85 protein-coding genes and 3 pseudogenes (1 of these 88 running past the window's edge) are annotated in these 99,609 nt (G+C 67.8%); 51 read left to right on the top strand and 37 right to left on the bottom strand.

Annotation, left to right across the window (positions count from 1 at the left end; genetic code table 11):
• The 9 genes from VJT49_RS32965 to VJT49_RS32925 all read right to left on the bottom strand — a co-directional run.
• The coding region (locus tag VJT49_RS32965; RefSeq protein WP_324168889.1) for a FadR/GntR family transcriptional regulator at positions 1–354 on the bottom strand (354 nt) is incomplete at its 3' end.
• Positions 355–420: 66 nt separating this feature from the next.
• Positions 421–3,597 (bottom strand): BTAD domain-containing putative transcriptional regulator, encoded by a 3,177-nt coding sequence (locus tag VJT49_RS32960; protein WP_324168888.1) that lies wholly within the window; start codon positions 3,595–3,597, stop codon positions 421–423.
• Between the two features lie 128 nt (positions 3,598–3,725).
• On the bottom strand, positions 3,726–5,411 hold the full coding sequence (locus VJT49_RS32955; protein ID WP_324168887.1) for an Hsp70 family protein: 1,686 nt from the start codon (positions 5,409–5,411) through the stop codon (positions 3,726–3,728).
• 73 nt (positions 5,412–5,484) lie between these two features.
• Positions 5,485–7,614 carry an Hsp70 family protein gene (locus tag VJT49_RS32950; protein ID WP_324168886.1) on the bottom strand — a complete coding sequence of 710 codons (2,130 nt, stop codon included), beginning with the start codon at positions 7,612–7,614 and terminating at the stop codon, positions 5,485–5,487.
• Complete coding sequence (locus VJT49_RS32945) at positions 7,611–8,006, bottom strand: nucleotide exchange factor GrpE (RefSeq protein ID WP_324168885.1); 396 nt, start codon at positions 8,004–8,006, stop codon at positions 7,611–7,613. The genes VJT49_RS32950 and VJT49_RS32945 overlap by 4 nt, the downstream gene beginning before the upstream one ends.
• Before the next feature lie 37 nt (positions 8,007–8,043).
• Positions 8,044–8,499 (bottom strand): hypothetical protein, encoded by a 456-nt coding sequence (locus tag VJT49_RS32940; protein ID WP_324168884.1) that lies wholly within the window; start codon positions 8,497–8,499, stop codon positions 8,044–8,046.
• Positions 8,492–13,489 carry a CHAT domain-containing protein gene (locus VJT49_RS32935; protein ID WP_324168883.1) on the bottom strand — a complete coding sequence of 1,666 codons (4,998 nt, stop codon included), beginning with the start codon at positions 13,487–13,489 and terminating at the stop codon, positions 8,492–8,494. The genes VJT49_RS32940 and VJT49_RS32935 overlap by 8 nt, the downstream gene beginning before the upstream one ends.
• Positions 13,486–16,440, bottom strand: coding sequence for a hypothetical protein (locus tag VJT49_RS32930; RefSeq protein WP_324168882.1), 2,955 nt, complete (start codon positions 16,438–16,440; stop codon positions 13,486–13,488). The genes VJT49_RS32935 and VJT49_RS32930 overlap by 4 nt, the downstream gene beginning before the upstream one ends.
• Positions 16,437–16,913 (bottom strand): hypothetical protein, encoded by a 477-nt coding sequence (locus VJT49_RS32925; protein ID WP_324168881.1) that lies wholly within the window; start codon positions 16,911–16,913, stop codon positions 16,437–16,439. Before VJT49_RS32925 ends, VJT49_RS32930 begins: the two co-directional genes overlap by 4 nt.
• A 360-nt stretch (positions 16,914–17,273) precedes the next feature.
• On the opposite strand from VJT49_RS32925, the gene VJT49_RS32920 reads away from it, so the two are divergent.
• Both VJT49_RS32920 and VJT49_RS32915 read left to right on the top strand, forming a co-directional pair.
• Positions 17,274–18,542 carry a hypothetical protein gene (locus tag VJT49_RS32920; RefSeq protein ID WP_324168880.1) on the top strand — a complete coding sequence of 423 codons (1,269 nt, stop codon included), beginning with the start codon at positions 17,274–17,276 and terminating at the stop codon, positions 18,540–18,542.
• A 13-nt stretch (positions 18,543–18,555) separates the two neighbouring features.
• The gene (locus VJT49_RS32915) at positions 18,556–19,086 is read left to right on the top strand and encodes a hypothetical protein (protein ID WP_324168879.1); all 531 of its coding nucleotides are present in this window, start codon (positions 18,556–18,558) and stop codon (positions 19,084–19,086) included.
• Positions 19,087–19,096: 10 nt separating this feature from the next.
• Here VJT49_RS32915 and VJT49_RS32910 read toward each other — a convergent pair whose 3' ends face one another.
• The gene (locus tag VJT49_RS32910) at positions 19,097–21,862 is read right to left on the bottom strand and encodes a zinc ribbon domain-containing protein (protein ID WP_324168878.1); all 2,766 of its coding nucleotides are present in this window, start codon (positions 21,860–21,862) and stop codon (positions 19,097–19,099) included.
• A gap of 14 nt (positions 21,863–21,876) precedes the next feature.
• A complete protein-coding gene (locus tag VJT49_RS32905; protein ID WP_324168877.1) occupies positions 21,877–23,961 on the bottom strand; it encodes an Hsp70 family protein in 2,085 nt (694 codons plus the stop codon).
• A 278-nt stretch (positions 23,962–24,239) separates the two neighbouring features.
• On the opposite strand from VJT49_RS32905, the gene VJT49_RS32900 reads away from it, so the two are divergent.
• The 3 genes from VJT49_RS32900 (at position 24,240) to VJT49_RS32890 (ending at position 29,946) form a co-directional block, all read left to right on the top strand.
• Positions 24,240–24,713 (top strand): hypothetical protein, encoded by a 474-nt coding sequence (locus tag VJT49_RS32900; RefSeq protein ID WP_324168876.1) that lies wholly within the window; start codon positions 24,240–24,242, stop codon positions 24,711–24,713.
• 1 nt (position 24,714) lies between these two features.
• Positions 24,715–26,385: an Hsp70 family protein gene (locus VJT49_RS32895; protein WP_324168875.1), complete on the top strand. Its 1,671-nt coding sequence runs from the start codon at positions 24,715–24,717 to the stop codon at positions 26,383–26,385.
• Positions 26,386–26,763: 378 nt separating this feature from the next.
• A complete protein-coding gene (locus tag VJT49_RS32890) occupies positions 26,764–29,946 on the top strand; it encodes an NACHT domain-containing protein (RefSeq protein WP_324168874.1) in 3,183 nt (1,060 codons plus the stop codon).
• A 192-nt stretch (positions 29,947–30,138) separates the two neighbouring features.
• Here the strand turns inward: VJT49_RS32890 and VJT49_RS32885 are convergent, their stop codons facing one another.
• The 3 genes and pseudogenes from VJT49_RS32885 to VJT49_RS35555 form a co-directional block, all read right to left on the bottom strand.
• On the bottom strand, positions 30,139–30,942 hold the full coding sequence (locus VJT49_RS32885; RefSeq protein WP_324168873.1) for an SAM-dependent methyltransferase: 804 nt from the start codon (positions 30,940–30,942) through the stop codon (positions 30,139–30,141).
• A 682-nt stretch (positions 30,943–31,624) separates the two neighbouring features.
• On the bottom strand, positions 31,625–31,870 hold the full coding sequence (locus VJT49_RS32880; protein ID WP_324168872.1) for an FCD domain-containing protein: 246 nt from the start codon (positions 31,868–31,870) through the stop codon (positions 31,625–31,627).
• Between the two features lie 304 nt (positions 31,871–32,174).
• Positions 32,175–32,339, bottom strand: a pseudogene (locus VJT49_RS35555) (hypothetical protein); the annotation flags it as partial.
• Positions 32,340–32,622: 283 nt separating this feature from the next.
• Between VJT49_RS35555 and VJT49_RS32870 the strand changes: the two are divergent.
• From VJT49_RS32870 to VJT49_RS32850, 5 genes are all read left to right on the top strand, one after another.
• Positions 32,623–33,606 carry an AraC family transcriptional regulator gene (locus tag VJT49_RS32870; RefSeq protein WP_324168870.1) on the top strand — a complete coding sequence of 328 codons (984 nt, stop codon included), beginning with the start codon at positions 32,623–32,625 and terminating at the stop codon, positions 33,604–33,606.
• Between the two features lie 335 nt (positions 33,607–33,941).
• Positions 33,942–34,436: a quercetin 2,3-dioxygenase gene (locus tag VJT49_RS32865; RefSeq protein ID WP_324168869.1), complete on the top strand. Its 495-nt coding sequence runs from the start codon at positions 33,942–33,944 to the stop codon at positions 34,434–34,436.
• Between the two features lie 9 nt (positions 34,437–34,445).
• Positions 34,446–35,639: an acyl-CoA dehydrogenase family protein gene (locus VJT49_RS32860; protein ID WP_324168898.1), complete on the top strand. Its 1,194-nt coding sequence runs from the start codon at positions 34,446–34,448 to the stop codon at positions 35,637–35,639.
• A 61-nt stretch (positions 35,640–35,700) separates the two neighbouring features.
• Complete coding sequence (locus tag VJT49_RS32855; protein ID WP_324168868.1) at positions 35,701–36,681, top strand: NmrA family NAD(P)-binding protein; 981 nt, start codon at positions 35,701–35,703, stop codon at positions 36,679–36,681.
• A gap of 154 nt (positions 36,682–36,835) precedes the next feature.
• Complete coding sequence (locus tag VJT49_RS32850; protein WP_324168867.1) at positions 36,836–38,131, top strand: carboxylesterase family protein; 1,296 nt, start codon at positions 36,836–36,838, stop codon at positions 38,129–38,131.
• Between the two features lie 83 nt (positions 38,132–38,214).
• On the opposite strand, the gene VJT49_RS32845 is transcribed toward VJT49_RS32850, so the two are convergent.
• Genes VJT49_RS32845 through VJT49_RS32835 form a run of 3 tightly spaced genes read right to left on the bottom strand, consistent with a single transcriptional unit; the run spans position 38,215 to position 42,083 of the window.
• Positions 38,215–39,636 (bottom strand): FAD-dependent oxidoreductase, encoded by a 1,422-nt coding sequence (locus VJT49_RS32845; protein ID WP_324168866.1) that lies wholly within the window; start codon positions 39,634–39,636, stop codon positions 38,215–38,217.
• Positions 39,623–39,862 (bottom strand): 4Fe-4S dicluster domain-containing protein, encoded by a 240-nt coding sequence (locus tag VJT49_RS32840; RefSeq protein WP_324168865.1) that lies wholly within the window; start codon positions 39,860–39,862, stop codon positions 39,623–39,625. Before VJT49_RS32840 ends, VJT49_RS32845 begins: the two co-directional genes overlap by 14 nt.
• 31 nt (positions 39,863–39,893) lie before the next feature.
• On the bottom strand, positions 39,894–42,083 hold the full coding sequence (locus VJT49_RS32835; protein WP_324168864.1) for a molybdopterin-containing oxidoreductase family protein: 2,190 nt from the start codon (positions 42,081–42,083) through the stop codon (positions 39,894–39,896).
• Positions 42,084–42,435: 352 nt separating this feature from the next.
• Here VJT49_RS32835 and VJT49_RS32830 point away from each other — a divergent pair, with 352 nt between their 5' ends.
• From VJT49_RS32830 to VJT49_RS32780, 12 genes and pseudogenes are all read left to right on the top strand, one after another.
• Positions 42,436–43,605, top strand: coding sequence for an aromatic ring-hydroxylating dioxygenase subunit alpha (locus VJT49_RS32830; protein ID WP_324168863.1), 1,170 nt, complete (start codon positions 42,436–42,438; stop codon positions 43,603–43,605).
• A gap of 2 nt (positions 43,606–43,607) precedes the next feature.
• Positions 43,608–44,120, top strand: coding sequence for an aromatic-ring-hydroxylating dioxygenase subunit beta (locus VJT49_RS32825; protein WP_324168862.1), 513 nt, complete (start codon positions 43,608–43,610; stop codon positions 44,118–44,120).
• A 93-nt stretch (positions 44,121–44,213) separates the two neighbouring features.
• On the top strand, positions 44,214–44,597 hold the full coding sequence (locus VJT49_RS32820) for a 2Fe-2S iron-sulfur cluster-binding protein (protein WP_324168861.1): 384 nt from the start codon (positions 44,214–44,216) through the stop codon (positions 44,595–44,597).
• A 5-nt stretch (positions 44,598–44,602) separates the two neighbouring features.
• On the top strand, positions 44,603–45,517 hold the full coding sequence (locus VJT49_RS32815; RefSeq protein WP_324168860.1) for a catechol 2,3-dioxygenase: 915 nt from the start codon (positions 44,603–44,605) through the stop codon (positions 45,515–45,517).
• 33 nt (positions 45,518–45,550) lie between these two features.
• Positions 45,551–46,429, top strand: a complete 879-nt coding sequence (locus VJT49_RS32810; RefSeq protein ID WP_324168859.1) for an alpha/beta hydrolase — start codon at positions 45,551–45,553, stop codon at positions 46,427–46,429.
• A 99-nt stretch (positions 46,430–46,528) separates the two neighbouring features.
• Positions 46,529–47,488 (top strand): PDR/VanB family oxidoreductase, encoded by a 960-nt coding sequence (locus VJT49_RS32805; RefSeq protein WP_324168858.1) that lies wholly within the window; start codon positions 46,529–46,531, stop codon positions 47,486–47,488.
• A gap of 242 nt (positions 47,489–47,730) precedes the next feature.
• Positions 47,731–47,909: pseudogene (locus VJT49_RS35635) on the top strand (transposase); the annotation flags it as partial.
• Between the two features lie 80 nt (positions 47,910–47,989).
• The gene (locus tag VJT49_RS32800; RefSeq protein ID WP_324168857.1) at positions 47,990–48,502 is read left to right on the top strand and encodes a DUF2231 domain-containing protein; all 513 of its coding nucleotides are present in this window, start codon (positions 47,990–47,992) and stop codon (positions 48,500–48,502) included.
• A gap of 22 nt (positions 48,503–48,524) precedes the next feature.
• Positions 48,525–48,974 (top strand): hypothetical protein, encoded by a 450-nt coding sequence (locus VJT49_RS32795; RefSeq protein ID WP_324168856.1) that lies wholly within the window; start codon positions 48,525–48,527, stop codon positions 48,972–48,974.
• A 59-nt stretch (positions 48,975–49,033) separates the two neighbouring features.
• Positions 49,034–49,441 carry a hypothetical protein gene (locus VJT49_RS32790; RefSeq protein ID WP_324168855.1) on the top strand — a complete coding sequence of 136 codons (408 nt, stop codon included), beginning with the start codon at positions 49,034–49,036 and terminating at the stop codon, positions 49,439–49,441.
• A gap of 75 nt (positions 49,442–49,516) precedes the next feature.
• The gene (locus VJT49_RS32785) at positions 49,517–50,116 is read left to right on the top strand and encodes a DUF305 domain-containing protein (RefSeq protein ID WP_324168854.1); all 600 of its coding nucleotides are present in this window, start codon (positions 49,517–49,519) and stop codon (positions 50,114–50,116) included.
• Between the two features lie 331 nt (positions 50,117–50,447).
• Complete coding sequence (locus VJT49_RS32780; RefSeq protein ID WP_324168897.1) at positions 50,448–52,661, top strand: heavy metal translocating P-type ATPase; 2,214 nt, start codon at positions 50,448–50,450, stop codon at positions 52,659–52,661.
• Positions 52,662–52,728: 67 nt separating this feature from the next.
• Here the strand turns inward: VJT49_RS32780 and VJT49_RS32775 are convergent, their stop codons facing one another.
• The 4 genes from VJT49_RS32775 to VJT49_RS32760 all read right to left on the bottom strand — a co-directional run bounded on the left by VJT49_RS32775 (position 52,729) and on the right by VJT49_RS32760 (position 55,438).
• A complete protein-coding gene (locus VJT49_RS32775) occupies positions 52,729–53,121 on the bottom strand; it encodes an SCO5389 family protein (protein WP_324168853.1) in 393 nt (130 codons plus the stop codon).
• A gap of 99 nt (positions 53,122–53,220) precedes the next feature.
• Positions 53,221–54,183, bottom strand: coding sequence for an ATP-binding protein (locus VJT49_RS32770; RefSeq protein WP_324168852.1), 963 nt, complete (start codon positions 54,181–54,183; stop codon positions 53,221–53,223).
• Positions 54,184–54,416: 233 nt separating this feature from the next.
• Positions 54,417–54,986, bottom strand: coding sequence for a DUF488 domain-containing protein (locus VJT49_RS32765; protein WP_324168851.1), 570 nt, complete (start codon positions 54,984–54,986; stop codon positions 54,417–54,419).
• Between the two features lie 272 nt (positions 54,987–55,258).
• Positions 55,259–55,438: a hypothetical protein gene (locus tag VJT49_RS32760; protein ID WP_324168850.1), complete on the bottom strand. Its 180-nt coding sequence runs from the start codon at positions 55,436–55,438 to the stop codon at positions 55,259–55,261.
• A gap of 251 nt (positions 55,439–55,689) precedes the next feature.
• On the opposite strand from VJT49_RS32760, the gene VJT49_RS32755 reads away from it, so the two are divergent.
• From VJT49_RS32755 to VJT49_RS32740, 4 genes are all read left to right on the top strand, one after another.
• Entirely contained in the window at positions 55,690–55,974 is a 285-nt protein-coding gene (locus VJT49_RS32755) for a zinc ribbon domain-containing protein (RefSeq protein ID WP_324168849.1), read from the top strand.
• A 124-nt stretch (positions 55,975–56,098) separates the two neighbouring features.
• The gene (locus tag VJT49_RS32750; protein WP_324168848.1) at positions 56,099–56,731 is read left to right on the top strand and encodes an AmiS/UreI family transporter; all 633 of its coding nucleotides are present in this window, start codon (positions 56,099–56,101) and stop codon (positions 56,729–56,731) included.
• Positions 56,732–56,810: 79 nt separating this feature from the next.
• On the top strand, positions 56,811–58,058 hold the full coding sequence (gene fmdA / locus VJT49_RS32745; protein WP_324168847.1) for a formamidase: 1,248 nt from the start codon (positions 56,811–56,813) through the stop codon (positions 58,056–58,058).
• A gap of 306 nt (positions 58,059–58,364) precedes the next feature.
• Positions 58,365–59,330 (top strand): helix-turn-helix transcriptional regulator, encoded by a 966-nt coding sequence (locus VJT49_RS32740; RefSeq protein ID WP_324168846.1) that lies wholly within the window; start codon positions 58,365–58,367, stop codon positions 59,328–59,330.
• Here the strand turns inward: VJT49_RS32740 and VJT49_RS32735 are convergent.
• From VJT49_RS32735 to VJT49_RS32725, 3 genes are all read right to left on the bottom strand, one after another.
• On the bottom strand, positions 59,321–60,238 hold the full coding sequence (locus VJT49_RS32735) for an SDR family oxidoreductase (RefSeq protein ID WP_324168845.1): 918 nt from the start codon (positions 60,236–60,238) through the stop codon (positions 59,321–59,323). The genes VJT49_RS32740 and VJT49_RS32735 overlap by 10 nt on opposite strands.
• Positions 60,239–60,291: 53 nt before the next feature.
• A complete protein-coding gene (locus tag VJT49_RS32730) occupies positions 60,292–61,344 on the bottom strand; it encodes a M28 family peptidase (protein ID WP_324168844.1) in 1,053 nt (350 codons plus the stop codon).
• Positions 61,345–61,491: 147 nt separating this feature from the next.
• Positions 61,492–62,151 (bottom strand): LysM peptidoglycan-binding domain-containing protein, encoded by a 660-nt coding sequence (locus VJT49_RS32725; RefSeq protein WP_324168843.1) that lies wholly within the window; start codon positions 62,149–62,151, stop codon positions 61,492–61,494.
• A gap of 533 nt (positions 62,152–62,684) precedes the next feature.
• Here VJT49_RS32725 and VJT49_RS32720 point away from each other — a divergent pair.
• Positions 62,685–63,374 carry a response regulator transcription factor gene (locus VJT49_RS32720; RefSeq protein ID WP_324168842.1) on the top strand — a complete coding sequence of 230 codons (690 nt, stop codon included), beginning with the start codon at positions 62,685–62,687 and terminating at the stop codon, positions 63,372–63,374.
• Positions 63,375–63,672: 298 nt separating this feature from the next.
• On the opposite strand, the gene VJT49_RS32715 is transcribed toward VJT49_RS32720, so the two are convergent.
• A complete protein-coding gene (locus VJT49_RS32715) occupies positions 63,673–64,011 on the bottom strand; it encodes a hypothetical protein (protein WP_324168841.1) in 339 nt (112 codons plus the stop codon).
• Positions 64,012–64,248: 237 nt separating this feature from the next.
• Positions 64,249–64,656, bottom strand: coding sequence for a transglycosylase family protein (locus VJT49_RS32710; protein WP_324168840.1), 408 nt, complete (start codon positions 64,654–64,656; stop codon positions 64,249–64,251).
• 683 nt (positions 64,657–65,339) lie between these two features.
• Between VJT49_RS32710 and VJT49_RS32705 the strand changes: the two are divergent.
• Positions 65,340–65,566, top strand: a pseudogene (locus VJT49_RS32705) (catalase); the annotation flags it as partial.
• A 213-nt stretch (positions 65,567–65,779) separates the two neighbouring features.
• On the opposite strand, the gene VJT49_RS32700 reads toward VJT49_RS32705, so the two are convergent.
• Positions 65,780–66,901 carry a HoxN/HupN/NixA family nickel/cobalt transporter gene (locus VJT49_RS32700; RefSeq protein WP_324168839.1) on the bottom strand — a complete coding sequence of 374 codons (1,122 nt, stop codon included), beginning with the start codon at positions 66,899–66,901 and terminating at the stop codon, positions 65,780–65,782.
• Between the two features lie 97 nt (positions 66,902–66,998).
• On the opposite strand from VJT49_RS32700, the gene VJT49_RS32695 reads away from it, so the two are divergent.
• Both VJT49_RS32695 and VJT49_RS32690 read left to right on the top strand, forming a co-directional pair.
• Complete coding sequence (locus VJT49_RS32695) at positions 66,999–67,418, top strand: Fur family transcriptional regulator (protein WP_324168838.1); 420 nt, start codon at positions 66,999–67,001, stop codon at positions 67,416–67,418.
• Positions 67,419–67,642: 224 nt separating this feature from the next.
• Positions 67,643–67,825, top strand: a complete 183-nt coding sequence (locus VJT49_RS32690; RefSeq protein WP_324168837.1) for a hypothetical protein — start codon at positions 67,643–67,645, stop codon at positions 67,823–67,825.
• A gap of 76 nt (positions 67,826–67,901) precedes the next feature.
• On the opposite strand, the gene VJT49_RS32685 is transcribed toward VJT49_RS32690, so the two are convergent.
• Together VJT49_RS32685 and VJT49_RS32680 are read right to left on the bottom strand one after the other, a co-directional pair.
• On the bottom strand, positions 67,902–68,378 hold the full coding sequence (locus VJT49_RS32685; protein ID WP_324168836.1) for a DUF1707 domain-containing protein: 477 nt from the start codon (positions 68,376–68,378) through the stop codon (positions 67,902–67,904).
• A 92-nt stretch (positions 68,379–68,470) separates the two neighbouring features.
• Complete coding sequence (locus VJT49_RS32680) at positions 68,471–70,075, bottom strand: alkaline phosphatase D family protein (RefSeq protein ID WP_324168835.1); 1,605 nt, start codon at positions 70,073–70,075, stop codon at positions 68,471–68,473.
• Between the two features lie 294 nt (positions 70,076–70,369).
• Here VJT49_RS32680 and VJT49_RS32675 point away from each other — a divergent pair, with 294 nt between their 5' ends.
• From VJT49_RS32675 to VJT49_RS32645, 7 genes are all read left to right on the top strand, one after another.
• A complete protein-coding gene (locus VJT49_RS32675) occupies positions 70,370–71,035 on the top strand; it encodes a TetR/AcrR family transcriptional regulator (protein ID WP_324168834.1) in 666 nt (221 codons plus the stop codon).
• Positions 71,036–71,213: 178 nt separating this feature from the next.
• Positions 71,214–71,729, top strand: coding sequence for a general stress protein (locus tag VJT49_RS32670; RefSeq protein ID WP_324168833.1), 516 nt, complete (start codon positions 71,214–71,216; stop codon positions 71,727–71,729).
• Positions 71,722–72,189 carry a GreA/GreB family elongation factor gene (locus VJT49_RS32665; RefSeq protein ID WP_324168832.1) on the top strand — a complete coding sequence of 156 codons (468 nt, stop codon included), beginning with the start codon at positions 71,722–71,724 and terminating at the stop codon, positions 72,187–72,189. Before VJT49_RS32670 ends, VJT49_RS32665 begins: the two co-directional genes overlap by 8 nt.
• 188 nt (positions 72,190–72,377) lie before the next feature.
• Positions 72,378–73,430 carry a hypothetical protein gene (locus VJT49_RS32660; RefSeq protein ID WP_324168831.1) on the top strand — a complete coding sequence of 351 codons (1,053 nt, stop codon included), beginning with the start codon at positions 72,378–72,380 and terminating at the stop codon, positions 73,428–73,430.
• Positions 73,431–73,453: 23 nt separating this feature from the next.
• Complete coding sequence (locus tag VJT49_RS32655) at positions 73,454–74,428, top strand: magnesium transporter CorA family protein (RefSeq protein WP_324168830.1); 975 nt, start codon at positions 73,454–73,456, stop codon at positions 74,426–74,428.
• A 185-nt stretch (positions 74,429–74,613) separates the two neighbouring features.
• Positions 74,614–75,333, top strand: a complete 720-nt coding sequence (locus tag VJT49_RS32650) for a hypothetical protein (protein WP_324168829.1) — start codon at positions 74,614–74,616, stop codon at positions 75,331–75,333.
• A gap of 203 nt (positions 75,334–75,536) precedes the next feature.
• Positions 75,537–75,869: a YnfA family protein gene (locus tag VJT49_RS32645; RefSeq protein ID WP_414636137.1), complete on the top strand. Its 333-nt coding sequence runs from the start codon at positions 75,537–75,539 to the stop codon at positions 75,867–75,869.
• Positions 75,870–76,389: 520 nt separating this feature from the next.
• Here VJT49_RS32645 and VJT49_RS32640 read toward each other — a convergent pair.
• Positions 76,390–76,929: a winged helix-turn-helix domain-containing protein gene (locus VJT49_RS32640; RefSeq protein WP_324168828.1), complete on the bottom strand. Its 540-nt coding sequence runs from the start codon at positions 76,927–76,929 to the stop codon at positions 76,390–76,392.
• Between the two features lie 307 nt (positions 76,930–77,236).
• On the opposite strand from VJT49_RS32640, the gene VJT49_RS32635 reads away from it, so the two are divergent.
• Positions 77,237–79,231, top strand: coding sequence for a protein kinase domain-containing protein (locus VJT49_RS32635; protein WP_324168827.1), 1,995 nt, complete (start codon positions 77,237–77,239; stop codon positions 79,229–79,231).
• A 134-nt stretch (positions 79,232–79,365) separates the two neighbouring features.
• On the opposite strand, the gene VJT49_RS32630 is transcribed toward VJT49_RS32635, so the two are convergent.
• Positions 79,366–79,518: a hypothetical protein gene (locus VJT49_RS32630; protein WP_324168826.1), complete on the bottom strand. Its 153-nt coding sequence runs from the start codon at positions 79,516–79,518 to the stop codon at positions 79,366–79,368.
• Positions 79,519–79,731: 213 nt separating this feature from the next.
• Here VJT49_RS32630 and VJT49_RS32625 point away from each other — a divergent pair, with 213 nt between their 5' ends.
• Together VJT49_RS32625 and VJT49_RS32620 are read left to right on the top strand one after the other, a co-directional pair.
• Positions 79,732–79,983 carry a hypothetical protein gene (locus VJT49_RS32625; protein ID WP_324168824.1) on the top strand — a complete coding sequence of 84 codons (252 nt, stop codon included), beginning with the start codon at positions 79,732–79,734 and terminating at the stop codon, positions 79,981–79,983.
• Between the two features lie 197 nt (positions 79,984–80,180).
• Positions 80,181–80,696 carry a C40 family peptidase gene (locus VJT49_RS32620; RefSeq protein WP_324168823.1) on the top strand — a complete coding sequence of 172 codons (516 nt, stop codon included), beginning with the start codon at positions 80,181–80,183 and terminating at the stop codon, positions 80,694–80,696.
• Between the two features lie 75 nt (positions 80,697–80,771).
• Here VJT49_RS32620 and VJT49_RS32615 read toward each other — a convergent pair whose 3' ends face one another.
• The gene (locus VJT49_RS32615; RefSeq protein WP_324168822.1) at positions 80,772–81,779 is read right to left on the bottom strand and encodes a ferritin-like domain-containing protein; all 1,008 of its coding nucleotides are present in this window, start codon (positions 81,777–81,779) and stop codon (positions 80,772–80,774) included.
• Between the two features lie 243 nt (positions 81,780–82,022).
• Here VJT49_RS32615 and VJT49_RS32610 point away from each other — a divergent pair, with 243 nt between their 5' ends.
• On the top strand, positions 82,023–82,712 hold the full coding sequence (locus VJT49_RS32610) for a DUF4328 domain-containing protein (RefSeq protein WP_324168821.1): 690 nt from the start codon (positions 82,023–82,025) through the stop codon (positions 82,710–82,712).
• Positions 82,713–82,812: 100 nt separating this feature from the next.
• On the opposite strand, the gene VJT49_RS32605 is transcribed toward VJT49_RS32610, so the two are convergent.
• The 3 genes from VJT49_RS32605 to VJT49_RS32595 all read right to left on the bottom strand — a co-directional run bounded on the left by VJT49_RS32605 (position 82,813) and on the right by VJT49_RS32595 (position 87,197).
• On the bottom strand, positions 82,813–83,760 hold the full coding sequence (locus VJT49_RS32605; protein WP_324168820.1) for a mechanosensitive ion channel family protein: 948 nt from the start codon (positions 83,758–83,760) through the stop codon (positions 82,813–82,815).
• A gap of 34 nt (positions 83,761–83,794) precedes the next feature.
• Positions 83,795–84,733 (bottom strand): YihY/virulence factor BrkB family protein, encoded by a 939-nt coding sequence (locus VJT49_RS32600; RefSeq protein WP_324168819.1) that lies wholly within the window; start codon positions 84,731–84,733, stop codon positions 83,795–83,797.
• Positions 84,734–84,812: 79 nt separating this feature from the next.
• Positions 84,813–87,197 (bottom strand): flippase-like domain-containing protein, encoded by a 2,385-nt coding sequence (locus tag VJT49_RS32595; RefSeq protein WP_324168818.1) that lies wholly within the window; start codon positions 87,195–87,197, stop codon positions 84,813–84,815.
• 185 nt (positions 87,198–87,382) lie between these two features.
• Here VJT49_RS32595 and VJT49_RS32590 point away from each other — a divergent pair, with 185 nt between their 5' ends.
• From VJT49_RS32590 to VJT49_RS32575, 4 genes are read left to right on the top strand one after another with little or no spacing between them, the layout of a single operon-like run.
• Positions 87,383–88,849 (top strand): FAD-linked oxidase C-terminal domain-containing protein, encoded by a 1,467-nt coding sequence (locus VJT49_RS32590; RefSeq protein ID WP_324168817.1) that lies wholly within the window; start codon positions 87,383–87,385, stop codon positions 88,847–88,849.
• A complete protein-coding gene (locus tag VJT49_RS32585) occupies positions 88,849–90,096 on the top strand; it encodes an FAD-binding oxidoreductase (RefSeq protein ID WP_324168816.1) in 1,248 nt (415 codons plus the stop codon). Before VJT49_RS32590 ends, VJT49_RS32585 begins: the two co-directional genes overlap by 1 nt.
• Entirely contained in the window at positions 90,097–91,413 is a 1,317-nt protein-coding gene (locus VJT49_RS32580; protein ID WP_324168815.1) for a (Fe-S)-binding protein, read from the top strand.
• Complete coding sequence (locus tag VJT49_RS32575; RefSeq protein ID WP_324168814.1) at positions 91,413–93,074, top strand: L-lactate permease; 1,662 nt, start codon at positions 91,413–91,415, stop codon at positions 93,072–93,074. The genes VJT49_RS32580 and VJT49_RS32575 overlap by 1 nt, the downstream gene beginning before the upstream one ends.
• A gap of 7 nt (positions 93,075–93,081) precedes the next feature.
• Here the strand turns inward: VJT49_RS32575 and VJT49_RS32570 are convergent, their stop codons facing one another.
• A complete protein-coding gene (locus VJT49_RS32570; protein WP_324168813.1) occupies positions 93,082–93,954 on the bottom strand; it encodes an NAD-dependent protein deacetylase in 873 nt (290 codons plus the stop codon).
• 891 nt (positions 93,955–94,845) lie between these two features.
• On the opposite strand from VJT49_RS32570, the gene VJT49_RS32565 reads away from it, so the two are divergent.
• The 4 genes from VJT49_RS32565 (at position 94,846) to VJT49_RS32550 (ending at position 97,142) form a co-directional block, all read left to right on the top strand.
• Positions 94,846–95,271 carry a hypothetical protein gene (locus VJT49_RS32565; RefSeq protein WP_324168812.1) on the top strand — a complete coding sequence of 142 codons (426 nt, stop codon included), beginning with the start codon at positions 94,846–94,848 and terminating at the stop codon, positions 95,269–95,271.
• Positions 95,268–96,215, top strand: a complete 948-nt coding sequence (locus VJT49_RS32560) for a sugar ABC transporter permease (protein WP_324168811.1) — start codon at positions 95,268–95,270, stop codon at positions 96,213–96,215. The genes VJT49_RS32565 and VJT49_RS32560 overlap by 4 nt, the downstream gene beginning before the upstream one ends.
• 73 nt (positions 96,216–96,288) lie before the next feature.
• Entirely contained in the window at positions 96,289–96,441 is a 153-nt protein-coding gene (locus tag VJT49_RS32555; protein ID WP_324168810.1) for a hypothetical protein, read from the top strand.
• Positions 96,417–97,142 carry a hypothetical protein gene (locus VJT49_RS32550; RefSeq protein ID WP_324168809.1) on the top strand — a complete coding sequence of 242 codons (726 nt, stop codon included), beginning with the start codon at positions 96,417–96,419 and terminating at the stop codon, positions 97,140–97,142. The genes VJT49_RS32555 and VJT49_RS32550 overlap by 25 nt, the downstream gene beginning before the upstream one ends.
• Here the strand turns inward: VJT49_RS32550 and VJT49_RS32545 are convergent.
• Complete coding sequence (locus VJT49_RS32545) at positions 97,037–97,819, bottom strand: mechanosensitive ion channel family protein (RefSeq protein ID WP_324168808.1); 783 nt, start codon at positions 97,817–97,819, stop codon at positions 97,037–97,039. The genes VJT49_RS32550 and VJT49_RS32545 overlap by 106 nt on opposite strands.
• 255 nt (positions 97,820–98,074) lie before the next feature.
• On the opposite strand from VJT49_RS32545, the gene VJT49_RS32540 reads away from it, so the two are divergent.
• Both VJT49_RS32540 and VJT49_RS32535 read left to right on the top strand, forming a co-directional pair.
• A complete protein-coding gene (locus VJT49_RS32540) occupies positions 98,075–98,707 on the top strand; it encodes a hypothetical protein (protein ID WP_324168807.1) in 633 nt (210 codons plus the stop codon).
• A 5-nt stretch (positions 98,708–98,712) separates the two neighbouring features.
• Positions 98,713–99,609 carry the 5' portion of an SRPBCC family protein gene (locus tag VJT49_RS32535; RefSeq protein WP_324168806.1) on the top strand. Its footprint extends 105 nt past the window's final position, so only the first 897 of its 1,002 coding nucleotides appear in the window; it begins with the start codon at positions 98,713–98,715; the stop codon falls past the right edge of the window.

Genomic DNA, 99,609 nt, shown 5'->3' with positions numbered 1-99,609 from the left:
GAAGTCCTTGTCGGTACGCCGGGCGGCAGCGAGGCGGGCCGCCTGGAATTCCAGGCCTCCTCGAACCTCGTAGACCTCCAGCACCGCCGCCTTGCGCACCAGCGATTCCCACCCCTCGGTGGACAGCGTGCGCACGAATGTGCCCGTGCCCTGCCGGGCTTCGAGCAGGCCGATGTGTACCAACGCGCGTATCGCCTCGCGCACGGTGGACCTTCCGACCCCCAGCATCTCGGCCAGTTCGGTTTCCGCCGGGATCCGGCTACCCACCGGCCAGGTGCCGCTGGTGATCTGGTCGTGAAGCTGGCTGGTGGTGAGTTCCACCAGCGACTCCCGCCGAAGCGGCGACAATCCCATTCAAACTCCTCAGACGTCTGAGGAGTGAGCCTATGCACTGCACCAGCACCTCGGCAACCTCGAAGTTCAGCAGGCGAGCGTGACCGCGACCAACTCGCGCCAGCTCGCCTGCGCCCCCTCCTGCGTCGCCTCGGTGAACCGCGGGTCACCGAGGCGACGCCGCACGACCTGTTCGATCCGGGCCACGTCCGGTTGGGAACGATCCGGCAGGCCGCGCACGCCGGTGCTCGCCGCGAGCAGCCGCGCGGCCTGCTCGTACTGTTCGTCACGCAGCGCCAGATCCGCGATCCCGACGAGCACCTGGGCGATCAGGGGCGCATGCCCCGCCTCGGACGCCGCCCGGAAGGCCGCGACGCGGTGTTCGCGGGCCTCGGCGAGATCCTCGGCAAGGTAGCCGAGCAGGTCTTGTAGCACCGCGCGGACGTTTGCCCGCTCGGCGTCATCGCCCAGCATCGCTGTCGCGACGCCGAGTTGCCGGTGTGCCTGCTCGGCGTCGCCGCTCCAGCGCGCGAGCTCTGCCTTCGACAGGGCCAGCTCGGCCAGCGCATTCGGCCAGGCGACTTGTTCCGCGCAGCGCCGCGCCTCGGCCATGGCAGCCGCGCTCGACTCCGCATCGCCCAACAGCCAGTGCAACTGGGCCTGCCGCGCCCGCATCCGCACGACATCCTCGATGGCACCGACCGCGGTGACGACCGCGATCGCCTGTTCGTAGTGCTCGCACGCACCGGCGAACTCGCCGCGCATGGCGATTCGGTCCGCGAGCTCGGTCAGGGCGAACGAAATCCCGAACCGCTCGCCGAGTGCCCGGAATTCGGCGAGCGACATCTCGAGGTAGGCGTCCGCATCCCGCCCGCCCTGGCCGAGCATGATCCGCATCTTGCCGAGGTGCAGCCGGGCCAGTGCGCCTACCCAGGGGTCATCGTTGTCCAGCAATGGTTCCCACGCGGGCAGGAACGCATCCGGCGCCTGCAACATGCGTTCCAGCGGGACGACCAACTCCAGCGCTGGGTGATGGTGCTGACCGCGCCGGCTGAACCGGTATGCCTGGTGGATCCACTCCGCCGCCGCGTGTTCGTCGCCCGGCCCGGAGTTCACGAACATCGAGACGAGGGCGTACACGACGGCCCGGATGTCATCGGTCACCTCGCCCGGAGTTTCCGTGGCCGCGGTGATCAGCTCCATGCCTTCGGACTTGTGCCCGCTGAGCCACCAGTACCAGCCGGCGGCCGCCGCGAGCCGCATCGCCGCGTGCGCCTCGCCGGCCGCAAGCGCACCACGCATCGCGGCGCCGATGTTGTCGTGCTCGACACCGAGCGTGGCGAGCCATTCCAATTGCTCGGCGCGGCGAAGACGCGGCTCCGCGGTTTCGGCGAGTTCGGTGAAGTAGGCAAGATGCGCATGGCGCGCCAGGTCCGATTCCCCTGCCTCCGCGAGCCGGTGGGCGGCGTATTCCTTGATCGTGCCGAGCATCCGGTAGCGCGGTGCGCTGTCGCCCTCGGCGAGCAGCAGTGATTTCTCGGTCAGCGCGGTCAGCAACTCGAGCACCTGCCCCGCATTGACCGCGTCGCCGACGCAGACCCGCTCGGCCGCTTCCAGGCTCGTTCCGCCCGAGAACACCGAGAGCCTGCGCAGGACCATCCGTTCGGCGTCGGTCAGCAGCTCCCAGCTCCAGTCGACCACCGCGCGCAGCGTTCTGTGCCGCGGCAGCGCGGTACGGCTACCGCTGGTCAGCAGGCGGAACCGGTCGTCGAGCCGGTGGGCGAGCTGATCGAGGGACATGGTGCGCAACCTGGCCGCGGCCAGTTCGATCGCCAGCGGCATCCCGTCCAGTGCCCGGCAGACGCGCACCATCGTCGACAACGTGTGGGCGTCGACCGCGAGATCCTTGCGCACCGCGCTCGCCCGGTCTCGCAGCAACTGGACGGCTGGAGAGCACTCGATCTCGCCGGGGCCGGCGTCCCCCTCCGGCAAGGCCAGTGGCTCGACCGGCCACAGCGCCTCACCGGTGATGCCGAGCGGTTCCCTGCTCGTCGCCAGGATCCGCAGCCGCGGGCACTCCCCGAGCGCTCGATGGGCGAACGCCGCCGCCGACTCGATCACGTGCTCACAGTTGTCCAGGATCAGCAGCGCCTCACGCTCGCGGATCGCGGCGATGAGCCGGTCCGTCGGCTCCACGTTCGGTGCCTCGCCGAGCAGAGCGTCCCGGAGGCCGAGCCCGGCGAGTGTCGCCTGCGCGACGTTCTTCCCGCCCCCCTGCCCTTCGGGCCCGCCCCCCTTGTCACCGTCCGCGCCGATGGAGGCGAGCTCCACCAGCCAGGCCCCGTCCGGCAGGTCGCCGAGCAGTGTGCGCGCGGTTTCCGTGGCCAGCCTGGTCTTCCCCGAGCCGCCCGGCCCGATCAGGGTGGCGAGCCGATGTTCGGCGATGAGTTCGCCGACCGCGGCGACATCGGCGTCCTTGCCGACGAAGCTGGTCAGCTCGGCACGCAGGTTGGTCTTCCGGTTTTCCTCCCGCCGTCCCAACTCGCCCCGCAGCAGCGCGACGTGCAATGCGGTCAGCTCCGGTGAGGGGTCGACGCCCAGCGCGTCGGCCAGGGCTTCTCTCGTGCGCTGGTACACGAGCAGCGCCTCGGTGTCGCGACCGGTCGCGACGAGGGCACGCATCAGCGCGGCGACAAGCCGTTCTCGCACCGGGTGCGCGGCCACCAAGTCGGTCAGTTCCGTGACCAGCTCCGCACCGTGGCCGAGGCTGATCTCCGCATCGAACCGGTCCTCCATGGCGGTCAGGCGTAGCCCCTCGAGCCCGGTGACCGCCGCGTCAAACGCCGCGCTGTCCGGCAAACCGACGTCCTGCATGGCCGCACCGCGCCACAGCGCGAGTGCCTCGCGCAGCCGCCGTACCCGCCGTGGATCCTCGTCATCGCTGGCCTGGCCGACGAGGCGTTCGAACCGAACGGCGTCGACAGCGTCGGGTTCCACCGTCAGCCGGTAGCCGTTCGTCCGCCCCTCGACCAACCCGTCCCCAAGCGCCTTCCGCAGCCGGGAAACCAAGCGCTGCAAGGCGTTCGCCGCGTCGGAGGGCGGGCGCTCCCCCCAAATCCAGTCGACGAGCCTTGCCTTCGGGACTACGTGACCCGGTTCGAGCGCGAGGGCGATCAACAGCCCGCGCAACCGGGCACCCGGTACGTCGGCGAAGATGCCGCCGTCCGTGCGAACCTCGAATGGTCCAAGCATCCCGATCTGCACCTGGCTGATTCTGCCATGGGCGATCGGCAGGTCTCGGGGAGCGTCGTCGCAGGCCAAGTGGTGATCAGAGAGTGGAAGCAGGAGCACACCAACCACCGCGGGTACTCAGCCCTGGGCTACCGAGTGGATCACGGCACTCGGCGTTGGTCCAATTCGGCGAGCAGGCCGGTTGCCGCCGGGTGATCCGGAGCCCAGTTGAGCGTCGCCCGCAGGACGCGCCTCGCCTCGGTTCTGTTGCCGGAGCGGAGCAGGTCCCTGCCCTGAAGGTAGTTCCGTTCGGCCAGCAGGTTGCGGATACGCGCATTGGTGGGGTCGTGGTGCAAGGCGCATCGCAACCAGTGTTCGTCCGTCTCGAAACTCGTCATGGCCGGGTTGGCCATGGCGGCGGCACAGTGCAGATCGAGCATTTCCTCGAACAGGTCGACGTCGTGCGGGTCCTTCCGCCATGCCATGTGCGCGACGGCGATCGCGTTTCGGTGGTCTCCATCCTGGAAGCATTTTCGTGCGGTGGCGATCAGTTCGGTCGCACTTGCCGCGCCGCCCGGTTCCTGCGCGGCAGCGTCAAGTTCGTCCAGCATGCCCTGGGCCTCGGCGATCAGTTCGCGCAGTTCGTCTCTCGCGGCGTCCAGCCTACCGGCGCTGATCAGCTGTCGCGCACTGTCGAAAATGGACCTTCGAGTCCGTTCGACGTCCGCGAGATGTCCAGGGGCGGTCAGCACGGTCGCGGCCAGCGGGGAGACTTGGGGCACCTGGTCGGTCTTCCGGGGCTCGGTTGCCGGCAACGGCTCGTCGTACGCCGGAGTCGGGCGGCGGCCAAGCTGGTGCGCGTGCCGCAGTGCGCCGCGTGCGATGTGGTCGTCGTCGGTGCCGGCCGCCGGCCGGCCGAGCCCGCCGACGACTTCACGGAGCGCCGGCATGCCTGTGCTGCCGCCGACGAGCGTCACGAGATCGACCGCGTCCATGCCCAGCTCCGCCCGAGCGAGCAACGTGGTTATCCGGTCGAGCGTGCCGGTGACCGTGGCTTGAGCCTGCCGGTGGAACGAGGATTGGTCGAACTGAACATGCAGTTCGCCCCCAGGAGCCGGCACGGCACGGGGGAACAACACCGACTCTCCGGCGGCGAGCCGCAACTTGACCTGCTCCGCGAGCCGCTGTAGTTGCGGCCAGCCGGCACCGGTGTGGTACGTCTCGTCGGGTACGACGCCGTGCCGCCTGAGCGCGGTCAGCCAACTGCCCAGGACGAGTGCGTCGAGGGTGGCACCACCTGTGGCGGCCCCCTCGTACCCGAGCACGCGGTAGGTGCCGCGCACGGCCCGGACCAAGCCGAGTTCGCAACCGCCGTAGCCCATGCCGTACACGAGATAGGTGCCGGTGTGCACGCCGGCGGTTTGCTGGATGACCGCGGCGACGGAGTCGGTTATCAGGCTGACGTCGGCAAAGCCGGCGTCAGCGGCGACGGCCAGCAACGCGCTTCGCTGAGTGGTGAAGAACTGAGCGGGCACGCTGATCACGGTATGGCCGATGCTCGTGCCAGGTTCACGGAGGATCTCGGTGCGCACCACGTTCAGCGCCCTGGCCACCACGTCCGCCGGGACGACGCTTGCCCCCCTTGACTCGACACGGGCGGCGATACCAAGCCTGCTCTTCAGACTGGGAAAGGACACCGGAATGGCGCCCCCGGCAGCTCGCTCACAGAGCAACCAAGGCCAGTCGGCGCCCGCTAGGGTGACGATTGTCGCCGCATCGCCATACGCCGAATACGCGGCCCGTAAACTGGTGCTGCCCAGGTCGATCCCGACGTGGATGACTGCCACACCCCGCTCCTGACTGTGTTTTACCAGCGCGCGGTCACCTCGGGCGGAAACATCGACTTCCGCCTGAGGTGACCTAGGACTCGAGCAGCTTGAGCAGCCCGGCGTAATCCTCCGCGTCGTGGATCTCGACGACCTCCTGCCGGTTCAGGCTGTTGGCCACCAGCACCTTGAGCACCCGTGCCTGCTCGTGCACCACGCCCCGCTTGCCGTCGCGGAAGGCATCCCGGACGCTCCGGACCGTCTGGTTGATCTGCTGTGCGTCGGCCATACTCGTCGCCCGATCGGCGGCGCGTTCGGCGAGATACAACGCGGACGCGAGTCCGGAATTGAAGAGGTCCGACTCCAGTATCGCGAGCATCCGCCGGCACTCCTCCGGTTCGGCGAAAATCAGCACCTGCGCGGCGCGGTCGAAGTCGCCGCGGATCTTCATCGCCTGCGGGGGGTCAAGATATTCCCCATAGTTCCGCAGGAAATTCGCGATCGCCTGTTGGGCGAGGGTCAGGTCAGTGCGGTAGGTCGTGTCCTCGTTCTCGGCAGGCGAAGTGTCCGGACTTGTTTTCGTGCGTGGGGCGTCGATACGCAGCTTCTTACGGTACTCAAGACCGGTGCCCGGGACCGTGATCGTGACATGCAGTTCGCGGTTACGGTCGAACATGAAGGCCACGTCCACCCGGGAATGAACGTCGATCTCCTCCGGCAGTTCGTACTCGATCACCCCCTGTTCCCGGTTCTGGCTGGCGAGCGGATGGTCGCCCTCGTAGACCGGTACCCGGATGAGCCGGCCGTCGGTCACCCCGAAGCCCCCGTGCCGCATCGGTTCGCTCATCGGGTAGGGCGTGCCTCGGGGAATGATCGGCACGAAGGCGTCGGAGTGCGATCCTTTCACCGCGTTGACGCCGAGTGCCATGCCGGTGACATCGTGGACGTTCGTGTCGCCCGCGGACCTGGCATTGATCAAGGATTGCCGGCACTCGGCGCACTTGTCCGCCGACTCGTCGTTCACCTTCTTACAGTTCTGGCATTCCACCCCGTGCAGTGTGTTCGCCAGAACCCCGGCGCCGATCGCGACGCACTCCATCGGGTCGATGTGCCGGCGAACCTTTCCCTTGCCAAAAAGCTCCTCGACGGTCTCGTACACCTTTGGCGTCAGCGTCGCGCCGCCGACGAGCAGCACGTCGGAGATGTCGGTTGTGGTCACTGTCTGGTCATCGAGGACGGCCTTCACCAGGCTGATGGTCTTCTCGACGAGCGGCTCGATGAGTTCGTTGAACTCGTTCCTGGTCAAGGTCATCGTGACATCGATGAGGTCGCCCGCCACCTTGTATGCGTACGGTATGACTATATCTGCCGAGTTGTTGGCGCTGAGGAACCGCTTGGCCTCTTCCGCGGCCTTTTTGGCGCGAAACATGAACTCGGCGTCGCCGGACGGATCGACGTCGGCGCGGCGCTTCACCCAGTCGACGATCCGGTCGACGATGAGGGCGTCGAAATCGTCACCGCCGAGCCAGTTGTCGCCGTTGAACACCATGACCTGGAAGTGCAAGTGACCCCGTTTGTCCCTGGTGACGTTGAGGACGGAGATATCGAACGTGCCGCCGCCGAGGTCATAGACGAGTACCCGCCGCCGGTCCCGATCACCGAGCTCGAGGCCGAACGCTATGGCGGCCGCGGTCGGCTCGTCGATGATCCGCTTGACCACCAGCCCCGCCTGCTCACCGGCCTCCCGGGTGGCCGCGCGCTGTGCCTCCTCGAAATAGGCGGGCACGGTGATCACCGCGTGGGTGACGTCCGTGTTGAGCGTCTCCGACGCGCCCTTCTTCAACCGTTCAAGAATGAACGTGGACACCTCGGCCGGGCTGTAGACCGCACCGCGGATGACGACGTGCGCACGCGGATCGTCGTTGGGGCCTGGCACGATCCGGTAGCTGCGCCTGGACCGCGCCTCCTCGACCGCCGGGTCGGCGAAATCTCGGCCCATCAGTCGCTTCACCGAAAGGATCGTGTTCTCCGGGTCGACATTCGCCCAGTTCACCGCGTTCTGGCCGACTTGGAGTTCTTCCGCGCCGTCCTGCTGCTTGATGCTCACCACGGATGGTGTCGACCGGGCGCCGTCGATGGTCACCACCCGCGCGCGTGCGCGCTCCGGGTCGTATGTCGCCACCACCGAATTCGTGGTGCCGAGGTCGATGCCGATGGCGGTCACGACTGGGTCCCCTTTCCCGATGAGATGATGACCGATGCCGGGCGGAGCAGATTCCCACGGTAGCGAATGCCACGTTCGATGACCTTCACCACCGTGTTGGCCGGCATGTCCGTCGTTTCGTTCGTTTCGACTACGTGGTGCGTTTCCGGCGCGGCGAGCTCGCCACGCCTGCCGATCAGCTCGACGGCGCTGTGCGCGGACAGCACGGTTTCCAGTTGGGCCGCGGTCTTGCGCAGGACGGTGTGGTCGGCGGTGTCGACGCCGTCGTCAAGCGGTCGGCCCAGCGTGTCGAGAAGGTCGGTGATCCCCTCGACCAGTGCTTCGGTATCCAGATCGAGCCGGATCAGTTCATGGAGCAGGAGCCGTTCGGGGCCGGCCGCGGGTGTTTCCATCGACATTTTCCTCGGGATCAGCGGGGATCAGTGGGAATCAGCGATCGAACTGGATGAGGCTGTCGGTGAACGACGGGGTCGGGAACGCACACAGATCGGCCGGTGCCTTTGGCGGTTCCGGACGCCTGATGTGCAGGTCGGTGAGTTCGTCGGCGAGGCAGGCCATGACTTCGACCGGGATCGTGGTGAGCACCTCGGTTACCTCGGGCGGCTCGCCGGGGTTCGCCAGCTCCTGAGTGACGTGGTCCGCCATCCGGCCGATGTCGGCTTCCTGGTCGATGTCGTACAGCAGTAGGTCCACGAGCAGGCGCCTGGTCACGTCACGCAGCTGGTGCCATGCCTGCTGGGTGGTGGGATTCATCATGCCCTCGGCCATCAGCGTGAACGCGACGTCGTTGACCTCGGCCTGCGTGGATTGCGGCGTGATGCCGACGCCGGCGAGCACCCGGTAGGGGAACTGGCCCGGCCATGTGGTGAGTGGGTCCTCAATCACGTGCTGGTCCTCCTTCACGTAGTTCGGTCAGCAAGTCCTCCAGCGTGGCCAGCAGGTCGATGCGGTACCGCTCGTCCCGTGGGTCGGCACACACGGCCCTGACCAGGTGGTGCGCGCATCCGGCCAGGTCGCCGTCCGCCCGCCTCCGTTCGGCTTCTTCGGCGAGCGCTCGGGCCTTCGCCGCCCCGGTCAGGCCCGAGGGCAGGCCCACGGCGAACGACTGGATGAGGATGTGCAGGTCGGCTACGGACAGGTTGGCGAGCAGCACGCCCTCCACCGATTCGAGCGCCTTGTCCAGCGCCTTTTCCAGCCGGCCGGCCATTCCGGCCTGCTCAAGCCCGCCGTTGATGCCGTGCAGGGCCTCGATCAGCAGGGCGAGCCGGTCGGCGTAGGCGGGCATTTCGCCGGAATAATGAATCAACCCCTGGGCGAGGTTGTACCGCACCCACGTGGACTCGGGTTCGAGCATGAAAGCCCGGCGTAGTTCGCTGACCGCGCGTGCGAGATCGGTTGGCAGGCCGAAGTCGTAGCAGGCGGAGCCGTACCACACGCCGCGGTCGACCAACAGGTTCGCCAGTTTCGCGGTGAGTGCCTGCCTGATCGGGCCGCCGAACATCGGAACAGCCTTTTCCACCAGCTCGATCGCCTCATCGAGGCCGCTGATGTTCCCTTCGTCCGACTCGGCGAGCGCGTCCACCCTGCCGACGATCATCCGGAACGCCGCATCCCTGGCGCGGGCCCCGATCAGCGCGTTGGTCGCGACGTCGATCGCGCTGGTCAGTTCGGCCATGGCCGGGCCGAGTTGACGGCCGGTCAGCAGTTCGCGGGCGATCGACAAACGAGCGCGCACCGCAAGCCCGACCGCGTCTCGCAACAACCGGAACCGGCGGTCCGTCAAATACGTGTATGCCGGGTCGTTTTCCAGGAATTCCCGGCAGCGCTCGCAGCCGTCGACGACGCCGTGCCGTGCTGGTCCCGCGCAGTCGTGGGGTAGCTCGGATCGTCGCATTCGGTGGTATTCCGGTAACGCGCGCAGGGCCGATTCGAATCGGTGGTGGTCAAGCAACGACGATGCCGTCGACAGGGCGGAGAAAGCGCAGCGCAGCCGGCCCAGCAATCCCTGCCCGGTGTCGGTGTCGGCCAACGGCTGGTGTTTCTCGGCGATGAACTCGCCGAACTCCCTGGCAAGGCCGACCAGCCTGAGATATTCGGGACCGCAGCTGATCCGGCCTTCGCCGCCGCGCAGCGGCAGCCCGCCGGCCTCCTTCAGGCACTGTGCCGCGTCGAGTTCCGCTTCGAACGAGAACACCAGCTCCCGATACCGGTCCGCTTCTCGCCCTCGCCCCGCGTTGGCATGGCGTTCCGCATGATCAGTCAGCACGCCGATCAGGTACCGGCCGAGCTCGACACGCAACAGCCTGGTGTCGGCCGGGGTGACGGCATGGCCATAGCACGTCGCCCGGCCCTGCCGCCAGCCAGTCCAGAACTCGTCATTGGCGAGCAGCGTCGCCAGGCAGGCCAACGCGGTTCGCCACACCTGCGCGGTCTGCTCCCACGCGCCGGTTTCCTCGAGGTCCTGGGCATGCCAGAACGACGTCACACCAAGGCAATGCACGTCGTCCTGGTCATCCGGGCGGTCGGCAAGCCGTTGCCGCCACAGCGCCGTCGCCTTCACCCGGTCCCCGGCGAGCAGGATCAGCAGTGGGGCATCGGCGGGCAGCCGCGCACACAGCCAGGCCAGGGCGGACTGTTCGATCCCCGGGGCCAGCACGGCCAGCGCCTGACCGAGCGCCTCCGGCTCGCGCAGCCGGTACATCCGCGCGTCCACCAGTAACCGCTTCGCCGGTGTGCGCAACTGGTCCCAGGCCACCCGTTCCTGCCAGCTGATGGCGCCCCGCTCCATCAGTGTGAACGCGGCGTCGGTGACCACTTCGGTCGGCGAGGCCGGGGTGACCCCGGCCGGGCTCAGCGCGAGATAGGGAAAAGTGGGTTCGCGCAGTGCCACCGCGTCCGCGACCAGCGTTGCCTCGGCGATACCCTCCGCGAACGGCAGCTCGGCAAGCAGGAAGTCGAGCCGCTTTCGGCGGCGCTGGGCGTCCTGATCGATCGCGGCCGCCTGATCGTAGGCGGTTTTGGCCATCGACCAATGGCCGGCCGCGTCCAGTCGCCGACCCCTCGTGTAGACGGCGCGGCTTGCCGCGTCGGCGTATTCGCCGCAGGACTCGTACGCGGCATGCGCTCCTGCCCAGTCCGCGCGCTCTTCCGCCAAGCGGCCGTGCACGTAGGCGGCCATGGTCGCGGTGTCCAGATAGTCGCCGAGCGCGTCGGCCGCATCCCCGGCTACCGCCCACCGCTGCTCCGCGACCGCCGCGCGCAGTCTGGCATAGCGCAATCGCGTCGGCACATCCGCGAAATCGTTTGGCAGCGCGGCATAAAGGTCGGCCGCGCGCGCCCAGTCCAGCGCCAGTTCCGCGACGCGTGCCGTGGCGTAGTGGATCCGCTGCTGGACATCACGGTGGTCGCGTGGCAGCGTGACGTACTTCTCGAGCGCGGTGGACCAGTCATCTTCGCACTCGCACTGGCGGCCGGCCGCGTACCGTTGTGCCAGGTCGAGTTCTTCGGCACCGGTTACCGAGGCATAGCATTCCGCCGCCCGTGCCCAGTCGTCGGCTTCGGCCAGCCGGCCTCGTGCCTTCCAGCAGAGTACGCCGACCGACCCACCGCGGTATGAATCGTGCGTAGCGCCGAGCAGGTTGAGTACGGCACGCCAATCCGCACGTTCCTCGGCCAGCTTCGCCCTGGCGAACTGCCGCCGCCGACCGACTTCACCGCCCGCGAAACCGTCCGGCAGTTCTCCGAAACCGGCGATCACGCCGTGCCAGTCGCCCCGAACGTCCGCGAGCATGCCGTCCGCATAGCGCCTGCGCGCGCCGACGTCGAGCACCGTGTCCGGCAGGTCGGCGTAGCGCAGCAGCGCCGCATTCCAGGCGTCGGCGTCCTCGGCGGCCCGGCCGGCCGCGTAGCCGACCAAGTAGTCTTCGCCGACTCCGAGTTCCGTCGCGGCACGGAAGTGGTTTTCCGCCCCCGGCCAGTCGCCGAGGCCGGCGGCGACGTGGCCGTGCGCGTACGCCAGGCGGGCCGGTGCGTCGGCGAAGCCGTGGCACGCTGCATATCCGCTGGTGGCGTCCGCCCAGCGGGCCTCCGCTTCTGCCACCCTGGCGGTGAGGTAGCCGACCCAGGTGGCGGTGTCCCGGTAGCGCTCGCGGGCCGCGAGTATCGCGGAGCCTTCGGCAAGCGCGGCCTCCCACCTGCCCGCCTTCTGGTATGTGTGCAGGCAGGTGTAGTGCTCGGCCAGTGCGACTTCCTGGCGTGCGTTGGCCAGGTCCGCCGTGACGTCGCGGGCTCCAGGCGGCTGGTCACGTTCGATTCGCTCGTAGCGGTCCACCGCGGTCCGCCAGTCGTCCGCCGCCGCTGCCTTCCGTGCCTGGCCGAGCTGGCCGTTGACCGCCCGTGCCGCGGTGATCTCAGTGGTCAGCAGGCGGAGGACGGTGGCGGGCAGCTGATCGCGAACTTCGTCGAGGTGTTCTCGAGCCAGGACATGGTCGGCATCGGCCAGCCCGGTGCAGACGTCTTCGACGGACTTCCAGGCCAGCTCCAACCGGGCTTCCGTGATCAACTGTGTCCGTCCGGCGGCGGGTAGGGCCTTCGCGATGGACTCCACCTGGCGCCAGTCGCGGCGGAGCCGGAGGAATCGCGCGGCGGCGAAGGCGGTGGCCGGCTTGATGTTGCCGACGGCCCTCAGCTGGTCGTGCGCCTCTTCGCCGGCCCACAAGGGGTCGGTCCACTCGTCGTCCTCACGCACTTCCCGAGCCTTGAACAGCCAGCCGTGGCCGCATGCCTCGTGCAGGAACAGCATGGGGGTCGCCCATTCGATCGCCGTGTGCCCCGCCATGTTGGCGATGTGGTGCCGGGCCGATGTCATCGCCTCGTCCACCGGGCTGTTCGCGCAGATACCGGCGAGCAGCTTCGGTCCGAAGACGCCGGCCACGCGGTCGGTCACCAACCCGGGCATGGCGACAACGGCCGGAATGCCCCGGCCGACCATTGCCTGGGCGAGCCCGGCGAACGGTTCTCGTGCGGAGTTCCACGCGCTGAAACACAGGTTCAGTACGACAAGGCGCAGGCGCTGCGCGCCCACGAGCATCCCGCTGAGCAGATGTCCCGGTACCGGATCGGCGGTGCCGTCCTTTGCTTCCAGGAGGATGACGCCATCGCCGCTGTCCTTCGTGTAGCTGCCGTGCGCGATCAGCAGCACCGCGGCCGGCCGGTCGGCATGGGCACTCAACCACTTCTTGATGTTCCCGCGCCCGGCGTTGCGGAGGATGTCGATGTGCACGACGAAATCGGGCAGCTCGCGTAGCTCTGCCAGTTCTGCCTCGGCGTCGATGCGCGGCAGGTGCTGGTCGGTGGGGGTGGCGATGGCGACGAGCAGGCGCAGGACCTCCGGTGGGTCGTCGCCGGTGGGCAGGCGGCGATCGGAGAGGCCACCGGACAGCGACCTGGCGATCGACAGGTTGCCGTCGAGTGCGAATGTTTGTTCCGGATGCTCCGACGGCGAGCACAACGCCTCCACCGGCAGTGTGTGCAGGGCGGCCGGCAGATCGAAGCGCAGCCGCAGTCCGCGACCTTGCCGGTCGGCTTCTTCCCGCGCCCGCCGGACACACGCGGTGAGCTCGTCGTCGAACAGCAGGTCGTACACCGACCGGCCGAGCCGGCGCAGACCGGCCGAGGTATCCGTGGAGCCGGTCGGTGCGTTGCCGGTCTCGATTTCCATGAGCCGGTTGAACTCATCCCGGAGCGCGGTCGCGTCGGCGCCGATCCTGGCCGCGCGGACGCACTGCGTCACACCGTTGGCCAGTATGAGGTACCGTTCCGCGCCGATCTGGCGAACGCGGATACGCAGTTCCTCGAAATCCCGCACGGTCGTCACGACTCCGTATCCGGTGGCTGGTCGTCATAATCGTCGAGCAGGCGCTCCAGTTCCTCCCTTGCCTGCCGGAGTTCTTGGCGGAAATTTTCGGTGTCATGCATCCTGACACCGGTTTCCAGCTGGTTGACGCATTCACTCATCAAACGAATACTTTCCGCGAGGTGGAGGTTGCGGAAGGCGTGGTGGGACATTTCCCGGAGCAGCACGCCGAGGTTGAACCGCGGGCGAGGCCGATCCGGGCGCAACGACACCGCCCTGAGCAGATCGGCGTGTGCCTGTCCGGCCTTCGCGGTGTCTTCGTTGAACATGCCGACGCCCCTGCCGTTGAGCAGCAAGCTGAGTTCGGTGGCCACCCGGTCGTGTTCCGTCGTGTCCTTGGTCGGGACAGCGGTCAGCACCGCGTCGAGCACGGCGATCGCACCAGTCAGGTCGTCGCGTTTGGACAGTACGCGCGCCCGGCCGAGCGCGTCGTCGGCTATCTCGCGGAGGACGGCGTTGCGCTGGTTGAACCGCTTGGCCAGGGTGAGGGCCCCACGCCAGCATGTTCTGGCGTCGGCGAGGTCCATTGTGGCCTTCGTGATATCGTCGCGCGCGATGCCGAGCAAGGTCTGCGCCGCCAGCGCCGCGCTCGCCTTGGCGAGTTCGTCATGTTTGTCGGTGAAGGTGCAGAACGCGGGATTGCGCCTGTCGAATTCCGGGCACTCGGGTTCGCACAGGAGTGGTTCCGAGATCATCGCCGGATGGGTTCGGCCGCCGGTCCGTGCGCAGGATGCGCAGCGCAGGTCCAACGCGGCCGTCGCGGCCGCCCTCGGCCGGCCGGCGGCGAGTCGCGCCACGGCCAGGCCGATTTCGGAGAACTGCCGGAACAGGTGCACTGTGTCGTCATCGGTCGCGGGCAGGCTGCGGAGAAACTCGCTGAGCCGTTGATGCAGGCCGAGTTCCGCGATGCGCAGTGGCCCGCAGACCAGTGGCGGGCCGGCCGGGTCGGCGTCGGGGAGCCCGCCGAGTCGCGCGAGCAGTGCCGCTGCGGCGCGTTCCCGGCGCAGCAGCAGCGCGAGGTCATCGGATGGGAGCCGCTGTTCGATGAACTCGTCCAGTGCCGTCCGCGCGGCGCGGATGGTGTCTTCGGATACCGGGCAGCCGTACCGCCGCTGTGCTTGCTTTCGCCACCGCAGCCAGAAAGCCTCGTCGTACAGCACCGACACCCAGGCGCCGATACAGCCGCGCCAGCTGAGAAGGTCCGGTGACCGACCCTCCGCCGCGCTGAGCGTGTGCAGGTGCAGCACCGCCTGAGCATGGCTGATCCGGTGGTCGGCCGGTGCCCGCGCGGCGGCACGTGCCAAGTAAGCCGTCGCGTCGGCTCGCCTGCTGCTCAGCCCGCAGGCCACCGCCCTGAGCAGCACCAGATCACCGGCCAGACCGTCGACCTGATCAGGCAGCGCGGCGGCCGCCGCCGGCCAGTCACCACGGCGCGCGGCGGCGATGCCATCGGCGCGGCGTAGGAGCATGCCTTCCCGGCCGGCTCGGCTGTCAGGGGCGCCAGGTCCTTCCGCCTGCCCGGTGTTCACGAGGGCCTGCCATGGGTTGTCCGGCAACGCGTCAAGCGCGTCGTATCGGCTGGTTCGATACCTGCCTTCGGCGAGCACCGCCGGCCAGCCCTCGTCGTCGAACGCATCGAGCGTGTCCATGGCGGCGGACCAGTCGCCGCTTCGAATGTGTAGCGCTGCCAGGACGCGGCCGGCCGCCCGCCGGATCGGGCCCGGTGTCTCCGGGTCGGTGCACAGACCGCGCAACTCGGTGTCGGCAGGCTGGGCTTTGCGTACCGCGCTGATGGCGAGTCCAAAGCGGACGACGGGGTCAGCTGGTGCCATGAGCCGTGCCTGTTGCCAGAGTTGCTCCGCTACCGCATGCCGCCCGTCGCGGAATTCGAGCACGGCGAGATAGCGCAGGCCGCGCGGACCGCCGGCGCGCAGCCGGGTCCTGGCCAGTTGCCAGTCGCCCCGCGCGATCGCCGGCCCCGCGCCGTGCAAGTGTGTTTCCTCGATAACGGTAGCCAGGTCGCCGCGTGCGGAGTTGGCGTCGTGCAGGTCGTCGATCGCGCCGGAGAAGTCGTCGTCGGCAAGCCGTTCCACCGCCCGTGCGTACTGTGCCGTCGCGACCAGCATGTGGAGCGCATCGTGGTGCGGATGGGAGTCGCGAAGCCACCGCCAGACGGCAATGCTCCTGGCATGGTCGTTGCGCTGAAAACAGGCCAGGCCGTGGTGCAGCAGCACGGCGTCGTCGCGGCAGCCGGCTGCGATGGCGCGTTCGAATTCGGCCACCGCGGCATCGATCCTGCCCTGGCGGTACCGCGTCATGCCAAGGATCGCCGCGGCGGCAGCGCTGTGGGAAATATCGGTCGCGATGGCCGCCGCCCGCTCGGCGTCCCCGTGCCGCACCAGCAGCGCGGCGGTCAGCAGCCGGGCGTTGTCGTCGGTGACCTGGTGGCCGGCCGCGGCGAGCAGATCGGGCAGGGCCAGATCCGCCAGCCGCTGCCGCAGCCGGACGTAGGCGCGTTGCAGGTATGCCCTGCCGTGCTGGCTGTCCCGGGCGAGCGCGGCGCTCAGCAGCCACTCCGCACGCGGGTGGTTGGCCTGGTGCGCGGCGGTGCACCCGGCCCAGTAGAAGCCGTCCGGGCTGGTCGGTCGCAGTCGCTGCACCCGGTCGAACCGCAGGTCCGCGGCCCGGATGTCGTTGACGGCGAGGTAGACGCGGCCGAGCCCGGTGTGTGCGGCCGCGGCGAGGTCGCTGGTCGCCTGATCGGCGCCGTCCAGATCGCCGAGGTGATCGAGGGCGGTGGTGAAGGCGCGGTCGGCGGCCGGCAGGTCATGGTCGGCCAAGGCCCGTTCGCCATCGGCGTTGGCCGATCGAACCAGGTCGGAGACAGCGTCGTGGCTCACCGCTTCGCTCATGAATCCGGCTCAGCCCCGGCTTCGTCGAGTTCGGACCGCCACTTCTTCTGGTGCTGGTCATAGTGCAGTGGACCGGTCCGGTACGCGCGGAGATCGAGGCCGATCAGTTGCCGGATCGCCTCGGCCGGCAAACCGGGCTCCAGGATGATCTCCAGTCCGGTCGCCGTGTCGTGCAGTACCAGCGGTACCTGGTTGCCGCCGTCCTTGGCCGTTTTTCTGGACGATCGAGTCAACCGCTTGGCTTTGGCGTACAAGTCCTTGACCGCTTCGGCGCCAATGCCGGAAAGAAAAGCCTGCAGCGGCAGCGAGGCGAGCATCAGCCAGGTGAGCTCGTTCGGACCACGGTGGGGCAGTCGCCTGCGCGTGCTGGTGACGAAGCCGAGCTGCCGGAACGTAGCCTCGAGATCCGTGGCCGGCTCCACGCTGACGTCATGATCGAACAACAACTCCACGCGCGGTGACGGATGTCCCATCGCGACGATCCCCTCCCTGCGGATCCGTGGTCACCTATTCAGGCCGTGCTCTCCCGCGCGGCGGCTTCGTGCCCGACCAAACGCTCCGCCGGCGTCTGGCGGCCATTCTGCAACCTAACCACGGGTGTGCCTTCGCCGGCCTGTAAGCTTAGCCATGGCGCCGCTGGTATGTTGCCAATACCGCAAAGCGATCGCCAGGGAAACGTTTCTTCTTGGATTCCCGGGGGGTGGCAGCTTGTACGCGAACCGACGTTCGCTACTACATTCCGGTGGTGACCGTTGACAAGCACGACCGAGGACTCGACCGAGGACTCGACCGAGGACTCGACCGAGGAAGGCCCAAGCGACTTTCCGCACGTCTTGGAACTGGGCGGCGAGGCCGCGGCAACCGCTGCGGAGAAGCTGTCCGTCCTCTCCACGGAGCTGACGAAATCCGGCGTCGACACCGCCGCGCGGCGGATGCGGGACGTCGATGCGGTCGTCGGCACACTGTCGTTTCCAGTGATCGAGCGGCTGGTGGCGCCGGAGCGGGTGCTCGCGGAGTTGGACGACGTGCAGAACCAGCCGGTGCGGCGGCTGCACTCCCATCGCAATCAGGCGGCGCTCCTGCCGCTTTTCCTGACGTGGCTGTCGATCGGGCTGGCAGTGCTGGTCGGGGACAGCGCGGCGCTGGTGCCGGTCTATGGCACGGTCGCGGTGGTGGACGCGGTCCTCATCGGCTGGGTCGTCTTGCTGACCCGGCAGGCGCACGCCAAGGAACAAGCCGCCGTGCGCGAATACGACCGGGTCGCGGAGCATGTCGACGTGGCGGTCAGGTCGCTCGCGGTCGCCATGCAGAGTCATGCGTCGCAGGCGCCGGTCAACGCGGAGGAATGGGCCACCGCGGCTCGTGAGGTGCTCGAGGAGGCGCGACGGCAGACCTCCGAGCTTTTCCAGGCCACCATGGCGGCCGTCGACAAGGCGAACGACAACCTGACGTCGGTACACACCGAAACCGAAAAGCTGATCGGCTTGCTGGCCGAGCAGATCGGAAAGACCCTGGAATCGCTGCAGCAGGCGAACGAGCAGATAATTACGCGGGTGGTCAAGGAGGCGGTGACGGTGTTGAACTCCGCGGTCACCGAGGACCGGGCGCTGGTCAGCGAACAGTTGGCGCCACTGATTGAGCAGTTCCAAGCCAACGTGGAGTCGTTTGCCCGCAGCTCCGACACATACCAGGAGAACACCGCCGCGTTCGTCGCGGTCACCTCGGATGTCGGGGTGGCGGCCAAAGTGCTCGGCGAGAGCGCCAAGTCCTACACCGACATCGCCGGATCGATCGACACGCACCTGCAGAATATCGACGGGTCGCAGCAGCATTTCATTCAGCAGGTGACGGAAAGCGCGCGCAACATGGGCACCGCCGCCAGTGCCATGGAGACCGTGAGCACGCTGCTCAGTGACCGGCTGCGCGCCGACCTGGAAGCGATCACCGTGCAGTTGAACTCGTCGAGCGCGCGACTGGCCGCCGTGGATACGAACCTGGTCGGGACAACTGAGGCGCTCGGTCGTGCGGCCAGGGAAATGCAGGACGCCGTTGCCGCTATTGGCGGCGTGGCACAGCGTCGCAGTTGGTTTAGGCGGCGTTGAGTCCATGCGCGGCATGCGGGGGCGCAGCAGCGATCTACTGTTCGGCAGCGCGGGGTGGCTGTTCGCCGATCTCATGCTGGCTCTTGTGGTGATGGTGTTCCTGGCGGCCGCGACCAGTGCGCGGAAGGAACCGACGAGCCAGCCTCCGCCGAGCGCGGTAACCACCACCACGACAACGACAACGCCAGTGACCACGACGAGCACGCGGCCACCCGGACTGCTGCCCGACCCGGTGAAGGTGGATGTGTATGTGGACACGGAGGCGCTACTGCGCAACGATCGTGGCGCCATCGACGGCATGCTGCAGAACGTGCGCGGAACGCTAGCCGGGCCACTCGCCGGGCGGCGGGTCGGCGTGGTGTTGACCTTTGGCTCCGCGTCCGGCGCCGACATCCAGCGCGGCATCAGGGTGGCCGGTCAGTTCAACGACCAGGTGCTGCGGGCATACGGCGACCAATTTGCCGGTGCGGCATATCGCAGCTACTTCCAGGGCGGCGGTGACCTGAGCAAGATCACCCTCGAGATATTCGTGTTCGACCACTGATTCGCCCGTTTCAGCGCGGCCTCCGTTTTCGTGGCCGGTGCCGTAGGCCGGGCTTCTCGGGAGTGAGCTGGGCGGTGCACCGTGATCCGGTGGCGACGAAGATTTCGTCGTCGCGGATATCCGCCGACGCGACGACGAAGTAGAACTTCTGCTGGCTCGCCGGTGTGGTGCCGGCGACATCGTAGCAGCCGGTGCGGTCGTTGCCGACCCGTTCGACCAGCGCGTGGTGCGGCGCGACCGTCGGATCGGGCGGCCAGTCGTCGTGGTCGTAGGCGACCAGCGCAGCGGTACATCCATCCGGCCACTTCCAGGTGAGCCGGATGGTGTCGCCAAGGTTCCGCGCGGCGAGTTCGCCGACTTCGTCGAGTGCCGCGTAGCGGCGGATGTCGCCGAAATAGCCGACGCCGTGCTCGATCATGACCTGTGCGAAGTAGTACAGGCCGGGCCGCGGCAGGGCAAAGCTCTGTGCGGCGGTCTCGGTGAGCAACGAGCCGTGTTTGACCAGGTCGGTGACGGGATACTGCTCGCCCGGTCGGACCGGTGGCCGTTGCTGTGTCCACAGCACCTTGGCCGTGCCCGGCGCCGCGCCCTGGGGCAGCAGGTCGACAAGCCGGTAGCAGAGGCCGAGGTTCCGGGTGACCGTCCGGACGTGGACGGGCCCGGGTTGCCCGGGAGGCCGGCCGGGGACAAGCGAGACCGAGACGCCGTCGGAGAGGTGGCTGGAACCGCTTGGGCCCGGATAGCCGGCTCGCAGGGTGTAGGTGCAGGACATGCCGTTGGCGAGTCCCTCGTCGCGTAGCCGGGTCGGTTCGAGTGGCGTGATGTCCGTCGTCCTTCCGGCGGCGGTGCGTTGGACGACCGCCCCGGTGGCATGGATCGGGAGCTGCCACTCGAGTTCCACCACGCCGTCGCCGACGCGTTGCGAGGTGATGGTGATCCGGCCGGTCACGAATACCGGCTCGGTCGTCGCCGCGCCGCTTTCCGACGCGGTTCCGGTTCCGCGCTGGGCGAATACCGCGTAATGCAGCGGTAACCCCATTTCCGGTGCCCTGTCGTCATAGGTGGTCCGGCGCACGGTGGTGAGCCGGGTACCGTCGGCAACCGAAGCGGGCGGCAGGGTGCCACGTTTGCGGACGACCACGTACCGGATGTTGTCCGTGTTCGATGGCGCCCAGGTCAGGCGGACGACATTGCCGGTAAATTCGACCCGTAGATCGTGCGGTGGCTCCGGAGGCAATGCGTTGAGTGCCAGCTGCGCGGGTTTGTGGTCCGCGCAGTACCTCAGCGCCTGGGTGTGGTAATCCACTTGCTGCCGCGTCGTTCCCGCTTGCTTGGCGATGTCACAGAGGCGGTCGGCCTGACGGATGTGTTCCGTCGATTCCCGGATGATGCGTTCGCGGTCCGGCACGGTCGCGGGCGCGTTGGTAGCCTTGTTGAGAGCCGCCTGGTAGTTCCGCTGCTCGGTCAGTATGCGCAACTGTCGTGCCGTGTTCTCGTCCTGGGCAGCGCGCTGCTCGCGGAGTTGTGCCACCTGCGCCCCGCACTGTTTCAGTCGCACCGCCAATTCGTCCTCGCCGTCAGAGGGCCAGGCCCGTGTCGCCGAGACGAGCTTCTCCTCGGCGCCGCCAAGGTCCTGCTGGTCCACCAACTCCGCACACTCCCGCGCGAGAAGAGCGGCCCAGTCATAGTCGCCGACGGGGAAGCCGCACTTGCCACACGCACCGTGCCCGGACACCGTGCGGCTACACGACGGGCAGGTGATTCGCAGCCGGGTGCCGCACACCACGCAGAACTGGTGTTCCGTTTCGTTCCACGACTGGCACGCTCCGCACTGCACCTGGTCGTGTCGTGCCTGCTCGGTAACGTTCGCCGGGAGTTGCACCGCCCATTTCAGTGCCCCGAAATGCTTGAGCATCATGCCGAGAGCGACATCGGTGTCCGCGCCGGCCGCCGACGCTTCGGTGAGGAATCGTTCAACCTGCCCGGCCTCGAACCGTTTGATCGCGGCGAGTGCCGACTGGTATTTCCCGATCAGCTCGACCACCGGCGCCAAGGTGACAGTGCTGTCGTAGCGAGACCGCTCGTGTTCCGTTCGGAAGACCTGCATCGCGTGACCCGCGAGCTCCTGTTTCGCCCCCAGCCTCGGGTCCTTGTTCATATCCAGCTGGGTTTGCTGGTACAACTTGTTCGCGGCGCGGGTGAGCTGTTCGAGCGGCGCGTGCTCGCTGACTCCCGCATCGACCGTGGCGAGCAAGGTATAGAGCGATTTCTCGCCAAGCAGATCGAGCAGGCTACGGATCGTCTTCGCCTTGGACGGGTCGAGTTGGTCGGGAACAGCGTGCTGTTCCGCGATGGCACGCGTCGGCAGGCGGTCGAGCCGGTCCGCCAGTTCCGGCTCGCCTGCAAGCTCCGGGTAGTTCCTGCGCAGTGCGTTGACCTCGGCGTCCCACAGAAACCCCTTGCTCAGCATTATTCGCAGGTCGCGGTCGAGTTCGGCGCGCCGCCGCACGCGCTCGTCCGTCAGCCGCTCGTGCGCGTCCGCGCGCTCCCGCTCGCGCAGGACCCGATCGGCCATGACCCGCTTGATGTCGTTGTGGCGATCAATCCCCAGTTGTGCGTCCAGCACCGCCTTACTGGTCTTCACGCCGTTGAGGACGGCCCTGGACCACTCGCCGCGCTTGGCTACCAGCAGCGTTTCGAACGCGGCCCCGTCCCAGGAGCGATCGGGGTCGATGCCAAGCAGCAGGAAGTAGTTCGGACGGTTGTCGTTGGCCATGCGCCGATCTCACCTCACGCTTGCCGCGGCGTCAGTTCGCTGAGGTGACCGCCGCGCCCCTCGGTCAATTCCCGGGCGATGGTGCTGAATGACTCGGTCAACCGGTTCAGTTCGGTGAACAGGCTCTGTCCGGACGACGAGGCGATCCGGCGCAGAAATTCCTGGTCGGCCGAGCCGAAGCCGATCGAGATGGACTCGATGCCGGCCGCATGGCATCGAGTGGCGCGCGGAATCACCTGTTCCTGTCGTGCCCACCTGCCGTCGGCGAGCACGACCGCACACCGGGCGCCTGGCACGTCGACGAGCCGGTCGTGGAGTTCGTCGAACGGATGCCCTCGGTTTCCATATCCGGTCGCACACGCGTCGAGGCTGTCGATCGCCCGACCGATGTCCTTCGCGTTCTGGGTCGCCGTCTGCCAGACCTTCACCCGGTCGGAGAACCCGATCAATCCGATCGAGGTGGTGCTCAGATCGCACTGGCCGACGAAGGCGTGCGCGGCGCGTTTCGCCTCGGTCAGCGGATTTCCGGCCATGCTGCCGGACAGGTCGAATGCCAGGTACACCGTGATGTGGCCGCGCCGGCTGGTGTTGTTCGGCCGGCCGGCGAACCGCTCTGGCACATCCGGCGGTACCGCGTCGATGGTGACCAGCAGTGGCCGGGTCGTCGTTCGATCGGTCGCCGAAACGTGTACGACTCCGCTGTGGTCGTAGGCGTATTCGATATCCACGACCGTGCCCCCGGTGCCGGGGCCGAACCCGGTGACCACGTAGCGGCCGAGATAGGCGCAGTCTTTCGGGTCGTCCGTTTCGCCTTGGGTCAGGAATATTTCGAGCAGGTTCTCCCCGGTGTCGTGCAGACGGAACTGGTATGGCCTGCTTTCCCGTGCGGGGATCGGCAGGTTCTTCCTGATCAGAACGCTGTTGACATACCGGGATCGGTCGGCGTTTTCGGCGATCATGCCGAGGCTGTGCGCGACCACGTCCTGGGTGAGCCGGAGGCCGTACCGTTTCGGTGTGGTGTCGCCGGCGCCGATCCGCCGGACCAGCGCGCTGTGCGCTTCGGTCGCCGCGTCGATCGCGGCGCCGATCGCGACCGCCTGATCCGGATGCACCCCGGACAGCGGCTGGCGGCCGGACATCCGGGCGATGCGCTCCCGCACCATCGGCATGCGCGTCGAGCCGCCGATCGGGATGACGCCGTCGATCTGGTTCCAGTCGAGTCCGGCGTCCGCGACCACCCCTCCGGTGAGCTGTTCGGTCCGGTCGAGCAGATCTCGGGTCAGGTCTTCGAATGTTTCCCTGGATACCTGGTAGCGCGCGGTCTTTCCGGCGAAATCGAGCAGAATGTCCCCGCGCCCTCTGGCGGAGAGGGTGTGTTTGAGCTGTTCCGCGCGTGCCAGCAGGGTGAGCGCGTCGTCCGGGCCGATGTCGACACCGAATTCCGTCGCGAACCTGTGGTGCACGTGCGAGACGATGCGGTCGTCCCAGTCCCGGCCGCCGAGCCGATGGTCGCCATCGGTGCCGAGCACTCGCATCTCGTCTCCCGCTATCCGCACGAGAGAAACGTCGAATGTGCCGCCACCGAGGTCGTACACCAGTGCGATGCGTTCCCGCGGCTCCGCGCGCAGGCCGTAGGCGATGGCCGCGGCCGTCGGTTCGCTGATGACCCGCAACACATCGAGCCCGGCACGCCGGCCCGCGGCTATCGTGTCGGTGCGCTGCAAGTGGGTGAAGTATGCGGGCACCGTGATCACCGCTTGCGTGACCGGTTCGCCGATGAACGCCTCGGCCTGTGCCTTGAGTTTGGCCAACACCAGAGCCGAGAGATCGGTCGCGTCGAAGTCGTTGCCGGCGAACGAGAGGAGGAAGCGCCGGTCACCCATGTGCCGTTTGAACGTGGCCGCTACTTCGGTTTCACCATCGGCCTGCGCCGACTTCGCCAGTGCGCCGACCACCGGTGGGTCACTCGCGAAGCTGATCACCGACGGCACGAGCAGACCGCCAATTTCGTCCGGGATGATTTCGGGGTTGCCGCCGGGGCCGAGGTGTGCGACTACGGAGTAGGTCGTGCCAAGGTCGATCCCCACCACCTCGGTCACCGCCACCTCCCCCGATTCGTCTGTGTCCTGGACCACGGTAACCTACCGGACACGAATAGTTGAGGTCAGTGGTTCGTTCAAGGTTCGTCCAAGCTACTGGGGAGGTAAGTGTGCCGACCGAGGACGAGCAATGCCCGGCGGAACCGGATGCCGCTGAAGTCGATGACGCGGGGGAGTCGTCGCAAACCGGGAGCGGGTGTGCCCCAGCAGAAGAAGCCCCCGAAACCCCCGAAGTCCTCGCCGAAAGCCGGGACCTTGTCCCGCTGGTCGAGCGACTCGTGGACGAACTGGCCGGTCTCCGCGCGGACTTCGCCGCCAAGATCCGTTACGACGAGGTCAAGGAACGGCAGATCACGAGCATGCACGAGGAACTGCAGGTTTTTCGCGTCGGCCTACATCTTCGGCTGCTCCAACCACTGTTCACCGATCTCATCGCGATGCACGACGACCTGGCCGACGCGTTGGGTCTGGACAATGCGGCGGTCGAACTCGAATCATTCAAGGAATCGGTACTCGAGACGTTGTCACGAAACGGCGTGTCCAGTTACTCTGTTGACTCGGACAAGGTCGACAGGGCTCGGCAACGGGTCATCCGCGCCGTCGCCACCGGCGATGAGACGCTCGACGGGCACGTGCAGCGCAGGGTCCGCGTCGGCTTCGAATACGACAGTGGCAAAGTGCTCCGTCCGGAGTGGGTCGTAGCGTATCGCTACACGCGGAGTGTGGAAGAAGCGGCAGCGGGAGGGGAATAAGGTGGAAAAAAACACGGTATTCGGTATCGATCTCGGTACCACGCACTCCTGTATCGCCTATATCGACGAGGCATCCGGCCGGCCTGCCGTCGTGTCGAACGCGGAAGGGGATCAGACAACGCCGTCGGTCGTGCTCTTCGAAGGCGCGGACCGCGTTGTCGGCAAGGAAGCGAAGAACGCCGCCGTCATGTACGCCGACCGGGTCGTGGCGATGGTCAAGCGGCAGATGGGTGTCCATGGTTGGCGGTTTCCCTTCGAGGGGCAGGACTACACGGCCGAGGAAATCTCGTCCTACGTTCTCCGCAAACTCGCCGCGGACACCGAGGCATTGCTCGGTACCCAGGTGGGGGATGTCGTGATCACCTGCCCCGCCTACTTCGGCATCTCCGAACGCGAGGCGACCGCGAAGGCCGGCGAGATCGCCGGGCTGAACGTACTCGAAGTGATCAACGAGCCGACCGCGGCGGCGATTTCCTATGGCGTGCATGCCGAAGGCGATCAGACGGTGCTGGTCTACGACCTCGGCGGCGGCACGTTCGACGTGACGTTGATCGAGATCAAGGATGGATCGGTGCGTGTCGTCGCGACCGACGGTGATCACCGGCTCGGTGGACGCGACTGGGACGAGGCGGTCGTCGGCCACCTCGCCGAGACGTGGCAGCAGGAGACCGGTTCGACGGATGACCCCAGGGACTCCGAGGAGACCCTGCAGGACCTGTGGCAGCGCGCGGAAGACGGGAAACGGGCGCTGAGCGCGCGGTCGGAGGCCAGGGTCATGGTCAGCCACGCTGGTCAGCGCATCGCGGTGTCCCTGACCAGGGAGAAGTTCGACGAACTCACCGCGCACCTGCTCGAGCGCACGGTGGAGTTCACCAGGGCGGTGCTGGACACCGGACGGGAACTTGGCACGAGCGGGTTCGACCGGTTGCTGCTGGTCGGCGGTTCGACCAAGATGCCGCAGGTCGCCGCGCGGCTCACCGATGACTTCACGGTGACGCCGGTGGTGCACGACCCCGACCAGTCCGTCGCCAAGGGCGCGGCGATCTACGGGCAGAAGCTCTCGATCGAAGGTGGGATCAAGATCGAGATCGCCGACATCATGGGGACACAGGGCACGCCGGTTGGCCAGGACAGTGTGCCCGCGGACGTGTATGACAAGGCCGTCGAGAACGTGGCCACGCGGGCAGGCCTGCGCAAGGAGGTCGTGGCGAAGATCGACCAGATGCAGGTGACCAACGTGGCCAGCCACAGTTTCGGCATCGTCGTGCTCGACGACAGCGACGGCGAGGAAAGGGAGCACATCTCCAACCTGGTACTGGCCCAGGAAACAGTTCCGGCGAACAAGACTCGGACATTCGGCACGGTAGAGCCGAACCAGTCGCGGGTGGACATCCGCGTCATGGAAAACACCCAGCGCGGCAGGGACGTGCCGCTCGAACAGGGCCGCCCGATCGGCCTCGCTGTGCTGAAGCTGACCGAGGGGCTGCCGAGCGGTTCGCCGATCGACATCACCTTCGAACTGACGCCGGACGGCCGGCTCAAGGTCACCGGACGGGACCTGGCCGAGGCGGGAGACGAGACCGTCGCGGTGGTCGAGACCGACCGGGGCCTGTCCGAGGAGGAATTGCAGCAGGCCAAGACCCGCGCGCGGGGGATCAAGGTAAGCGGATAGTCCCCCCGGCGTAGCGGGCGATATGTGAACCGCGGATTGCGCCTCGATGCCCGGTGTGCCGCCGACGCACGCGAACCTCAGTCAGGTCCAGAGGGGCGCTGGCCGGCTTGCCGGCGTCGATCGAGCCGACCCGGGCCGTCCACTCTTGACATGAGCACCTTCGGCTCGGGTACGGCTTGATGGCGCTCGCCGGTCCGATGCTCGCCACGCCTGGCACCGGGCCATGGCCGGGGTTTTGGGCGGGCCGCGCCTCCCTCCCGGCCAGGAGGGAGGTCCGGCGGAACCCAGCGGGGACGTGAGCTACCAGCACGCCCGGAAGAGCCTCGAACGGGGGATGCCGATGGCTACCACTTGCGCCCGGCGAAGGAGGGGTACCCGGTGAGTGGGCTGGAAACGGCGGCTATCGCCCTGACCGCCGCGGTGGTGAAGGCCGCCGCCAAGGTGTGGCTCGGTGATCGCACGGTCGCCGCCGACGCCGCCGCCAGTGCGCTCACCATGCTCGAGAAGCAGGTCCCGGGGCTCAACGAGCGTCGCAGGATCCGGCTCCTGTTCACCAATCTGGAGGCGCGGGTGGCCGACCGGATGCTGCGTTTCCTCGACGTGGAGTACCGGGACCTGACGGAGAACGAACGCGCTGCCACCGCCGAAGCGGTCAGGGAGACTTTCGAACGCACGGCGCTGACCGACGACGATCTGTTCACCGCGGACCTCGATCCGGCCTACCTGCACCGGTACCTGCTCCGCGCCGCGCCGGGCCTCCCCGAAGAATGGCTGCTCTCCGGCAACGCGATCGAGCTCTACCACGCAATTCTCCGGGAATGTTGCGCGTATCTGGTGCAGATCACCAGCACCCTGCCGCGATTCCAGCCCGGTGCGCTGATCACCATTCTCCGCCGCGAAACGGAGATAATCGAAGCGGTGCGGTCGGCGCTGGCGGTGCTCCCGGCCCGCCGGTCGAAGGACGACTTCGCCGCGGACTTCCACCGGCAGGTGATCGCGACCCTCGACCGGATGTCCCTGTTCGGTGCGGGACTGGCGGCGGCGACCCGGCTCTACCCGCTTTCCGTCGCCTACCTGAGCCTGAGCGTTACCACCGACAAGGCAAGTGACCAGCGGAACGAACTCGCTTCGGCCGACCGGATCGAGTACGTCCTCCCACACTCCTCCCGGATTCTGCTGCGCGGTGAAGCCGGCTCGGGCAAGACAACCCTGCTGCAGTGGCTCGCGGTTCGCTCGGCACGGCGGCAGTTGCAGAAAATCGACGGCTGGGCCGATCTCGAACCCTTTCTGATCCGCCTTCGCCGTTACGGCCGCACGCGGCTGCCGGAGCCCCGTAAATTCCTCGACGAGGTTGGCCGCCACATCGCCGACGAGATGCCGCCGAGCTGGGTGCAGCAGCAACTCCGGAGCGGTCTCGCCGTGCTGCTGGTGGACGGCCTGGACGAGGTCGCGGAACATCGGCGCGAAGAAGTACGTGAATGGTTGCGCGAGCTCATCGTCGCCTTTCCGCATGCCCGTTACGTGGTGACCACCCGGCCGGCCGCGGTCGAGCACGGCTGGCTGGCCGACGAGCGATTCACCGAGGTACGCCTCCAGCCGATGACGCCCCAGGACATCCGCACGTTCATCGCCCGCTGGCATGCCGCGGTGCGCGCGGACGAGGACGTGTCGCGAGCCGAACTCGATCGATATGCCGAGGCGCTCGCCGCCGCCATCGCGCAGCGAAGCGCCCTTCGCCGGATCGCCCAGAATCCCTTGCTGTGCGCGTTGCTGTGTTCGCTGCATCGCGAAAGCCACGCGCGACTGCCGGACAGCCGCATCGAGCTCTACGACGTGGCGCTTCGGATGCTACTGGGTCGCCGCGACGCGGAACGGCGCGTCAAGGTCGACCCGGAACTGTCCTTTCAGGAGAAGGCGGTCCTGCTACGCCACCTGGCTTACTGGATGGTCCGCAACGGGCACACCGACGCCGCGAAGACCGATGTCGTGGCAAGGATCAAGGCCAAGCTCAATTCGATGGGCCAGATCGAGGCGACGCCTGAAGCCGTGTACCGCCACCTGCTGGACCGGGGCGGGGTGCTGCGTGAACCGGTGCCCAAGCGAGTGGACTTCGTCCACCGCACCTTTCAGGAGTATCTGGCCGCCGAAGCCGCGGTCGAGGACGACGACATCGGTGTTCTGATTTCGAATGCGCATCTCGACGAGTGGCGTGAGGTCGTGGTGATGTCGGCGGGGCACGCCCGCCCAGGTCAGCGGGAAAAGCTGCTCAAAGGGCTTCTCGGTGGCAACACCGACAGCGGTCGACGGATCAAGCTGGACCTGCTCGCTCTCGCCTGCCTGGAGACATCACCCGAACTCAAAAACCAGTTGCGCCAAGAGATCCACCGTCGCACGGCAGACCTGTTGCCGCCCGCGGAACTGTCGCTGGCGCCGCAGCTCGCTTGCGCGGGGGAAATCGTGCTGGACCTGCTCGCCGCCCGTCCGCCGACAGACGAGCGGAGCACCCAGGCCGTCGTGCGCACCGTTTCCCTGATCGGCGGCCCGGACGCGCTCGAAGCCCTCACTCGCTATCGCCATTCCGGCGAACCCACCGTGGTTTCCGAACTCATCGCCGCGTGGCCGAGGTTCGATCCGCAGGAGTACGCCGAGCGGGTGCTGGCCCGGTTGCCGCTGCCGGACGGGCAGCTGATGGTCCGGGATCCGGCCGTGCTGCCGGCGTTGGCCCACTTCGCCAACCTGACCTCGCTCGACTGTACCTTCGAAGACGGATTCGGGCGGCTCGACTTCGTCCGGCCACTGACCGTCCTGAGGTCGCTCGTGATCGCCGACCGCATCGGCTATCAGCTCGACCCACTCGCCGGGACTCACCTGGAACGGTTGTCCCTCAGCGATGCATTCACAACCGGCCCGGTGGATGTCGCCCCGCTCGCGGAGGTGCCGAGCCTGACCGAATTCACCTCCGGCGTCGCGAGTTTCGGCTGGCGGTCGCTCGCCCGCCTGCCAGCGCTCACCAAGCTCGGCCTTGGGTGGGTCGATCGCGCCACGCGGCTGCGCGAGTTGTCCGGGCTCGGCCACCTGCATTCGCTCTGGCTGAGCCAGGTTGCCGACCTCCACGATCTCGACCCGTTGTCGTTCCTGACCCGGCCGGTGGAGCTGGGCCTGCACAAGTGCGTCAACCTGCGGGATCTGCACGGGTTGCGCGCCTGGCCAAGCCTGGAGCGGTTGTCGCTGAGCAGGTGCGGCACCATCGGTCCCGGTCCTTTGTCGGCGCTGACCGCGCTCACCCGACTCGACGTCGTGGACACGCGGCTGTCCAGCCTGGTATCGCTCAGCGGGCTGCCCCGGCTCGAGCGGATCCGGCTCAAAGTTCCGGAGATCCCCGATCTGGCACCGCTGTCGGGGCTCACCTCGCTGCGAACGCTGTGGCTGGAAGGCCCGGCCACGGTCAGCCTGCGCCCGCTGGCCGGGATGACGAACCTCACGATCCACGCGACAAGAGGCCTGCAAGTGCGTGACGCCGAATCACTGGGCGAGGGCAGCTTCGTCATAGCGGACACCTAGCCTGGATCCGCCGAAAAAGCGGTGGTTGTGTTCGGCGTGTCGACGGAGAAAGTGCCTTCTGACTCTCGTATCGCGTTGGTTGGGCCGCGCCCAGTCTCACCGGCCCGACCAGGGTGCGGACGACCTTCTCTAAGCCGAATATGGGATCGGCTTCCTCGATGGCTCCGCGTGATGCAGTGCCGATGGGTGGGCTCAGGGTTTGCGGGCGAGCCCGGCGTAGACCTCGGTGAGTTCGGGGTTGCGGTCGATGATGTCGCCTTCGTCGGGGCGCCAGAGTTGCACGGGCACGATGCCGGGTTCGACCAGTTCGAGTCCGGTGAAGAAGTCGGCCTGCCGTTCGGGCGAGCGCAGGGTCACCGGTGGGTGTGTGGGGCCGAACATGCGGGCTTCGCGCGCGAACGCTTCCCGGAGTGCCTGGCCTTCCTTGAACTGGGAGATGCCCAGGTAGCTGCCGGGCGTTGTGGCCTCGACATACTTGGAGACCATCGCGTCGGGGTTGTCGGAGTCGGGGATGTGCAGCAACGTCTCGATCAGCAGCACGGCGACGGGCTGGTCGAAGTCGATAAGCCGCCGCGTCTCCGTGGTGGCGAGGACGTGCTTCGGTTGCCGGATGTCCGCGCACAGATAGGCCACTCGATCGTTTCCGGCTACGAGAGCCGTGCCGTCGGCGGCGATGGTGGGTTCGTTGTCGACGTACACCACGCGGCACTCGGGGTCGGTTGCCTGGGCGATGTCATGGATATGGTTGGACGTGAGAAGGCCTGAGCCGAGGTCGAGGAACTGCCTGATTCCCTGACCGGCCAGGTATCGCACCACGCGGCCGAGCATGGCGTGTTGCTCGCGCACGAGATGCGGGATATGCGGCGCGACCAGGAGAACGACGTCTTCGAAGGCGCGTTCGGTCTCCGTGAGCTGGACGGATCCGTCCAACCAGAGGGTTCGAACCCGGGCGAGGGTGCCCAGATCCGCACGCCGGGGAGCTGGAAACGATTCCACTACTGGCCCCTTGTCGTCATGCTGTTCTCGTCGCCCGTGCCTCAGCGGCGAATCGTAACCCGCGTGCCTCGGTGAGCGGCAGTACCCCAGTCCCCCCACGTTCGATCCGGGGGCGGACAACACCCTCGTACGGGGACTATTTGCCCGTCACTGCCTACAACCAGGTGAACCTCGTCAGGGCCTCGAGATCTGAACGGGTGACGCGAAGCGTCAGTAACGGTCAAGCCGTCACTGACGGTGAGAGGCTCGCCCGGCGCCACGGTACAACCGGATCGGCGGTAAGGAGCCACCCCAAAGGCCCAGTCCAGATCACCGATCGTGATCAGTGCCAGCCGGGCTTCGCTGTTTCTCGGCCGGCCTTGCCGGCGGAACGGGCTTTCGAGCGTGTTGTGAGCAGTGTGGTGAGGGCGAGGTGAAGGGAGTCCAGGAGGTGTTCGTGGGTCTTCGATCCCGGGCGGGCGTGGAGCAGCGGATGCCTGGAGCGTCACTTCGCGATCGCCCTGCAGCACGGCGCCCACTGCCCCCGGGCAAGACTTTCTTCGACCGCTAACCGCTGCCCGGTATCTTGATTGTCGGCGAACACTTTGCCGGCCACTCTCGAGGGTTCACACGCCTGCTCGGTCAAGGCGGTCGATGAGAGTGTGGTCAGTTCGCGTCGTGCGTCGTCCGGTCCCGGTCGCACTCAGACGATGCGGACCATTTCCTCTCCGTGCTGGGTCGGCAACTTCTCGATGTTGATCGCATCGCCCTCTCGGATCGCGGCCACCAGGTCGGCGTGCCGCTCGATATGGCCGCGGCGACGGTCCTCCATCCCCGGGACGAATCGCGCCTTGGTCATGGCCGCGGTCAGCATGGTCGTGACCGACTGGTAGAGACCGACCAGAACCTCGATGCGGGAGGCTCGAGCGATGGCGAGATGCAGCCGCATGGTGGCGCCCAGGCAAAGCCTGCGCATCCTGCTGGGCAGCGCGTATCTCCTCCAGCGCCCACTCCATCGCCCGGATGTCGTCCACGACAGCGCGTTGCAGGGCAACCGTGGCGAACAGGGTGTCGAGATAGCGGTGTGCCTCGAACAGGTGCTCCGGATCGACACTCAATCCCTGGTACCACACGTCGATGCCGCCGAGGCGCACCTGCGGCGGCGGGTTCGGCACGAAGACCCCGCCGTTCGGGCCCGGCTTGACTTCGACAAGGCCGCGTTCACGAAGAATGCCGAGCGCTTCGTTGATCACCGACGGGCTCACGCCGAATCGGGTGATGAGTTCGGTGCGCAGCCCGAGCCGTGTCCCCGCGGTCAGGCGGTTCTCCAGGATCTGGGTTTCGATCGCACCGGCAACCTGCTGCGCGCGTGACGTGCGCGACGCCGATTCCCCACCTGATGCGTTCTGTCGTCCCATCGGTGCCCCTTCGGTGGGAATCGTTTCCCGGGTCTTCAATCCTACCTGCAGGATATGGCTCGAAGTAGGTCGCCGACCAGGCAGAATCCGTTTTGATCATGAATTCTTCCGAAATATCTTGAAACCTGTCGACAAAATTACTATGATATGGGTCGCAGATCGGCAGTGGAGTCGGGCGGAGGTCGATGACGTTGGCGGTGCGGCCGGGCCTCTGGTCGGCACCCCCGTCGGCGCTCGAAAGGATCGGGGTGCCGTTGGGCTCCTCCACCAGGGAGACAACAGAATGAAACTCACCGCTCCATCGGTCTCGCGACAGTATCTCGTCCAAACCGATGATCTCGACCGCGTCCGGGAAGCAGTGTCGAGTGTCTTGACAACTCATCGAGTCGGCTTGCTCGAAGCGTCAGGCCTGGCCGCGAAATTCAGCGCGACCAGCATCGACAAGATCATTTTGATGCGGCTCGAATACGGCGCCGCCGTCAGGATCGACGTGGATCCGCCGGAGCGGCCGTTTCACCTCATCCAGTGGCCCCTGCGGGGAAGCGCGATTGTCGTATCCGGCCGGGAGCGGACTGTGGCGACACCCGACGTTGCCTCGTTGCCGGACCCTCGCCGGGGTTGCGTGATGCGGCTGGCGCCGGACTGCGTGAAGGTCGCCCTCCGAGTCGATGCGGATCACCTGCGGCGCCATCTCCAGTCGCTCATCGGCCGACCGGTGCGCGAGCCGGTGACATTCGAGCTCGGGATGGACCTGCGGACGAGCCGGAGCCGAAGCTGGCGCGCCGCGCTCGACCTGTTGCTCGCCGAAACGCGGCGCACCGGAGGCCTGCTCGAGCATCCACTCGTGTCCGCGCAGGTCGAGAGTGCCATTCTCACCGGTCTGTTGCTCGCGCAGCGTCATAACTACACCGCGGCCTTGCAGGCAGAACAGACGCCCGCGGCCCCGCGCTCGGTGAAGCGTGTCCTGGAACGAATCGAAGCCAACCCCGAATTTCCGCTGACCGTCGAGGAACTGGCGGCCGGCGCCGGGGTGAGCGTGCGGGCTCTGCAGAAGAGCTTTCACGACGCGATCGGCTGCTCGCCGATGACCTACCTGCGCGAAATACGCCTGAACCGGGCCCGCGATGCGCTGGCAAGTGCGGATCCCGCGGCCGGGGCGAGCGTGACAGACATCGCCCTGAACTGGGGCTTCAGGCATCTCGGGCGATTCTCGGTGGAGTACCGCCGACGGTTCGGTGAGTCGCCGTCGCAGACGCTGAGGCGGTAGCCGAAAGCCGGATTCGGGTACCGCGGATCATCATTCGTTCGACGATGAAGCAGCTGGCGAGATTCTGGTCAAGGTGCTGGCCTGCGAAAATAGAATCAAGCTTTCCGCCGAAAAATCATGAATACCCGGGCCGGTATCCTGCCGTGCGACACTCGGCCCGGTCCTGTTTTATGGAAACCCGCATTTCCCGGTGTTGTTCGTATTCTGGACATCCTTGACGTTATCGGGATATCGCAAACACGGGCAAAGCTGTAAGGTGGCCTCCTGAAGGAAAATACGAGCGGTCGTCTGCTCTGACGTGCGAGGAGTTTCTCATGGCGGATAATCAGGGATCGGTGGTCGTGGTCACCGCCAGTGAGCGGGATACGGTGTGGTTCGCGCGGAATCTGGTCGATATCATCGCCGGGGGAGAGCAGACCAACGGCGCATATGCGATTTTCGAGATGCTCGGGCCGCCCGGTGACGAGGTTCCGCTGCATCTGCACACGGATGAGGACGAGGCGTTCTTGCTCTCCGAAGGGCAGATGACCGTGTGGGTGGGTGACCAGAAGCGGGTCCTCGAGCAGGGCGACTACGCCTTGATGCCCCGAAATGTCCCGCACTGCTATCGGGTGAGTTCCGATCACCAGGCCCACTGGCTGGCGATCACCTCGCCGGCGGGATTCGAAGGGTACGTGCGCGAAATCGCGGCGCCCGCCACCGAGCGTCGACTGCCCGATCAGGTCGAACTCGGTCCGGAGATGCTGGCAAAGCTGGGGGAGATCGCCATGAAATACGGGGTCAGGTTTCTCGGTGCCCCCGGCACGCGTCCGTCCGACCTCGCGGAATAGGTGAGCACCATGAACGGACTGCATGTCGGACTGGATGCCGATGCGTTACGGCTGGTCAATGCCGCGGAGGCGTTGGTGCCGGCGCTGGCCGAACATGCCGAGGACGTCGATCGCGGCGGTCATGTGCCAGTTGAGGTCTTCAAGCAGGTCGTTGGTGCCGGGTTGCTGCGGGTGTGTGTTCCCAAGCGGTTCGGTGGGGAGCAGCAGAAGCTCCAGACATTGCTGGCAATCAGCGAGGCACTGGGGCGAGGGTGCGGATCTACGGCGTGGGTCGCCCAGAACATCAGTGCCACGGCGGTATTGGTGGGCATGTTCTGCGAACAGGCTCAGCGCGATGTCTGGGAGACCAACCCCGACATCGGCGTCTGCGCTTCGCAATCCCCGCCGAGCGCAGTGGCTCGGGTCGACGGTGGATATCGCATCTCGGGCCAGTGGGGTTACCTGTCCGGTGTGGAACAGGCGGGCTGGGCGTTGCTGACGATGCCGATCGGCGGGGACCCGGCCGCCCCGGAGATCGCGTTCGCTCTTGCCCCGGTCACGGCCGGCACCGTCGTGCAGACGTGGAACGTCGTCGGAATGCGCGGCACTGCCAGCAACACCCTGGTGCTCGAGGACTACGTCGTGCCTGACCACCGCATCCTCTCGGTCACCAAAGCGATGACCGGTACCTACGCCACCGAGTATCCGAACGAGACGCTCTACCGTACTCCGCTCGCCCCCAGCCTGGTGCTCGGCCTGTTGGGCACGCCGATCGGAGTGGCCCAAGGAGCACTGGAACACGTACTGAAGTTCGCCCACAAACGCGGCATCGCCTACAGCACGTTCCCGTCGCAGAGTGCGTCCACCGGATTCCAGATCCAGGTCGCCGAGGCGGCGCTCAAGATCGACACAGCGCGGCTGTTCGCCGCGCAGCTGGCCCGTGAACTCGACGACGCCGCCACCCGGGGTGTGCTGCTGGAATACGTCGATCACACCCGCATCCGCGCCGCGGTCGGATTTGCCTGCCAGCAGCTGCGCGAGGCCGTGCAGATCCTGGTCAACGCGCACGGGACCGCCACGTTCGCCGAAGTCAACCCCCTGCAACGGATGTGGCGGGACGTCAACACCGGCACCCGGCACGGCATGCTCACCCCCATGCTGGGCTACGAGTTATACGGAAAATCGCTTTCCGGCAATAAGGAAACTGTTGCCACGCTTGTTTAGGCCGAAAGCGCACCGGGTCAACCGATCCAATAGGTGTCACGAATTTCTAGGTGGGTGAAAATTGACGAAGACGAATGTTCGACCCGCTCCCGAAAAAATTTTGCTGTTCGGCGCCAGTGGCCACGTCGGTGGTCCCGCGGCGGCGACGATCACAGCAGCGGAGCCCGCACCTGAATTGCGGCTCGCCACGAGCTCTGCCGAGAAGGCCGCCGAACTGAAGGCCAGTTTTCCGTCGGCAGAAGTGGTTCAGGCCGACTACACGGACCTGCAGAGTCTGGTTTCCGCATTCGACGGTGTCGACGCGGCGTTCATCATCACACCGGACTTCAGGATCGACGAGCGACAGGCGGTGATCAACGTCAGTGCCGCCGCCCACGCGGCCGGGACGCAACCACACCTGGTGAAGCTCACCGGCGTGACGATCGGAATCAACAGCATCAACGACCTACGCCCCGCTCTGCGCGACTTTCCGGGGCCGTCGTTGCAGTACCAGCAGGCGCGGGCGGTCCTGAACGCTTCGGGTCTGCCGGTCACCTTTCTGAACTGTTTCGCCAACTACATGGACGATTTTCTCACGGTGTGGGGGTTTTCGCTGCTGACCCGCGGGGTGTTGGCGGCTCCCTATGACCGGAGCTCACTGTTCGTCGACCCTCGCGATGTGGGCGAGGCGGCGGCCCGGTTGCTGCTTCAGCCGCACAGCCGCGAGCACGACGGTTACGTGCGTCACATCACCGGCACCGAGCGGATCCGGTTCTCGGAGGTCGCCGCGCTCATGACGGAGGTTCTGGGCGTCGACATCGCCTACGAGGACGATCCGCAGACGTTCAAAGCGGAACTCGGGGAGGTCTTCAAGGCGCAGTTCGGTCCCAGCGCACTCGACTGGCTGCTGGCCTTCTCCGAGAACGAGCAGAAGGAGGAAGTGCTGTTCATCGTGACCGATGAGTTGCGGCACCTGCTGGGCCGGGAGCCTCGCACCCTGCGCGAATGGATCGAGGAGAACAGGCACTTCTATCTCGCGGAGGGGTCGGCGTTGCGGCGGTGAGCTCGGGCTGAGCGTGGCTTGACCTGTGGCCTGCCGTCGGAAATCGATATTCGTTTCCCGTCGACAGGCCACCCCGCCCGCCGCAATGCCTGTCGTCGCCGGACGTTCGAGCACGGTCCGTACCTCCACGACAACCAGCTGAAAGAGAGGTGCGATGGTGTTGAAAACCACCACCGGAGCGGTCGTCGGCGAACAATCCGATGGGCGCACTGCTTTCCGCGGAATCCGTTATGGAAACCTGGCGAACGGACGACGCTTCGATCCTGTCGCGCCGGCGGCGCATGATTCCGTACAAGATCTCCGTAACTTCCCAGCGATGTTTCCACAACTTCCCAGCCGGCTCGACACGCTGCTGGGTACCGCCTGCCGCAAGCACCCGCAAGAGGAAGACGCGTTTCTGCTCAACGTGTGGATGCCGTCCGGTGCGGCCAACCTGCCGGTACTCTTCTTCATTCACGGCGGCGGCTTCGTTTCGGGTGGCGGCGTGATACCGTGGTACTCGGGTGGCCGGCTCGCCCGTGAGGGCGACATGGTGGTCGTGACGACGAACTACCGGCTGGGGCCGCTGGCCCATCTGGTGACCGGGCCGGATGGTGACGACGCGAATCGCGCTGTCGACGATCTGCTCCAGGCATTGATCTGGGTGCGGGAGAACATCGGCCTGTTCGGCGGTGATCCCGGAAATCTGACCGTCGCGGGTCAGTCGGCGGGGGCTTTCTACGCACAGATCCTGGCGGTGCTGCCCGAATCCCGGGGCCTGATCCGACGGTTGCTTCTCATGAGCACCCCCGGAATTCCGGCCTCGAGCCGGAGCCGCACCGAATCCCTCAGCGGTGAGGTCATTGAGAATCTGCAGGGCGCGGACCCGAGCACCGTGCCCGTCGACAGCCTGCTGAGAAGCCACCAGCAGGTCATGAAGAAACACGTCCGGTTCGGATCGGTCGGCCCGACCTGCCTGCTGCCGACGGTGGACGCACGGGTCCCGGACTGGTTGGACAATCCGGGCAGTGTCGCCAAAGCGTTGGATGTGGCGGACCTGCTGGTCACCTTCACTCACGACGAGACCGGCGCATACTTCTTCAACTCGCGCGAGCGCGACATCACCACCGAGCAGGTACGTCAGCTCGGGTTCGGGCGCACTACCACCACCTACGAAACGCCTTACGCGGAACTCGTCGCGCGCACGACCGCATCCCTCTTCGGTGATTACGCGAAGGGACTCGTCGCGGCGGCGCGCGAGCACGGCATCCGGGCGGAGTTGCGCGAGTTCGACGTGCCCAGTCCACTGGATGGGCTCGGTAGCTGCCACGGCTTCGACATGCCGTTCCTCTTCGGGAACCGCGCCGCCTGGGTGGGGGCGCACTTGCTCGACGGCATCGATGACGATCTCTTCGAAGCGGAGGGCGGCAAACTACGTGCCGCCGTCGCCGATTTAGTGCACCTTCCGTGAAATTCCAGGACCGGTCACCGATCAGGGCGGCTGTCTCGCGCCCCGATCGGTGACCGGATTCTCTTACGCAGCGGCTTGCTCGATCAGCGCATTCCACCCTGGGCGAGTTCGACCATCCGCTGGATGCTCGTCTGCTTGACGCGCGGTCGTCCGGCGACCTTCCCGGCGTCGCGTTCGTGTCTGTCGATTGCCTTCCAGCCCGCGAACGTGACGACCGCGGGTTGGCGCGCTCGTACCAGGTCGGCGACGACGTTGGCCGAGAGCGTGGACGCGGTGGGCAGCCGACCTGCGTCGGCGTCGGCGATGAGCGACCGGACGGTGTCACGCGCGCACTTCTTGTTGGTGCCGATGATGCCGCTGGGGCCCCGCTTGATCCAGCCGGCGACGTAGGTTCCGGCGAGAACCTCGTCGCGCTGGATGACGCGCCCGTCGGAGTTGGGCATGACACCACGCCCTTCATCGAACGGGAGGCCTGGAATCGCGGCACCGGAGTAGCCGACCGCACGGAAGGCGAGGCCCGCGTGAATGACCGTTTTGTCGTCGGTGGCACGGACCACCAAGCGGCCGTCGGGGCCGCGGTCCAGCTCCGTGCGCGCGACCAGAACCGACTCGATGCGATTGCTTCCGACCAGCCCGATCGGCGACGTGAAAAAGCGCAGCACGATTCTCCTGGACCTCCCGACGGGGGTTCGTCCCGCGATTCGGCCCAGCGTTTGGATTTTGCGTAGTGCCGTCCAATCGGCAGCGGCGAGCGCGAGTTGGTGTTCACCTGGCAGGTCTGCCGGATCGACGATCACGTCCGCGGTGGGGAGATCGGCGAGTTCGTCGAGCTCCGGGTTGTTGAAAGCCGCGTGCGAAGGGTCCCGGCGACCCAGGATGACGATCTCCCGGATCGCGCTGGCGCCCAGTGCCTCCAGTGCGTGGTCGGCGACATCGGTGGTTCGGAGCGCGTCGACGTCGAGCGCGAGGACGCGGGCCACGTCGAGCGCGACATTGCCGTTGCCGACGATCACGGCCCGCTCGCACGACAGGTCGAAGGGCAGGTGGCTGAAGTCGGGATGCCCGTTGTACCAGGCGACGAACTCTCGCGCGGACCAGCAGCCGCGCAGGTCCTCGCCCGGGATCCCCAGGCGCCGGTCGCCGGCGGCGCCCACCGCGTAGATCACCGCGTCATACCACTCGGTGAGGTCGCCGTGCCGGATTTCGCGGCCCACCTCGACGTTGCCGAAGAAGCGAAAACCGGGACGGGCCGCGGTCGCTTCGAAGATCTTGGCGACGAGCTTCTTGTCCGGGTGATCAGGTGCCACCCCGCCGCGCACCAGGCCCCAGGGAGTCGGCAGGCGGTCGAACACGTCCACTTCGACCGGCCTGTCGACGAGGTCGACCAGGCGTCCGTCGGCGTACGTTCCGGCGGGGCCTTCCAGGAGGTGCCCGGCGGCGTACATGCCCGCGGGTCCGCTGCCGACGAGGGCGACGCGCAGCGGGCGCCCCTCAACGCCGGCCATGGGCCTGGAAATAGTCGGCGTTGATTTTCCGGTATCGCGCGTATCGGTCCGGTATCCGATCGATGGCGAAGATCGCGTCGACCGGGCAGGCTTCCACGCACGCGCGGCAGCCGATGCATTCCGCCGGGTTGATGTACAGTTGCTCGGCATTGTCGAAACCCGGCTCGTCGGGGCCCGGGCTGATGCAGTCGACCGGACACACCTCGACACACGAGTAGTCGGCCACACATGGCGCCGCGATCACATAGGACATCGGTTCAGTACCTCTGGATTCTCTCGACAGGTCGCACACGGACGGCCACCCCGTTCAGGACGGCGTTGCCCGTGGGAACGTCGACCTCTGCCGGCGCGTTCGTGGTCAGCAGGTTGTAGATCGAGCCGCCGGCGGCCACCGCCCGGCGCCAGCCGCCGCGGTGACCCCATCCGTGCGGCAAACCGACCGAGCCGCGCATCACCTCGTCCGTCACCCGAGCCGGCGCGGTGATCCGTCCGTGCCGGGAGGCGATCTCGACCTCGTCGCCGTCGTCGATGCCGAGTTCCTGGGCATCATCGGGGTGGATGAGCAGTCGCTGCACGCGGTCACCGGCCATCAACTTGGGTACGTTCTGCAACCACGAGTTGTGCGAGCGTAGCTCGCGCACGCTGAACAAGCGCAGTGGATACTCGGGGTCGTCGCGTTCCGGACCGGCGATCAGCCGCCGCATCTCCGACGCGATCACCGGATGGTCGAGGTGGACCCGGTGATCCTTGTGGTGCACCGCCTTGTGCCGTACGCCGGTGGGAAGGCCGTCGGCAAGCTTGACCCCGCCGGTGTTCGCCATGAGTTTCCTGCGGCTGAGTCCGCCCCGTCGCAGGCCGAACAGATCACCCTCGGGACCAAGCCGCAGCATGAGGTCGAAGACGAGCGGCGGCTTGAACCGGATCCCCAACCGGCCCAGCAACTGGGCGCCGGGAGCCGGTGACGGCACAATTCCGATGCGCTTGCATATTTCGTCGAGAATCCACCAGTCGTCGCGCACGTCGCCCGGCGCCGGGACGGTCGCGGGAACCCACTGGGCATAGGGCACCGCGGCCCATGCCTGCGTGTAAATCGGGAGTCCATCTCGCTCGAGCCACAGCGTCGGGGGTAGCACGTAGTGTGCGTGGCGGCTGGTGTCGTTGATATAGGGATCGATCGAGACGAGGAGATCGAGCTCCTGGATCGCGCTCTCGATCTCGCCGGACGCGGGGCTTGCGAGCACCGGATTGCCGGACACGACGAGCAGTGCCCGGAGCTGCCCCTTGCCGGGGGTGCGGATCTCTCGTGGCAGGCTGATCAGGGGCGAGGTGCCGAGGAGCTCGGGGATGCCGTCCACCCGCGTGCGCCAACGGTCATACCCGTTGACCTTGAGTAGCGCCGTGATCTTCTCGAGAGGCAACCAGGGTCGCCCGAAGCACCACCCGCCCGGCCGGTCCAGGTTGCCGGTGGCGATGTTCAACACGTCGATCAGGTATTTGGTCAGCGTGGCGAACGGACCCAGCGAGGCGCCGCACCGCCCATACACGACCGCGGAGGGTGCCGCCGCGAAGTCGCGGGCCAGGTCGATGATGCGCTCAATCGCGATACCGGTTTCGCGCGCCGCCCGCTCGAGATCGACCCCGCTCACGAGCGCCGTCAGCGTCTCGTGTCCGCGGGTCATCTCCACCAGTGCCGCGCGGTCATACCGGCCTTCGTCAAGAATCACCTTCAGCATCGCCGCGAGCAACCACACGTCCCCACTCGGGTAAATCGGCACGTGCTCGAACAGCTCGGCGGTCTCCGTGCGGCGCGGGTCGACCACGACCACACGCCCGTCTCGCTGGGTGATCTCGAGCATCGTTTCGCGCACCCGGCCGACGTTCATCATGCTCCCGTGCGACACCACCGGGTTCGCGCCCAGGCACAGGAAGAAGTCGGTGCGCGCGAGATCCGGCACCGGGTTGGACATGTTGTGGCCGTACAGGAGCTCGCCAACCGCGAAGTAATTGTTGACGTCCGTCGAGCTGGAGCTGAAGAAGTGCTTCGTGCCAAGCGCGGCAGCCATCCCGAAGGCCGTCAGAAATGCCGCGTAGTTCCAAACGAGGGGGTTTCCCCCGTATACGCCGAACGATTCCCGGCCGTGCCCGTCGATCACGCCCCGCAAGCGCGAACCGATGTCGTCCAGCGCTTCCTGCCATGAGACCGGCGTGAACGAGCCGTCCGGCTGGCGGCGCAACGGGTGCAGGATCCGGTCGGGGTCCCTGCGCACGTCCGGGAAAGAAATTCCCTTCGAACACGCGAAACCGCGCGAGTTCGGGTGATCGGGGTCCGGGCGCAGCTTGACCACCTCGTCCCCCGCCACGGTGGCCACCAATCCACACGACGCCTCGCAGATTCCGCAGAACAACCTCTTCTCGACCGGCTCGATCGCGGCCGACGGCTGGTCCATTACCACGTGCCACCTCCACACGCCTGCTCCACGGCGAGAGATCACGGACGATCTCGACCGCGATGGGCCCCAACGCCGGCACCTGGTTCCTGCGGCTTACCGCCTGGCGGTCCTATTATCATCACCGTACTTCGTGTTATCGGCATGCGTCAATATGACGTCGGCGCGGGTCGAGCCGCGCCGAGTGCCGCTGAAAAAGTCGCCCGCGCCCGCCGTGTCTTTTATGGATAATCCGTGCGTTATCTGGATTGCCGGATCGCGGAAGCGGCCCGTACGGTGTTTTCGTGGGGACAAAAATCCAGTTGTCACCACGGCGTGACGGACCTGGGTTACGCGGAGGAGGACCTGGCTGGTGCAGACAAACCCGAAGATCACCCAGACGGAAGTTGATCGACGTGTTTTCGCTGATGAAGAGATCTACCGGTTGGAAATGCGGCGCCTGTTCCGCGACGGCTGGACCTTCGTCGGACTGGAGGCCGAGGTCCCCGAGCCGGGCGACTTCCGGCGCTCGTGGATGGGTGACCTGCCGGTGATCATGACCAGGTCGCGGGCCGGTTCGGTGAACGTGCTGGAAAACGTCTGCAGCCACCGTGGCTCCTTGGTCGCGTTGGATCGGCGGGGAAATTGCTCGACCTTCACGTGTCCCTATCACCAGTGGGTCTTCGCAGACGACGGCCGGCAGCTCGGCGTTCCGATGCGTAAGAAATACACGGACGCGCGGCACAAGGACCGGGGAGGGTTGCGGGCAGCGCGGGTCGAGACGTTCGCCGGCCTGGTGTGGGCGACCTTCGCGGACGACGTGGAACCGCTCGCCGAGTATCTCGCCGATGCCGGGCCGCACATCGACGAAATCTTGCGCGGCGGCGATGTGACCGTGCTCGGCTACCACCGGTTTCAGGTCCGCGCCAACTGGAAGCTCTTCTGGGAGAACACCGAGGACGCCTACCACGCGTCACTACTGCACAATTTCTCCCAGGCGTTGAAAATTTACCAGGTCGGCGAGAACATCGCTTTCGAAAACGGGCACGGGGCAATCAGGTGGGAAATGGTTTCGCTCTCCGACGACGCGATGCGAGATCACCTGGCCAACGCCAAATTTCAGCTCCGGGACTTCACCCTTTTTCAGAGCCACGATCGACCCGCGGGCAGTTGGAACCGGGTCGTCGGACTTTTCCCGAACGCGTTGGTCCTGGAAGAATGGGACATGCTCAACGTTCGGCACATCGTGCCGAAAGGCACGGACTGCGTCGAGTTGCATACCGTAGCTCTCGGCCTCGACGGTGAGTCCCCGGAGAAACGCGCGAAGCGAGCCCACGACTATGGCAACTTCTTCGGTCCCGCCGGCTTCGCCGGCCGCGATGACGTCGTCGCCATCGGAGCGGTGCAGGCGACTGAGGGCGTTTCCAGTGTGCGCACCAGCTTCATGGCGCTGGGTGACCTCAGCGAACGCAGCGGCGACCTGGACGGTGAGTACACCGTCCGAGCCTTCTACGACGAGTACCGCACTCGGATGGGGTGGTGATCGTGGTCGGAACAGCGAACAGCCGGGCGACCCGGACCGAGGGTCCTACCGGGGTAGCACAGCTGCGTGAACAGGTACTGCATCTGCTCTATCGGGCGTGTACGGCACTGGACGAGCGGCGTTATCGCGACTGGATCGAGTTGTTCGCTCCCGACGGCCGTTACGTCGCGACCTCGGCGGAGAATTTCGAAAACGGCTGGCCACTCGCGGTCATCGACGACAACCGGTCGAGCATGCTCGACCGCGCCGAGATGATCGAGAAGTACTGGACGGTCGAACCGGCCCGCACCCGGCGGATGGTCGGGAACGTCGATATCGCGGTGGTGAGCCCGGAGCGGCTCAACGTGCGCTCGGCGTTCGTGGTGTACCTGACCAACCCGGAAGGCCGGGTGGAAATCCAGGCGACCGGCTCCTACCGCGACGAGCTCGTCCATCTCGACGATTGGCGTTTCCAGCGCCGCACGGCCGTGCACGACAACGATCTGCTGACCCACACGGTCACCTACCCGTTGTGAGGTTGGTGCCGTGAACTCCGCCCGAAACACCGGGACGGCGGGCCGCGTTCTCCCCGATGAATTCGCCCGGTGTCTCCGCGAAAAGGTCTCGCGATGATCCCCCAAGGCTCTTCGCCCGGAGACCGGCGCGTAATCATCGCCGCACCCGGCGAGCTGGTGTCCGGCGAGCGAAATGTCCTGATCCGACGCCACGACGAGGTCGTCCTCGACACGTTGCTCAGGCTCGGCTGGACGGCGCCGTACGTCTGCCGACGAGGTGGCTGCGGGGTCTGTCTGATCCGGTTGCATCGGGGCGAGGTCCGGCACGGGCCGCACACAGAGCGGGCACTTTCCCGGCGTGCCGAGACCGAGGAGCGGCTGGGGCTCGCGTGTCGCGCGATACCGGTGACCTCCGTGGTCGAGATCGGCTTCTGCCGCGGGGATGCCGAGCGACAGACACCTGTTTCCGATTTCACCAGAAGTAAGGCAAGGGAGTAGTCACGATGACTGTATTGCGATTGGGTTACGTGCACCTGGCCGTGACCGAATTGGCAAGCGCGCACGACCATTACACCGATGTGGTCGGTCTGGCCAAGAGCGCGGAGACACCGGACCAGCTGTATCTGAAGGGCTGGGACGAATGGGACCATCACTCGCTGGTGCTCGAGCGCGGCGACGGCGGACTGCTCGCGATGGGCTGGAAGGTCCGGGACGACGACACGTTGGCCAAGGTGGAGAAGGCGGCTCAGCAATTCGGGGCCACGGTGCAACGCCTGTCCGACGGTGAGCGCACCGCGGTCGGGGATGGTTTCCGGTGTGTACTGCCGAGCGGCCACGTCGCCGAGTTCTACTCCGAGATCGAGACGGTCGGGACCGCGGTCGGCAATCTCAACCCCGACCCGTGGCCGCGCACAGGCTTGCGCGGTGTCGGCGCTCCCAGGCTGGCGCACCTCGCGCTGGCCGCCGACGACGTCGCCGGCCTGGAGCGGTTCATGGTCGAAGTGTGCGGATTCCATGTCACCGAGCGAGTCGTGGCCGACCCCGACAATCCTGATCCGATCGTCTCGTTCATGAGCTGCGGTGAGCAGGCACATGACATCGCGGTCCAGAAGGGGGAGAACGGCCGGCTGCATCACATCGCGTATCAGGTGGAGAGCTGGAACGACGTGCTGCATGCCGCGGACGTGCTGTCCATGAACGACGTGCCGATCGACATCGGTCCCACCCGTCACGGCATGACGCGCGGCGAAACCGTCTACTTCTTCGACCCCACCGGAAACCGGAACGAAGTGTTCGCCGGTGGCTACCGATCGGCGCCGGACATGCCCTGCATCACGTGGACGGTCGACCAGCTGGGCCGGGCGATTTTCTACCACGACCGCAAGATTTCCCAGAATTTCCTGACGGCGATGACCTGAGCGCCGCAACAGACCTACGAAAGCGACGAATTGATGACCCCTACAGCCGACAGTTCCGTTGTCGCCGACCAAGCCGGCAGCACTTCACCGAAGCTGATCGAATCGACCGTCGAGCACGACGGCTATCGCACCCACTACCTTCGGGCTGGGTCCGGCCCGGTGATCGTGCTGCTGCACGGCTCGGGTCCCGGCGTGTCCGGACGTGCGAACTGGGCACTCACCATGACGTCGGACCTCGCTCGCCAGTTCACGCTGATCGCGCCGGACATCGTGGGCTACGGCGCGACCGGACAGCAGCCCGAAGTGGGGCTGAGTCACGACAACCGGGTGGAGCACATCGCGTCGTTCCTGCGTGCGCTCGATCTCGCGCCGGTGCGTCTCGTCGGCAATTCGATGGGTGGCGGTATCTCCCTCGGGATCGCCGCCCGGTACCCCGGACTCGTGGCGCGAATGGTGTTGATGGGTTCGGCGGGAGTGTCGTTCCCGTTGACCCGCGAGGTCGACCAGCTCTACGGCTACACGCCGACCGAAGCGAACATGCGCGCGATCTTCGAGTTGATGGCGTTCGACAGCTCGCGCGTCACGCCTGAACTGGTACGAGCGCGCTACGAGGCGACAACGGCGCCCGAGGTTGCCGACCGGTGGGCGAGAATGTTCCCGCCGCCGCGGCAACGGCATATCGACGAGGCCGCACTGCCGTACACGACCCTGGAAAAGATCTCGACGCCGACCTTGCTGATTCATGGCGCGCAGGACCGAGTGGTCCCGGTCCGGGCAACTTCGTTGCAACTGGTGGAAGTCATGCCGAATGCCGACCTGGTCGTGCTCGGCCGGTGCGGGCACTGGGCGCAGGTTGAGCGTGGCGAGAAGTTCCGCGGGGAAGTCGCACGGTTCTTCTCCGAGGCGGAGTGACCACATGATGGATGTGGTGGGACGTGAGGCCGTCTTGGCGGCCGTCGTCGTACCCCATGAGCGCGGCGTCGAACGACCGCGACGAACGGGCAGCTCGGTATGACCGCACCGCTCCAGTCGTTGCTGGTGACCAGGATCGCGGCCGAAGCGGAGGGTGTGGTGTCGGTCGAACTGCGCCACCCACAAGGGGCCGAGCTTCCGGCGTGGGAGCCGGGTGCGCACGTCGACCTGTATCTGCCGTCGGGGCTCGTCCGCCAATACTCGCTGTGTTCGGACCCCGAAGACAGGACGCGGTACCGGGTCGCGGTGCTCCGGGTGGCCGATGGCCGGGGCGGCTCGATCGAGGTGCACGACACCGGGCTCGCGGGCCGCGAACTCAAGGTCGTCGGCCCGCGTAACCATTTCCCGCTCGGCACTGCGGAGAACTACCTGCTGATCGCCGGCGGGATCGGCGTGACCCCGCTACTTGCGATGGCCCGGCAGCTGACCAAGCGGCGGCGGCGATGGTCGATGATCTACGGCGGCCGGACTCGGGCGAGCATGGCGTTCACCGCCGAACTGGCCGAGCTCGGTGGTCCGGTCGACATCGTCCCGGAGGACGAGCATGGACTGCCCGATCTGGCAGCGGCAATCCGCGGTTGCCCACGGGGCACGGCGGTTTATTGCTGTGGTCCCGAACCGATGCTGCAGGCGGCGCAGTCGTTGTGCACCGAGCACCTCCCGGCTGGTGCCCTGCATATCGAGCGGTTCGGCGCAGCGGCCGCCGACAGCGTCGGGCCGGCCGGCGGGGATCAAGAGATCGAGGTCGAGCTGGCTCGTTCGGGCCATGTGCTGACGGTGACGGCGAACCGCTCGGTGCTGGACGCCGTTCTGGATGTCCTGCCCGGCACACCGTACTCCTGCCGGGAGGGCTACTGCGGCACTTGCGAGGTGACCGTGCTGGACGGCGCGCCCGAACATCGCGACGACGTGCTGACCGACGGCGAGCGAGCAAGTGGCGAGACCATGATGATCTGTGTGAGCCGCGCGAAGTCGGTTCGGCTGGTGCTGGATCTGTGACGAACTTCGCCGAGGAGGTGGCTGCCGCGCTGGACCAGTCACCCGGAGACTCCCTCACACGCACGGGAAAGTGCTGGACAACGACAAGCGTCGTGCTCGGTTCCGCAGTGCCGTACTGAATCGTCAGACCTTCGTATCGGTTTTTCAAAGGGATCGGCCTGATCCAGATCTGTCTGCACCCCAATGTCGACTTCGCACGGCTTCGGCCGCCCGGGCCAGCTGTTCACCGAGCACATCGTCACTTCAAGCACGTCATGGGCGTGTGGATCGGGCCGACCGAGGGCGAGCCGGAAGGCCTACCAGCTGACCGTGCTGACCGAGGTGAAAGGCCGGGGAGTGGAGGGCATCCTCATTGTGTGCCGCGACGGGGCTCCAAGGCCTGCCCGAGGCGATCCGCACCGTGTGGCCCAAAGCGGAAGTTGTCCGGCCTGCTCGATTTGACGGCGGACCTCAATAAGACCAACATTGATTAGTCAAATAGCGTGCCGCTGGGAGGTGGCTGTGAGCGCTGGGGCGGAGCAGGCGAAACGGCCGGTCAGCCCCGCGCTCGCGGGGCCGTACGGGCATCCGTTCCACCCGATCCTGGTCACGGTCCCCATCGGTGCGTGGGTGTGCAGCCTCGTGTTCGACATCGCCTCACGGATCGTCGGCGCGCCCGCCGCCCTGGCCCAGGGCTCGCTGTGGCTGATCGCGATCGGCGTCGTGGGTGCGCTCGCCGCCGCGACGATCGGTTTCCTGGACCTGATCGCGATCCCGGCCGGCACGGTCGCGTTCCGTACCGGCCTGGTCCACATGGGACTCAACCTGGCGGTCACCGCCGCCTACGCCGGCAACTTCTTCTGGCGCCGGGCCGGCTACGGCGGCCCCGCCCCGGTCGGGCTGGGCCCGCTGGTGCTTTCGGCGGTTTCGATCGCCGTGCTGGGCGTGTCGGGATTCCTGGGCGGCAAGCTCGCCTACCGCTACGGCGTGCGGGTGGCCGGCGAGGCCGTGCAGGCCGAGGGTTTCCGGTCCTGACCCCCTTGCCGAGGAGGACATCATGGGTATCGCCGCACTCATCGCCTGGGTGCTGACCGCACTCGGCGGCTTCGTCATGCTGGGCATTTGGGTCGCCCGGGGCGGGACCCGGCGGCCGCGCCGCAGCGCCTTCCCGCCCGGCCTGATCTTCGGGCACTTCGGCCTGGCCGCCGCCGGCTTGGTGTTGTGGATCGTCTACCTGGTCACCGACAGCGCCGTGCTGGGCTGGGTGGCGCTGATCCTGCTGGTGCCGGTCGCGGTCCTGGGATTCACCATGCTCGTCAGGTGGATCCCGGCCTACCAAGCCGGCCGCACGCCGGTGACTGCGGGGGCGAAGAGGACGGCACGCACGGGCGGGACGGGCCTGCCCGAGCGTGCCTTCCCGGTGCCGGTCGTCGGCGCGCACGGCCTGCTCGCCGTCGCCACCGTCGTGCTGGTGTTGCTGGCGGACCTCGGCATCGGAGGCAGCTGAGGAACCAGACGGACCAGCCCGCCGATCCACCGGGCTGGGGTGGGCCTTACCGTGGAGGGGTGATCTGCTCGACGCGGCCGGCCGCCCTGCGGTGGGTGTTGCTGGTCGCGCTCGCCTTCGCGGTGATCGGGATGCACAACCTGGTCGCCATCAGCCCCATGCACGACGCGATGGCGCCGGAGCCGGTAACGAGCGCTTCCGCCATGGTCGCTGACGCATGCTGTGCGGACCATGCGGGGCAGCCGGGGCACGCCCCTGGTGCGGGTCACGACTGGCTACATCTGTGCCTGGCGGTGCTCGGCCAGCTCGCCGCCGCTGCGGCCCTGCTGCTGGTGCTGGTGATCGCCCTTGCCCGCGGGGCCGGCGACCGTGCATCGGCTTGGTCACGCGCGCTGGCGCGCGCCCCCGACCCGCCTCCGGGAAACGGGCGGACGATTCTGACTTCGGTGTGTGTGTTGCGGCTGTGACCGGCCTCGGCGCGCGGCTTTCGCGCGCCTGAAATCCGGTTGGAGACCACGAACACACGACATCGAAGGAAATTCATGCTGAACAGGACAATTCTGGGTACCGGCACGGCTCTCGCCGTCGCGGCGCTGGTGCTGGCCGGATGCGGTGGCGACACCGACAGCGGGCGTGACATGAGCGCGATGACCGGCAACGCCGCGCCCTCCGTTTCGCACGACGAAGCCGACGTGGCATTCGCGCAGGGCATGGTCCCGCACCACCGGCAGGCCCTGGACATGGCCGAACTGGCGTCCACGCGTGCGTCCAACGCGCAGGTGAAGGACCTGGCGAGCCGGATCGAAAAGGCGCAGGACCCGGAGATCCAGAAGATGAACGGCTGGCTGAGCCAGTGGAACGCCGCCATGCCGGGCATGTCCGGGATGCCGGGTATGCCGGTGTCCACCATGCCGGGCATGATGGGCGACGCCGACCTGGCCAAGCTGCGGCAGGCAACGGGTGCCGAGTTCGACAAGATGTTTCTGCAGATGATGATCGGCCATCACCAGGGCGCGGTCGAGATGGCCAGGACCGAACTGGCCGGCGGCACGAACAGCGACGCCAAGGCGCTGGCGCAGAGCATCGTCGAGACCCAGACCGCCGAGATCAACGAAATGCGGCAGCTGCTGACGTCCATGTGACGGAGCGACGAGGGTGAGGGGCGACCGAAACCGCCTCTCACCCTCGTTCGCGGTACGGGGTTTTCGCCATTCCCTACCCCCGTGGGGTATAAAGGCAGGGTCGACTTCGGGCTCGCCCGGGAAGGAGAAGCCGATGGCGGGATCCGGCCACCCCGTCCAGGGCATGACCTGCGGCCACCCCGGCAAGATCTTTCTGGAGGCACCGATGAGTTCCGTGGCCCGGGACACAGCGACCCAAGACACAGCGACCCAAGACGCGGCGACCCAAGACGCGGCGACCCGAGACAGAGTGCCGGACCCCTTCCGGTGGGTGGAGTTGTCGATCGGGGGCATGACCTGCGCTTCCTGTGCGGCGCGGATCGAGCGGAAGCTCAACAAGGTCGACGGGGTGTCCGCGACGGTCAACTTCGCCACGGAGAAGGCGAAGGTCACCTATCCGGCCGGCACCTCGCCCGAGGAACTGGTGAAGGTGGTCGAGGCCGCCGGATACTCCGCGGAACTGCCCGAGCCGCCGGACACGCGGGAGCGGGTGGACGAGGATCCGGTCGCCTCGTTGCGGCAGCGGTTGCTGGTTTCGGCGGGGTTGGCGGTGCCGGTGATCCTGCTGGCGATGGTGCCGGCCTTGCAGTTCGACAACTGGCAGTGGCTTTCGCTGACGCTGGCGGCGCCGGTGGTGGTGTGGGGTGCGTGGCCGTTCCACCGGGCGGCGTGGACTAATCTGCGGCACGGCGCCGCCACCATGGACACCCTGATTTCGCTGGGGACGCTGGCCGCGTTCGGGTGGTCGGTTTACGCGCTGTTCTTCGGGATGGCCGGGATGCCGGGCATGCGGCACGGCTTCGAGCTGATCGCGACCGGTGACACCGGCACGAGCGCGATCTACCTCGAGGTCGCGTCCGGGGTGACCGCGGCGATCCTGGCCGGGCGGTATTTCGAGGCCCGGTCGAAACGGCGGGCCGGAGCGGCGCTGCGGGCGTTGCTGGAGCTGGGCGCGAAGGACGTCGCGGTGCTGCGGGACGGTCGCGAGGAGCGGGTCCCGGTCGAAGCGCTGCGGGTGGGGGACGAGTTCGTGGTGCGGCCGGGGGAGAAGATCGCCACCGACGGCGTGGTGGCCGAGGGTGGCTCGGCGGTCGACGCGAGCATGCTCACCGGTGAATCCGTCCCGGTCGAGGTGCGGGCCGGGGACACCGTGGCCGGCGCGACGGTCAACGCCGGGGGCCGGCTCGTGGTGCGGGCCACCCGGGTCGGGGCGGACACCCAGCTGGCGCAGATGGCGAAGCTGGTCGAAGACGCGCAGAACGGGAAGGCCAACGTGCAGCGGCTGGCCGACCGGGTGTCTGCGGTGTTCGTGCCGATCGTGCTCGTTCTCGCGCTGGGCACGCTGGTGGCCTGGCTGGCCACCGGCCACGATGTCACGGCGGCCTTCACCGCGGCGGTCGCGGTGCTGATCATCGCCTGCCCCTGCGCCCTGGGCCTGGCCACGCCGACCGCGTTGCTGGTCGGCACCGGACGCGGCGCCCAACTGGGCATCCTGATCAAGGGGCCGGAGGTGTTGGAGTCGACCCGCGCGGTGGACACCGTGGTGCTGGACAAGACCGGCACGGTCACCACCGGCAGGATGAGCCTGATCGCCGTGCACACCGCCGGTGAGGACGAGGCGGAGGTACTGCGCTTGGCGGGCGCGCTGGAGCACGCGTCCGAACACCCGATCGCGAGGGCCGTGGTGACCGGCGCGACCGAGCGGGTGGGCGCGCTGCCCGCGGTCGAGGATTTCCGCAACGTCGAGGGGCTCGGCGTGCAGGGCATCGTCGAGGGCAAGGCGGTGCTGGTGGGGCGGGCCGCGCTGCTCGAACAGCGGAGCGTTCACCTCGGCGAAACCCTGACCGCGACCAGGAAGGACGCCGAGCGGCAGGGCCGCACCGCGGTGTTCGTCGCCTGGGACGGCCGGGCGCGAGCGGCGATCGTGGTCGGCGACACCGTCAAGCCGACCTCGGCCCAGGCTGTGCGCGAACTGTGCGAACTTGGGCTGACCCCGGTGCTGCTCACCGGCGACAACCAAGCCGCGGCGCGGGCGGTGGCCGTCGAGGTCGGGATCGAGGAGGTCATCGCCGAGGTCCTGCCCAAGGACAAAGTGGACGAAGTCCGGCGCCTGCGGAAGGAGGGCCGCGTGGTGGCGATGGTCGGCGACGGAGTCAACGACGCCGCCGCGCTGGCGCAGGCCGATCTCGGCCTGGCCATGGGGACCGGCACCGACGTCGCGATCGAGGCGAGCGATCTCACCCTGGTCCGTGGCGACCTGAGCGCGGCCGTCGACGCGATCCGGCTCTCCCGGCGCACGCTCGCCACGATCAGGGGCAACCTGTTCTGGGCTTTCGCCTACAACGTCGCCGCGCTCCCACTGGCCGCGTTCGGCCTGCTCAACCCGATGATCGCCGGTATCGCCATGGCGTTCTCGTCGGTGTTCGTGGTGTCCAACAGCCTGCGACTCCGCCGGTTCCGCAGCGTCGGTTTCGACCGAAAGCGAGCGCTACCGCGATCGTCGTAGGCACCGGCCGCCGGGGTGCGGTGATCGCGGAGCGCGGTCCCCGGTGGCCGCACGCGGTCGTGACGGGTCAGCAGTCGCGCAGCTCCGGGCTCTGGTTGAGCAGCTGTCCATGCGGGGAGACGAAGTCACGGTAGCTCGCACTGTCCACTGCGGACGGCCGGAACGCCGCGACCCGGTGACAGTTCTGGAAGGCCAGTTTCACGCCGAAATGCCGCTCCAGCCCGCCACGAATCGCGTCCGAGGCCAGGGCGCGCAGCAACTGTCCGCGTCTGGTCTCACTCGGCGGCGGGGTGGCGTTGTCCGCGAAATCTTGCGTGTCGCCGTCCAGGTCGGCCACGACCGAGCTGATCACGTTCCACGCATACGGCAGCGACTCACGCACGCACGCGACGAACTCGTCGTCGCGCACTTCGCCGTGCTCCGCGCGTTCCAGCAACTCGGTGGGAACGTCCAGGGACATGATGCGACCTCCAGCGCCAAGTGATCCGGCAGCGACGAGTAACACGCCCACTTTAGTGCAAGTGGTTATCATTATCAATAGAAATTCCGGCCGATGAAGTCACGCGCCGGTCAGCGCGGGTGGGCCGGGGATGAACTCAGGGTCGATCTGGGCGGCGAGGTCCTGGCCGGTGCGGTTGTCGCCCCAGGACCGGGCGTTGCGGAGGTGGAACTCGACCGCCTGGCGATGGAAGCGGTCCCAGTCGCGCGGTGTCGAGTCCACAGTAGACAGAATGGTGGCGAGCGCGGCGACATTGTCCGGTTCCAGCGCGGTGATCGGGCGAGTCCGGCCGCGCTCGGCCGCGCGCACGTGGCCCGAGCCGGTCAGCCAGCATGACAGGTCTTCGCCGATCTGCTCCCGCAGGAATTCGACGTCCTCGTCGTCGGTGACCTTGTTTCCGACGACGGCGAGTCGTACGCCGAAGTCGCGTGAGTAGTCGGCGTATTGGCGGTAGACGCCGACGCTGCGCAGTGTCGGCTCGCACACGAGGAAGGTGACGTCGAAGCGAGTGAACAGTCCGGAGGCGAACGCGTCGGCGCCCGCGGTCATGTCCAGCACGACGTATTCGCCGGCGTCGTCGACGAGATGGTTCAGCAGCAACTCGGCCGCGCCGACCTTCGAGTGGTAGCAGGCGACGCCGAGATCCTCCTCGTCGAACCGGCCCGTGACACCGAGCCGGACGCCGCCGATCTCGCGGAAGCAGGCGTCGCTGATCGGGTTGTCCTCGAAGGGGCGCACCAGCCGGGATCCCCGGCCGGGCGGGGTCGTCTTGATCATCGCGTCGGCATCGGTGATGCGTGGGTTGTCGCCGCGCAGGTAGTCCTTGATCAGCCTCAGGTGCTCGCCGAGCGTGGGCAGGGTGGTCGCTTCCTTCTCGCCCGCGCCCAGCCCGACCGCCAGGTGCTGGTTGATGTCGGCGTCGATGGCCAGCACGGGATGTCCCGTGTGGACCAGGTAGGTGGTGAACAGCGAGGTCAGCGTCGTCTTCCCGCTTCCTCCCTTACCCACGAACGCGATCTTCACGCCTCTTGTCCCTTCTACTGAAAACGATATCGATTTTCATTTGCTGGTCGCAACATACACCGGCGCCGCCCGGCCACGAACGGGCGATCACGGGAGCCGCGGCGAAAGCCCGACTCGCCCGTCGCGAGAGCTGGACTCGCCCGTCATGGAGGCTGGACTCGCCTGTCGCGAAGGACTGACCTGTCACGCGCGCATGCCGGTGAGACGTTCCACGGCCAGAGCGTCATCCCGTCTCAGTGCCAGAGGGGCGGCTCGCCGGCGTCGTAGACGAGCACCCGGTGCTCGGGCAGCAGCCGCGCTTCCGGGCTCGGACGGTGTGGCTGAAGCGTGCCGTCGTGCATGAGGTGACGGACGTCCACCTCGCGTGCCAGGACGAGGAAGTCGGCGATCATCTTGCGGTGGCAGCGCCACCACACGGACTCGGCGCACATCACCGCGGTCCGTCCCCGGGCCGCCTCGGCGAGCAGTTCGTCGATCGCGGCGCGGAATTCGGGCGAGCGCATATGGCCGGCGTACCCGCCGAAGGACCGGTTGCGTAGCGCGATATCGGGGGAATCCGGCCGTGGCCTGCGCCAGCCGCCGAGGCGTTTCTCCCAGCGGTAGCCGATGCCCGCCTCCGGCAGCCACCGCGCCAGGGCTTCGCGGGTGGCGTCGGGATTGCGCCTGCTGCCCGGGGCCGTCCGCACGTCGACCAGGCGCCGCACCGCGGCGCCCCGCAGGAGCCGCGTCATCTGGCCGGCGTCCGCCGTGCCGTGGCCGAAGGTCAGGAGCATGTGGTGCCCGGTCTCGGGTGCGACAGCCACCGTAGCGGGAGGCCCGGCGCCGCGGGCCTCCGGGGCGCTCGGTCGGCGTTGTGCTACCGGACGTGGACGCCGGAAGTCGCGAGACGCGGAAACCGCTTTCAAGACGCTCGCGAACGCGGAACTCGGGTGCGGCGAAGGGGACTTGGGTGCGGCGAAGGGTCGGGCGTCGCGAAAGTCCGACTCGCGTGTCGTGAAGGGGGGACTCGCGTGTCGCGAAAGCTCGACTCGCGTGTCGCGCGGCTCGCAGGGCGTGGAACTACACCGCTGTCGTACTACCCGATGACGTGCCGGACGCTCGGGCGTGCGGTGACCACGACCGAGCCGCCGCAGTTCCAGCATTCGACGCTCGCGCCCGGCGGGGTCCGCCCGGCGACGTCGCAACTCGCGCACTCCCACGCGGTGAAGACGACATATCTCACGGCCTCGCCATCGTTGGTGTTGACTTCCACCACGTCCCACTGAATTCTTGATCACGTGCCGTCCAAGTCGGACCGGCCGGACACGTTGAGGGTTTGTAACGGTGCCGCATATCTTCGGTCAACTTGCGCTCGCGTGTCCAGTTGCCCTTGACAGCGGCTCCTGCCGGGGTTTCTGCTGTGGTAAGGCCGAGAACGAGCAGGTCAGAGGCTCTGGAACCAGGCGGCCGAAGATCCAAACAGTAGTCACCCGAAACATGTGAGATGGCTCATGTGTGGAGGTGTTGATGGCGACCTACGAATACAGCTGCGCGCAGTGCGGTCGGTTCGAGACGCGGCATCCCATCGGCACGGCTCCGTCCCGTGTGGACTGTCCCGAGTGTGGTGCACCGTCACGCCGGGTGTTCACCATGCCCCATCTGTCGCTGATGTCCAAGGAGTTGGGAGCCGCGCACGAGCGCGCGGAGAGCACTCGCGACGAACCCGAAGTCGTTTCGGAAGTACCTCGCACGCGGACGGTGCGACGACCACCACACCCCGCGCTTGCCCACCTCCCACGACCACGAGCGTGAGCCGGTGGGCTCAGGCCGGAGGGATCCGGCCTGCCACGCATCTGCCGCGCACGGTGTAGGCCGCCGGACGGAAGTGCCGGGTCGTCACCTCGGCGACCTGCCTGATGCGAGGAGGTAACCGGTCATGGGGGCCGTGGGTCTGCTGTACGTCGGCGCGGTACTTTTTCTCAACGGCGTGATGCTCTTGGGAAAGGTCAATCCGCAGGCCGCCGCCGTTTTCAACCTGTTCGTCGGCGCACTCCAGGTGATCACGCCGACCTATCTGATCTTCGCCTCGGGTGGGGATCCCCAGGCGATCCTGTCCGCGTCGGGAATCTATCTGTTCGGCTTCACCTACCTGTATGTCGGGATCGGACTGCTGGCCGGGCTGGACACCACCGGTGTCGGCTGGTTCTCGTTGTTCGTCGCCGTCATGGCCATCGGCTATTCCGTGGCGAACTTCCAACTGCTCGGGGACTACGGGTTCGGCGTGATCTGGTTGTACTGGTCGTTCCTCTGGTTCCTGTTCTTCCTGTTGCTCGGGCTCAAGATCGAGCGCCTGCAAACGTATACCGGCTGGGTGACCGCGATCCAGGGCTGGGTGACCGGAGCGATCCCCGCGTTCCTGCTCCTGACCGGGTACTGGCAGAACAGGCCACTGACCGCGGTGGTGCTGGCGATCTTCGGGGCCGTGGTCTTCCTGGGGCTGGTCCCGCTGACCGGTCGCCGCATCCCCAGTTTCCCTCCGTCGGCCAGGCGGCCGGCGACACCGATGTGAGGAGGCGGTTCGCGGATACGCCAAACAGGAACAGCGACGGCACTGGTGAGTGGATCACGAAGCAAGGAGGAAAGATCACATGCCGGAAACTGTCTTCACGGTAGACCAGACGAAGTCCATGTTCGACCAGGAGGTGCCGGGGCACAACCGGTGGCATCCGGACGTTCCGGTGGCCGCGATGGTCCGCCCTGGACAGGAATTCAGAGTCGAGTGCCGGGAATGGACCGACGCTCAGCTCGGCAACAACGATTCGGCCAACGACGTGCGGGATGTCGACCTGACGCGTGCCCACATGCTCAGCGGCCCCATCGGCATCGAGGGCGCCGAGCCCGGGGACCTGCTCGTCGTGGACATCCTCGACCTCGGCCCGGTTCCCCAGCAGGTCGGCGAGGCGCCGGGGCAGGGCTGGGGCTACACCGGGGTGTTCGCCAAGGTCAACGGTGGTGGCTTCCTCACCGACTACTTCCCGGACGCCTACAAGGCGATCTGGGACTTCCACGGTCAGCAGGCCACCTCGCGCCACCTGCCAGGGATCCGGTACACCGGCATCACCCACCCTGGCCTGTTCGGCGTCGCACCGTCGGCTGAGCTGCTCCAGCGTTGGAACCGCAGGGAGCAGGCGCTCATCGACCGCGAGCCCGACCGGATACCCCCGCTGGGCCTGCCACCCACGCCCGAAAACGCGCTAGGCGGAACGGCCACCGGGGACACCGCGGACAGAATCGCCGGTGAGGGTGCCCGGACCGTGCCGGCCCGCGAGAACGGAGGAAACCACGACATCAAGAACTTCACCCGCGGATCGCGGGTCTTCTACCCGGTCTACGTCAACGACGCGAAGCTCTCGGGCGGGGACCTGCACTTCAGCCAGGGTGACGGCGAGATCACCTTCTGTGGCGCCATCGAAATGGGCGGGTTCATCGATTTCCACGTCGATCTGATCAAGGGCGGCATGGAACAGTACGGCATCACCACCAATCCGGTGTTCATGCCGGGAAACGTCGAGCCACGGTATTCCGAGTTCATGTCGTTCGTGGGCGTCTCGGTGGACCGGGAGACGGACGAGAACCACTACATGGACGCGACCGTCGCCTACCGCAGGGCCTGCCTGAACGCGGTCGAATACTTCAAGAAGTGGGGTTTCAGTGGGGAGCAGGCGTACCTGCTGCTCGGTTCGGCACCCGTCGAGGGTCGCATCAGCGGCATCGTGGACATCCCGAACGCCTGCTGCACGATCTACGTGCCCACGGCGATCTTCGACTTCGACGTGCGCCCGACGGCCGAAGGACCGATGAAGGCCGATCGCGGACAGTGCGCGGTCACTTCCTGACTGGTACGTCAGCGGGGAACGGAGGTGCGCGAAGAACTCGCTGAAGCCTGAAAGACTGTGAGGAGGTCGAACGAGACGGCCTCCTCACACGCGTCAGTCAGAACTTCCGTGCCGAGCGGTCACCAGGCGGTGTCCATGAGAGCCTCCCCGCGCTCCACGGCACGCCGTTCGTTCGAGGGTGCGGCCGGCTACCGAGCGGGACCCGCATGTCGCGAACGTGTTCCAGAAGCTGGGCCGCCACCGAGCGACAGCGAGCACCAGTGGGTGCTGGCCTACCTGAACAACGCGCGGGCATGATCTCCAGGTATGCGAGCGGAACGGCTGGTTGCGTTGTTGTTCACCCTGCAAAGCCGGCGCAGTGCGACGATCGCCGAACTGGCCGAGGCGCTCGGCGTGTCGCAGCGCACGATGCATCGGGACATCGCCGCGCTGCGGTCGGCCGGTGTTCCGTTGTGGACAGAACCAGGCCGGTACGGTGGCGTGCGGCTTGTCGAGGGCTGGCGCTCCAGGCTCGACGGGCTCACATCGCGAGAAGCCGTCGCGATCTTCGCGATGGGCACTCCAAGAGCACTCGCCGAACTCGGGCTCGGCACGGCGGTGTCGGCAGCCCATGCGAAGGTCCTGGCGACCCTCCCCGCCCCGCTGCGCGAGCAGGCGCGACACATCGCGCGGCGGTTCCACCTCGACGCGCCCGGGTGGTTCCGCCGGGAGGACGACGCCGGGCAGTTGGCCGCCGTCGCCCGGGCGGTGTGGGAGCAGCGGCGAGTGCGCGTGCGCTACCGCCGTGACGATCGCACGGTCGAGCGAGTGCTGGATCCGCTCGGGCTCGTGCTCAAGGCGGCGGTCTGGTACCTGGTCGCGAGGATCGGCGACAGCGTCCGCACCTACCGCGTCGCCCGCATCGACGCCACCGAAGAACTCGGCGAGCACTTCGAGCGACCGGCCCGCTTCGACCTGGCAGGCTGGTGGCAGCAGTCATCGGCGCGGTTCGAGCGGTCACTGGGTCGTGTGCCGGTTCGCTGCCGCCTCAGCCCTACCGGGGTTCGTGCCCTGCCTTCGGTCATCGACGTCGACCTCGCGGTGTCGGCGATCGAGGAGGCCGGTCCGCCAGGGCCCGACGGCTGGACCGAAGTCGAACTGGCCTTCGAGGAGCCCGAGATCGCGGCCGGGCAACTGCTCGCGCTCGGCGTCCACGTGGAAATCGTCGAACCTTCCGCCGTGCGGGCCGCCTTCGCGGACACCGCACGGCGGATGGCCGAGCGTCACCGGTAACCGGTGGGGTCGGCGGGCTTACCCGCGTCCGCCACCTCCCTGATGTAGCGCCAGGCGTCGGGCCTGCTGCCGTCCACGTCGGTGAATCCGTAGATCTTCGCGAGCTGCCCGCTGTCCAGGGTCTGCCCCGAAAAGCGCGACCGGCCGGGGTCGGCGGCCAGCGCGGCAACCGCGCGTCCCACGAAGACCGGCGACTCCGAAACGCAGAAATGTGGCTGTTTCTCCAGGGCCTCGCGCCAGTTCTCCTCGGTGACGCCGAACTCGTCGAGCATGGCTTCCGAACGCAGCCAGCCCGGTGTCATCGCCACCGCGGTGCACTCGTGTGCCCGCAGCTCGTATGCCTCCGCGAGAGCGAGCTGGTGCGCGGCGGCCTTGGCGACGTAGAACGGCAGCGAGGTGCCCGCGCGGAACTTCCGGTTGTATTCGGCGGTCCCGTCGGTCATCTCCACTACGAGCCCGCCCGGCTCGCGGATGACCAGGGGAAGGAGGTAGTGACTGGTGATGATGTGGGCGTCGATGCCGAGCCGGATCATGCGCAGACCTGCCGCCAGCGAGTGCTCCCACACCGGCTTTCCCCATCCCATGTGGCGATCGCCACCCCAGAGGCCGTCGACCAGGATGTCGAGCCGTCCCTGCTCCCGATCGATCCGCTCGGCCAGCGCGCGCACTTGGCCGGGCTCGAGATGGTCGACCCGCATCGCGATGCCCGTGCCCGAAGCGGCCGCGATCAGCTCGACGGTGCCCTCGATGGTCTCGGGACGGTCTACTTCGGACCGTTGCTGCCCCGACGTGCGTCCGGTGACGTAGACGATCGCGCCGCTTCTGGCGAGTTCGACGGCGATCGCCCTGCTCGCACCCCGGGTTCCCCCGGCCACCAACGCAACCTTGCCGTTGAGATCTTTGCTCATGCCTGCCACGGTGGCGCGAAACCCTGTCAGATGGTGGCAACGTTTCGGAGAGGTCAGACGGGTCGCTGCTCGGACATGGCGAAGTAGGCGACCGTCCCGGCGAGCGCGTGCAGGTAGTGGTCGAGCACCACGAGGTTGACGTTGTCGAGGCGGTCGCAGGCCTTGTGGTAGCAGGGGTCGAACTTCTCGCCCGCCTGGCCGCCCCAAGCCGCGGCCTGTTCCGGGCTCTTCGGCTGGCGGTCACCGTTTTCCGCTCCGCCGGAGGGAATGTTCGCGTCGACGAACGGCGCCTCGTCATCTCCCACGAACTCGATGAACTCCGCGGTCACGCCTGTTTTTCCCAGTTGGTCGGCGAGCACATGGGCGACAGTGGCCGAACCGGGCGGTCCGGAGGCGGACTTGTCGTGGCCTTTCCCGCCCTGTGCGAAGTAGCCGCCGTTGGGGGAGGCCACCATGTCCACGTTCAGGTAGAGGATGATTTTGCCGCGATCCTCGGCGGACAGGTTCTTGACGTAGCCCGTCGAGCCCTCGGCGCCGGTCTCCTCGGAGCCGAAGAACGCGAATCTGACCGCGTTCCGCACGGTGGGTGAAGCACCGAGGTGACCGGCGATTTCCAGCAGCGTCGCCACGCCGGAACCGTTGTCGACGATGCCCGGACCCTTCGTCACGGAATCCAGGTGAGCACCGATCGTCACCACCTGCCCCGGGTCGCCGGTGCGTGTCTGCGCGATGACGTTCCGCAGCGTCACGCGCTCACGGCCGCCGTCCTCCCGGGACCCTTCGTAGGTAGGGGTGCTGACGTAGTAACCGGCGCCACGCAGGACACCGGCAACGTAGTCGACGCTCGCGTCGTATCCCGGACCGGGGGAGGCCCGGTTGCCGCCGTTCTCGTCGGCGATCTTCTGCAAGGCCCGAAGGTGGGTGAGCGCGCCCGTCTCGCTCACGTTGTTCTTCAGCTCCTGCCCCAGTCGCCCGTCGGCGAGGGGAAAGCTTGGGGTCTGGGGGCTTTCGGGCCCACAGCCCAGGACGAGCATCGCGGTGACGAGCGCCAGTGACAGTGACAGCGACGATGCCAGCCGGGCTCGCACTGGCGCGAAACGCGGCATGGCTACCTCTCCATCCGTCTCTTTGCGACATTCATCGTCGCGCACGGCGGAGGTCGTGGCAGCGCACGATCGAGGTGATACCTGCCGTGGTCGCGAAAAGCGCCCCATCGCCGGGGGAAACGGTGGGGCGCTTTTCGCGTCAGCGGCTCACTTGATGGCGAGCTTCTGGCCGACCAGGATCAGATCGGGGTTGCTGACGCGGTTCAGCTTCTGGAGCTGGACCCAGCCGCCCGCCACGTGAAATTTCCACGCGATGCCCGAGAGGGTGTCGCCCGCGACGACGGTGTAGCTACCGCCCGGGCTCGGCGCCGCGGCCGGACCGGCGGCCCTGGCCGGTGCCGGAGCCACCGGAGTGGCGGCCCGGGCCGGTGCCGGAGCTGCCGGAGCCACCGGAGCGGTGGCGCCCCCGAAGTTGGCGAACTGCGCCGGGCCGGAACCGGGCTTGCATTCCCAGGGTGCGGCGCCCTGCTTGGCGTAGATCCGGTCCGCGACGATCTGCTGCTGCGCCGCGGTCGCCCGGTCGGCGGTCGGGGCGAACTGACCGCCGCCGTTGGCGAGCCACGTTCCGGTGACGATCTGGAACAGGCCGGCCGGGCGGCCCGCGCGCTGCCCCGCCGGCGTGTTGTTCACGATGGCCGGGTTGCCGCCGCTCTCACACCTCACGAGTCCGGCCTGCCCGGGGAAGGCGTCGGCGGTGCCGGCCCCGATGATGCCGATACCCCCCACGGCCGCGCCGGCGAGCGCGGCGGTCGCGCCGGTCCGCTTGAGGATGGTTTTCGTCTTGCTGGGCTTGCTGTGACGTCCCACTTGCTCGCGGGTTCCTTTCGGTCACACCGCATCCCGGCAGCGCAGGGCCCATCTCGGTAGTCGGCGCGAAAGCCGTCCGACTGCCAAGATCGAAAATGCGCGCCTGGGGATGTCCGGCGGTGGCTCGCGGCCGCTGATCCTCGGGGTGGATCGCAGGTCACCGCGAAAGCGCGAGAAGATTACGAAAACGCAACAGCGAATGTCACCACTCCGTGTTCATGGACACAGATCATCAATTTCGGTAAGTGATCGTGTGCGCATTGTCGCGCCTTGTCCGCGAACCGCCGGTAATAAATCACCGCGCAACACTGGGAAAATATCGGTGCCCTGGCGGGTGGTCGGGGTCCGGAGAGCCGCGTTGAACACTTTCGCACCGGCTCGTGGACTACAAATGTCAATCACGACCGAGACCCGGTCCGCCGGGCGAGGGCGAGCCGGAAGGGGCCGACCGTGCCGGCGAGCGGATCCGGGTTCTTAACCATTTCTTATTCCCGGGTGCCACCATCGGGACAGGAGGAGACCGGAGGTGCCTCGTGCTCATCGTGATCGCCGACGACGAGCCCGCGGTGCGCGATTCGTTGTCCCGGACGTTGCGGTTCGAGGGCTACACCGTGGAGATCGCGGGCGATGGCGCGCGGGCGCTGGAGCTCATCCGGGCCGCCCGGCCGGACGGTGTCATCCTCGACTTGACGATGCCGGTGTTGGACGGCCTGGAAACCTGCCGCAGGCTGCGGGCCGAGGGAAACCTCGTGCCGGTGCTGATGCTGACCGCGCGGGGCGGCGTGACCGACCGGGTGGCGGGCCTGGACGCCGGGGCGGACGACTACCTGGCCAAGCCGTTCGCTTCGCAGGAACTGCTGGCCCGCGTGCGGGCGTTGCTGCGCCGCACCATGTATCTGGCGGGGCGGGTCGGGGCCGAGCTGCTGCGGTTCGAGGATCTCACGCTGAACCCGCTGACCCGTGAAGTGCGCCGCGGCGCCCGCGATGTCCGGCTGACCAGGACGGAGTTCTCGATCCTGGAAGTGTTCCTGCGGCACCCGTGGCGGGTGCTGACTCGCTCGGTGCTGTTCGACCAGGTCTGGGGTTACGACTTCGGCACCACGTCCAATGGCGTGGACGTCTACATCGGATACCTGCGCAAGAAGCTGGAGGCCGGTGGCGAGCGCCGCCTGCTGCACACCGTGCGCGGCGTGGGATACGCGTTGCGCGAGGAACCGCTCTGACGCTGCCGCCGGCCGAGGCGTTCAACGGGTTGCTCACACTCGACATGTCCGAGACCGCCCAGCAGCGACTCGTCCAAGTAGCCGGGCACGAACGTTCGACGGACACCCGGCCGCGGTCGGGGAGGCTGACGGGACGGCAGGGGTAGAGCGCGATCGACAACCGGGCGGGCATGATGGCCTGTCGGGCTGCCTCCAACGGCGCCTCGTGCTCAGATCACGCCCGCGCGGTCACCCTGGCGTCGAGGGCGTGGTTTGCATCGGGGCGGTGGGGTGTCCGTCCGGGTGCCGGGGCGTGTTGTTATGCGGCGGTTCGGGTGGGTGGGTCGTGGGCGTGGTCGCGCATGGGTCTTTGCCGGGGGTCGAGCCATCGGGGCGGGATGAATTCGGGGATGTGCCCGTTCATCCGGGCCAGCCGTTGTGTGATCTCGCGGTCGGAGACCCGCAACACCTGGGTCGGAAACGCCGGGCAGTCCTGGTGGCCTCGCGCCTGCGCCAGTCCTCGTTGGTTGACTTCGCCCACGATGGCCGGCACCTCGGCGTAGTCCCGGTCCAGTCGCGCCTCGCACGCCAGCAGGCGTGTGGTCAGCTCATCATCGGAGAGCCGCCACAGCGCGAGGGCGGCGGTTGACTGGTCCATGCCATGGCTTTTACCGAAACTCGAACGTGTGTTCACCATGCGATCAAGTAGAACTCAGCCGCCACCCAGGCAGAACTCGCTTGTACGGCGACATTTTCGCGCCAAACCGTCCACTTGCGATCGACCGGAGGCCCGACCGCCCAACAGGTCCAGGAATCTGAAGATCCTGTCGCGGCCGGTGTGGACGGGGCCTTCGGCGCGGCACCGGGCCGTGGCCCGGTGCCGCACCGGCCACCATCACCGGCCGAAGAAGTTGAACTGGCCCGGTCCCGGACCAGCCTTGCACTCCCACGGACGGGCACCCTGGCGGGCGTAGATCCGGTCCGCGACGATCTGCTGCTGCCACGGGGCGGCACGGTCCGCGGTGGGGGCGAACTGCCCGCCACCGTTGGCCAGCCAGGTGCGGGTGACGATCTGGAAGAGACCGGCCGGCCGGCCCGCGCGCTGTCCGGCGGGGGTGTTGTTGACGGCGTGCGGGTTGCCGCCGCTCTCACACCGGACCAGCCCGGCCTGGCCGGGGAAGGCGTCGGCGGTCCCGGCGCCGGCCAGGGCGGCGCCGCCCAGGATCGTGCCTGCGATGGCGGCGGCCGCGCCGGCCTTCTTGAAAACGGTCTTCAGTTTGCCCGGCTCGCTACGACGTTCCACGTCTCGCGGATTCCTTTCGTTCGCACCGCGAGTTCCCCTGGCCGCGCACAACCGGTCCGGGCAGTCGGGGCTGCCATGAGCGGAAATGTGCACCAGAGGTGTTCTGCGGTGGCCCGCGGCCGCTGATCCACGTCCGGATCGCAGGTCACCGCAAAAGCGCGAGAAGATTACGAAGCCGCAACGCGGAAAGTCGATACTCCGTGGTCATGGACACAGATCGGCGAGGTTTGGTAATCGGTCGTAAGCATATTGTCGCACCGCTGTTCGGGGAGAACGGGAATAGATCACGGCGCAACCAAGGGAATAACGCGGACCGTCAACGCCTCGAACCGGCTGGTGGAAGAACGGCCGATAATTGCGCACAATCCGGTGGACTACAAATGTCGATCACGGGCCGCGAACCGCAAGCGGTTGCGGTGCGCGTCCCCGGGGTGGAACCGGCGCAAGCCCGGTAGTCGTCGTTTCCGGACGACCGGGTAGCCGGCGGAGAGCCGGTCCGTGGCAGGCTGGAGCGGAAGCCGTCCTCCACGTTCAGTGGTGCGGCTCGATACCGCCGGTGAACCAGCAACCCCCTCGGAAGCGTGCGCGGGCCAACCGTACGTACGGTTTCAGGCGCGGTTGTACGTTGTTCGCGCATCGCACCCTCGGGTAGCCGGGCCAGGAGACCCCGAAGAGGAGGGACGATAGCCGGACGGCGAAACGACGCGAAGCAGGAACAACTCGAGCGATCGAGGGTCGGCTCCCGGGACGGCTTCCTCACCACTCGGCAGGGCGTCCGGGTGGGTCACACCGACGACTGCCTCACCGTGGGTGAGCGAGGCCCGACGCTGCTGGAGGACTTCCACGCGCGGGAGAAGATCACCCATTTCGATTTCCGGAACGAGTCGTGTACGCGCGGGGCGCGGGCGCGCCAAACCGGTCGGCGCGTTCGGGGCCGGGCTCGACCTGCTGCGGAAGGTGGGCGTGACCGAGGCACTGGCCGGGCACGAGGACGTGATCCTCGAGCGGGGTGTGGTCACGCGCGGCCGGGCGTTCCCCGCCCGGTGAGTTCTTCGACACGCTGGCGGCCGAAATGGCCAGGCGTCGCGCGTGGGACCACCGAACCGGCCGGGTTCCGGCGTAGCTACTCGCCGGCGCTCAGGCGGGCGGCCCACTTTTCCTCGATGCGCCCGAACTTCCACACGGCCAGCGCGACGGCCCAGGTGGCGAAGAACAGGCCCACGATGAGGAATCCGATGAGGTTCAGGTCGAGGTCGCCGATCCAGTCCCAGAAGCCGCCGTGCAGGCCGAGCTTTCCGGCCAGGAGGCTCAGCAACTCGACGGTGCCGATGATCAGCGCCACGGCGACCGACAGGCCGGTGATGGTGAGGTTGTAGTAGACCTTGCGGACGGGCTTGGAGAACGCCCAGCCGTAGGCGAAGTTCATGAACGACCCGTCGATGGTGTCCAGCAGGGACATGCCGGCGGCGAACAGCACCGGCAGGCACAGGATCGCGTACCACGGCAGGCCGGAAGCGGCGCCCGACCCGGCCAGCACCAGCAGCGCGATCTCGGTCGCGGTGTCGAAGCCGAGGCCGAACAGCAGCCCGGCCGGATACATCTGCCAGGGCCGCGTGATCGACCGCATCACGCGGCCCAGCAGGCGGTTCATCAACCCGCGGTTGTTCAGCTGTTCCTCCAGCGCGGCCTCGTCGAACCGGCCGGCCCGCATTTGGCGGAACACTCGCCAGATCCCGGCGAGGATGACCACGTTGATGATCGCGATGACGTACAGGAAGGTGCCCGACACACCCGCGCCGATCAGGCCGGTCACGGTGTGCAGTGCCGAGCTGTCGTCCTCGACCGGCCCGGCCAGTGTCTTCAGGCCGAGGGCGAGCAGGAAGGCCAGGCCGAACACGACCGTCGAATGCCCGAGGGAGAACCAGAACCCGACCGAGAGCGGGCGCCGGCCCTCGTCCATCAGCTTGCGGGTGGTGTTGTCGATCGCGGCGATGTGATCGGCGTCGAACGCGTGCCGCATGCCGAGGGTGTAGGCGGTCACTCCGATCCCGATGCCGAACGTCTTGGCGCCCAGGCTGTAGTGCTCCGGGACGACGAGGGCGACCAGGGTGAACCAGCCGATCACGTGCAGCGCGGCGATGAAGCCGGTCATGCCCGCGACGCGGCCCCATTCGGCGCGGCTCATCGAACCGGTGAAGCGCCGCCAGCGGGACCTCGGGGCCGTCGTGGCATCGGAGACGTTCATCGGCTGTTTTCCTCCCGCGCCGCTGGACTGCGAATGGTTCGCAGTTGCAAGATAGGTGCACCAACGGCCGGTTGTCACGGTCGAGGAGGAGTTCGTCATGCATCCCGACCACATACGCGCTCGCTGTCGTGAGGAGTTGCGGGCACGACGGATGCGGTTCACCAGCGCGCGGCTGTCGATCATGGACACGCTCGGCGCCAGCACCGGCCACCTCAGCGCCGCCGAGATCCACCACCGGATCTCCACGGCCGGCGGGCACCTCAACCTGTCGACCGTCTACCGGACCCTCGACCGGCTCACCGAGTCCGGCCTGGTGCACCGGCTGCCCGGCCAGGCCCAGGTCACCTACGGCCTCGCCGTCGAGCCGCACCATCATGCGGTCTGCAACCGCTGTGGCACCATCCAGGAGATCCCCGCCCCCGCGTTGGCGGACGCCCTGCGCGCCACGGCGAAAGCGATCGCCTTTCGCCCCGAAAGCGTCGTGGTGACCGGATTGTGCCCCGCCTGCCAGGCCTGACGTTCAGCGGACTGTCCCCTGTTCCGCCGTGAGCCGGTAGCCGCGGTGCCCACCCCCGTGTCTACTCGATGCCGAACACCGGGTCCCGAATGATTCCCTTCCTCGTCATAAATGGCGAAAGCGGGTCTTGGCGATTCATGGAAATGACGAAGACATGGTCCTCGGCTTACTGCCAAGCTATCCTCGTTATCAGGTCGGATGCCGGACAGGGATGGGGAATCACCGTGACACGTCGTCGATCTCGTGCGGTCACCTTCGGTGTGGCCGTGGCGATCCCGCTGATCGCCGGTTTCCTGGCGGCGAGCCCCGCCGGCGCGGCGGTGTCCCCGGGCAGCAGCATCGGCACGAACAGCATTGCCGGGACCAACAGCATTGCCGGCACGAACGGAATCCAGGGGTCCGGCTAGCGGTTTCCGACGCTCCTTCTTGGCTTCGGACGGCGTAGCTTTCGCGCGCTCGCCGTCCCGCGGCGGGGGCGCCTAATTAGTCTCCCGAGCCGAGCCGGCGGTGCCCCCGGTGCCGATGGTCGCGCTGGTGCCGGTCGTCACCCCAGATGGAGCCGACGATGACGCCGGCCGCCGCCGGTAGCAGGAACACGTACCAGACGTGGAACACGCCGAAGAACAGCACCACCGCGAGCAACGCGGACAGCGGGACCATCGCGCCGCCGATCCGTTGCGCCAGTGACTTCTCGCCCGGGCGGGCAGGCTGCCGCGCCTGCCTGGGCGCGGGTTTCGCCGGAGGCGGGGCGCCCACCGTGCCGAAGGCCGGGTGTGGTTCCGGCAGATCGGTGAACAACGCGAGCAGATCCCGCCGGGTCTTCGCCGCGGCCACCCTGGCGGTGCGCTCGCCGTACTCGTCGACACCCAGCCGGCCGGCGGTCATGTGCTCACCGAGCTTGCCAATGGCATCCTCACGCTCGGTGTCACCGATCCGGATATCCGGCGAGTCGCTCTCCACATTCGGATACTACGCGATTGACGCATTGAATCAGGAGACATCACGAGTTCGGTTATCGCGGCGAAGCGCCACTACGACGAGGTCGACCTTGATCACACCGCTTCCAGGCCGGGGTCGGCGCGTTCCGAGACGAAGGAGGCGCGGGTCGACACCGGCGCGCCCCGGCGCGTGACGTACGGGAGGATGCGGAAGTCGGCCCGCACCCGGTCGCGGTCGAGTCGGCAGGTGACGTAGCCGCGCTGGAAGTTGGTGAACTTCATGTGCGGGTTGGCGCGCAACTCGACCTGGAACGCATTGGTGGTGTCGGAGCCGTCGCCGTTGCTGGTGATCGAAGTGCCGACGAATTCGACACCAAGGGTCGGCGAGCTCTGGTCGGCGAAGTCGCGTTTGAGGTCGCAGGCGTAGTTGGCGTGCGTATCGCCTGTGATCACCAGGATTCCCTGGGCCTTGCGCTCGGAGATGCCGTCGAACAGGCGTTTCCGGTCGGCGGTGTAGCCGTCCCAGGCATCCATCGACAGGTAGGGCGGGTCGGTGAGGGTGGTCCGGCGCTCGGCCATCATCACCTGGTTCGCGATCAGGTTCCACCGCGCCTGGGACGAGCTCAACCCGTCGAGCAGCCAGTCCATCTGCCCGGCACCCGTGATGGTGCGGGCAGGGCTGCCCGCGTCTGAGCAACCTGCCTTCGCACCGTCGCCGCAGGCCTGGTCGGACCGGTACTGCCGGGTGTCGAGCACGCTGACCCGCATCAGGTCGCCGAAGTCGAACCGGCGGTACAGCCGGGCATCCGGGCCCTTCGGTTCCTGAAGTGGCCGCAGCGGCTGGTGTTCCCAGTAGGCCCGGTACGCGTTGGCGCGCCGCACCAGGAAATCGTCGGTCGGGAGGTTGCCCTTGGAGACGGCGCCGGCGTAGTTGTTCTCGACCTCGTGGTCGTCCCACGTGACGATCCACGGGAAGGCCGCGTGCGCGGCCTGGAGGTCAGGATCCGACTTGTAGAGCGCGTACCGCAGCCGGTAGAGATCGAGCGTGTCGGGCGCGGTTTCGAAGATCGGCGGGACGCTGAGCGAGGTGTCGGCGCGGTGGCCGCCGTGGGCGTTGATCGCGCCCTCGTAGATGTAGTCGCCGAGGAAGAACAGGACGTCCAGATCCTCGTTCACCATGTGCTGGTAGGCCGTGTAGTAGCCGCTGGGGAACGACTGGCAGGACGCGACGCCGAAGTTCAGGCCGTTGACGCGGCCGGCCGGCGCGGTCTTCGTGCGCCCGGCCGGACTGAGGTAGCGGCCCGCGCGGAACCGGTAGAAGTACTCCCGCGACGGCTCCAAGCCGCGTACGTCGACGTGCACCGCGTGCCGGTACTCGGGCCGGGCGGTCGCGATTCCGGCGCGCACCACCTGCCGGAACCCCTCGTCCTTCGCCACCTGCCATTCGACCGGGTAGTTCGCGTAGGGCATGCCGCCCAGCGGATCGAACAGCTCCGGGACCAGCCGGGTCCACAGCACCACGGCCGTGGACAGCGGATCACCGGAGGCGATGCCCAGCCGGAACGGGTCGGACCGCAGGTCGCCGGGTATCGCCGTCGCGGTGCCCCGTTCGGTCAGGTTCGTGCCGAACGCCAGCGCCACCGCCGCACCGGTGCAGGTGAGCACCCGGCGCCGGGTGAACGAGACAGCCTGGCGCGGTTCGTCCTGATCGTCGTGCACGGGCGACCTCCCCACGGTGGATGTCGGTGGATGTCGTGCTTTCCGGGGGCTCGCCCCAGACCCTGGACCCGGCAAAAAGTTGACCACCGCCGAGTAAAGCAGGATCTCGCCCTGGGCGACCACCTGATGGCCGCAAGAAGTCACGCGAGCGCGGATCCCACGTGTCGTGACTCGGAACTTACGCGTCGTGAAAGCTGGACTCGGGCGTCGCGAACCCGGAACTCGCGCGTTGTGAAGGCTGGACTCGGGCGTCGTGGGGGCTGGACTCGCGGGTTGGCGTGACAGGATGGCGGCATGGCCACCGGTCCCTTGTCCTCGAGCAACGCCCGCCGTCCCTGGCGCGGTGTCGAAGCCGGTGAGCGGCAGGCCCGGCGCCGCGAGCAGCTCGTCGGCGCGGCGTTCGCGATCATGGGCGCCGAGGGAGCCGCCGCGGTGACCATGCGGGGCGTCTGCCGTGCGGCCAAGCTGACCGAGCGGTACTTCTACGAAAGCTTCGGCCGCCGCGAGGACGTGCTGGTCGCGGTGTTGGAGACGGTGGCGGGGCAGGCGGGCGCGGTGCTGGAGCAGGCGCTCGACGAGGCTCCGCCGGATACCCCCGAGCTGGTCCGCCATGCGGTGAAGGCGTTCACGGAGTTCGTCACGGCCGATCCTCGCCGCGGACGGGTGCTGTTCGTCGAGTCGCTGGCCGCGCCCGAACTGGCGAACCGGGGCGCCGAACTCGTCGAGAGGTTCACCGCGACGATCGCCCGGGCGCTGCGCGGCCCGGCGTTGGGCGGGCCGGACGCGGACGCCGACGACGTCGAACTCAACGCCCAGGCGGTTTTCGGCGCCCTCGCCTACCTTTACCAGTCTTGGCTCGCGGGCCGGGCGAAGGTCGGTCGCGAGCGCTTCGCCGAGCACGTCGCCCAGGTGATCGAGCAGGTCGCGAAGGCGACATCGCAGCCCTCCCGCAGTGGTTGAGCGTCGTGGTGGTGCGGGTCCCCGCGGTTGACGCGTCCACCGTCACAGTCCTGCTCTCGTAGTTTCTGGAGGCGTTTTCCGCGGCCGGTACCGAGCCCGTCACGTCCCCCGTGAGGACGGGTCGGTGTTTCGGTCTGGAAGGGAGCGGGTAGGAAGAGACTCGCGTTTCGTGCGGGGAGTGCGCGATGCGCTGACTTTTGGAGAAATCATGATTGATCGACGCTTTACTTCCTCGCGCAGCGTGCGAACCCCCACCGAGCCACAGCATCTCCTGGCCGGCTTCCCCGACTACCTGAGCGCCCAGCGCCTGGTCGACCGGATGTCGGACGAGGGCTTCCCCGTCGAGCACGTCCGCATCGTCGGCGAGGGCATCCGGACGGTGGAACAGGTCACGGGCCGGATGACCCGCGGGAAGGCGGCGGCCATGGGCGCGAGCAGTGGCGCGTGGTTCGGCCTGTTCATCGGCCTGCTGTTCGGCGTGTTCGCCGTCGGCCCCGGCTGGCTGTGGGTCCTGGTGATCAGCTTGGTGATCGGCGCGGTCTGGGGCGCCGTCTTCGGGTTCCTCGCGCACTGGAGCACCCGCGGGGAGCGCGACTTCGCGAGCATCACGGGCTTGCAAGCTGACCGCTACAACGTCTACGTCGATGCCTCGTTCGAGGCCCGGGCCACCCGTTACCAGGTCCACCATGCGTAGCGCGTTGAGTGGCCAGGCGCGGGAACGGCTCGAGCAGGAACTGGCCGCGCTGCGAGACCGCCGTGACCGCCTCGCCGGGCAGGTGCGTGCCCGCGACCGCGTGGGCGACCAGGCCGACGAGGCATTCTCGCTCCGGCTCGACGACGACATCGCCGCCATGGACGACCGTATCGGCGAACTGTCCGAACTGCTCGCGTCGGGCCGCAACGTGGAGACCGGCACGCACGGTGTGCTCGACGGCACCAGGGTGACGTTGCGGTTCGCCGACGGCGAGGTACAGACGCTCCAGGTGGTGGCCGTTCCGGAGGAGATCCCGGCCGGCCAGGAGGACGCCATGGTCACCTTCGACAGCCCGCTCGGGCTGGCGTTGTCCGGGCGCGCGGCCGGGGACACCATCGCCTATTCGGCTCCCGCCGGCGTCGTGCGGGCCGAAATCGTGTCGCTGGAGCCGCCCGACTAGCGCCGCCGGCCCGCCCTTGCCCAACGCGCGCCCGCGCGCGTGCCCCACACTCGTGTCGCACGGTCGCCGCGCGCGTGTCCCACGTTCGCGTCGCGTGAGTTCGACATTCGGCGCCCTCGAGTTCCACACATGCCGAGTCGCGGCACCCGACGTCTGGCCTTTCGCGAACGGGTGCGCATCATCGGGCCATGTCCGGTGCGGTCGTGGTCAGCGAGGGACGTCGTGCGGCGAGCGTGGCTGCCGTGCCGCGCGCCGTCCTCCAGCACGAGCCGGTCGCCCGCCGGACGATCGCGCGGCTGACCGGGCTCAGCACCGCGGCGGTCACCCGGCACTGCCGTGAACTCGCCGAACTCGGCCTGATCCGCGAGATCGCCGAACCCACCGTGCGCGGCAGGGGCCGGCCGCACGTGCCGGTGGACATCGACGTGGACCGGCATCTCGTCGGCGGAGTGCACACCGCGCACGATTACCGCACGCTGGCCGCGGTCGACCTGCGCGGCCGGGTGCGGGCCCAGGAACAGGCCCCGCGCGAGGGCGGCCCGCCGGACACGGTGTTGTCGGCGATCGCGAACGGGTTTCCGGCCTTCGTCACCGCCCGGCTGCCGGGTGCGGTTCCGGTAGCCGTGGGAGTCGCCGCCGGCGGCCGGGTGGATTCCGACGACGGCATCCTGGTCGAGCACCCCTCGCTGGGCTGGCGCGATGTTCCGGTGCGTGAAGCGCTTTCCCGGGATATTCGAGGACGGGGTCCTCCATTTCCCCGAATGTGTCGACGTGCTGCGCGAAGAACTCGCCGCCAGGCGATCGTCCCGTTCTGCAGCTGTCACGAGAAGGGCTGCTCGGGATTTCCGTCATCGTCGACACCGTCAAGGCGCCCGACGCCGACATCGACGCCCTGCCGCTCAAGGACGAGGACAGGGCGAAGCTGCGCGGCGAGATGTTCTTCTTCGTCCGCGAGAAGCTGGTCAACATCGACGGAGCGAACTTCGCCGATATCTTGTCGCCGACTCTGTCGGCGATCACGCGCAGTGGGGTCTCCCGGCAGTACTGCTCGGTCCCGCGGACACCTCGGTGGCCGGATGCGACTCGCTTTCCAGCGCGCCGAAGGACTTCTCGGGCAAAGCGCGGTGTTCGAGCAGTGCCAGCTCTACTTCGGCGTTGCGTCGGATCCGATCGCCTCGCTCGCCCATACCGAGCAGCCCTACGAAAGAGTTGCCACGCGGGCGGTGACCTGGCGCAGGTAGGTCTCGGGCTAACGTGTGCGGCTATGGCCCGCACTCGCCTCTACCGCAACGGCGTGCTGGAAGCCGAAAACTTCCCGGCAGTGGACATTTCGGACTATTTGCGCGATCCGACCGCCACAGTGTGGCTGGACATGTGCTTTCCCACCGAGGAAGACCTGGCCACCATCAGTGAAGAACTCAGCCTGCACCGGCTCGCGGTCGAGGACGCGGTCCAGGAACACCAGCGTCCCAAACTGGACCGCTACGACACCCACTGGTTCTTGACCGCGTATACGGTCCGGCTGGACACCGAAACGGGCATGCTCGCCACCTCCGAACTGGCCGCGTTCATCACCGAGGGGGCGCTGGTCACCGTCCGCAAGGACGACCACATCGACATCGACGACATCGTGGAGCGCTGGGACTCGGCGGCCGAACTGGCCAAGGGTGGGGTCGGTTTTCTGCTCCACGGTGTGCTCGATCACATCGTCGACGGGCACTTCGATGTCGTGCAGTCGCTCGACGAGCAGATCGAAGGGCTGGAAGACCTGGTGTTCGCCGACCGGGTCGATCACCGGGACATGCAGCGCCGTTCCCTGCGCCTGCGCAAGAGCCTGGTTTCGTTACGCCGGGTGGTGCTGCCGATGCGGGAGGTGGTGAACTCTCTGCTGCGCCATGACCACCGCGGTCTGGTGGACGACGAACTGGTGCCCTACTACCAGGACGTCTACGACCACGTCCTGCGTGCCTCGGAATGGACCGAATCCCTGCGGGACCTGATCACGACCATTCGCGAAACACAGCTGAACCTGCAGGGCAACCGACTGAACATGATCATGAAGAAGGTCACCAGCTGGGCCGCCATCATCGCCGTGCCCACCGCGATCACCGGGTTCTACGGCCAGAACGTGCCCTATCCCGGGTACGGCCAGCCCTGGGGTTTCTGGTTCTCCACGGTGGTGATCATCGTGCTCTCCGCTGGCCTTTATCTCCTGTTCAAACGCCGCGACTGGCTCTGACCCCGGGCCGGCGCGGGAGGAAATAACGGAACGGTCGAAGGATCGGTTTTTTGCCGGCATTCCGGCAATTCTGGCCGTGGCGTGGCCAATGCTCGGGTGGTGCCGGCCCGGGTTAGGATTCGCGCGGGAACGGTATTCGGTTCTGTGTTCTGGTCTTTTGGTGGAATGGAAGGTGTCCGGTGTTCGTGCGGCGATCCTTGGTTTTCGGTGTGGTGCTCGCCACGGGGCTGGGTTGTGTGGCGTGCGGTAAGTCGCCCGTACGGCAGGCGCCTGCGATGTCGGCGGCCGGCGCGCCCGCGGTCGCGGAGCTGACGGCGGACCGGGTGGGTGCGGAGATCACGGCGGCGTATCAGGGAACCTCGGCGGTGCACGTCCGCGCCACGACGACCGAAGGGTCGACGACGTCCAAGGTCGATGTGCAGTTGAACAAGGACAGCGCGGGGGGCACGATCACCCAGGGAGACGCCACGGTGCCGGTGCGGCGGGTCGGCGGCGTGTATTACGTGCAGATGACCGACAGTGTCCTCAAAATGGCAGGGTTGTCGCCGACCGCCTCCCCGGGCCGGCTGATGCGGAACAAGTGGGTTTCGTCCGAATCGAAGCTCGGCGCGGAAGTGACCAACAACACGAAGGAAGCCCTCAGCTATGAGGAATTCATTTCGCACACGGCCGGGGAAATCACGAAGGGCACCTTCACCGCGGCCGGAAAGGACTCGGTGGACGGTGTACCGGTACTGGTGTTCAAGGATGGCGACGGTTCGACCTCGGCCGTCACGGAGGCAAGCCCGCACTACCTGATCCGCGCGACCAACGGCACCGACACCTTGGACTTCAGTGGTTGGGACGAACCAGTCGCGGTGACCGCACCGGCCGCCGCGGACCTGTATTCGGGACCGGGGGCCTGAAACTGCATCCGGTACCCAGGTGCGGGTTTGCGGTCGTGCCATGAGTGCGCGTGAACTCCCTGGGTACCGCAGGTGTGTACGTTGCCGGTGGCGGATCTTTCGTCGCGGAGTTCGACAAGCTGTTCGCGATTTCGCCGCGAGGCCTGGATCGCCGGGCGCTGGACGCGTCAGAGTCGCGGGCCGCGGGGGCTATCGTCGCGATCGTGACTGTGGCTCGTTCACTGGTGTTGTTCGCGCTCGCCGCGCTGGCTGAGATCGGTGGCGCGTGGTTGGTTTGGCAGGGCGTGCGGGAGCACCGCGGGCTCTGGTGGGTCGCGGCCGGCGTGATCGCGCTCGGTGTGTACGGGTTCGTCGCGACGTTCCAGCCGGAGGTGCACTTCGGGCGGATCCTCGCCGCGTACGGTGGGGTGTTCGTGGCCGGTTCCCTGGTCTGGGGCGTGCTCGTGGACAAGTTCCGGCCCGGCCGGTGGGACTACCTCGGCGCCGTGATCTGCCTGGTCGGCGTCGCGGTGATCATGTACGCCCCGCGTCGCTGACCCTGGCCCGTGAACCTGGGCAGCTGCGAGGATTCGCTTCCCCGTCCGCCCTTGTCTCATGTGGACTTGCACTTGGAAGAGGTTGTCGTACAAGAAAGTTCTGGCTTGGTGGCCGTGAGTTTCACTCCATCGTGTGGTGAACACGTGTTCGAGTTTCGGTAGGATCTATGGCATGGACCAGTCGACCGCCGCCCTCGCGCTGTGGCAGCTCTCCGATGATGAGCTGACCGCACGGTTTTGTTGGCGTGCGAGGCACGACTGGGCCGGGACTACGGCTGGGGCCCAGTTGGGCTGGTCGTACTCATTCGTGGCGGCACTGGAACCAGGGCGCGCGTCGAGGACGGCGATCCTGGATGCCAGGCGGCCGGGACCCGATGACGAGGACATCGGTAGCGCCGCTGTTCAACTGCGTACAGTGGTCGAAGGGCGGCGACCCCGAGATCTGGATCATCGGGGAAATCGGATGCGACTGCCAAGAAGACGAAACAACAAGCAGCGCAAAACTCAAGCTGAGACGTACTCACTCGGCGAGCTGATGCAGAACGATGAGACCGCCGTGCGCGGGTTGGTCGAGCCGCTGGTCGTCGGTAGTGACGTACTCATCGACAAGTTCGAGGATTCGGCGATCCAGCTCGGCCGCGTCTTCGGGTGACAGGTGCAGGGCGAAGCGGAGAAACGTCCGGACCGATGCACGGCCTGCCTCGTGCAGTTCGTCTTGGACGGCTTCGATCGGGGCGAACGCGGCGTCGGCTTCGGTGTCCGGCGGGTCGTCCAACCACCATGATCGGGCTTTCGCCCGGTAAGGCTTTTCCAGAGCGCCGCTTTCGCCGGTTCGCACTGGTGCTTGTTTCAAAAGCCCCGCGTCGACCAGTTGGCGGACGTGGTAGAGGACGGTTCCGGGGTCGCGCTCGAGCCGGTCGGCAAGTTGCTTGTTGGTCAACTCCTGCTGCCAGCACAGCCGCACGATGCGCAGGCGCAGTGGATGTGCCAGCGCCTTCGCCTCGCGGACAGTGGCCTCACGTCGTCGTACCCGATGCCCCTCGCCGACCCGATCCTCCATGCCCACAGCGTAAACCGTCGATTCCGTGAAAGCACATCGATGGAGATTTATCCATCGATGTGTGATTCTCCATGGGTGGGAAACCGGGCGGTGTCCTGGCACCAGTGCTCGGACTTCGTGCGGTGTTCGTCATCATGGGTCTTTTGGCGCTCGCCGGACTCGCCAAAATGACGAGAGTGACCGACAGTGCCATTGACAGCGCCATGGCCGCGCCGGCTGATCGATCCGGGCCGGGCGGGCGGTACCGGGGGAATGAATTGATTGGCATTCGCGGGCGGCGGCACGTGGAAACTTGACCATCGGCGGTGTGTCGCAGAAAGATGACCCCGTGGCGAAACAGCGGCGAAGACCGGTGGATCCGACCGCCCCACCGGTTCTGCGGGATCTGATCACCGATTTACGCGCCTTGGCCGACCGCCGGTTCGCATCCCTGCGCGAGCTTGAGCGGGCCGCGCACGTCAGCAGGTCCACCTTGTCCGAGGCGTTCTCCGGACGCCGGTTGCCCAGCCTCGACGTGGTACTCGCGATCGCGCGCACCTGCGAGGCCGACGAGAAGACCTGGCGGGACAACTGGAACGACACCCGCGTCGCGCTCGAAGAGTCCGACGAGCCCATGGTCGAGAACACCCCGGTCCGCCAGCCGCTCGCCGACAGCGATCCCCGGCGCGTCGGGCCCTTCCGCATCCGCGGCGTGCTCGCGTCGGGGTCGGTCGGCCAGGTCTACCTGGCGTACACCCCGGGCGGGCGGCCGGTCGCGGTCAAGGTGGTGCACGCCGAGTTCGCCGCGGATGCCGAGTTCCGGCGCCGGTTCCGACGGGAGATCGAGGCGGCGCGCCGGGTGCACGACCTGTTCACCGCCCCCGTGCTCGAGGCGGATGCGGACGCGCCGAGGCCGTGGCTGGCGACCGCCTACGTGCCGGGTCCGTCGTTGAAGCAGGCCGTCAGTGAGCACGGCCCGCTGCCCATGGAGAGCGTCGAAACGCTGGCCGGCGGGATTTGCGAGGCGCTGCGCGCCGTTCACGCGGCGGGCATCGTGCACCGGGATCTCAACGCGGGCAACGTCCTGCTGGCCGACGACGGCCCGAAGGTGATCGACTTCGGGATCGCCTACGCCGCCGAGACCAGCCACCAGCTGACGCGGACCGGTGCCCGGCTCGGTACGGCCGCGTTCATGTCGCCGGAGCAGGCCACCGGGGACCCGGTCGGCCCGCCCGCGGACGTGTTCGCGCTGGGTGCGCTGCTGACGTATGCCGCGACCGGCCGTCCCCCGTTCGGCGAGGGGCCTGCCGAAGCGATCCTGTACCGGATCGTGCACGAATCCCCGGACCTGGACTCGATCCCGGATGACCGGTTGCGCGAGCTGGTGGCGGCTTGCCTGGCCAAGGATCCCGCCGAGCGGCCGACGCCCGACGAACTGCTGCGACGGCTCAACGGTGCCACCGAGGTGCTGCCGGAGGTGTGGCTGCCGCCCGCGGTGCTCGCCGACGTCGTCGCGCGTAAGGCGCCGCCCCGGTCCTCGCGGTCCTTCCGGCGGCTGCCGACTCGCCTCGCGCTCGCCGGGGTCGGCGTGGCCGCGGCGGCGGTCCTGACCGCGAGCGTGGTCACCGACATCGGCGTGCCGCGCGAGTCGGCGAGTGGCATCACGCCGCCGGTCGAGACGCACCAGCCCGTGCCCTCGACGTCCCTGGCCAGTACGGCTCCCGTCGACCCGGGGCCACCCAGCCCCTCGCCGGCACCGCCGCAGAGCCCGGGCCAGGGGGTTTCGCCTGGGCAACCCCGGACCTCGAACCCCGCGGCCGGCGGGTCCGCGGGGACTGGTGGTGGCGGTGGAGGGGGGCAGGTTCCCGCTCCGGGCGCCGGAGCCCCCGCCCAGAAGCCGCTGGCCAGGATGAACTTCGAGAACGGCAACGACGACTGGGTCGCCTACTATGGCGGCAGCCAGCTCTCCCTTTACCGGACCACCCAGGTCGCCTACGACGGTGCGTACTCGCTGCACGTGACCGCGAGCCCGGGCTCCGAGGGGAAGGCGATCGGCGCCGACGAGCTTTCCGGGGTGCACGCGGGAACCGTGGTGACCATGCACATCTGGTACGGCGGCGAAGGGCAGGGCACGATCAAGCCGTTCGTGCAGGACACGTCGTACGACAACCATTTCGCGGGCGGGAACCTGACGTTGCGCAACACCGGGTGGAACACCGTCGCCTTCACGGTTCCCAGCGTCTCCGTGAAGGCGATCGGCTTCCAGCTCGACGTGAGCGGCGGCTCCGACCTCGTGGTCGACCTGGACGCCGTGAACTGGTAAAGGCCAGACGAGTCGTCCCTGCGTGCGGACTGTCTCGGCCGGCGATGCGAGAAGGGACCGCCTCCCGCTCGTGCGCGCCATCGAGCGCGGGTAACCACCTCCTGGCACCGATGTCGATTTCGCGTTCGAAATACTCAGCTGAGTGAGTGCGGCTCGTCGCGCACGATCAGCTCGACGGGACGCGAAAGTTCCGCGTCGCGTGAGCGCGCGAATCCGCGCAGGCCCTCGACGAGCCGTCCGAGTTCGTGCTCCGGCCGCACGCCGAACCGGACGAACTGGCTGGTCATGCCGATCTTGTTGCCGCGGTCGCGGATCAGCGGGTGACGTTCGTTGAGCAGGTAGTCGCCCCAGCAGCGCGCCGTCCACCTCGGGCGGGAGCTTGACCAGCATGAAGTTGGCTTGCGACGAGCAGACCGTGAGCTCGTGAAACGGCCCAACTCCGAGGACATCGCGAAGCGGTCGCGAGCCAGCAGCTTGAGGCCTTCTTCATAGGAGTCCCAGTGTTCGGCGAGCCTGAAGACGATGGTCAGACGATGGTCTCGGCCAGGGAGTTGAGGTTCCACTTCGGCAGCGCCCCGCCGATCCTCATACGAGTTGCTCTCCCAACGCGCTCCGGCCGGATGCCGTTTCTTCGCGGCACCCGCACGGACGAACCGGACGCCAGGTTCAGCCTCGCCGGTCTCGCCGTGATTGAAGTTTGTAGTCCTTTCGTCGTTCGTGAATCTCGACCGACCTGGCTCGTGCCGGAATGAAAGCGCTTCCTTTTACCGGAAGCAAAGCCCTGGGCCTGTGATCTATTACCGGCAAACCGGTCTGGGGACACGACAATACGTACACGATCAATCACGGAAATTGTCGGATTGTGTCCATCGACACTGATTGGTGACTTTCTCCGTGTCCACTTCGTAATCTTCTCGCGTTTTTCGGTGACCTGTGGAAAGGATCGGACGTGGCACGTGATCGACTCGAGAACCCGCCCGGGCGCCGCTGCCGTCAGGCGAAGGCCAAGCGCGGTGTCGTACGGGCCGCGGTGTCGGCAGCCATCATGGGTGCGGCGCTCGCGGCGACCGCGGGCCCGGCGATGGCGGCCCCGGTCACCCTCCCGGCCAGCGCGCCTTCGAACGTCGGCGCCGCGGCTTTGCGCGTCGCGATGACCCAACTGGGCAAGCCGTATGTCTGGGGCGCCGCCGGGCCGAACGCCTACGACTGCTCCGGTCTGGTGCGGTGGGCGTTCCGGCAGGCCGGCGTCAACCTGCCCCGGACGTCGAGCACGCAGTCCACAGTGGGCAAACCGGTGTCCCGTGACCAGTTGCGGCCCGGAGACCTCGTCTTCTTCTACAGCCCGGTTCACCACGTCGGGATCTACGTCGGCGACGGCAGGATCCTCCACGCCTCGACGGCGGGCCAGCCCGTCAAGATCTCCTCGATGGCCGGGTTCCCGTTCCACAACGCCCGGCGGCTTTGAGCCGTCCCACCCGGACGCGGAGGGACACCCTTTCTCCGAAGTGCCCCGCCGCGCCCGGGAATGGCAGCCGGCGAATCAGTAGCCGCCACTGGTGTTGATGTCGCCGTTGACACCGTCCGGGTAGAACCCGCCCGACTTGACCTTCTTCGGGTTGAGGTAGGCGATGTTGAGCACCCGGTCCGCGCCGCGGCCGAAGGCGATGCCGTTGCCGTCGGCGAGGACGAGGTTGGCCTTGCCGTCGAGCAGCACCCCTTGGTCGTCGTGTTTGTTGCCGGCCAACGCGTTTCGCGCGTCCGAGATCTTGTTCGTGACGTCGCCAAGGCCGCGGTCGAACAGCTTGGTGCGGATGATCCCGGCGTGGTAGGCCTCCACGGCGAGAATGCCCGCCGCGGCGTCCAGAAAAGTCTTGTTGTTGACCAGCGGGGCCGCTCCCTTGTAGGCGCTGACCCCGACGTCCTCGAAGAGGTACGCCGCGACCAGGAGGTTGGGCTCGCTGGCGAACGGGTCGAAGGTCTGTCCTTTTTGGATCAGGCCGGCCGCCTGCGCCGCCGCGGTGAAGCTGTCCTTGAAGTCGATCTTCGGCTGGGCCACCGCCGCCTTGCCCAGCGCCCCGCGCAGGAACTTGACGTGGGCGAGTTCGTCGTCCGCGATCTCCTTGACGATCTGCTTCACGGCATCGCTTTCGAACTTCACCGCGTGGCCGCCGGAGACCCCGCCCTTCTTCCCGACCCCGTCGGTCAGGTAACCCGGCACGCCGTACCCGTTGATCGCGAAGGAATACAGGTTCGCTTCCAGGAATTCCAGGTTGAGCGCGAAGTTGAGCACCGCGGCGTCGCTGGCGGCGGCGTCGTCCTTGTTGTAGCCGTACTGGTTCTTGTCCTTGTCCTTGGAGTTCGACGTGTTCTCCAGTGCCACTTCGGGAGTCGAGTTGCCTGCGGACTCCGTCATCAACGTGGCGCCGGTTACCCCGGCCCCGACCAGCCCCAGCCCCGCCGCTCCCGCAGTCCTCAGGAAGCGACGGCGGTCAGTGGGGTTTTCCGCACTGCGCGAGACCAAATGCCGCACGTAGCGTTTTCCGAACACGCGATGTCCTTTCGTCACAAGTGCTGTCCCCAAACACCCGCACGGAGCGGGAGCCCGGATGGTTCGGTTTGACCGGAGAAAACTTGGCCCGGCGCTGGTCGAAACCATTTGCGCGAAGCGGCGGATACACTCCGTGAGCGGCTGGGGTGGCCCGTGTGTGGTCAGCGTGAAACAAAAGATCACCACGAGGCGATGCTGGTGATGGGTGCCGGCGCCGCCACTGCCGGAACGAAAGGAGCCTCGATGACCAACCCGTCGTTGTCGCCCTGGCCGTCTCCGGGACCGGTCCGGTCCTCGACCGGCCTGAGCGTCGCCGCGGTGGTGTGCCTCGCGCTGTCGGTGGCCTCGGACGTGGCGGTCACCTGGACCCACTGGAACGCCTACCGGGTGCTTTCCGACTTCTGGCAGGGGCATGCGAAGTGGGCCGACGTGGACGCGGTCGACCAGTTCAGCCGCACGCTTCGGTTGACCTCGGCGGGCGTGACGGTTGTCGCCGCCGTTGTCTTCTTCTGCTGGTTGTGGCGGGCGCGGCTGAACGCCGAATCACTGTCGTTGTCCGAGCACCGGCTCAGCCGCGGCTGGGTGATCGGGGCGTGGTTCTGCCCGCTCCTGAATCTGTGGTACCCGCACCGGGTGGTCTCCGACATCTGGAAGACTAGCCGTCCGAAGCAGGCGGAAACCCTCGACCTCAGCCGGGTGCGGGGGAGCGCGCTGGTCACCGCGTGGTGGGTGCTCTACCTCGCGGCGGTCTTGATCGACCTCTACGCGACCGCGTTCAAGTTCCTCATCCCGCTGGGCCTCGACGACCTTTACAGCGGTTCACGGGACAACACCATCGCCACCGTGCTGCGTGCCGTCGCCGGCGTGCTGCTGGTGCTCGTCATCGCGCGCGTGACCACCTGGCAGAACCGCAGGGTCGCGGTGCCGGCCTGACTCCGTCTCTCCACGCAGTCTCTCCAAACAGTCTCTCCACACGAAAACCCTGGATGGCCGACGCTACCGGAATGAGCCGCTCTGTTCGCCGATCGCGAATTCAGCTACGAGCGATTGTCGCGAGCCCCGCGAGCCCCGCGAGCCCCGCGAGCGGCGCGGCGATGACGGCGTCGTCGAGTGCGGTCTTGACGTCGGCGGTCAGCGCCCGCCGGACCGCCCATTGTTTCCCGGGCTTGGTGGTGACGGTGAGCCGGATGGTGATGGCGGCCTGGGTGAGGTTCTGGGTGCCGAGGATGTCGACCTCGCCGAGGATGTCGTCGGCCAGCGGCGGCTCGGCGACCGCCTGGCGCGCGGCTTCGCCCGCGATTTCGAGGGCGTGCTCGACGTCCGCCGAATAGCCGATCGGGATGTCGACGACCGCGACCCCGTAGTGCTGGGTGGAGTTGCCGACCGCGGTGATCGTGCCGTTGCGCACGTACCACGCGGTGCCGTCGATGTCCCGCACGGTGGTGACCCGGAGCCCGACCATTTCCACCGTGCCGGAGGCCGCCCCCAGATCCACCACGTCGCCGACGCCGTACTGGTCCTCGAGCATCATGAAGATCCCGGACAGGAAGTCCTTGACGAGATTCTGTGCCCCGAACCCGACGGCGACCCCGACGACGCCCGCGGAGGCCAGGATCGGGGCGACGTCGATGCCCAGCTTGCCGAGCACGAGGACGAACGCGGTGCCGTGGACGACGAAGGTCGACACCGACCGCAGCAGCGACCCGACCGTGCGGGCGCGCTGGGCGCGTCGTTCGAAGGAGGTCGGGCCGAGTCGCCGGGGGTGCGGGATCTTCGGCATGCCACCCGCGGCCACCCCCGTGGTCAACCGGCTGATCAACCGGTGCGCGAGCCATCGCAGGAGCACCGCGACGGTCAGGATGGCCACGATGGCGATCAGCGGCGCGAGCACGTTCTGGCCCAGCCGGGACAGCCAGTCGGTGTGGGTCAGGTGGTAGATGCGCTGGCACCGGAAACCGGTGCACGACGGTCTACTCGCCACTCGTCGTTACCTCCACTCGATCACTCTGGGTCGGTCAATTGACGCGCTGGTGGTCGTGGTACGCGCGCTCCCGCACGTAGGCGTGACAGGCCCGGTCGGCTGCGGTCTCGGGGGCTTCGGTCAGCGCGCGGGGATACAGCCGCTCCTTGAGCACGACGTTGAGCTGGGCGCCGAGCAGGGTGACCAGACTTTGCAGGTAGAACCACCACAGCAGGGTGATCACGGTGGCGAACTGGCCGTAGGTGCGCTGGGCGTGCTGCAGGTAGGTGGTGATGACCAGCGATGACGCCGACTGCAGGACCCAGAACAGCACCCCGGCCAGCAGCGCGCCGGGCAGCACGTCCCGCGTGGTGACGGACCGGTCGGTGAGGATGCGGAACGCCACCACGAACAGCCCGACGTCCAGCGCGATCGGGATCAGATAGCCGAACAGGTGCGCCACCCAGCCGAGGTGGACGACCCCGGCGGCGCCCGCGATGAAACCGTTGATCAGGGTGGACAGCACCAGGCCGAGCCCGACGGTACCCAGCACGCCGAGGCCGCGCCTGATCTGTTCGGTGAACTTCGGCCGCGCGGCGTAGGGGAGTTCCCAGACCGCGTTGAACGCCTGCTGCACGATCCGGACCACTCGCAAACCGCTCCACAGGGCGGTCACCAGCCCGAAGATCAGCGCGAACCAGGAACCGCTCAACCCCTGCACGGCCGAGGCGTCGACCAGCGGGAACATCGTGCCGACCTTGCTCAGCACGCCGCCCCGGAGCGATTCGGGAACGAAGAAGCCCAGCAGTGTGACGAGCACCAGCAGCAGCGGGAAGATCGAGAACAAGGCCCAGAACGCGATCATCGCGGCCAGGTGCGTGGACTGGTCCTCGACGAACTTGCGCACCACCGCGACCGGCAGTGCCAGCGACTTGTGCCGCTTCTGGTACTCGTCCAGCCGATCGAGTTTCGCGTGGACGGCGTCACTGCTCATGATTCGCTCCTTGCTCGGCGCCCAGGGTCACGCGTACCCGGCATGGCCGGGCGTCAACCAGGGGAGCAGGCGCGGATGATCAGATGACGTTGCGGTGCTGCAGGTAGCGGAACACCGCGATGCCCGGCAGTACCGGGAGCCAGTAGGTGAGCAACCGCGACGTGAGCACGGCGGCGACCGCGGTGGCCGGGGCGATGCCCAGCGCGGCGAGCCCGCCGACCATCAGCGACTCGACCGCGCCGAGCCCGCCCGGGGTGGGGATGATGTGCCCGAACGTCTGGCCGATGACGAACACGGTGAGCACCGCGAACAGCGGCACCGCGACGCCGAACGCGGCCAGGCTGGTGGCCAGGCCGAGCCCGGAGACGAGCAGGTACGCGGCCGCGCCACCGAACAGTTCGACCGCGCGCCGCGGGTGTCGCAAGGTCGCCGCCAGTTCCCGGACGACCTGCACCGCGGGCCGGATGATCCGCCGGCGCCCGAACGGCGAAGCGAACAGGACGGCCGCGGCCACGACCGCCGCGGCGGTCACCGCCAGCACCGGCAGGCTGTGCGGGATGGAGATGCCGTGCAGCAGGCCCGCGGTGCCGAGGGCGAACGCGCCCAGTACCGACCAGATCCCGCCCAGCACCCCGGTGGCGGTGATGTTGAGCACGCTCACGCCCACCGCCCGCGAACGGCGGATGTCGAGCCGCTCCATGAACGCGATGTTGATGCCGAAGAAGCCCACCCCGCCCGGCGTGGTGCGCCCGGTGAACGCGGCGGCGAGCTGCACGGCGCTGGTGCGCCAGAACGGCAGGCGCGTCAGGCTCGCCCCCATCATCGACACCGCGGCGAACACGATCGCCACCAGCCCGGTCGCCACGGTGATCACCAGCCAGACCCAGTCGGCCCGCCACAGCGAGTCGAGGACCGCTCGCAGGCTCGACAGCTGCGGCAGCAGGGTGTAAACGGCAACGCCGAACAGCAGTAGCCCGGCGACCCGGCTGGGCCGGACCGGTGAGCGGAAGGTGGGAATCGGCCGCCGGATCTGCTCGGCGAGGGTCTCGCGAAGGTCGGTGAGCACGTAGCGTTCGTTCTTGAGTTGCTTGCGGATGCGGCGCGGCAGGGCGAGCGGCTGGAGGTAGGCGAGCGCGGGCTCCAGCCGGCCGGGCGGCAACGCGGCGGCCGCGGTGCGGACCGTGCGTTCGACGCCGGCCAGCGACGCGACGGAGACCAGCGCTTCGGCGATGTCCTGCGCGGTCCGGGCCGGCGTAGCACCGGCCTTGCCGAGGGTGAGGTCGAGCAGCCAGAGGTTGCCGTCGTCGTCGACGAGGACGTTCTTGGCGCGCAGGTCGTGGTGGGCGATCCCGGCGTCGCCGAGCTTGGCCACGTGTTTCCAGAACGCCTCGAGCAGGGGCTCGGTGATCTCGCCGGGGTCCAGCTCGGTCAGCGGCCGGCCGTCGATCAGGCGGCGGACCAGCAGGGCGGACCCGTCGGGCGCCTGGCACGCCAGCACGACCGGCGGGGTGGGTACGCCGCCGCGTTCGGCGAGCAGGGCCACGAGTGCCTCGTGTTCGGCTTCGTGGTAAGTGCTCGACAGGGCCGGTTCGTCCTCCACCTCCAGCGACGCCAGCAGGCGCCGCAGCCGGTACCACGGCCCGGCCCTCCGGTGCAGCCGCCGCACGACCTCCACCTGGAGCTTTTCCGCCGACGCGGTGGTGACCACGAATTCCTGCGGGCCGAGCCGGTGCACGCGGACCGGCGTCACCGCGGCGGGCGCCAGCCCCGCCTCGCCGAGCGCCACGCGCACCGCTTCGATGGAGGTCCGGCGGCCGGGCGCGCCCCAGAGCAGGTGGAACAGCGCCCCGATGCCCAGGCCGAGGAACACGCCCGCGAACGCGTCGACCGGCAGGTTGCGCCCGAGGTACACGCTCGCGGTGGCGATCAGGGCCACCAGCGCCCACGCCATCCGCCGCCAGCCGGTCTTGAGGTAGGGTGCGGCGACCGCCACCACGGCGGCGGCCATCGCGGCATTCGCCGCGGGGAAGGCGAAACCGTCCGGGCCGGGCAGCCGGATGCCGGGCAGTTGGGCCAGCGACGGGGGCACCGGCCGCGGGCCGACGAGCCGGCCGGCGGTCTGTGCGAGTGCCCAGGCGATCGCACCGGCGGCGACGCACTGGACGCCGAGCCTGATCCGCTTGACGTAGAGCGCCAGCGTCGTGGCCGCGGCGATCCCGGCCCAGCCGCCCACGATCTCCAGCGTCCGCCACACCGCGGTCGAAGCCGGCGGGATCCGTTCGAGCTGCTCGTAGATGGCCAGTTCGACGGGGTTGACCACGACCGGCCGGGCGGCCAGCGAGCAGGCCGCCACCACCACCATGGCGACCACGAGCACGACCAGGTCGCGTGGATGCCGTCCCAGTGGCACCGGGGTGGCTCCGGCGGTCGCCGGCTTCTCGTCCGCGGAGAGCTTGCCGCCCACTTCCCGTTCCAGCCTTCGGTGGTCGCGTCAGTTCTTTCAGTGTGCCGCCAACGGGCCGCGGCGGCTGATCTTGACCGTCGTGAAAGGACCGAATTTGACGGCGCGCCGCTGCCGCCCTACGGTCTTTCGCAGGGCAGGAATTCGCTTTCCCGCCTGATGGAAAGCCGTCCAACGGAGGGCGTGCGATGACGAGCGACGAGATCGCGGTGCTGGCCGATCATCTCCGCGCGGTACTCGGTGCCGACGCCGTGATCGACGACCATCAGCGGCTGCGTACCTACGAGTGCGACGGCCTCGCACACTACAAGGCCGTGCCCGCGCTGGCGGTGCTGCCGGACGACACCGCCGGGATCGTGGAGACCGTGCGAGCCTGCGCCCGGGCCGGAGTTCCGTTCGTGGCAAGGGGTTCCGGCACCGGGCTGTCCGGCGGAGCACTGCCGCGGACGGACGGCGTCCTGATCGTCACCTCGCGGTTGTGGAATATCCTCGAGATCGACCCGGCGAACCAGCGCGCCGTGCTGCAGCCCGGCGTGATCAATCTCGACGTGACCCGGGCCGCGAAGGCCTACGGTTACTACTACGCGCCGGATCCCTCCAGCCAGCAGATCTGCTCGATCGGTGGCAACGTCGCGGAGAACTCGGGTGGGGCACACTGCCTGAAGTACGGGTTCACCACCAACCACGTGACCGGGCTCGAGTTCGTCGCGCCGGACGGCGAGATCGTGCGGCTTGGCGGCAAGGCGCCGGACGCGACCGGCTACGACCTGGTGGGCGCGATCGTCGGCTCCGAGGGCACGCTCGGCATCGCCACCGAGGTGACCGTCCGCCTGGTCCGGCTGCCCGAAGCCGTTCGCACGTTGCTCGCGGGCTTCGCGGGCACGGACGACGCCGGCGAAGCGACTTCGGCGATCATCGGCGGGGGCGTGGTCCCCGCGGCGATGGAGATGATGGACGCCCTCGCGATCGAGGCGGCCGAAGCGGCCACGCACTGCGACTACCCGCAGGGCGCGGGCGCGGTGCTGATCGTGGAGCTGGACGGGCCAGAGGGTGAGGTCGAGCGGCAGTTCGCCGAGGTCGAGCGGCACTGCCGCGCGGCGGGCGCGTTCGAAATCCGCATCGCGAAGGACGACGCCGAGCGGGCGCTGTTCTGGAAGGGCCGGAAATCGGCGTTCGCCGCCGTCGGCCGGATCAGCCCGGACTACATCGTGCAGGACGGGGTCATCCCGCGCACCGCGCTGTCCGAGGTGCTCGGCCGGATCGCCGAGCTGTCGGAGGCCACCGGGGTCCGGGTCGCCAACGTGTTCCACGCCGGGGACGGCAACCTGCACCCGCTCGTGCTCTTCGACGACGGCGTGCCGGGCGAAGCCGAGCGTGCGGAAGAGGTTTCCGCCGCGATTCTGGACCTCTGCATCACCCATGGCGGCTCGATCACCGGCGAGCACGGCGTCGGCTCGGACAAGGCGAAGTACATGCCGCGCATGTTCAGCGAGTCCGACCTCGACACGATGCAGCTCGTCCGCTGCGCCTTCGATCCGGCGGGGCTGGCCAATCCCGGCAAGGTGTTTCCCACCCCGCGCCTGTGCGGGGAGGTGCCCGGCCGCCATCGGGGCGCGCATCCGTTGCAGGAAGCCGGAATCGCCGAGGTCTTCTGATGGCACTCGCCTCGGCGCTGGTGCTCGGCGCCCTCCGCGAGGTCACCTCGGACCGGTCGCGGCCGGCCGGGCCCGGCGACGAGGTCGACGGGGTCGCGCCGCTGTTCGTCGCGGCCCCCGCCGGCACCCGGCAGGCTTCGGAGGTCATGCGGATCGCCGCGGAGAACGATCTCGCCGTGGTCGCGCGGGGCGCCGGGACGAAACTGACGTGGGGGCAGCGGCCGTCACGGGCCGGCCTGGTCGTGGAAACCGGGTGCAGGGCGCACCTCGTCGAACACCACGCCGGTGACCTCGTCGCGCATGCGGAGGCCGGCTTTCCGTTGGCCAGGCTGCAGGCCCGGCTCGCCACGAGGGGGCAGCGGCTCGCGGTCGATCCCGTGGTTCCCGGCGGCACCCTCGGCGGGATTGTCGCGACGGGTGTTTCGGGGCCGTTGCGGCTGTCCTACGGCGGGGTGCGCGATCTGCTCATCGGCGTCACCATGGTGCGGGCCGACGGCGTGGTGGCCAAGGCCGGGGGAAAAGTCGTCAAGAACGTCGCCGGCTACGACCTGGGCAAGCTGCTCACCGGGTCCTTCGGCACCCTCGGCCTGATCACCGAGACGATCTTCCGGCTCCACCCGCTGCCCGCCCGGTCTCGCTGGGTGGTCGCGCCCGCCGGTTCGGCCCGCGCCGCGCACGAGGTGGTGCAGGAGGTGATCCACGCCCAGGTCGTTCCGGCCGCGCTCGAACTCGACCGCCCTTCCGGCACGGTCGCCGTGCTCGTCGAGGGCACCCCCGAAGGCGTGTCCGATCGCGTCAGGACGGTGCGCGACCTGATGGGCGGGGACGCCGAGGTGCGCGAAACCCCACCGGAGTGGTGGGGGAAAGTGCCCTGGGGGAGTGGCGAGGTGGCGCTGCGGCTGACCCACGAGATCGCCGGGTTGCCGAAACTGCTGGACGCGCTCGACGAGGCGGCCGAGCGGACCGGCTCGCGTGCGGCGGTACGCGGCTCGCCCGGGGCCGGCCTGTTGTACGCGGGACTGGCCCCGCCCACCGCCGCCACCACCGTAGCCGCTTTCGTCGGGCGACTGCGTGACCAGTCGGCCGCGTGGAGTGGGGACGTCGTCGTCCTCGACGGGCCACCGCCGGTGAAGGCGGCCGTGGAGGTGTGGGGACCGGTGCGCGGCCTGAATCTGATGCGCCGCGTCAAAAATGAGTTCGATCCGGGGCACCGGCTCGCGCCGGGCCGTTTCGTCGGAGGGATCTAAATGTCGGAGCCCGCGTTCGATACCCACAACCCGCCGTCCCCCGACCTCGTCGCCGACTGCGTGCACTGCGGGTTCTGCCTGCCGACCTGCCCCACCTACGCCTTGTGGGGCGAGGAGATGGACTCGCCGCGCGGGCGGATCTACCTGATGGGCATCGGCATCGAAGGCGAGCCGATGACCGACGAGATGGTGCAGCATTTCGACGCCTGCCTCGGCTGCATGGCCTGCGTGACCGCGTGCCCGTCCGGTGTCCAGTACGACCGGCTCATCGAGGCCACCCGCGCGCAGGTCGAGCGGCGGTTCCCGCGCCGCCCGCGGGAACGGTTGCTGCGCAAGGGGATCTTCAGCCTCTTCCCTTATCCGAGGCGCTTGCACGCGGTGCGCGGGCTGCTGCGGGCGTACCAGTCGAGCGGCCTGAGCCGGCGGCTTCGCGGCAGCCGGCTGCTGCGGCGGTTCCCGGCGATGGCCGCGCTGGAATCGCTGGTGCCGCCCCTCGAACGGTATGAGCCGGTGCCCGAGCGGGTACCGGCGCGGGGCACGAAACGCGGCACCGTCGGGATGCTGCTGGGTTGCGTGCAGCGCGAATTCTTCCCAGAGGTCAACGCGGCAACCGCGCGCGTGCTCAGTGCCGAGGGTTTCGACGTTGTCGCGCCCGCCGGCCAGGGCTGCTGCGGGGCGTTGAGTGTCCACAACGGCCGCGACGAGGAGGCACGGTCGTTCGCCCGCAAGCTGATCGACACCTTCGAGGAGGCGGGCGCCGGCTGGGTGGTCGTCAACTCCGCGGGCTGCGGTTCGGCGATCAAGGAGTACGGCGACCTGCTCGCCGAAGATCGGGTTTATGCCCAGCGGGCCAAGGATTTCTCGGTGCGGGTACGCGACGTGTCGGAATTTTTGGTCGAGTACCCGTGCGTGGCCGAGCGGCATCCCCTGCCGGTCACCGTCGCCTATCACGACGCGTGCCACCTCGCACACGCGCAGGGAATCCGCGTGCAGCCACGCGCGTTGTTGCGCGACATCCCGGAACTCACCCTGCGCGAGATCCCGGAAAGCGAACTGTGCTGTGGTTCCGCGGGTGTCTACAACATCCTGCAGCCGGAGGCGGGGCGGGAACTGGGGGATCGCAAGGCGCGCAACATCCTCTCGACGGGAGCGTCCCTGCTGGTCAGCTCGAACCCGGGGTGCCTCATGCAGGTCGCGGCCGCGGTCGAGCGGGTCGGCGGGGAGATCCGCCTCGCCCACACGATCGAGCTCCTGGACGCGTCGATCCGTGGCCTGCCGGCGGCAGGCGTCGGGCGCCCTGCCGGAAAAGGTGACTGATGTACCGGCAGATCCTGGACCCCGTCGCCGGCTCGCTCGCGTGGTCTTCGCTCGTCGCGGCCGTGCCGCTGATCGTGCTGTTCGTGTTGCTGGGCATCGTGCGGACGACGGCGTGGCTGGCCGCGGTGATCTCGCTGGCGGTCGCGCTCCTGGTGGCGATCTTCGTCTACCCGATGCCCGCCGGCCCGGCGTTCCTGGCGGCGTCCGAGGGTGCCGCGTTCGGTTTCTTCCCGATCCTGTGGATCGTGATCAACGCGATCTGGATCTACAACATGACCGTCCGCACCGGGCACTTCGACGTGCTGCGCCGCTCGTTCGCCAGGGTCAGCGACGACCAGCGGATCCAGGGCGTGATCGTGGCCTTCTCGTTCGGGGCGCTGCTGGAGGCGCTCGCCGGGTTCGGCACGCCCGTGGCGATCACCAGCGTCATGCTCATCGCGCTGGGCTTCCGGCCGCTGAAGGCCGCGGTGGTGGCGCTGGTCGCGAACACCGCGCCGGTCGCGTTCGGTGCGCTCGCCGTGCCGATCACCACCCTGGCCACGGTCACCGGGCTCCCGCTGCACAGCCTGTCGTCGATGGTGGGACGGCAGACCCCGATCCTGGGCGTGTTCGTGCCGCTCGCGCTGGTGTTCATCATCGACGGCAAGCGCGGCGTGCGGCAGACCTGGCCCGCCGCACTGGTCTGTGGCGTGGTGTTCGCGGTCGCGCAGTTCGCCGTCTCGAACTACGTGAGCGCGCCGCTCACCGACATCGTGGCCTCGCTGCTCAGCGCCGGGGCCGTGGTGCTGTTCCTTCGGGTCTGGCACCCCGCCCATGCCGAGGCGAGCGTTTCCGGGGGCGGTGGTTCGACGACCACTCTCCCGCGTGCCGGGCGGACCGGCGGCTCGGCCGGTGATGCCGGTGATGCCGGCACCCGCGACAGCGGTGCCGAGGTGTTCCGCGCCTACGCGCCCTACCTGATCATCATCGCGGTGTTCGCGCTCGCCCAGATCCCGGCGATCAAGAACGTGCTGAACAGTGTCACCAGGTCGTTCAACTGGCCGAGGCTGCACATCCTGTCCGCGAGCGGCAAGCCGTCGACCCTCACGACCTTCCGCTTCGACTGGCTCAGTTCGGCGGGCACGCTGCTGATCATCGCGGGACTGATCACCATTCCGGTGATCGGCATCCGGGCCGGCGAGGCGCTGCGGACCTATGGGGACACCTACCGGCAACTGGCCCCCGCGATCGTGACGGTCATGGCCGTGCTCGCGCTGGCGTACGTGATGAACGCGAGCGGGCAGACCGCGACACTCGGTACCTGGATGGCCGGCGCGGGCGGCATCTTCGCGCTCATCTCGCCGATCCTGGGCTGGCTCGGCGTCGCGGTCACCGGCTCCGACACCTCGTCGAACTCCCTGTTCGGCGCGCTCCAGGTGGTCGCCGCGCAGAAGGCCGGGCTGAGCGCGACCCTGCTGGCCGCGGCCAACTCCTCCGGTGGCGTGCTCGGCAAGATGATCAGCCCCCAGAACCTGGCCATCGCCGCGGCGGCCGTGGGCCTGTCCGGACGCGAGGGCGATCTGTTCCGCCGGGTCTTCGCGTGGAGCATCTTGTTCCTGGCGGTGATGTGCGTGCTGGTCTACTTCCAGTCCACCCCGGTGCTCTCCTGGATGGTGCCCTGACCCGGAGCTACGGGAGGCGGTTCGCGAGTTCGGTGAGGGCGCGGCCCAGGGGGAGGTCGACACGGACGGCCGCGTGCGGGTCGCCGCGTGTTTCGCCCTGGTTGACGATCAGGACCGGCTTGCCCGCCCTGGCCGCGGACCGCACGAACCGCAGGCCCGACATGACGGCCAGCGACGAGCCGAGCACGAGCATCGCGCTCGCGGCTTCGACCAGCCGGTAGCAGCGGCGCACGCGCGGTGGAGGCACATTCTCGCCGAAGAACACCACGTCCGGTTTGAGGCGGCCCGAGCACCCGGCGCAGGCGACCAACTGGAACTCGCGCACGACCTCGTCGGCGAGTTCGACGTCGCCGTCCGGGTTGACCCGGGCCGCTACGCCCGCGAATCCGGGGTTCGCCGCGCGCAGCTGATCGTCGAGGGCTTCGCGCGAAGTCGTCCGCCCACAGTCCAGGCACACGACGCGATCCAAGCTGCCGTGCAGTTCCACCACGCCGGGCGTACCGGCCGCCTGGTGCAACCCGTCGACGTTTTGCGTGATCACGCCGGACAAGTAGCCACGCGCGCGCAACTCGGTGACCGCCCGGTGCCCGTCGTTCGGCTCGGCTCGCGCGACGGTGCGCCAGCCGAGGTGGCTGCGGGCCCAGTACCGGCGGCGAGCCGCTTCGCTGCCGGCGAACTCCTGGTAGGTCATCGGCGTGTGCCTGCGGAGCGTGCCCGACGCGCCGCGATAGTCGGGAATCCCGGACTCGGTCGACAGCCCGGCCCCGCTCAGGACCACCACCCCACGCCCGGTGACCGCGCGCGCGAGTTCGTCCAGGCTGGTCGTCGCCGGTACGGGCGCAGCCGTGACCGTCCAGGTCAGGGTCGGTCGCGTCCGCACACCCGCAGGGTACCGATCAATCGGGCAGCAGTGGCACCGTTGGGCCGTCGTCGCGCCCGAGCAACGTGGCGCGGGTGACGGCGCAGGAGCCGAACCTCTCCCGCGGGCTGTCGAGCGTGGTTCGCTCTCCCGTTGCTCGACCGACGCGTAGAACGCGTAGAACGCGTCGAGATCGGCGTGCGGGATCGGTCTTTCGGTCGTCACGAACACGGGTTCGCACCGGTCACCGACATTCTCGGTAACGGGGTGTGACACGAACGGCCGTGCCGGCGCTGACCTAGGTGAGCGGGTGGCGGTCCCACTGCCCTCCCCCCAGCGAGGGACCGCCGCCCGCGCCTGCCGAGGTGGTGTGACGCCGAAAGACAAGGTGGCGCTGAAACAAGCGAGCGGACGGCGATCCCCGCCGACAGGGGAGTGTCGCCCGTGCCCACCCCGGCGGGGGCCGGGTGGGCAGGCCGTGGGTGGAAAGTGTTGTCGGGGCAACACTTTCCACCCACAGCTCGCTCTCCTCAGGCGGCCCGAACCCAGTTCGGCGGCCCGCACTGCGCGCGCAAGGTACCCAGGTGCACCCATTGCCTGCCCCCGTTCAACCCGGCGAGCACGACCGGACGGTGGCACCGGTGACACGGCTGCGGTGGCGAGTCGACCTTCAGCATGGCTGCCCCTCGTGTGGCTGGAACCTTGGCCCTTCCAGACTGATCCAGCACGCGGGCGGTGGCACCCGTAGCCATACCCATCCCGCTACGTATCCCGGCACGGGACGGCGACCTGCGGCAACGGTGATCTCTTGACATCGTTGTCGCGCGATTTCTAAAGTCCACCACGAACTTTCACAAGAGCGACTCATATTCACATATGTGAACGAATCTGGGCAAGGACAAGTACGAAGTCGTGCCGACCCCGCGCGGGCCGGTCGACGACACCGTGCTCGCCGAAGGCACCACCACCTACCTGATGGCAGGCTCGGCGCGCCAGGACGCCCAGAAGAAGCTGGCCGAGTTCCTGATCACGGCGGACGCGCAGGCGCTCGGCACCAAGGCGACCGGCACCGCGACACCGGCGGTCCGGCTGCCGGTCAACAAGACCGTGAACGTCTCGACGACCTACGACGACCCGCGCTGGCAGACGTTCGCCGACAACTACGCCGACAGCTCCAGGCCGTTCCCGAACGTGCCCGACTTCCAGCCCTTCCGGCAGGACACCGCCGCGGGGCTCAACAAGCTGTTCTCCAGCTGCGGCACCGACGTGCAGGGCTCGCTCGACACCCTGGCCGGCACCTTGAAGAACGATCTGGCCAAGGAAGGAATCGCCCAGTGACCTGGGTGTCCGCACCGGTCGCGGAACCGGGTGGTCCCGGCGGCCCCGAGCCGCCGGAACCACCCGGCGGCGCGGGCCCCGGCCGCTTCCGGCTCGGCCTGCTCCGCCTGAACCGGCGCCTGCTGCTGTTCCTGATGTCCAAGTTCGTCCCGATGGTCGACGGGATCGAGCTGAGCCTGTTCCAGGTCCGGCCGTTCCTCGGCAACCTCTGGGTCGGCCTGGACAACTACCGGACCGTGCTGAGCGATCCGCTGTTCTCCTCGGCGCTGCAGCACACCGTGGTGCTGGCGGCCGGCCAGACGCTGGGCTCGATGCTGGTCGGTTTCCTGCTCGCGCTGCTGCTGGAAGGCCACGCGCGGTCGCTGTGGTTCGTGCGCTCGGCGGTCTTCCTCCCCGTGGTCACCGCGACCGCGGTGGTCGGGCAGATCTGGCGGCTGCTGATGTTCTCGGGCAGGCAGGGGTTCCTCAACACGATCCTCGGCTATGCCGGGCTCGGCCCGTTCCCCTTCCTCGACGATTCGGGGACCGCCCTCTGGTCGGTCATGCTCGTGGACATCTGGAAGGGCGCCCCCTACGACATGGTGATCATCCTGGCCGGGCTGGCCGGGGTCGACCGGCAGCTGTACGAGGCGGCCGCGATCGACGGCGCGTCGACCGGGCAGCGGCTGCGGCCGATCACGCTGCCCGCGCTGCGCCCGGTGATCACGATCCTGCTGACGCTCGCCGCCATCCGCGGGCTGCGGACGTTCACCGAGGTCTTCGTGCTGACCGGCGGCGGTCCGGCGGGCGCGACCGAGGTGTGGATGACCCGGGTGTTCACGGTGGGCTTCGAAAGCGGCAACGACATCGGCGTGGCCAGTGCCGCGTCGGTGCTGCTGTTCCTGGCCACGCTGGCGCTGACGGTCGCCATCCGGATCTATCGGCGAAGAAAGGATCTGGCATGAAACCCCGCGGGGCAAGCGGCGGCTGTCAAGCCGGCACGATCGCGATCGAGCGCGAACTGGCGGAGGAGCAAGCGTGACCGCGGCTGTTTCCCGCAGGCGGCGGGCCACGAGCGGCCAGCGTTTCGACACCGCACTCGGCTGGCGGACCGGTGGCGGCGCCTTGGCCGGCCAGACCGCGCGCATCGTGCTCTGCGTCGTGGTGTGCTGGTCTTCACCGGCCCGTTGATCACGATCCTCTCCGGCGCCTTCGACATGAGCACCGACCCGACCCAGCTGTCGATGCTCCCGCGCCGCCCGACCGCCGGCAACTTCGAGGTCGCCGGTCAGCGCGGTATCTGGCGGTATCTCGCGACCTCGCTGATCGTCGCCGGTGGCGCGCTGCTGCTGCAGGTGACGGTCAGCGTGTTCGCCGCCTACGCGCTGGCACGCAAGAGGTTCCGCGGCCAGGCCGTGGTCCTGGTGGTGATCCTGGCGACGATGATGCTGCCCGAGGAGGTCATCGCCATCCCGCTGTCGCTGGTGATGGGCGACCTGCCGGTGCTGAACATCAGTCTCAAGGGCACCATGCTCGGCATGATCCTGCCGCTGGGCGCGTGGGGCTTCTCGATCTTCGTGCTGAGCGAGTTCTGCGCTGCGGCCTCCGCCGCCGCGGCGACGACACCGGCTACATGCGCCGCTTCGACCCGGCCTACGAATCCCGCCGTCCCCGCTGGTAACCCGCGAGTCCCACCTTCGCGCCCGCGAGTTCCACGGCCGCGCGCGTGTCCGCTTTCGCTGTGTGCGAGTTCCGCGCCACCTCCGACGGCTGGCGTCCACGCGATTCAGGGGGTGCGGTCGCGTGGGGGCGTGGTCGTGGAGGCGGAAGCGGCCGGCTGTTGGGCGCGCTGTTCCTGTTGGCGCAGCGCGTCCTCGCGGCCACGTTCGTAGGCCTCGTCGCGAGCCCGCGCGCCGGGGAGCTCGCGTTCGGCACGAGACAGCCAGCGGTCCCAGCGATCCTGCATGGGACGCAGCAGGCCGCCGCCCACCCCGATCACGATCACCCCGGCCACCGAGGCCAGCAAGGCGATCAGCACCGGGCCCGTCACCGCCGTGGCGACCCCGATCTGGTCCAGCGCGGCGACCACGCCGAATCCGATGACGACCACCTGGACCAGCCGCGCCACCAGCGGGCCGAAGCTCGTTCCCCGCATGCCGCCGTTGACCAGGTCGTACAACGCGTTCGCCACCGCAGCCGCGATCACCACGATGACGACGGCGACGATCGCCCTCGGCAGCCAGGCGACGATCGCGGCGAGGACCGTGCTGATCGGGTTGGGGCCGAACACGCCGAAGGCCATCTGCAGGGTGATCAGCAGCACCGCGTAGTAAACCAGCGCCGCCACCAGCCCGCTGGCGTCGTACTTGGACGGTTCGAGTGCCCGCTTGATTCCGCCGCGTTCCACCGCGCGGTCGAAGTGGAGCCGTTGCAGAACGACCTTGACCAGCTTGCGCAGCGCGAAGGCGACCAGCCAGCCGATGGCCAGGATCAGCAGGAACACGGCGAGCTTCGGCAGGAAGGTGATCACCATCCGGAGCGCGTCGTTCAATGATTGGGTGATATTCACCGGTCTCACATCCCTTCAGGCGACCAGGGCCGCGATGTCACCCGGCTGCGTACCCGCCGCCCTCCGGGCCGAAACGGACTATTCGCTTAGGACAGTCCAAAGAAGATTTTTCATTTTTCGGTGAATCTTTCCTTGCTGTGACAGGGTTTTCGGGATCACTTTTCGTCGCGCCAGCCGGTTTCGCCGTTTCGCTCCACGGGTACGACCTGCACACCGGAGTTGGCCGGAAGTTCCTGCGTCAGGAGGAAAAAAGCCATGAAGGGTGGAGGGCGGATCGCGCTCGGAGTCGGGATCGGTTACCTGCTGGGACGGACCCGCAAGATGCGGCTGGCGTTGTCGATCGCCGCCGCGGGCGCCACCAGGGCCATTTCGCCGCGGGATCTGCTGCAGCGGGGTTTGAAACAGCTTGGCGGGGCCGGAGAACTGGGCAAGCTCACCGATACGGCGCGCGGCGAGCTGCTGAACGCGGCCAAGGCCGCGGCGGCGACGGCGGCCAGCAGCCGCATCGACGCGTTGAACGACCGGCTTCAGGCCGGTGGCGGCCTGAAGCCGGGCGAGGGCAAGAAGCCGCCCGAGGAAGCCGAAAGCGGCCGAGCGGAGGCGGGGGAGGAAGAAGAGCCCCAGGAGAAAGAAGAGTCCCGGGAGAAAGCCTCCGGTGAGCAAGAAGAGCCCGAGGCCGAAGCGACTCGCGGCGAGGCCGATGAGGAAGAACAGCCGGAGAAAACCGAAGAACCGCGGGGTCCCGCCACCCATCGGCGCACCCCCGCCCGGACGGCGGCCCGGCGCAGGAGTCCGGAGGAATCCGATGAGGAGTCGCCGACGCGGCGAACGGCCGCGCGGGCGCGTGCGGGTGCCGCCCGGATGCCGGTGCGGCGCACCAGGAGGTGAACCCGATGGTCGCCAAGCAGGCACAGAAGGTGGCCGGGGCGGTGCAGCAGAAGGCCGAAGAGGTGGCGCCCGACCTGGCCGGGAAGGTCACCGAGAAGTTGCCGGACCTGACCCCGTCGAACCAGTTGAACGAGTCCCTGCGCAAGCTCGCCGGAACGCTCACGACCAGGGCGGCCACTTCGCTGGCCGGAAAACTCACCTCGGCCACCGGACGGCTGACCGAGTACGCCGAATCCGGCGGTGTGGGTGGCCTGGTCAAGGCCATCACCGGAGACGAAGGCGGATCGAAGATCAAACGGAAGGCGATCCTCGGCGCGCTGAAAGGCGGTTTCTCCGGTGCCACCGAGGGGATCACGGAAGGGCTGAAGGGCCTCTTCGGCGGAAAGGGTGGCGGCAAGGGCAAGGTCAAGATGACCAACATAGTCGAGACCGTCGACATCGGCCTGCCCATCGATCTGGTTTACGACCAGTGGACCCGGTTCACCGACTTCCCCAGCTTCATGAAGAAGGTCGAGGACGTCGGCCAGATCAGCGACGAGACGGTGCGCTGGACGGCGAAGATCTTCTGGTCGCGCCGGACCTGGGAGGCGACGATTCTGGACCAGGTTCCGGATGACCACATCGTGTGGCGGTCCAAAGCGGACAAGGGCCATGTCGACGGTTCGGTCACCTTCCATGAGATGTCGCCGAACATGACCCGCGTCGCCGTCGTGCTCGAGTACTACCCCAAGGGCTTCTTCGAGCACACCGGAAACCTCTGGCGGGCGCAGGGCCGCCGGGCCCGCCTGGAACTCAAGCATTTCCGGCGGCACATGATGGTGCACGCGATCCTGCAGCCGGACGAGATCGAAGGCTGGCGCGGCGAGATCCACGACGCAAAGGTCGTCTCCCGCGGCGAGGAA

The sequence above is a fragment of the Amycolatopsis sp. genome (assembly GCF_035276945.1).
Classification (GTDB): domain Bacteria; phylum Actinomycetota; class Actinomycetes; order Mycobacteriales; family Pseudonocardiaceae; genus Amycolatopsis_E.
Note: the sequence above shows the minus strand (reverse complement) of the source record. Positions and strands in the feature narration are given on the sequence as shown.

Bases quoted from the DNA above. Each gene is read 5' to 3' on its own strand.
- VJT49_RS32945 (WP_324168885.1), bottom strand. From the start codon at position 8,006: ATGGAAACACCCGCGGCCGGCCCCGAACGGCTCCTGCTCCATGAACTG.
- VJT49_RS32930 (WP_324168882.1), bottom strand. From the start codon at position 16,440: ATGAGCGAAGCGGTGAGCCACGACGCTGTCTCCGACCTGGTTCGATCG.
- VJT49_RS32925 (WP_324168881.1), bottom strand. From the start codon at position 16,913: ATGGGACATCCGTCACCGCGCGTGGAGTTGTTGTTCGATCATGACGTC.
- VJT49_RS32915 (WP_324168879.1), top strand. From the start codon at position 18,556: ATGCGGGGGCGCAGCAGCGATCTACTGTTCGGCAGCGCGGGGTGGCTG.
- VJT49_RS32910 (WP_324168878.1), bottom strand. From the start codon at position 21,862: ATGGCCAACGACAACCGTCCGAACTACTTCCTGCTGCTTGGCATCGAC.
- VJT49_RS32880 (WP_324168872.1), bottom strand. From the start codon at position 31,870: ATGCGGCTGCATCTCGCCATCGCTCGAGCCTCCCGCATCGAGGTTCTG.
- VJT49_RS32870 (WP_324168870.1), top strand. From the start codon at position 32,623: ATGAAACTCACCGCTCCATCGGTCTCGCGACAGTATCTCGTCCAAACC.
- VJT49_RS32860 (WP_324168898.1), top strand. From the start codon at position 34,446: ATGAACGGACTGCATGTCGGACTGGATGCCGATGCGTTACGGCTGGTC.
- VJT49_RS32850 (WP_324168867.1), top strand. From the start codon at position 36,836: ATGGTGTTGAAAACCACCACCGGAGCGGTCGTCGGCGAACAATCCGAT.
- VJT49_RS32845 (WP_324168866.1), bottom strand. From the start codon at position 39,636: ATGGCCGGCGTTGAGGGGCGCCCGCTGCGCGTCGCCCTCGTCGGCAGC.
- VJT49_RS32835 (WP_324168864.1), bottom strand. From the start codon at position 42,083: ATGGACCAGCCGTCGGCCGCGATCGAGCCGGTCGAGAAGAGGTTGTTC.
- VJT49_RS32820 (WP_324168861.1), top strand. From the start codon at position 44,214: ATGATCCCCCAAGGCTCTTCGCCCGGAGACCGGCGCGTAATCATCGCC.
- VJT49_RS32815 (WP_324168860.1), top strand. From the start codon at position 44,603: ATGACTGTATTGCGATTGGGTTACGTGCACCTGGCCGTGACCGAATTG.
- VJT49_RS32810 (WP_324168859.1), top strand. From the start codon at position 45,551: ATGACCCCTACAGCCGACAGTTCCGTTGTCGCCGACCAAGCCGGCAGC.
- VJT49_RS32805 (WP_324168858.1), top strand. From the start codon at position 46,529: ATGACCGCACCGCTCCAGTCGTTGCTGGTGACCAGGATCGCGGCCGAA.
- VJT49_RS32795 (WP_324168856.1), top strand. From the start codon at position 48,525: ATGGGTATCGCCGCACTCATCGCCTGGGTGCTGACCGCACTCGGCGGC.
- VJT49_RS32785 (WP_324168854.1), top strand. From the start codon at position 49,517: ATGCTGAACAGGACAATTCTGGGTACCGGCACGGCTCTCGCCGTCGCG.
- VJT49_RS32780 (WP_324168897.1), top strand. From the start codon at position 50,448: ATGACCTGCGCTTCCTGTGCGGCGCGGATCGAGCGGAAGCTCAACAAG.
- VJT49_RS32775 (WP_324168853.1), bottom strand. From the start codon at position 53,121: ATGTCCCTGGACGTTCCCACCGAGTTGCTGGAACGCGCGGAGCACGGC.
- VJT49_RS32755 (WP_324168849.1), top strand. From the start codon at position 55,690: ATGGCGACCTACGAATACAGCTGCGCGCAGTGCGGTCGGTTCGAGACG.
- VJT49_RS32750 (WP_324168848.1), top strand. From the start codon at position 56,099: ATGGGGGCCGTGGGTCTGCTGTACGTCGGCGCGGTACTTTTTCTCAAC.
- fmdA (WP_324168847.1), top strand. From the start codon at position 56,811: ATGCCGGAAACTGTCTTCACGGTAGACCAGACGAAGTCCATGTTCGAC.
- VJT49_RS32740 (WP_324168846.1), top strand. From the start codon at position 58,365: ATGCGAGCGGAACGGCTGGTTGCGTTGTTGTTCACCCTGCAAAGCCGG.
- VJT49_RS32735 (WP_324168845.1), bottom strand. From the start codon at position 60,238: ATGAGCAAAGATCTCAACGGCAAGGTTGCGTTGGTGGCCGGGGGAACC.
- VJT49_RS32730 (WP_324168844.1), bottom strand. From the start codon at position 61,344: ATGCCGCGTTTCGCGCCAGTGCGAGCCCGGCTGGCATCGTCGCTGTCA.
- VJT49_RS32715 (WP_324168841.1), bottom strand. From the start codon at position 64,011: ATGGACCAGTCAACCGCCGCCCTCGCGCTGTGGCGGCTCTCCGATGAT.
- VJT49_RS32700 (WP_324168839.1), bottom strand. From the start codon at position 66,901: ATGAACGTCTCCGATGCCACGACGGCCCCGAGGTCCCGCTGGCGGCGC.
- VJT49_RS32695 (WP_324168838.1), top strand. From the start codon at position 66,999: ATGCATCCCGACCACATACGCGCTCGCTGTCGTGAGGAGTTGCGGGCA.
- VJT49_RS32675 (WP_324168834.1), top strand. From the start codon at position 70,370: ATGGCCACCGGTCCCTTGTCCTCGAGCAACGCCCGCCGTCCCTGGCGC.
- VJT49_RS32665 (WP_324168832.1), top strand. From the start codon at position 71,722: ATGCGTAGCGCGTTGAGTGGCCAGGCGCGGGAACGGCTCGAGCAGGAA.
- VJT49_RS32660 (WP_324168831.1), top strand. From the start codon at position 72,378: ATGTCCGGTGCGGTCGTGGTCAGCGAGGGACGTCGTGCGGCGAGCGTG.
- VJT49_RS32655 (WP_324168830.1), top strand. From the start codon at position 73,454: ATGGCCCGCACTCGCCTCTACCGCAACGGCGTGCTGGAAGCCGAAAAC.
- VJT49_RS32640 (WP_324168828.1), bottom strand. From the start codon at position 76,929: ATGGAGGATCGGGTCGGCGAGGGGCATCGGGTACGACGACGTGAGGCC.
- VJT49_RS32630 (WP_324168826.1), bottom strand. From the start codon at position 79,518: ATGACCAGCCAGTTCGTCCGGTTCGGCGTGCGGCCGGAGCACGAACTC.
- VJT49_RS32610 (WP_324168821.1), top strand. From the start codon at position 82,023: ATGACCAACCCGTCGTTGTCGCCCTGGCCGTCTCCGGGACCGGTCCGG.
- VJT49_RS32600 (WP_324168819.1), bottom strand. From the start codon at position 84,733: ATGAGCAGTGACGCCGTCCACGCGAAACTCGATCGGCTGGACGAGTAC.
- VJT49_RS32590 (WP_324168817.1), top strand. From the start codon at position 87,383: ATGACGAGCGACGAGATCGCGGTGCTGGCCGATCATCTCCGCGCGGTA.
- VJT49_RS32585 (WP_324168816.1), top strand. From the start codon at position 88,849: ATGGCACTCGCCTCGGCGCTGGTGCTCGGCGCCCTCCGCGAGGTCACC.
- VJT49_RS32580 (WP_324168815.1), top strand. From the start codon at position 90,097: ATGTCGGAGCCCGCGTTCGATACCCACAACCCGCCGTCCCCCGACCTC.
- VJT49_RS32575 (WP_324168814.1), top strand. From the start codon at position 91,413: ATGTACCGGCAGATCCTGGACCCCGTCGCCGGCTCGCTCGCGTGGTCT.
- VJT49_RS32540 (WP_324168807.1), top strand. From the start codon at position 98,075: ATGAAGGGTGGAGGGCGGATCGCGCTCGGAGTCGGGATCGGTTACCTG.